Origin of the sequence: Massilia eurypsychrophila, assembly GCF_002760655.1 — a bacterium.
GTDB lineage: Bacteria > Pseudomonadota > Gammaproteobacteria > Burkholderiales > Burkholderiaceae_D > JAFCUW01.
In genome coordinates, this window is record NZ_PDOC01000011.1 from 1 (window position 1) to 113,193 (window position 113,193).

General features: G+C 64.8%; 105 protein-coding genes and 6 pseudogenes (1 of these 111 only partly in view). 63 read left to right on the forward strand and 48 right to left on the reverse strand.

What is annotated here, in order from left to right:
- From CR105_RS16905 to CR105_RS16925, 5 genes are all read left to right on the forward strand, one after another.
- A partial coding sequence (locus CR105_RS16905; protein WP_180288225.1) for a type 2 periplasmic-binding domain-containing protein occupies window positions 1-399 on the forward strand: 399 nt, incomplete at its 5' end.
- Between the two features lie 256 nt (window positions 400-655).
- Window positions 656-3,331 carry a bifunctional diguanylate cyclase/phosphodiesterase gene (locus CR105_RS16910; protein WP_099790291.1) on the forward strand — a complete coding sequence of 892 codons (2,676 nt, stop codon included), beginning with the start codon at window positions 656-658 and terminating at the stop codon, window positions 3,329-3,331.
- A 51-nt stretch (window positions 3,332-3,382) separates the two neighbouring features.
- A complete protein-coding gene (locus CR105_RS29250; RefSeq protein ID WP_131021697.1) occupies window positions 3,383-3,793 on the forward strand; it encodes a hypothetical protein in 411 nt (136 codons plus the stop codon).
- A 90-nt stretch (window positions 3,794-3,883) separates the two neighbouring features.
- On the forward strand, window positions 3,884-5,017 hold the full coding sequence (locus CR105_RS16920) for an MGDG synthase family glycosyltransferase (RefSeq protein ID WP_099790295.1): 1,134 nt from the start codon (window positions 3,884-3,886) through the stop codon (window positions 5,015-5,017).
- Window positions 5,014-5,472, forward strand: a complete 459-nt coding sequence (locus tag CR105_RS16925) for a hypothetical protein (protein ID WP_099790297.1) — start codon at window positions 5,014-5,016, stop codon at window positions 5,470-5,472. The genes CR105_RS16920 and CR105_RS16925 overlap by 4 nt, the downstream gene beginning before the upstream one ends.
- 15 nt (window positions 5,473-5,487) lie before the next feature.
- Here the strand turns inward: CR105_RS16925 and CR105_RS16930 are convergent, their stop codons facing one another.
- Window positions 5,488-6,252, reverse strand: a complete 765-nt coding sequence (locus CR105_RS16930; protein ID WP_229413981.1) for an HAD family hydrolase — start codon at window positions 6,250-6,252, stop codon at window positions 5,488-5,490.
- A gap of 62 nt (window positions 6,253-6,314) precedes the next feature.
- Between CR105_RS16930 and CR105_RS16935 the strand changes: the two genes are divergently transcribed.
- Complete coding sequence (locus CR105_RS16935; RefSeq protein ID WP_099790301.1) at window positions 6,315-6,656, forward strand: hypothetical protein; 342 nt, start codon at window positions 6,315-6,317, stop codon at window positions 6,654-6,656.
- A 102-nt stretch (window positions 6,657-6,758) separates the two neighbouring features.
- On the opposite strand, the gene CR105_RS16940 is transcribed toward CR105_RS16935, so the two are convergent.
- The gene (locus CR105_RS16940) at window positions 6,759-7,391 is read right to left on the reverse strand and encodes an alpha/beta fold hydrolase (RefSeq protein WP_131021696.1); all 633 of its coding nucleotides are present in this window, start codon (window positions 7,389-7,391) and stop codon (window positions 6,759-6,761) included.
- Between the two features lie 401 nt (window positions 7,392-7,792).
- Between CR105_RS16940 and CR105_RS16945 the strand changes: the two genes are divergently transcribed.
- Window positions 7,793-8,950, forward strand: a complete 1,158-nt coding sequence (locus CR105_RS16945) for a serine hydrolase domain-containing protein (RefSeq protein WP_099790305.1) — start codon at window positions 7,793-7,795, stop codon at window positions 8,948-8,950.
- A gap of 8 nt (window positions 8,951-8,958) precedes the next feature.
- On the forward strand, window positions 8,959-9,588 hold the full coding sequence (locus CR105_RS16950; protein ID WP_099790307.1) for a helix-turn-helix transcriptional regulator: 630 nt from the start codon (window positions 8,959-8,961) through the stop codon (window positions 9,586-9,588).
- A gap of 93 nt (window positions 9,589-9,681) precedes the next feature.
- Here the strand turns inward: CR105_RS16950 and CR105_RS16955 are convergent, their stop codons facing one another.
- A complete protein-coding gene (locus CR105_RS16955) occupies window positions 9,682-10,065 on the reverse strand; it encodes a SirB2 family protein (RefSeq protein ID WP_099790542.1) in 384 nt (127 codons plus the stop codon).
- A 147-nt stretch (window positions 10,066-10,212) separates the two neighbouring features.
- Between CR105_RS16955 and CR105_RS16960 the strand changes: the two genes are divergently transcribed.
- The 4 genes from CR105_RS16960 (at window position 10,213) to CR105_RS16975 (ending at window position 12,662) form a co-directional block, all read left to right on the forward strand.
- Complete coding sequence (locus CR105_RS16960; protein WP_099790309.1) at window positions 10,213-10,677, forward strand: RrF2 family transcriptional regulator; 465 nt, start codon at window positions 10,213-10,215, stop codon at window positions 10,675-10,677.
- A gap of 93 nt (window positions 10,678-10,770) precedes the next feature.
- Window positions 10,771-11,970, forward strand: a complete 1,200-nt coding sequence (locus tag CR105_RS16965) for an NnrS family protein (protein WP_099790311.1) — start codon at window positions 10,771-10,773, stop codon at window positions 11,968-11,970.
- A 129-nt stretch (window positions 11,971-12,099) separates the two neighbouring features.
- On the forward strand, window positions 12,100-12,465 hold the full coding sequence (locus tag CR105_RS16970) for a hypothetical protein (protein ID WP_099790312.1): 366 nt from the start codon (window positions 12,100-12,102) through the stop codon (window positions 12,463-12,465).
- On the forward strand, window positions 12,465-12,662 hold the full coding sequence (locus tag CR105_RS16975; protein WP_099790313.1) for a hypothetical protein: 198 nt from the start codon (window positions 12,465-12,467) through the stop codon (window positions 12,660-12,662). The genes CR105_RS16970 and CR105_RS16975 overlap by 1 nt, the downstream gene beginning before the upstream one ends.
- Before the next feature lie 2 nt (window positions 12,663-12,664).
- Here CR105_RS16975 and CR105_RS16980 read toward each other — a convergent pair whose 3' ends face one another.
- From CR105_RS16980 to CR105_RS16990, 3 genes are all read right to left on the reverse strand, one after another.
- Window positions 12,665-13,147: a universal stress protein gene (locus tag CR105_RS16980; RefSeq protein ID WP_099790314.1), complete on the reverse strand. Its 483-nt coding sequence runs from the start codon at window positions 13,145-13,147 to the stop codon at window positions 12,665-12,667.
- Between the two features lie 98 nt (window positions 13,148-13,245).
- Window positions 13,246-14,022, reverse strand: a complete 777-nt coding sequence (locus CR105_RS16985) for an ABC transporter ATP-binding protein (RefSeq protein ID WP_099790543.1) — start codon at window positions 14,020-14,022, stop codon at window positions 13,246-13,248.
- A gap of 136 nt (window positions 14,023-14,158) precedes the next feature.
- Window positions 14,159-16,702 carry a cation-translocating P-type ATPase gene (locus CR105_RS16990; RefSeq protein ID WP_099790545.1) on the reverse strand — a complete coding sequence of 848 codons (2,544 nt, stop codon included), beginning with the start codon at window positions 16,700-16,702 and terminating at the stop codon, window positions 14,159-14,161.
- Window positions 16,703-16,876: 174 nt separating this feature from the next.
- Here CR105_RS16990 and CR105_RS16995 point away from each other — a divergent pair, with 174 nt between their 5' ends.
- The 9 genes and pseudogenes from CR105_RS16995 (at window position 16,877) to CR105_RS27855 (ending at window position 24,438) form a co-directional block, all read left to right on the forward strand.
- The gene (locus CR105_RS16995) at window positions 16,877-17,863 is read left to right on the forward strand and encodes a zinc-dependent alcohol dehydrogenase family protein (protein ID WP_099790547.1); all 987 of its coding nucleotides are present in this window, start codon (window positions 16,877-16,879) and stop codon (window positions 17,861-17,863) included.
- A 130-nt stretch (window positions 17,864-17,993) separates the two neighbouring features.
- Window positions 17,994-18,527, forward strand: coding sequence for a GNAT family N-acetyltransferase (locus CR105_RS17000; RefSeq protein WP_099790315.1), 534 nt, complete (start codon window positions 17,994-17,996; stop codon window positions 18,525-18,527).
- A gap of 288 nt (window positions 18,528-18,815) precedes the next feature.
- On the forward strand, window positions 18,816-20,318 hold the full coding sequence (locus tag CR105_RS17005; protein ID WP_099790316.1) for a PhoX family protein: 1,503 nt from the start codon (window positions 18,816-18,818) through the stop codon (window positions 20,316-20,318).
- Window positions 20,319-20,352: 34 nt separating this feature from the next.
- Window positions 20,353-20,931 carry a PEP-CTERM sorting domain-containing protein gene (locus CR105_RS17010; RefSeq protein ID WP_099790317.1) on the forward strand — a complete coding sequence of 193 codons (579 nt, stop codon included), beginning with the start codon at window positions 20,353-20,355 and terminating at the stop codon, window positions 20,929-20,931.
- Between the two features lie 123 nt (window positions 20,932-21,054).
- A pseudogene (locus CR105_RS17015) lies at window positions 21,055-21,923 on the forward strand (helix-turn-helix transcriptional regulator).
- Between the two features lie 103 nt (window positions 21,924-22,026).
- Entirely contained in the window at window positions 22,027-22,497 is a 471-nt protein-coding gene (locus CR105_RS17020; RefSeq protein ID WP_099790318.1) for a hypothetical protein, read from the forward strand.
- Window positions 22,498-22,620: 123 nt separating this feature from the next.
- Complete coding sequence (locus CR105_RS27850) at window positions 22,621-23,085, forward strand: hypothetical protein (protein ID WP_131021694.1); 465 nt, start codon at window positions 22,621-22,623, stop codon at window positions 23,083-23,085.
- A 244-nt stretch (window positions 23,086-23,329) separates the two neighbouring features.
- Window positions 23,330-23,968 carry a DUF998 domain-containing protein gene (locus tag CR105_RS17030; RefSeq protein ID WP_180288226.1) on the forward strand — a complete coding sequence of 213 codons (639 nt, stop codon included), beginning with the start codon at window positions 23,330-23,332 and terminating at the stop codon, window positions 23,966-23,968.
- 71 nt (window positions 23,969-24,039) lie between these two features.
- Window positions 24,040-24,438, forward strand: coding sequence for a hypothetical protein (locus tag CR105_RS27855; RefSeq protein WP_131021693.1), 399 nt, complete (start codon window positions 24,040-24,042; stop codon window positions 24,436-24,438).
- Between the two features lie 130 nt (window positions 24,439-24,568).
- On the opposite strand, the gene CR105_RS17035 is transcribed toward CR105_RS27855, so the two are convergent.
- Entirely contained in the window at window positions 24,569-25,258 is a 690-nt protein-coding gene (locus tag CR105_RS17035; RefSeq protein ID WP_099790321.1) for a dihydrofolate reductase family protein, read from the reverse strand.
- A 226-nt stretch (window positions 25,259-25,484) separates the two neighbouring features.
- Here CR105_RS17035 and CR105_RS28945 point away from each other — a divergent pair.
- From CR105_RS28945 to fahA, 5 genes and pseudogenes are all read left to right on the forward strand, one after another.
- Window positions 25,485-25,844, forward strand: a pseudogene (locus tag CR105_RS28945) (MFS transporter); the annotation flags it as partial.
- Between the two features lie 42 nt (window positions 25,845-25,886).
- Window positions 25,887-27,388, forward strand: a pseudogene (locus tag CR105_RS28690) (FAD-dependent monooxygenase); the annotation flags it as partial.
- Window positions 27,389-27,405: 17 nt separating this feature from the next.
- Window positions 27,406-27,603, forward strand: a complete 198-nt coding sequence (locus CR105_RS17045; RefSeq protein WP_099790322.1) for a hypothetical protein — start codon at window positions 27,406-27,408, stop codon at window positions 27,601-27,603.
- Window positions 27,600-28,892, forward strand: coding sequence for a homogentisate 1,2-dioxygenase (gene hmgA, locus CR105_RS17050; protein ID WP_099790324.1), 1,293 nt, complete (start codon window positions 27,600-27,602; stop codon window positions 28,890-28,892). Before CR105_RS17045 ends, hmgA begins: the two co-directional genes overlap by 4 nt.
- Before the next feature lie 21 nt (window positions 28,893-28,913).
- A complete protein-coding gene (gene fahA, locus CR105_RS17055; protein ID WP_099790326.1) occupies window positions 28,914-30,233 on the forward strand; it encodes a fumarylacetoacetase in 1,320 nt (439 codons plus the stop codon).
- A gap of 20 nt (window positions 30,234-30,253) precedes the next feature.
- Here the strand turns inward: fahA and CR105_RS17060 are convergent, their stop codons facing one another.
- Window positions 30,254-30,505, reverse strand: a complete 252-nt coding sequence (locus tag CR105_RS17060; protein ID WP_099790328.1) for a heavy-metal-associated domain-containing protein — start codon at window positions 30,503-30,505, stop codon at window positions 30,254-30,256.
- A 421-nt stretch (window positions 30,506-30,926) separates the two neighbouring features.
- On the opposite strand from CR105_RS17060, the gene nirK reads away from it, so the two are divergent.
- Together nirK and CR105_RS17070 are read left to right on the forward strand one after the other, a co-directional pair.
- Entirely contained in the window at window positions 30,927-32,336 is a 1,410-nt protein-coding gene (gene nirK / locus CR105_RS17065; RefSeq protein WP_229413982.1) for a copper-containing nitrite reductase, read from the forward strand.
- A gap of 87 nt (window positions 32,337-32,423) precedes the next feature.
- Entirely contained in the window at window positions 32,424-33,104 is a 681-nt protein-coding gene (locus tag CR105_RS17070; RefSeq protein ID WP_099790332.1) for a Crp/Fnr family transcriptional regulator, read from the forward strand.
- Here CR105_RS17070 and CR105_RS17075 read toward each other — a convergent pair.
- From CR105_RS17075 to CR105_RS17090, 4 genes are read right to left on the reverse strand one after another with little or no spacing between them, the layout of a single operon-like run.
- The gene (locus CR105_RS17075; protein WP_099790334.1) at window positions 33,092-34,363 is read right to left on the reverse strand and encodes a hypothetical protein; all 1,272 of its coding nucleotides are present in this window, start codon (window positions 34,361-34,363) and stop codon (window positions 33,092-33,094) included. The genes CR105_RS17070 and CR105_RS17075 overlap by 13 nt on opposite strands.
- Window positions 34,363-34,599: a DUF2249 domain-containing protein gene (locus tag CR105_RS17080; RefSeq protein ID WP_099790549.1), complete on the reverse strand. Its 237-nt coding sequence runs from the start codon at window positions 34,597-34,599 to the stop codon at window positions 34,363-34,365. The genes CR105_RS17075 and CR105_RS17080 overlap by 1 nt, the downstream gene beginning before the upstream one ends.
- A gap of 31 nt (window positions 34,600-34,630) precedes the next feature.
- A complete protein-coding gene (locus tag CR105_RS17085; RefSeq protein WP_099790336.1) occupies window positions 34,631-35,056 on the reverse strand; it encodes an RrF2 family transcriptional regulator in 426 nt (141 codons plus the stop codon).
- A gap of 60 nt (window positions 35,057-35,116) precedes the next feature.
- Window positions 35,117-37,393, reverse strand: a complete 2,277-nt coding sequence (locus CR105_RS17090) for a nitric-oxide reductase large subunit (RefSeq protein ID WP_099790338.1) — start codon at window positions 37,391-37,393, stop codon at window positions 35,117-35,119.
- 365 nt (window positions 37,394-37,758) lie between these two features.
- Here CR105_RS17090 and hemN point away from each other — a divergent pair, with 365 nt between their 5' ends.
- Together hemN and CR105_RS17100 are read left to right on the forward strand one after the other, a co-directional pair.
- Window positions 37,759-39,198 (forward strand): oxygen-independent coproporphyrinogen III oxidase, encoded by a 1,440-nt coding sequence (gene hemN, locus CR105_RS17095; protein ID WP_099790340.1) that lies wholly within the window; start codon window positions 37,759-37,761, stop codon window positions 39,196-39,198.
- A gap of 118 nt (window positions 39,199-39,316) precedes the next feature.
- Entirely contained in the window at window positions 39,317-39,625 is a 309-nt protein-coding gene (locus CR105_RS17100) for a c-type cytochrome (RefSeq protein ID WP_099790342.1), read from the forward strand.
- Window positions 39,626-39,672: 47 nt separating this feature from the next.
- On the opposite strand, the gene CR105_RS17105 is transcribed toward CR105_RS17100, so the two are convergent.
- Window positions 39,673-42,141 (reverse strand): adenosylcobalamin-dependent ribonucleoside-diphosphate reductase, encoded by a 2,469-nt coding sequence (locus CR105_RS17105; RefSeq protein WP_099790344.1) that lies wholly within the window; start codon window positions 42,139-42,141, stop codon window positions 39,673-39,675.
- 293 nt (window positions 42,142-42,434) lie between these two features.
- Here CR105_RS17105 and CR105_RS17110 point away from each other — a divergent pair, with 293 nt between their 5' ends.
- Entirely contained in the window at window positions 42,435-43,169 is a 735-nt protein-coding gene (locus CR105_RS17110) for an EF-hand domain-containing protein (protein WP_131021690.1), read from the forward strand.
- Between the two features lie 628 nt (window positions 43,170-43,797).
- Here the strand turns inward: CR105_RS17110 and ubiT are convergent.
- Genes ubiT through ipdC form a run of 4 tightly spaced genes read right to left on the reverse strand, consistent with a single transcriptional unit; the run spans window position 43,798 to window position 47,898 of the window.
- On the reverse strand, window positions 43,798-44,271 hold the full coding sequence (gene ubiT / locus CR105_RS17115; protein WP_099790347.1) for a ubiquinone anaerobic biosynthesis accessory factor UbiT: 474 nt from the start codon (window positions 44,269-44,271) through the stop codon (window positions 43,798-43,800).
- Window positions 44,268-45,161, reverse strand: a complete 894-nt coding sequence (gene ubiV, locus CR105_RS17120) for a ubiquinone anaerobic biosynthesis protein UbiV (RefSeq protein ID WP_099790349.1) — start codon at window positions 45,159-45,161, stop codon at window positions 44,268-44,270. The genes ubiT and ubiV overlap by 4 nt, the downstream gene beginning before the upstream one ends.
- 20 nt (window positions 45,162-45,181) lie before the next feature.
- Complete coding sequence (ubiU, locus tag CR105_RS17125) at window positions 45,182-46,204, reverse strand: ubiquinone anaerobic biosynthesis protein UbiU (RefSeq protein ID WP_099790352.1); 1,023 nt, start codon at window positions 46,202-46,204, stop codon at window positions 45,182-45,184.
- Between the two features lie 20 nt (window positions 46,205-46,224).
- Entirely contained in the window at window positions 46,225-47,898 is a 1,674-nt protein-coding gene (gene ipdC, locus CR105_RS17130; RefSeq protein WP_099790354.1) for an indolepyruvate/phenylpyruvate decarboxylase, read from the reverse strand.
- A gap of 295 nt (window positions 47,899-48,193) precedes the next feature.
- On the opposite strand from ipdC, the gene CR105_RS17135 reads away from it, so the two are divergent.
- The 7 genes from CR105_RS17135 to CR105_RS17165 all read left to right on the forward strand — a co-directional run bounded on the left by CR105_RS17135 (window position 48,194) and on the right by CR105_RS17165 (window position 54,010).
- Window positions 48,194-48,619: a DoxX family protein gene (locus CR105_RS17135; protein ID WP_099790356.1), complete on the forward strand. Its 426-nt coding sequence runs from the start codon at window positions 48,194-48,196 to the stop codon at window positions 48,617-48,619.
- A gap of 157 nt (window positions 48,620-48,776) precedes the next feature.
- Window positions 48,777-49,538: a c-type cytochrome gene (locus CR105_RS17140; RefSeq protein ID WP_099790358.1), complete on the forward strand. Its 762-nt coding sequence runs from the start codon at window positions 48,777-48,779 to the stop codon at window positions 49,536-49,538.
- A gap of 4 nt (window positions 49,539-49,542) precedes the next feature.
- A complete protein-coding gene (locus CR105_RS17145) occupies window positions 49,543-50,829 on the forward strand; it encodes a c-type cytochrome (RefSeq protein ID WP_099790360.1) in 1,287 nt (428 codons plus the stop codon).
- Between the two features lie 8 nt (window positions 50,830-50,837).
- A complete protein-coding gene (locus CR105_RS28390; protein ID WP_099790362.1) occupies window positions 50,838-51,011 on the forward strand; it encodes a hypothetical protein in 174 nt (57 codons plus the stop codon).
- A complete protein-coding gene (locus CR105_RS17155) occupies window positions 51,008-51,595 on the forward strand; it encodes a cupredoxin domain-containing protein (RefSeq protein WP_099790364.1) in 588 nt (195 codons plus the stop codon). The genes CR105_RS28390 and CR105_RS17155 overlap by 4 nt, the downstream gene beginning before the upstream one ends.
- On the forward strand, window positions 51,582-53,201 hold the full coding sequence (locus tag CR105_RS17160; RefSeq protein WP_099790366.1) for a cbb3-type cytochrome c oxidase subunit I: 1,620 nt from the start codon (window positions 51,582-51,584) through the stop codon (window positions 53,199-53,201). The genes CR105_RS17155 and CR105_RS17160 overlap by 14 nt, the downstream gene beginning before the upstream one ends.
- On the forward strand, window positions 53,201-54,010 hold the full coding sequence (locus CR105_RS17165) for a c-type cytochrome (RefSeq protein WP_180288230.1): 810 nt from the start codon (window positions 53,201-53,203) through the stop codon (window positions 54,008-54,010). Before CR105_RS17160 ends, CR105_RS17165 begins: the two co-directional genes overlap by 1 nt.
- 6 nt (window positions 54,011-54,016) lie before the next feature.
- Here CR105_RS17165 and CR105_RS17170 read toward each other — a convergent pair whose 3' ends face one another.
- Entirely contained in the window at window positions 54,017-54,907 is an 891-nt protein-coding gene (locus CR105_RS17170; protein ID WP_229413983.1) for an MBL fold metallo-hydrolase, read from the reverse strand.
- 117 nt (window positions 54,908-55,024) lie between these two features.
- Here CR105_RS17170 and CR105_RS17175 point away from each other — a divergent pair, with 117 nt between their 5' ends.
- The 5 genes and pseudogenes from CR105_RS17175 (at window position 55,025) to CR105_RS17195 (ending at window position 59,007) form a co-directional block, all read left to right on the forward strand.
- Window positions 55,025-55,999, forward strand: a complete 975-nt coding sequence (locus CR105_RS17175; protein ID WP_099790372.1) for a GlxA family transcriptional regulator — start codon at window positions 55,025-55,027, stop codon at window positions 55,997-55,999.
- Between the two features lie 57 nt (window positions 56,000-56,056).
- Entirely contained in the window at window positions 56,057-57,007 is a 951-nt protein-coding gene (locus CR105_RS17180) for a cupin-like domain-containing protein (RefSeq protein ID WP_099790374.1), read from the forward strand.
- 136 nt (window positions 57,008-57,143) lie between these two features.
- A pseudogene (locus CR105_RS17185) lies at window positions 57,144-57,498 on the forward strand (methyl-accepting chemotaxis protein); the annotation flags it as partial.
- Window positions 57,499-57,890: 392 nt separating this feature from the next.
- Entirely contained in the window at window positions 57,891-58,508 is a 618-nt protein-coding gene (yfcF, locus tag CR105_RS17190) for a glutathione transferase (protein WP_099790376.1), read from the forward strand.
- A gap of 61 nt (window positions 58,509-58,569) precedes the next feature.
- On the forward strand, window positions 58,570-59,007 hold the full coding sequence (locus tag CR105_RS17195; RefSeq protein WP_099790378.1) for a hypothetical protein: 438 nt from the start codon (window positions 58,570-58,572) through the stop codon (window positions 59,005-59,007).
- Window positions 59,008-59,079: 72 nt separating this feature from the next.
- On the opposite strand, the gene CR105_RS17200 is transcribed toward CR105_RS17195, so the two are convergent.
- The 4 genes from CR105_RS17200 to CR105_RS17215 form a co-directional block, all read right to left on the reverse strand.
- Window positions 59,080-60,738 (reverse strand): MFS transporter, encoded by a 1,659-nt coding sequence (locus tag CR105_RS17200; RefSeq protein ID WP_370660690.1) that lies wholly within the window; start codon window positions 60,736-60,738, stop codon window positions 59,080-59,082.
- Complete coding sequence (locus CR105_RS17205) at window positions 60,689-61,396, reverse strand: fumarylacetoacetate hydrolase family protein (protein ID WP_099790380.1); 708 nt, start codon at window positions 61,394-61,396, stop codon at window positions 60,689-60,691. The genes CR105_RS17200 and CR105_RS17205 overlap by 50 nt, the downstream gene beginning before the upstream one ends.
- 134 nt (window positions 61,397-61,530) lie before the next feature.
- On the reverse strand, window positions 61,531-61,947 hold the full coding sequence (locus CR105_RS17210) for a secondary thiamine-phosphate synthase enzyme YjbQ (protein WP_099790381.1): 417 nt from the start codon (window positions 61,945-61,947) through the stop codon (window positions 61,531-61,533).
- Window positions 61,948-62,014: 67 nt separating this feature from the next.
- Window positions 62,015-62,506: a KGG domain-containing protein gene (locus tag CR105_RS17215; protein ID WP_099790383.1), complete on the reverse strand. Its 492-nt coding sequence runs from the start codon at window positions 62,504-62,506 to the stop codon at window positions 62,015-62,017.
- A 207-nt stretch (window positions 62,507-62,713) separates the two neighbouring features.
- On the opposite strand from CR105_RS17215, the gene CR105_RS17220 reads away from it, so the two are divergent.
- Complete coding sequence (locus CR105_RS17220; protein ID WP_099790384.1) at window positions 62,714-64,918, forward strand: hybrid sensor histidine kinase/response regulator; 2,205 nt, start codon at window positions 62,714-62,716, stop codon at window positions 64,916-64,918.
- On the opposite strand, the gene CR105_RS17225 is transcribed toward CR105_RS17220, so the two are convergent.
- Complete coding sequence (locus tag CR105_RS17225; protein ID WP_099790386.1) at window positions 64,907-66,043, reverse strand: sensor histidine kinase; 1,137 nt, start codon at window positions 66,041-66,043, stop codon at window positions 64,907-64,909. The two genes, CR105_RS17220 and CR105_RS17225, sit on opposite strands and share 12 nt — an antisense overlap.
- Window positions 66,044-66,240: 197 nt before the next feature.
- Between CR105_RS17225 and CR105_RS17230 the strand changes: the two genes are divergently transcribed.
- From CR105_RS17230 to CR105_RS17240, 3 genes are all read left to right on the forward strand, one after another.
- Window positions 66,241-67,242 carry an extracellular catalytic domain type 2 short-chain-length polyhydroxyalkanoate depolymerase gene (locus CR105_RS17230; protein WP_131021689.1) on the forward strand — a complete coding sequence of 334 codons (1,002 nt, stop codon included), beginning with the start codon at window positions 66,241-66,243 and terminating at the stop codon, window positions 67,240-67,242.
- A gap of 107 nt (window positions 67,243-67,349) precedes the next feature.
- The gene (locus tag CR105_RS17235) at window positions 67,350-69,563 is read left to right on the forward strand and encodes an ATP-binding protein (protein WP_099790390.1); all 2,214 of its coding nucleotides are present in this window, start codon (window positions 67,350-67,352) and stop codon (window positions 69,561-69,563) included.
- 94 nt (window positions 69,564-69,657) lie between these two features.
- The gene (locus CR105_RS17240) at window positions 69,658-70,236 is read left to right on the forward strand and encodes a hemerythrin domain-containing protein (protein ID WP_099790392.1); all 579 of its coding nucleotides are present in this window, start codon (window positions 69,658-69,660) and stop codon (window positions 70,234-70,236) included.
- Between the two features lie 114 nt (window positions 70,237-70,350).
- Here the strand turns inward: CR105_RS17240 and CR105_RS17245 are convergent, their stop codons facing one another.
- Window positions 70,351-71,727: an App1 family protein phosphatidate phosphatase gene (locus CR105_RS17245; protein WP_099790394.1), complete on the reverse strand. Its 1,377-nt coding sequence runs from the start codon at window positions 71,725-71,727 to the stop codon at window positions 70,351-70,353.
- Between the two features lie 22 nt (window positions 71,728-71,749).
- Window positions 71,750-72,280, reverse strand: a complete 531-nt coding sequence (locus CR105_RS17250) for an ankyrin repeat domain-containing protein (protein ID WP_099790396.1) — start codon at window positions 72,278-72,280, stop codon at window positions 71,750-71,752.
- Between the two features lie 576 nt (window positions 72,281-72,856).
- Between CR105_RS17250 and CR105_RS17255 the strand changes: the two genes are divergently transcribed.
- Window positions 72,857-73,564, forward strand: a complete 708-nt coding sequence (locus CR105_RS17255; protein WP_099790398.1) for a hypothetical protein — start codon at window positions 72,857-72,859, stop codon at window positions 73,562-73,564.
- 136 nt (window positions 73,565-73,700) lie between these two features.
- Window positions 73,701-74,123: a hypothetical protein gene (locus CR105_RS17260; protein ID WP_099790400.1), complete on the forward strand. Its 423-nt coding sequence runs from the start codon at window positions 73,701-73,703 to the stop codon at window positions 74,121-74,123.
- Window positions 74,124-74,159: 36 nt separating this feature from the next.
- Here CR105_RS17260 and CR105_RS17265 read toward each other — a convergent pair whose 3' ends face one another.
- The gene (locus CR105_RS17265) at window positions 74,160-76,382 is read right to left on the reverse strand and encodes a family 1 glycosylhydrolase (protein ID WP_099790402.1); all 2,223 of its coding nucleotides are present in this window, start codon (window positions 76,380-76,382) and stop codon (window positions 74,160-74,162) included.
- Between the two features lie 304 nt (window positions 76,383-76,686).
- Here CR105_RS17265 and CR105_RS28395 point away from each other — a divergent pair, with 304 nt between their 5' ends.
- The 5 genes from CR105_RS28395 to CR105_RS17285 all read left to right on the forward strand — a co-directional run bounded on the left by CR105_RS28395 (window position 76,687) and on the right by CR105_RS17285 (window position 84,456).
- Complete coding sequence (locus tag CR105_RS28395; RefSeq protein WP_180288227.1) at window positions 76,687-76,824, forward strand: hypothetical protein; 138 nt, start codon at window positions 76,687-76,689, stop codon at window positions 76,822-76,824.
- Window positions 76,821-77,903 carry a galactokinase gene (gene galK, locus CR105_RS17270; RefSeq protein WP_099790404.1) on the forward strand — a complete coding sequence of 361 codons (1,083 nt, stop codon included), beginning with the start codon at window positions 76,821-76,823 and terminating at the stop codon, window positions 77,901-77,903. The genes CR105_RS28395 and galK overlap by 4 nt, the downstream gene beginning before the upstream one ends.
- 11 nt (window positions 77,904-77,914) lie before the next feature.
- On the forward strand, window positions 77,915-79,681 hold the full coding sequence (locus CR105_RS17275; RefSeq protein WP_099790406.1) for a glycoside hydrolase family 2 protein: 1,767 nt from the start codon (window positions 77,915-77,917) through the stop codon (window positions 79,679-79,681).
- 45 nt (window positions 79,682-79,726) lie between these two features.
- Entirely contained in the window at window positions 79,727-82,342 is a 2,616-nt protein-coding gene (locus CR105_RS17280; RefSeq protein ID WP_099790408.1) for an NAD(P)-binding protein, read from the forward strand.
- 233 nt (window positions 82,343-82,575) lie between these two features.
- On the forward strand, window positions 82,576-84,456 hold the full coding sequence (locus CR105_RS17285) for a potassium transporter Kup (protein ID WP_099790410.1): 1,881 nt from the start codon (window positions 82,576-82,578) through the stop codon (window positions 84,454-84,456).
- Window positions 84,457-84,602: 146 nt separating this feature from the next.
- Here CR105_RS17285 and CR105_RS28400 read toward each other — a convergent pair whose 3' ends face one another.
- Window positions 84,603-84,749 (reverse strand): hypothetical protein, encoded by a 147-nt coding sequence (locus CR105_RS28400; RefSeq protein ID WP_180288228.1) that lies wholly within the window; start codon window positions 84,747-84,749, stop codon window positions 84,603-84,605.
- A 306-nt stretch (window positions 84,750-85,055) separates the two neighbouring features.
- On the opposite strand from CR105_RS28400, the gene CR105_RS17290 reads away from it, so the two are divergent.
- The 7 genes and pseudogenes from CR105_RS17290 (at window position 85,056) to CR105_RS17315 (ending at window position 93,569) form a co-directional block, all read left to right on the forward strand.
- Window positions 85,056-85,409 carry a hypothetical protein gene (locus tag CR105_RS17290; RefSeq protein ID WP_099790412.1) on the forward strand — a complete coding sequence of 118 codons (354 nt, stop codon included), beginning with the start codon at window positions 85,056-85,058 and terminating at the stop codon, window positions 85,407-85,409.
- A complete protein-coding gene (locus CR105_RS17295) occupies window positions 85,406-86,575 on the forward strand; it encodes a TolC family protein (protein WP_229413984.1) in 1,170 nt (389 codons plus the stop codon). Before CR105_RS17290 ends, CR105_RS17295 begins: the two co-directional genes overlap by 4 nt.
- A complete protein-coding gene (locus CR105_RS28950; RefSeq protein WP_229413985.1) occupies window positions 86,491-86,799 on the forward strand; it encodes a TolC family protein in 309 nt (102 codons plus the stop codon). Before CR105_RS17295 ends, CR105_RS28950 begins: the two co-directional genes overlap by 85 nt.
- Window positions 86,796-88,165: pseudogene (locus CR105_RS17300) on the forward strand (multicopper oxidase family protein). Before CR105_RS28950 ends, CR105_RS17300 begins: the two are co-directional and overlap by 4 nt.
- 276 nt (window positions 88,166-88,441) lie before the next feature.
- Window positions 88,442-88,786: a copper-binding protein gene (locus CR105_RS17305; RefSeq protein WP_307189638.1), complete on the forward strand. Its 345-nt coding sequence runs from the start codon at window positions 88,442-88,444 to the stop codon at window positions 88,784-88,786.
- Window positions 88,787-89,010: 224 nt separating this feature from the next.
- Window positions 89,011-90,042, forward strand: a complete 1,032-nt coding sequence (locus CR105_RS17310) for an aldose epimerase family protein (protein WP_099790416.1) — start codon at window positions 89,011-89,013, stop codon at window positions 90,040-90,042.
- A gap of 167 nt (window positions 90,043-90,209) precedes the next feature.
- On the forward strand, window positions 90,210-93,569 hold the full coding sequence (locus CR105_RS17315) for a PAS domain S-box protein (RefSeq protein ID WP_099790418.1): 3,360 nt from the start codon (window positions 90,210-90,212) through the stop codon (window positions 93,567-93,569).
- Window positions 93,570-93,590: 21 nt separating this feature from the next.
- On the opposite strand, the gene CR105_RS17320 is transcribed toward CR105_RS17315, so the two are convergent.
- The 14 genes and pseudogenes from CR105_RS17320 to paoA all read right to left on the reverse strand — a co-directional run bounded on the left by CR105_RS17320 (window position 93,591) and on the right by paoA (window position 106,552).
- Complete coding sequence (locus CR105_RS17320; protein WP_099790420.1) at window positions 93,591-94,850, reverse strand: ferritin-like domain-containing protein; 1,260 nt, start codon at window positions 94,848-94,850, stop codon at window positions 93,591-93,593.
- 89 nt (window positions 94,851-94,939) lie between these two features.
- Window positions 94,940-95,332 (reverse strand): response regulator transcription factor, encoded by a 393-nt coding sequence (locus tag CR105_RS17325; RefSeq protein ID WP_099790422.1) that lies wholly within the window; start codon window positions 95,330-95,332, stop codon window positions 94,940-94,942.
- Between the two features lie 134 nt (window positions 95,333-95,466).
- Window positions 95,467-96,732 carry a phosphatidylserine decarboxylase family protein gene (locus tag CR105_RS17330; protein ID WP_229413986.1) on the reverse strand — a complete coding sequence of 422 codons (1,266 nt, stop codon included), beginning with the start codon at window positions 96,730-96,732 and terminating at the stop codon, window positions 95,467-95,469.
- Window positions 96,733-96,849: 117 nt separating this feature from the next.
- Complete coding sequence (locus CR105_RS17335) at window positions 96,850-98,514, reverse strand: cation acetate symporter (RefSeq protein ID WP_099790424.1); 1,665 nt, start codon at window positions 98,512-98,514, stop codon at window positions 96,850-96,852.
- Window positions 98,511-98,816 carry a DUF485 domain-containing protein gene (locus CR105_RS17340; RefSeq protein WP_099790426.1) on the reverse strand — a complete coding sequence of 102 codons (306 nt, stop codon included), beginning with the start codon at window positions 98,814-98,816 and terminating at the stop codon, window positions 98,511-98,513. The genes CR105_RS17335 and CR105_RS17340 overlap by 4 nt, the downstream gene beginning before the upstream one ends.
- A 152-nt stretch (window positions 98,817-98,968) precedes the next feature.
- A complete protein-coding gene (gene arsH, locus CR105_RS17345; RefSeq protein ID WP_099790428.1) occupies window positions 98,969-99,685 on the reverse strand; it encodes an arsenical resistance protein ArsH in 717 nt (238 codons plus the stop codon).
- A 49-nt stretch (window positions 99,686-99,734) separates the two neighbouring features.
- Window positions 99,735-99,806, reverse strand: a pseudogene (locus tag CR105_RS17350) (arsenate reductase); the annotation flags it as partial.
- A 13-nt stretch (window positions 99,807-99,819) separates the two neighbouring features.
- Window positions 99,820-101,100 (reverse strand): arsenic transporter, encoded by a 1,281-nt coding sequence (locus CR105_RS17355; RefSeq protein WP_099790431.1) that lies wholly within the window; start codon window positions 101,098-101,100, stop codon window positions 99,820-99,822.
- A 72-nt stretch (window positions 101,101-101,172) separates the two neighbouring features.
- Window positions 101,173-101,652: an arsenate reductase ArsC gene (locus CR105_RS17360; RefSeq protein WP_099790433.1), complete on the reverse strand. Its 480-nt coding sequence runs from the start codon at window positions 101,650-101,652 to the stop codon at window positions 101,173-101,175.
- Between the two features lie 19 nt (window positions 101,653-101,671).
- Window positions 101,672-102,172: an arsenate reductase ArsC gene (locus tag CR105_RS17365; RefSeq protein ID WP_099790435.1), complete on the reverse strand. Its 501-nt coding sequence runs from the start codon at window positions 102,170-102,172 to the stop codon at window positions 101,672-101,674.
- Window positions 102,173-102,185: 13 nt separating this feature from the next.
- On the reverse strand, window positions 102,186-102,515 hold the full coding sequence (locus tag CR105_RS17370) for an ArsR/SmtB family transcription factor (protein ID WP_099790555.1): 330 nt from the start codon (window positions 102,513-102,515) through the stop codon (window positions 102,186-102,188).
- Between the two features lie 227 nt (window positions 102,516-102,742).
- Window positions 102,743-104,947 (reverse strand): aldehyde oxidoreductase molybdenum-binding subunit PaoC, encoded by a 2,205-nt coding sequence (gene paoC / locus CR105_RS17375; protein ID WP_099790437.1) that lies wholly within the window; start codon window positions 104,945-104,947, stop codon window positions 102,743-102,745.
- A gap of 4 nt (window positions 104,948-104,951) precedes the next feature.
- A complete protein-coding gene (locus tag CR105_RS17380; RefSeq protein ID WP_099790439.1) occupies window positions 104,952-105,905 on the reverse strand; it encodes an FAD binding domain-containing protein in 954 nt (317 codons plus the stop codon).
- Complete coding sequence (paoA, locus tag CR105_RS17385; protein ID WP_099790441.1) at window positions 105,902-106,552, reverse strand: aldehyde dehydrogenase iron-sulfur subunit PaoA; 651 nt, start codon at window positions 106,550-106,552, stop codon at window positions 105,902-105,904. The genes CR105_RS17380 and paoA overlap by 4 nt, the downstream gene beginning before the upstream one ends.
- A 295-nt stretch (window positions 106,553-106,847) precedes the next feature.
- Here paoA and CR105_RS17390 point away from each other — a divergent pair, with 295 nt between their 5' ends.
- Window positions 106,848-107,180 carry a PepSY domain-containing protein gene (locus CR105_RS17390; RefSeq protein ID WP_099790442.1) on the forward strand — a complete coding sequence of 111 codons (333 nt, stop codon included), beginning with the start codon at window positions 106,848-106,850 and terminating at the stop codon, window positions 107,178-107,180.
- Between the two features lie 15 nt (window positions 107,181-107,195).
- On the opposite strand, the gene CR105_RS17395 is transcribed toward CR105_RS17390, so the two are convergent.
- A complete protein-coding gene (locus CR105_RS17395; RefSeq protein ID WP_099790444.1) occupies window positions 107,196-107,684 on the reverse strand; it encodes a DUF6644 family protein in 489 nt (162 codons plus the stop codon).
- On the reverse strand, window positions 107,684-108,022 hold the full coding sequence (locus CR105_RS17400) for a DUF6152 family protein (protein WP_099790446.1): 339 nt from the start codon (window positions 108,020-108,022) through the stop codon (window positions 107,684-107,686). The genes CR105_RS17395 and CR105_RS17400 overlap by 1 nt, the downstream gene beginning before the upstream one ends.
- Before the next feature lie 166 nt (window positions 108,023-108,188).
- Here CR105_RS17400 and CR105_RS17405 point away from each other — a divergent pair, with 166 nt between their 5' ends.
- Window positions 108,189-109,316 (forward strand): aminotransferase class V-fold PLP-dependent enzyme, encoded by a 1,128-nt coding sequence (locus tag CR105_RS17405; protein ID WP_099790448.1) that lies wholly within the window; start codon window positions 108,189-108,191, stop codon window positions 109,314-109,316.
- Between the two features lie 15 nt (window positions 109,317-109,331).
- On the opposite strand, the gene kefC is transcribed toward CR105_RS17405, so the two are convergent.
- The 5 genes from kefC to CR105_RS17430 form a co-directional block, all read right to left on the reverse strand.
- A complete protein-coding gene (kefC, locus tag CR105_RS17410) occupies window positions 109,332-111,152 on the reverse strand; it encodes a glutathione-regulated potassium-efflux system protein KefC (protein WP_099790450.1) in 1,821 nt (606 codons plus the stop codon).
- Entirely contained in the window at window positions 111,142-111,729 is a 588-nt protein-coding gene (kefF, locus tag CR105_RS17415) for a glutathione-regulated potassium-efflux system oxidoreductase KefF (protein WP_099790452.1), read from the reverse strand. The genes kefC and kefF overlap by 11 nt, the downstream gene beginning before the upstream one ends.
- 109 nt (window positions 111,730-111,838) lie before the next feature.
- Window positions 111,839-112,816, reverse strand: coding sequence for an alpha/beta fold hydrolase (locus tag CR105_RS17420; protein ID WP_099790454.1), 978 nt, complete (start codon window positions 112,814-112,816; stop codon window positions 111,839-111,841).
- 95 nt (window positions 112,817-112,911) lie between these two features.
- Window positions 112,912-113,097: a hypothetical protein gene (locus CR105_RS17425; RefSeq protein ID WP_099790457.1), complete on the reverse strand. Its 186-nt coding sequence runs from the start codon at window positions 113,095-113,097 to the stop codon at window positions 112,912-112,914.
- 71 nt (window positions 113,098-113,168) lie between these two features.
- Window positions 113,169-113,193, reverse strand: the 3' portion of a protein-coding gene (locus CR105_RS17430; protein WP_099790460.1) for an aminotransferase-like domain-containing protein. The gene runs 1,403 nt beyond the window's last position; 25 of the gene's 1,428 nt are visible here — the last part of the coding sequence; its start codon lies off the right edge, out of view; the stop codon is at window positions 113,169-113,171.

Here is a 113,193-nt window from a genome sequence, read left to right on the forward strand (position 1 = left end):
GGCTACGTCGAGTGGGCGTTCGCCAAGCGCAACAAGATGTCGCACACCCAGCTGAAAAACAAGGACGGCGTGTTCCTGCAGCCGGACGACGAGAACTTCAAGGCCGCCGCCGCCAACGCCGAGTGGAGCAAGACGCCTGGCTTCGGCGTGGTCCTCACCGACATGTCCGGCAAGGCTGCCTGGCCGATCACCGGCGCGTCGTACATCCTGATGCACAAGACCCAGGCCGACGCCGTCAAGGGCAAGGAAGTGCTCAAGTTCTTCGACTGGGCCTACAAGAACGGCGGCGCTGCAGCCGCTGAACTGGACTACGTCCCGATGCCGCCGTCGGTCGTGACGCAGGTGCAAGGCGCCTGGAAAGCGCAACTGAAGGACACGTCGGGCAAAGCGGTGTATTAATCGAAGCGGCTGGCGCGCGGAGACTCCGCGCGCCATGGTTGCAAGCGGGGACCCATGCTGAGTCGGCACTGTGTGCATGCTCAGCAGGGTCCCCGCTTCGTCATATCACCATGTCATTATCCTGAAGCATTTGCCCTGCAAAATGCTAGTTGCGTACGGGAATCAACCGTGCGCTAACTGCAATCCTTGGGCCCACCATACCGTGAAAACCATCCTGTCCGCCGACGCACCGGCACCTCCCAGGATCTCCGTGTCGATGATGGCGAAGCGCACCGCGCGCCTGCTCGGCAGCCTGCTGTGGCCGCTGCTCGCGCTGCTCGCCTGCGCCACCATCTGGTCGCTTACCATCGCCCGCGCCAACGTCGAATGGGAACGCGCCAACGCCGCCGTCACCAAAGATGCGGGCGCCTATGCCAAGGCGTACGAACAATACGTCACCCGCTCGGTCGGCCAGATGGACCAGGTCACCATGCAGCTCAAGCACAGCTGGGAGCACTCGCGCAACCCGCGCCTGATCGAAGACCTCAAGCGCGACGGCATGTTTACCGACAGCGCCTACGTCGCTGTCAGCATCGTCGACCGCCAGGGCGTGGTGCGCTCCTCGACGCAGGCTGCCACCGGCGCGCCGAACCTGGCGCACACGCGCCTGTTCGCCCATCACCGCGACAACATTTCAAGCGCGCTCAGAGTCGGCGTGTTGCCGGGCGAACTGGCCTACAGCCAGGAAGTGGTGCTGTTTACGCGCCGTCTCGACACCGCCGACGACGGCTTCGACGGCGTCGTGGTGCTGGTTGTCGATGCGCGCTACTTCACGTCGTTTGTCGGCCCGGCCGCGCTGGGCGAGCACGGCATCGTCGCGCTGGTGGGCGCCGACACGCGGCTGCGCATCGAGCAGCGCGGCGACGGCACCATGGCCGACGGCGGCGCCGCCTCGATCCTGCCGCACAGCGCCGCCACCTGGCGCGGCGCCAGCGGCGTGCAGCTGGTGCAAGGCGACGCCGGCTTTGCCGACGGCATCGGGCGCGTGCTCGGCTGGCGCCAGTCGAGCGCCTATCCGCTGGTGGCGCTGGTCGGCCTGTCGCACCGCGACGCCGTCGCCGGCGCCCAGCTGTACTGGCAGGAGGGGCGCACCACGGCGATCCTGGCCAGCGTGTGCCTGCTGCTGGTCGGCTCCCTGGCCGCCGCGTTCTCGGCCCGCGCGGCCGCGCGCCTGCGCGAGCAGGACGAAGTGCGCAATGCCTACCGTACCGCGACCGAAAGCGCCAACGACGGCTTCTACATGGTCGCGGCGATGCGCGACCGCCAGGGCAGGATCGTCGACTTTCGCATCGTCGACTGCAACGAGCGCGGCGCGTTCTTCTATGGCATGCAGCGCGACGAACTGGTGGGCACGCGCCTGTCGCTGATCGACAGCGGCTTGTTCGGCGAGCAGCTGCTGTCGACCTACCGCAAGGCGATGGAGCACGGCTTCCATGAAGACGACCGCCGCATGCCGAGCGACAATCGGCTCAACATCCGCTGGGGCCACCGCCGCATCGTGCGGGTCGGCAACGGCCTGGCGGTGACCTTGCAGGACGTCAGCGAGCGCAAGGCGCACGAAGCGCAGCTCGAACGACTGGCCAATGAAGACAGCCTCACCGGCCTGCCGAACCGCCACTGGATGCTCGAATTCATGCCGCGCGCCATCGACAAGGCGCGCGCATCCGGCACCGGGTTCGCCATCCTGTTCATCGACCTCGATGAATTCAAGCAGGTCAACGATTCACAAGGCCACGCGGTCGGCGACCAGCTGCTGCAGGCAGCCGGGCGGCGCCTGTCGGCCTTGCTGCGCCCGACCGACCACGTAGTGCGCTTCGGCGGCGACGAATTCATCGTGTTGCTCGACCCGTACGATGGCGATCCGCAGGTGGCGGCGATTGCCGCGCGCATCGTCGCCGCGTTCAACGATCCGTTCGCCATTGCCGACGATGCGCAGGCGGTTGGCGCTTCGGTCGGCATCAGCGTCTTCCCACGCGACGGCGCCGATGCCGAGACGCTCATCAAACACAGCGACATAGCGATGTACGCCGGCAAGAGCGACGGCAAGGGGCAGTTCCGCTTTTTCGATCCGGCGCTGTCGGCCACGCTGAAAAGCAAGGCGCGCCTCAAGCACGGCCTGCTCGAAGCGATCGAGCGCGAGCAGTTCACCTTGTACTACCAGCCGCGCGTCGACACCCACACCGGCGAATTGCTCAGCATGGAAGCGCTGCTGCGCTGGCGCCATCCGGCGCTGGGCATGGTCTCGCCGGCCGAGTTCATTCCGCTGGCCGAAGCGAGCGGCCTGATCCTGCGCATCGGCGAAATGGTGATCGACATGGCGTGCGCCCAGCTCGCCGCGTGGCAGCGCGCCGGCGCGCGCGTCGTGCCGGTGTCGATCAACGTGTCGCCCAAGCAGTTCAAGCGCGGCGGCGTCAAGCATCAGCTGACGGCCGCGCTGCACCGCCATGGCGTCGCAGCCGCGCTGCTGGAGGTGGAAATTACCGAGTCGGCCATGATGGGCGACCAAGATGAAATCATCGCCGAACTGGCCGCCATCCGCTCGCTCGGCGTCAAGCTGCACGTCGACGATTTCGGTACCGGCTATTCGTCGCTGTCGCAGCTGCAGCGCCTGCGCATGGACGTGCTCAAGGTCGACCGCGCGTTCACCGCCGAACTGGGCACGTCGCGCGAAGGGCGGGTGTTCTTCCAGGCGATCGTGTCGATGGCGCATGCGCTGGAAATGTCGGTCGTGGCCGAAGGCGTCGAAACTGAACAGCAGCTCGATATTCTGCGTGCGCTCAAGTGCAACGAGGTGCAAGGCTACTTCATTGCGCGGCCAATGCCGGCCGACGACATGCAAGTGATGATGGAGCGGCGCTTCCTGCTGCAACCGGTCGAGACGATGGATGCCTGATGCTGCAACTCAGGAATAATTTTTAACGCAATGCCTTCAGGAGACGACAAGATGACAGCTTCAACACGCAAGCCGGCGGCGACGCCGGCAGCACCGACAGAGGCCGCCACACCTGCAGCACCGGCACGGCGCCGCGCCGCCGCTAAAACGGTGGTGAAGCTGGCCCCAAAGCCAGCGGCGACGCCAGCCGCAGCGCCGGCCGCCGTCGCGGCCGCCCCCAAACGCAAGCTCCACGAAAAGCGGATCCGGACCAGTTTTGCCCTGCCCGAAAGCCAGATCGTCCTGCTGGTCGAACTGAAGAAACGATGCCTTGAGTTCGGCATGAACGTCAAGAAGGGCGAGCTGTTGACGGCCGGCCTGCAGTTGCTGAAGTATCTGCCCGATACGGCGCTGGAAGCGGCGGTGCTGCCATCGATGCGAGCCGGGCGCAAGAACGCGCCGGTGAAGAAGCGCAAGAAGTAAGCCTGCATGGACGGAATGCGCGGTGGCGATGTCATCGGTCTGTCACCGCGGCCAGCTAGAATCGAGCGGCTTTCTCCTCACCAGGCAGACATGACCCCAACCACAATCTTGATGCTGAGCGCCTCGGCCGGCACTGGCCACACCCGCGCGGCCGAAGCGCTGCGCGTGCATGCGGCGATGGCCGGCGGCGAGCTGGAGGCGGTCCACCTCGACGTCCTGCAGTTTGTCACGCCGCTGCTGCGGGCGATCTATACCGATGTCTACAATCTGCTCGTCGGGCGGGCGCCGGGGCTGTGGAGCCGCCTGTACCGCGCCACCGATCGCGCCAGGCCGCGCGGCCGGGCGCACAAGATCCGGCGCTGGGCCGAGCGCATCAGCAGCCGGGCCTTGCTGCGCGAAGTGGCGCAGCGCCGGCCGGACCTGATCATCTGCACCCACTTCCTGCCAGCGGAGATGCTGTCGCCGCTGTGCGGCAGCGGCGCCCTCGCTTGTCCGGTCTGGGTGCAGGTGACGGACTTCGACCTGCACCAGATGTGGGTGCACGACCATATCGCCGGCTATTTCGCGCCAAACGATGAAGTCGCCTTCCGGCTGCGCGAACGCGGCATCGCCGCCGCGGCGATCCACGTCACCGGCATTCCCATCATGCCGGCGTTCTCGCACCAGTTCGACCGCCGCGGCTGCGCGCGCGCGCTGCAGATCCAGCCGCAGATGATGACGGTGCTGCTGATGGGGGGCGGGACAGGCTTGGGCAGCGTGATTCAGATCGCCGAACGCCTGCTGGCGCTGCACATCAATTTTCAGATCATTGCGCTGGCCGGAAAAAGCGCATCGACGCTGGCCGCGCTGCGCGAGCTGGCGGCGCGCCATCCGGGCAGGCTGACGCCGCATGGCTACACCGGCCATATCGAGCGGCTGATGGCCTGCTCCGACCTGGTCGTGACCAAACCGGGCGGACTGACGACGGCCGAGTCGCTGGCGATGGGCTTGCCGATGATCGTCATCGCACCGATTCCCGGCCAGGAAGAGCACAACGCCAATTACCTGCTCGAGCGCGGCGTGGCGCTGAAAGCCTTCGACATGGTGACCCTGGAATATCGGATCCGATATTTGATGGGGCATCCGGCCAAGCTCGAGGACATGCGCAGCAAGGCGAGGGCGCTGGGCCGTCCGGAAGCTGCGCGCGCGGTGCTCGACACGGTCATGGCGAAGTTGCACGCATGACGCCGCAAGGATTGCAGTTGGCGCTGACGGTGGGGTTTGTCGTGGTCCTCGCCTATTTTTTCGCCAAGGTGGAGATTCATATCGAAGGCGATGCGGGCTGGGCGGCGAATCTGCCGACATGGCGGATCGAATCGCACTGGCTGCTCGATATTTTGTGGGGCGGGCGCGCGATGACCGGCTACCATGCCTGGGTATTCCCGTTCATCGCGCTCAGCTTTCACGCCCCGATCTTCTTTACGGCGGCGTGGTCCTGGCAAATGGAAGCGCGCATTCTTGCGGCAATCATGCTGTTCTGGATTGCCGAGGACTTCCTCTGGTTCATCATCAATCCGGCGTTCGGATTGCGCCGCTTTCGCGCCCGGTTCGTGCCCTGGCATAAGCACTGGGTGTGCGGCGCGCCGGTCGACTACTGGATTTTTTCCAGCGCCAGCGCGGCGCTGTTCGCGTATTCGTAGTGAGCGGTGGGCGCTTCAGGCGAATGGCAGATCGAGCGCGTGGCTTACGCGCACGCACAGTTCCGTCGACGTGCGCGCAATAACTTCCCGCGGCACCGCGAATTTCTCGGTCAGCCGGTCGTGATCCTCGAAGCCGTATGACACCATGAACGGGTGCATGCCGGTGCTGATGGCCGCGTGATAATCCTTGAATTCGTCGCCGCACACGTAGGCGCGGGCGGGGTTGACGTCGAAGCGCTCGCGCGTGAGCCGGAATTGCGCCGTCTTGCCCTGGCTGAGCGGGACGTGGTCAAAGAAATCGAATTCGCCGACATCGATGTCGTGGCGCGCGAACAGCAGGCGCAGCGTTTCGAGCGGCTCGTTGGTGACGTTGCGGGTGACGAGGCCGACGACGACATCAGGCGCCGCGATCAGCGATTTGATCAGGTCGGCGATCCCCGGATAAAGGCTGGCCTCTGAGCGGTACACTTCGGTGAGCGACGCGACGATTTTCTTGCGGCCGCGCTGGCGCATGTTTTTCTTGATAATCGACGGGAATTCCTTCAGGCCGCCCAGGTACTTGAAGAGATGGTGGCGCTTTTGAAAGCTCTTTTCCGCGCCGAGCGTCATGCCGTTGAGCGCGAACGCCTGTTCGATCGCCGGGTAGGCATCGATGGTGGTTCCGTCCGCATCGAGGATGATGAGTCGCTTATTCTGGAACATGATTTCCTCAGGGCCGGCTGCGTGATCTGGCCATTCTGGAGACTGCGCATGACAGGTTGATGACATGGGGTCGGCCAAATAGTGCGCAGGTGTGGAGATGTGTGCATTTTCGCTGCTGAGTTCACTGTAGAATTTCCGTCATGACACTTCAGCGCAAACTTCGCATCGCAAACATCCTCATGCTGGTAGGGATATTACCGCTGGTTCTCGGCATCAGCTGGATAGTATCGGGAATCGTTTATGCTCAACAGCACAAAGGGCAAATGGGCGGATCCGATGCATTTCTGATGATCGGCGTGCTCATTGTCACTTATGCCTTCGCGTTGCTGCTAGGTGGTGGAAGTTTGATATGGTCGGCAGTGGTGGCCAGACGAAACGCTGGAATACGCGCGACCGCCTCAAAAATCATCAGGATAAGCGTCTGGTTTATGCTGGCGGCTCCGCTCGTATGGTATTTTGGATTGGCGCTGACACTACTTTAAAGCGCGCTGCAATCGTTTCGTCAAGAGGCGCGCTGCGCCCTCAGCCTGGTAATCATGGCGTCTCAAGTTGGGCTAACGCCGCTGGCGCTGTCCGCCTTCTGTTCAGCTGTCAGATGGCAGCGCGCCCAGTGTCTCGACAATCGCGTTCTGAAACCTCTCTGGCTCGTCTTGATGTATTTGATGTCCAGATTTTTCGAACAAAAACAGGGCTTTTCGCGGGGCCTTCAATTCCATGAAGTACGCCTGCGCGATGCCTGTGGACGTTTGAATATCATTTTTGCCGACCAAAAAAAATACCGGCACGGAAACCTTTTTCAATGTCTTGGGTAGGTCGATGCTCATGACTTCGTTCCACACGGGCGACCATGTTTTGGACCACGCGAGAAATCCGTTTTTGAAGTCGCTACTCAGGGCAAATTCTTTGCCATCTTTATGGAAACGCCACTTTCTCGGATAAAACATGTCTTCGTCGATCTTGAAGGGAATGCTGATCTTGGCAAGCTCGTCGCTTGCAACAGCATTGTCTTTAAAGTGAGCTTTCAACGCGCCTAGCAATTCCTTTTCGCTAGCCAACTGGCTGATGACGGGATTGGCAGCGAAGTACGCGTGCAGAAGTTCCGGATGAATTCTAACGATATGAAAACCAAGCACGTTGCCCCAGGAACTGCCGAGCAAATACACTTTATCGTGCTTCAACTGCTTCCTGAGGAACTGGATGACCTGAACAGTATCCATTTCCATTTGCTCAACTGAGGGTTGGGTAGGGGAATCATTCAGTTTCAACGTCAACCGGCACATTTCGTGACGTCGGACCGTCTGTACTCTGCGCTTGGCTAGTACCGAATGGGGCTAGCACTGCGAGCAAAACACCTAACTAATACGCATATTATTCTCATCAATTCTCGCTAGTCCAGGTCAATTTCCCAATTGTAAACGCGCCCGCTGTTTAGTGAGGCTGGAAATGATTGGCCATCAACTTTAGCGGCTCGTGTTTCGAACCGAATGGCTCGCAGTCTATGAATCTCGGCAAGGTGAGCAACGTCGATTTGACAAAATATCTATTTATAGATATTATGTCTCGCATAGTGCCATTGTGCTACTTGATTTATGTTTTTACTTGGCAAACTGGATGATCAATGACTAAGAAGCACATGCTTGAATTGTTGGTGTCAGCCGCTCTATTGTCATGCGCTGCATCACTGTCCACCGCAGGCACAACGGCGCCTTCGCTGCAGTTGCAGTCGATGGAACGCGTTGCGCACACTCTGCGCAGCACGACGGGCGCCGGCTCGGTCTCCATCGGCGTGGTGTTCGATGGCAAAACGTTCTCTGGCCATTACGCAAATCACGATGCGCGCAATGTGCAAGCAAACGACGCGACCTTGTTCGAAATCGGCTCAATCAGCAAAGTGTTCGCTGGCTCCCTGGTCGCCTTGGCGGTAGTGGATGGGAAGATTGCATTGGATGACGATATGCGCAAATATCTGGAAGGCGATTATCCTAATCTGCAGTTCAAGGGACAGCCGATCCGGATCAGGAACCTGCTGACGCACAAGACGGGTATTGATGTTCCGTTCCCCGATACGAGGGACATTCGCCTGAATTTTCCCCCGCACGACTTCATCGCGCAAAAGAATTTGCTTGACGGACGCTACACAAAGAATGACTTCTTCAAAGAACTTGCTGCGGCGAGCGTGACGGCCTTGCCGGGTACACGCTTCAAATATGGCGCGTTGGGACCGGAACTGTGCGCGGCGATATTGGAAAAGGTCTACGGCAAGAGTTACGACAGTCTGTTACAGGAATTCGTGCTTGGACCGGCCGGAATGACCGCAACGCGCCTGCGCCTCGCGCCGGGACAGCGGCTGGCGACCGGTTACAACGCCGATGGTCGCGGAATGGACCCGCTCTCCAGCAATCTGTGGGGCGCTTCGAAATTCCTGAAATCGACGATGGGGGATCTGATTTCCTTCGCCACGTTTGAACTGGCAAGCCGTCATCGGGCCGTGCTGGAATCGCAGCGCCTGATCGATCCTGACGGGCAGATGGCGTACTTTTGGGAGACTGAAAAGAACAGCGCCGGCTGGAATTATGTCAAGGATGGTGGCTCAAACGGGACGTCGAGTATCGTCAAAATCCTGCCGGCGCGGGGTATTGGCATTGTGATCGTCGTGAACCAAAGCGATGTGAACACCGGCACGCAGGTCGGGGTTGCCCTGGCTGCGCTGGAACGCGAATTGCTGGAGTTACCGATTGGAGACGTTGGAACAAAAATGACAACCTCGCTACCTTAGGTGCCCTCATGATCAAACGCACTCCCGAGCAGCGCGCACTATTGGAACAGATGGAACAGATCGCGATCGGACTTGGTAAAGCGTTTGCGCCGTTTTGCGAAGTGGTCGTGCACGACTTGCTCGACCCGTCGCACGCAATCGTCGCGATACAGAATAACTTGTCCGGTCGCGCGATTGGGCAGGAAGCCACTGAACTGGGGCTGGCGCGCATTGCCGACCCGAGCTTTCCACAGGTCCTGGCCAGCTACGCCAACCAGTTTGCAGACGGACGCCAGGTCAAGAGCACTTCCATCGGAATCAAGGATTCAGGGGGGAAGTACGTGGCCGCCTTATGCCTGAATATGGATTTGACCCCCTTTCGCAGCATGCAGCAGGTGATGCAGCAATTTGTACACATTCATGACCAGAGTGGGGTGGAGGAATCGCTGGCTCCTTCAGGAACGGAGGCGATTCGACAGCACATCGACCAATTCGCCGCCAGTTGCGCAACCACGCCGCGCGCGTTGAAGGCGGAGGAAAGGCGTTTGATGATGCGCGAGTTGAAGGGGCTCGGTTTGTTGGAGGTGAGGCGCAGCATGGAAACGGTGGCCCAGCATCTCGGGGTGTCGCGGGCCACTGTGTACAAGGATGCAGCGTGAGAGAACCTCAATCGTGGTCGCGGGGATCGGAACGAGCGGTTACGCTTGCCGAAATACGTACGAGTCCGATCATTGACGCTTCGCGAAGTGTCGTCAGGCGCCCAGCGGCATCGGTTGCCTGGTGACGGCAACCGCGACGATATAGCCGAACGTGGCGAGCGCGCCGACGAAGGCCGCCATGCGCACCGTCCTTGTGCGCCCGCGCTTAAGGGCGATGGTGCCGAGCACGATGTAGACGAGCAGGGCGATCACTTTCGCGCTCAGCCAGTTTTGCGCAAGCGGGTACTGGCTGCTCCACACGGCCAGCGTGATGGCGCTGGCCAGCAGCAACGTGTCGACCACATGCGGCGCGATCCGCACCCAGCGCTGTTGCAGCAGCGCCGGGTCGCGCAGCATCCACACGCCGCGCAGCAAAAACAGGCTGCCGCTAACGGCAGCGCAGCCCATGTGGAAATGCTTCAGGGTCAAATAGTCCAAAGGTGCCTTCTTGATCAAAACAGTCGCCGGGGGCTTAATATAGCCGAGTCCGGCCGTTTTTGGAGCGGCGCCGCATCGCCGCCGGATAAAAATGTATACTGTTTAACGATCCATCCGTATCGGTGCCACGCCTGCACGAGATTTGCCATGAGACTGACCTCCTATACTGATTACGCCTTGCGCACGCTGATTTTCCTCGGCGTGAACCGCGATCGCCTGGTGACCATCCAGGACATCGCCGACCTGCACGGCATTTCGAAGAATCACCTGATGAAGGTGGTGCACCAGCTGGGCGTCAACGGCATCGTCGACACGGTGCGCGGGCGCAATGGCGGCCTGCGCCTCAAGCGCGAGCCGGCCGACATCAACATCGGCGCAGTGGTGCGCAGTACCGAGACCGATTTCTACATGGCCGTCTGCTTCGACCCCAACCACGTCGGCTGCGCCTATTCGCCCGCGTGCTCGCTGAAGGGCGTGCTGGGCGCGGCCACCGCGGCCTACCTGAAAGTGCTCGACGGCGTGACCCTGGCCGACATGCTCGTCGGCCTGGCGCCGCCGAAGCCAAAAACCAGTCCGGTGCGCATGTATCCGCGCGCTCCGCTGCCGAACTAGGCAAACCCCGCCAAACGCATTGCCGCGCCGCCCTTGCGCAAAGCCGGCATTGAAAGTAGTATATGAAATACTTCTTATAAATGCGAGTGCGCCATGAGCCTGTCCACCATCGAAGAGCCCGTCCCGGCCGCCGGCAAGGTGGCGTCGCCGTTTGCCCATCCCTTCTGGGCGCTGGGCTTCCGGCCGTTTTACCTGCTCGCCGCCGTGTTTGCCGCCGTCGCGGTGCCGGTCTGGGTGGCGCAGTACTTTGGCTATATCGGCTGGCAGCGGGTGGGGCTGGCCTGGCACATGCACGAGATGGTGTTCGGCATGGCGGTGGCCGTCATCGCCGGCTTCCTGCTGACGGCGGTGCGGGCCTGGACGGGCCTGTGGACCGCGCGCGGCGGCCAGCTCGCCGCGCTTGCCGCGCTGTGGGTGGCCGGACGGGTGGGACTGCTGGCCGCTCCGCCGCTGCTCGGCGCGCTGATTGACATCGCCTTCCTGCCGCTGACCGCCTGGCTGCTGTTCCGGGTGCTGCGCCGCGCCGGCAACAAGCGCAACCAGTTCCTGCCGCTGCTGCTGGTGCTGCTGACAATTGCCAATGCGCTGTACCACGCCGCCATGCTGGGATGGATCGTGCTGTCGCCGGCCACACCGGTGCAGGCGGCGATCCTGATCGTCGTGCTGATCGAATCGGTGATCGGCGCGCGCGTGATCCCGATGTTTACCCGCAACGGCGTGCCGGGCAGCGCGCCGCTGGTCAACCCGAAACGCGACAAGATCGCGCTTGGCCTGACGCTGGCCGCCATCGTCGTCTGGCTGCTGCCGTTGCCGCCGGCCGCGTTTGCCGGCTTTGCGGTGGCCGCCGGCTGCGCGAGCTTGCTGCGGCTGGCAGGCTGGCACCCGCAGCGCACGCTGGCAGTGCCGCTGGTGTGGATCCTGCACCTGTCGTACGCGTGGATACCGGTCGGGTTTTTCCTGCTGGCGCTGGCCGAGCTGCACATGGTCACGCCGAGCGCGGCGTTCCACGCGCTGGCGGTCGGATCGATGGCCGGACTGATCATCGGCATGATGACGCGCACCACGCTTGGCCACACCGGGCGGCCGCTGCTGGCCGGCGCCGCCGAAACGTCGATGTTCTGGCTGATTCAACTGGGCGCCGTGGCGCGGCTGTTCGCCGCGCTGGGCCCGGCCGGGGCGCGCGAGATCAGTCTGGTTGGCGCGGCGCTGGCCTGGTCGCTGGCGTTTTCGCTGTTTGTGATGGTGTACGGCCGCTTCCTGTGGCAGGCCCGCATCGACGGCAAGGAAGGCTAGTCATTCGACGGATTGTCGCGCCGGTGATTCAAGGACAAGCCTCGCGGCGCTCCCCGGTGTATCATTCCTTGCAAATTTTGCGTGGGATCTGGGGGAATTATGGCAGTCGGCTGGGTAGGAATGTTAAGGATGGTCCCGTGGGGCGACGTCATCAAGGCCGCGCCGGAAGTGGCGAGCACCGCGCGCAGGCTGTGGGATTCGGTTGGGAAAAAGAGCCCCGGGCCCGATGTGGTAAACGACGTCGACGGCGCCGTGCACGCGCCCGACCCGATGGTTGCCCGGCTGGAACACGCCGAGACGGCGCTGGCCGACCTGCATGCGCAAATGCTGGCCGCTTCCGAAGTGATCACGACACTGGCACAGCAGAACGCGCAGCTCGTTGCCCGCATCGACATGCTGCGCAAGCGCGCGCTGTACCAGGCCATCGCCACTGGCGCCGTCAGCGTGATCGCCATCGTCATCGCCACCGCAGCCTGGCTGGCGCGCAGCAGCTGATGAAGTTCGTGCTCATGTTCGGCTTCGCCTTCATTGCGTACGCGCTGGTGGTGGGACGCGCGCGCCGCCGCGGCAACCCCAGCAAGGAGTCCGACCGCGCCTACATCCTGCTGGCCACCGCAGCGAGGTATATGTTGTACATCGCGGGCGCGATAGTGCTTGTGTTCGTTGTCGCAGTGCTATTCCACCAATGGTGAGCTCAGGGTGATGCCGGCGCCGGCGTCGCCGCACTGCGGTGCACCACTTGCGGGCGCAAGACCAATACCGGAATCGTCGAGTGCGCCAGCACGTTTTGCGTCACGCTGCCGGTGACCAGGCGCCCCATGCCGCGCTTGCCGTGCGATGCCATGAAGATAAGGTCGCACTGCTTTTGCTGTGCCACCTGAATGATTTCGTCATGCGGCATCGCCGAGTAGCTCGTCACGGTGTCGCAAGCAAGGCCGGCTGCCTGCGCTTGCTGCGCGACGCGGTCGACGTTCTGGCGCGCTGCCAGTTGCAGCTGGTTCAGCTCGGCGTTCAGGTCGAGCGTCATCGGGCCTTCGGTGCCCACCAGCGAATACGGCTCGACCACCGAAAGCGCGACAATACTGGCGCCGCACGCGCGCGCGAAAGCAATGGCGGCTGTCACGGCCTGGTCGGACATGCCGGATCCGTCCGTCGGCACCAAGATTTTCGTATACATGTCATGCTCCTCCTGTTGGTTCCATTCCGTGCGCCGGGCGTGCCCGCGCGCTTGACGCATGTCGTGTGGCGTCAGCCGGCGCCGCCGGTCGCCGGGCCCTAGCGGCTGCTCTCGACGCGCACGCCATCGCGCACCCGGTCATCCGGATGCATGATGACGCGCTCGCCGGCAGCCACGCCGGACAGCACCTGCGTGTGCAGGCCGTTGCCGGCACCCGGGCGCACTGCGCGCTTGCGTGCGCGCCCGGCATCGACGACATACGCTGCCCAGCCGGCGCCGTCGCGAAACAGCGCGCTGGCCGGCATCTGCAGCACGTCGCCGCTTTCCCAGACGATGTCGAGCGCGCCGGTCGGCTCGTCGCACAGCAGCACGCGCGGGCGCTTGGCGACGGCGCGCGCGATCGACACGCGCTGCTGTTCGCCGCCCGACATCTGCGCCGGGAAATGGTCCATGCGCCCGGCCAGGCCGACCAGGGCCAGCGCCGTCTCGGGCGCCAGCGGATCGTCGGCGATGTCGGTCACCAGGGCGACGTTTTCGCGCGCCGTCAGGCTCGGGATCAGATTGTAGAACTGGAACACGAAGCCGACCACCCGGCGCCGGTAGTGCGTCATGGCGGCATCGTCGTCGAGCTGCATGGCCTGGCCATCGAAGCGCAGCGTGCCGGCCGACGGCGCGTCGATCCCGCCGAGAATGTTGAGCAGCGTCGACTTGCCGCTGCCGGACGGGCCCAGCAGCACGACGAATTCGCCGTCGTACAGCACCAGGTCAACGCCGCGCAGCGCCTGCACCACGACCTCGCCCATCTGGTACGTCTTGGTCAGGCCGTGCGCCTCGAACACTACGTGGGCGGCGCTGTCGCTTGCCGGGATGGCCATGCCGGGTGCCTCGATCGATGACTGTGCGGCCGGCGCCGCCGGCATGATTGCCCTTATGGTTTGACCGCGGCGGCGCGCGATTGTTCAGTGCCGGCGCAGCGACAATCGCCCGCCACGTCGCGGCCCATTCGTTAGTTCAGCGCAGCTTGCCAGCGCCGGCGTGGCGCCACGGCAGCGCGCGGAACGCCGGTTTCAGCATCGACAGCGCGAACAACCCGACGGTGCTGACCCCGATCGCTGCTGCGAACTGGGCCAGCGTCAACGCCTGAAAGCGGAAGATCGCCGCCAGCCACGGCACGTAGAGCACCAGCAACAGCAGGCCGAGCGCGGCGCCGGCGACGATCCAGACGAGCCGGTTCGGCGTGCGCAGCGAAGCAATCACGCCAAGCGAACTGGAACGGTTGGCAAAAATGAGTGCCAGGTTCGACAGCACCAGGCTGGCAAAGCCGAACGCGCGCGCCTGCGCTTCCGGCAAGTTGGCCAGGCTCCAGGCATAAGCGGCGAGCACCAGCAGCAGCACCACCGATCCCTGCGCCATCGCCACTGCAATGCTGCGCCGGCCGAACAGCGCGGCATCCGGGCCGCGCGGCGGGCGGCGCATCTGGTCCGGTTCGGCCGCCTCGTTTTCGAATACCAGCGAGCAGGCCGGATCGATGATCAGTTCGAGGAAAACGATGTGCATCGGGTACAGCAGCGGTGGCCATCCCATCAGCACGGGCAGCAGCGCCATGCCGGCGATCGGCGCATGCATCGACACGATGTAGGTCATCGCCTTCTGCAGATTGCTGTAGATGCGCCGTCCCGCGGCGATGGCGTGGACGATCGACGTGAAGCGGTCGTCGAGCAGCACGATGGCGGCCGCTTCGCGCGCGACGTCGGTGCCGCGCTTGCCCATGGCGATGCCGACGTGGGCCGCCTTCAGCGCCGGCGCGTCGTTGACGCCGTCGCCGTTCATCGCCACCACCGCGCCGCCCTGTTTGAGCGCCTGCACGATGCGCAGTTTCTGCGCCGGCGAAATGCGCGCGCACACGCTGGTGCCGGGCAAGCGAGCCAGCAGGGCGGCGTCGTCCATCGCCGCCACCTCGTCGCCGGTGAGCGGCACGCCATCCGGCAGGCCGGCTTGCAGCGCGATGGAGCGCGCCGTGGCGGGATAGTCGCCGGTGATCATGACCACGCGGATGCCGGCGGCGCGGCACTCGGCCACCGCCGCCGGGATGTCCGCGCGCAACGGGTCGGCCAGTCCGGCCAGGCCGATCAGCTCCCATGCGAAGCCGTGCGGATCGTCCGGCAAGCTGTCCGCATCGATCTGCGCGCTTGCCACCGCCAGCACGCGCAGGCCGCGCTGCGCCATCGCGTCGGCCGCGGCCAGCACCTTGCTTCGCTGCGCTTCGTCGAGACGGCAAAAGGCGGCGATGCTTTCCGGCGCGCCCTTGGCGGCGACCACGCAGGCGCCGGCCTTGCCCGCCTGCCACACGTGGGTCAGGGCGCGTCGATCGGGGGTGATGCCGTACTCGCGCACCAGCGTCCAGTCCGGGTGCAACTGCGCTGTACCTTGCAGCGCGCTGTCGCCGAGGCGGTGAAATGCCAGTTCCATCGGATCGCTGGGACGCACCGCGCTGGCAAGGATCGAAAACTCGGCGAGGCGCCGAAACGGCGCGGGCAGTTCGGGTTGCCCGCTCGCCAGCTCCTGGTGTTGATCCTCGACATACAGGGCTGCGACGGTCATCTGGTTTTCAGTCAGCGTGCCGGTCTTGTCGACGCACAGCACCGAGACGGCGCCGAGCGTTTCGATCGCTGGCAGGCGACGCGTCAACACGTTCTGGCGCGCCAGGCGCCATGCGCCGAGCGCTGGAAACACGGTCAGCACCACGGGAAACTCTTCCGGCAACATCGACATCGCCAGCGCGATGCCGGCCAGCAGGGCCTGCAGCCAGTCGCCCCGGGTCAGGCCGTACACCAGGACCAGCGCCAGGCTCATGCCGATGCCGAGCATGGCAAACAGCGTCGCCAGCTTGGCCGTTTCGCGCGTCAGCGGCGAGCGTTCGCGCACGACGTCGCGCAGCGAGGCGCCGATGCGGCCGATCTGGCTGTTTGCCCCGGTCGCGTCGACCCTGGCGATGCCGTGGCCCTGTACCACCAGCGTGCCTGAGAACAGCCGTGCCGATTCGGTGGCGGCGCCGGCGCCGGCCAGCGCCGCTTTCATCACCGGCACCGATTCGCCGGTGAGCAGCGATTCGTCGGCCTGCAGGCCGTTGCCTTCGACCAGCACAGCGTCGGCCGGCACGCGGTCGCCCTCCGCCAGCACGACCAGGTCGCCGCGCACCAGCTCGCGGCTGTCGATGCCGGCCCGCTTGCCGTTGCGAATGACCGTCGCGCGCGGGCTGCTCAGGTCACGCAAGGCGTCGAGCGCGCGCTCGCTCTTGCCTTCCTGGTACAGCGTCAGCCCCAGCGTGACGCCGACCATCAGGCACAGGAACAGGCCTTCGCTCAGTTCGCCGAGCAGAAGGTACAGCGCCGCCGCGCCGATGATGAGCAGGAACATCGGTTCGCGGGCGGCGTCCAACAGGATGTGGCGCCAGGTGCGCTTGTCGCTCTCTGGCAGGCTGTTCGGACCCTCCGCCATCCTGATACGTTGTGCTTCATCGTCGGAGAGGCCGCCAAGCATGCCGGTTTCAACCATTGTGTACATCCTGAAAGTGATGGGCGGGCTTGCCCAGTTTCCGATGGTAGGTAGTTGCCGGTGCTCTTTCCTTGACGCACATCATGCACCGCGTTTTTGTTTGTGGTACGCGCTGAGATAGCTGCGCATTGACGGCGAAGGAGGCATCGGCAAGCGCAAGCGTTGCCCGGCAGCATGGCAGCGATGGTCTTCGATGGCCCTGGGCAAGCGCTGCGCGCGGCGCGCCTGCCGCTGCCGGTTGCCGGCGAGCGCGACGTGCTGATCCGCGTATCGGCCTGCGCGGTATGCCGCACCGACCTGCACATCGTCGACGGCGACCTGGCGCCGCATCGGCGCCCGCTGGTGCCGGGCCACGAAATCGTCGGCACCGTGGTTGACGCCGGACGGGCGGTGACGCGTTTCGCGCTGGGGCAGCGGGTCGGCGTGCCGTGGCTGGGCAGCACTTGCCGGCATTGCCGCTACTGCCTCAGCCATCGCGAAAACCTGTGCGACCAGCCGGTGTTTACCGGCTACGACCGCGACGGCGGTTACGCCGAGTACGCTGCCGCCGATGAGGACTTCTGCTTTGCGCTGCCGGCGCGCTACGACGACCTGCACGCGGCGCCCTTGCTGTGCGCCGGGTTGATCGGCTACCGCGCCTATGCGATGGCCGCGCCGGACGGCGCGCTGGGCATCTACGGCTTCGGCGCCGCGGCGCACCTGGTCACCCAGCTTGCCGTGCACGCGGGACGCACGGTGTATGCCTTTACGCGGCCGGGCGACCTGCGTTCGCAGCACTTCGCCCGTTCGCTGGGCGCCGCGTGGGCCGGCAACTCGCAGCAGGCGCCGCCGGCGCTGCTCGATGCGGCGATTATCTTCGCCGCGGACGGCGCCCTGGTGCGCCAGGCGCTGGCGGCCAGCGCCAAAGGCGCCAGCGTGGTCTGCGCCGGCATCCACATGAGCGACATCCCGCCGCTGCCGTATGCGTTGCTGTGGGGCGAGCGCTGCGTGCGCTCGGTGGCGAACCTGACGCGCGCCGACGGCGAGCGCTTCCTGGCGCTGGCCGCGCGACACCAGCTCGCGGCGCAGGTCACGCCGTTTCCGCTGCCGCAGGCGAACGACGCGCTCGCTGCGCTGCGCGCGGGCAGCTTTGATGGCGCTGCTGTGCTGGTGCCCGGGTGACCGCGGACAGGCCCGGCGCGCTGCAACGTATTCGGCCCGCATGGCGCCTGCAGCGTTAGCGGCCGTGCAGATCTGCTATTGTTGCGACAGCAATAGCATCCGGCAAACTTCATAGGGGGCCCTCCCAGCAATGAAAAACGAGATATCCATCCGGCGCGCGCGCGAAGGCGACGAAGAGGCGCTGGCGCTGGTGGGCCAGGCGACCTTTCTAGAGACATTCGCGGGCGTCCTCGACGGTGCCGCGATCGTCGGGCACTGCCAGAAGGCCCACTCGGCGTCGCAGTACTGCAATTGGCTGGCCGATTCCGAGGTCGCTATCTGGCTTGCCGAGATTGCGCCGGGTAATGCGCCGGTCGGCTATCTGGTCATTGCCCCTCCCGACCTGCCGATGGTGGACATCGGCCAGGATCTCGAGCTCAAACGGATTTACCTGCTCAGCCGCTATCACGGGGGCGGCACCGGCAAGCAATTGCTGGCGCAGGCCATCGACCATGCCCAATCCCAACGGGCAGCGCGCCTTGTGCTAGGGGTCTATTCCGGCAACACCGCTGCCATTGCTTTTTACCGGCGCCAGGGCTTTGCCAACCTTGCCGAGCGAAAGTTCAATGTGGGCGGCAAGGATTACGATGATCACGTCATGAGCCTCGCGCTCGCAACCGCCTGAAAAGCTGACCTCAACTGCCGACCGCGCGGCCTCGCGCCGGTCCACGCATCTCCACGCCCTTGTTGCCATTTTGATGTCATGAGCTTGTAGTTTTCGTTTGATTTAATGCATCGGTTCATGCAGCGGATGGCACGTATCAGGCACCACGCCTGTGCATGCCCGATCGGCATGCGCAACCGGCGGCACCACGATTCTCCGTCATCCGGCACGCACCGGTGCGGGACGAAATCCGCGACGATGCCGCCGCCAAACAACGGCGCGTTACCTCACTACGAATATGGGTTAGCAATGGATAACACAGCAATCTCGGCCACTCGTCGCAATCTCCTCAAGGGCATCGCCAGCGCTTCGGCACTGCCGTTCGTCGGTGCGTTTACTGCCATGCAGTCGCAGCAGGCGTTGGCCGCCAATGGCGCCACCACGCTCGTCACCAGTCCGTATGGCGCGATCGCGCCGGTCAACGACATGACCACCGGATTGCCGCTGCTGCAACTGCCGCTTGGCTTCAGCTACAAGAGCTTCGGCTGGCGCGGCGACCTGATGACCGACGGCAAAGCATGCCCTGGCGGTCACGACGGCATGGGCGTGATCGTCTCGCGCAAGGTCGGCCGCAGCACCGAGCTGGTTTTGGTGCGCAATCACGAGATCGGCTCCGCGTCGGCTGCCAATTTCCTCAATGCGCCGGGCGTCTACGACAGCGGCAATACCAGCGCGACCGCGACGACCAAATTTGGCGGCGGCAACACGAACCTGCTGTTCCGCGATGGTAATTTCGTCAGCATGACGCCTAGCTTGGGCGGCACTCAAACCAACTGCGCCGGCGGGGTCACGCCGTGGGGCACCTGGCTGTCGTGCGAAGAGGTCAGCTCGGACGCCGCCGGCACCAGCGGCAAGAAGCATGGCTACGTCTTCGAAGTGACGGCCGATCCGGCCCAGACCACCGGCCTGCCGATCGTCGGCATGGGACGCTTCGGCCACGAAGCTGCCGCCGTCGATCCGGCCACCGGCATCGTCTACGAGACCGAAGACAGCTCCGGCAAGTCCGGCTTTTACCGCTATATACCGGACATCGTGCCAGGCTATCCTGGTTCGCTGGCCATGGGCGGCGTGCTGCAGATGGCGCGCGTGAAGGGCATCGTCAACGCCAACCTCGGCACCGCGCCCGTCAACGCCACCTATGAGCTCGAGTGGGTCAATATCGCCAACCCTGATCAGAACCGCAGCAATGCGACCGGTCCGACCGGCATCACGATCAGTTCCGCAGCCGGTCCGTTCGTGCAGGGCTGGACCCAGGGCGCGCTGCGCATGAACCGCGGCGAAGGCATCTGGTACGCGCAGGGCAAGATGTTTGTGATGGATACGTCGGGCGGCTCGGTCGCGCGCGGCACGATCTGGGAGCTCGACCTGGCCAGCCAGGTGCTGACCTGCATCTACTCGAGCCCGAGCGCGCTGGTGGGCAACATGGGCGACAACCTCACCGTCAGCCCGCGCAACGCCATCCTGATCTGCGAAGACGCTTCCACCGCCGCGACCGACAGCTTCGGCTTCGGCCAGCGCCTGATGGGTCTGACCGGGGCGGGCGACGCGTACATCTTCGCCAAGAACAACGTCACGCTGACATCGACCCAGCTGAACACGGCCGGCAAGCTGGCCAGCCTGCAGGGCGACCACCGCTCCAATGAGTTTGCCGGCGCCTGCTTCGATCCGACCGGCCGCTACCTGTTCGTCAATATCCAGACGCCTGGCATCACGTTCGCCATCTCGGGTCCGTGGGCCAAGGGCCCGCTGTAACACACGCCATCCAATCACAACGAAAGCAACCGCCATGAATTTCCGCACACTGTTGATATCATTTTTGGGCGCGCTGGTAATTTCGGGTTCGGCCAGCGCCGCTGTGCTCGTCAGCTCCACCGGTTCGCCGGCGAACGTGGTTACCGACTACAGCACGCCATCGCTGGTGTCGTTCGACCTCGACCTGGAAAACTTTTCCAGCACCCGGCTCAATTTCGTCATCGAAGAGGGCGACCTGCTCGGTCCACTGAGTTTGAATGCGCTGGTTCGCAACCTCAGCGGCATGGGCATCGACCATTTCACGTTCGCGCTGCAGGGAGTCACCTTCGCCGCGGCAGGCAGCGTGACGCCGGCGTTCGGCACCGTCGCCGGTGTCGGCTTCACCAGCAACCTGGCGACGATCGACTTCCGTACGCCGGAATTTGCTGAATTCCAGTTCGGCAATCCGTTTGGCACGGTTGGCAAGAGTGACTGGGTGCTGAACACGGCCAATCTGCGCGCCGGCGACCAGTTCTCCATCACCGCATCGGTGCCGGAACCGTCGACGATTACCCTGATGCTGGCGATGCTGATCGCCGGTTCGCTCGCCCTCAAGCGCCGCGACGACCGCTGATACGATCGCGCCTGTGCCGGCGACGTCGCGCGGGCGCCGCCGATGCCTGCAACTGGCGCATTTGACACTGCCGGCATCGAATGCTAGCCTGAAAAACCATCTTCAACACCTCAGGCACCTGCCATGCGCTACTGGCACCTTGACCGCGCTGCCCCTTCCGGTCCAATCGACCTCTCGCAGGTCACCGGGCTGGTGGCGGCAATTGGCCAGGCCGACGCGTCCTCCTTCGCCACCGAAGTGCTCAATACATTGGGCGCGGCGGCGCGGATTTCGCAATGTACTATCTTCGCCTACGAGTTCGGCAACCGCCCGCGCACCGTGTCGGTGGCCGACCACCGGGGAGGGCGCTTCCTGCGCGACGTCGCCGACGTCTACTCCAAGCTGTACTACGTCCTCGACGGCAATCAGGGCATCGTAAGCTCGGCCCAGCCGGCGCGGTCGTCGGCGTCGATGGTGATCCACCAGCAGGGCAGCGACGAGATTGTCCACGAAGGCTAACGGGTGGCGTGCTACAGCGACCCGAACGTCTGCGACCGCCTGTCGCTGATGCTGCAGCCGGCCGAGCACATCTGGTTGTCGGTCAACCTGTACCGCGATCGCCAGCACGCCAACTTCCAGCCAAAGGAGATTGCGCTGGTCGAGACGCTGGCGCCGCTGCTCGGTCACGCGGCAAGGCATCACTACGCCTTGCACGGCCAGAGCCAGCAGGGCATTCCGCAATTGATGCTGGCGCGCCTGCGCAGCGTTTGCCCGACCCTGGCCAAGCGCGAACTGGACGTCGTGCGCGGCGTGCTGGAGGGTTATTCGGCTGCAGAAATCGGCGACATCCTCGGCATCAGACGGCCAGCGTGGTCACTTACCAGAAGCGCGCGTATCAGCGCCTTGGCATTTCCAGCCAGCGCCAGTTGTTCGCGCTGTGCCTGTCGGTTGACAAGCCTCAGACGCCGAACAAATCCCTGCGTTGCCATGAAGGCAACGCCGGCGTACACTGAGCCGTTCTGACTGTCTGCTATCGGCCAGTAGCAAACGTTCACCGTGTAGGCCAATGTAACGTAGAAACGCGCATTAAACTCAATCAGTACGCCATTGAACCTTATGCAAATTCAAATCGACTATCGTCTTACTGACATCGGGTGGGCTGAATGCACTGTATCGTCAGGTGAGCGGACGTGCCTAGTGACGGCGTCGTACGAGTCCGACGCGCTCAGGAACCTTGTCCTTGCCGCAAACGGCGTGTTGGCGGGATTTTCTGCTCTGACATTCAGGTTTGACGAAGAACCGGGCGAATTTCGATGGGTGATCACCGCCCCAAGGCACAACGAAGTGCAGATAGACATCTTACAGTTTCCGGAACTATGGGGCGCACGGCCCGACGCGGAGGGCATTTCGTTATACACATCACGTTGCCGCCCAATCGTTTTTGCCAAGGCTGTCGCAGATGCCGCGAGGCGGGTACTGGAGGCACACGGTGAAAGCGGCTATCTCGAAAAGTGGGATGCACATCCGTTCCCAGCGGCTCAATATGCTGATTTAGTAAAAGCAATCGAAAAGGATGGAGAAGACTAACCTGTCTTTCCCCCGCTGCATGGGTGTCCGCTTTGGGTCGATAGCGGACTGTCGGTGATAGACGACTTTCAGCCAGGCGCCGGACCATTAACACCCTTACTTACTAGCCGATCATTTACTTACATGAGACCAAACTTCCACGAGGTAGCAGGACTATGGGAACGTGATGGGTCGCTTCGGGACATCTACGTCCAGGACACCGAAGCTGTGCACTGGAATCGCTTCGACCAACTGCTTAGCCAATATACATGCTCGTACACTTTTGATGGTGTGGCGGCACCCTTCCCAGGAGCGCAAAGCGTTCTAAGAAATCGTGAAGGCTCGCATGTGTTGTCGATTTTGTTGAACGGCCCGGTTGAAGTTTGCTGTCACTTTTTCATTGCCGAGCAGTTAGAACTCGACATCTCTCCCAAGGAAATTACTGGCGCAATCGAGCATGACGAAGTGTTGTCATTTGTCGAGAACTTGGCGGAGGCTTTAGAGCTTTCTGCGGACATAACGCCCGAAAACTCGGAGCACACGCCCTTTCTGACTTACGTACCGCAGAGCAGAACATGGCGCATGCACGATGAGCCGGGTAGCTCTTAACGTCCGCAATGGGTCGAATGCGGCGGGTCAGCACAAACTGCAACAAGTTCAAATTGGCAACATGCTAGACTTGTTCGAACAGCCGGTTTCGGCCAAAAGCGGACCTTCGACCGAAGGAGCACAAGGAAGACATGACCAATTCAAATCGATTGAGACGGATAGCAGTTTGGGTACCGACTCATACCCCTCCTCATTTCTTTTTTTTCTCCGTGCCAGGAAGTGGCGATTTACCAGGGCTGACAGCATGACGTCGCAAACAGGCAGTTCAATACTGAATAAACTGGTCATGCTGGCAGCTTGCTTCGGCGCGCTTACCATCATCCTGCTTACGATAATCGGCGGGGCGATGTTTCCCGGGTATAGCCATGCATCACAATTCATCAGCGAATTGGGGGCTCGAGGTGCGCCGCATGCACAGCTCGTCAATTTCGGCGGTTTCCTTCCTGCGGGCGCTCTTGTGTGTGCGTTCGCCGTGCTGGCATGGAAAGCATTGCCGCGCTCGGCGGGCACTACCATCGGCATGGTCGGTATTGCGCTATTCGGTTTTGGTTACCTGGTCGCTGTGTTTTTTCCGTGCGATGCAGGCTGTAGGCCTGCCGCACCCAGCTATTCGCAGCTGATCCATAACTCTTTGGGACTGGTCGGCTATTTAACCGCGCCAGCGGCATTGGCTATCTTGGGATGGCAGGCCCGCTCCTGGCTTGGCGGCAGGTTGCTGTCGATGCTGGGCTTTCTAGGGGCGCTGACGGCGTTTACCGGGCTGTCGCTGTTGTCTCCCGAGTTCGCCTTCGTAGGTATCGCGCAGCGCTTGCTGGAACTAAGCGTCCTAACGTGGATCGTTGCCTGCGGAATATACGTCAACAAAAAGACGGCTACCAGCTAGATTGGCGTTGTATGCAATAGAAGCGGTCGGAGCCTCAAGGTCCGCCACCTGTTCCGCAAAACATAAAGCTGATGACCTTGCTGTCCAAACTAAACTCTGCCTTAGCTGCTGCTACGCTGACTTTCGCGGAAATAGCTGCTGCTCAACCATCCGCCCTGGTGGTTCGTATCCACTACGTGGTGAGCGAGAGGTCAGCTGACCGCGTGGAAAAAATACTGACAAGTCCGCTTGAGCGAGCTCTGCGCGCGCTTCCCCGAATAGTCAAAATGCGGTCAGCTACCGGTAATATGGCCAAAGGTGTAACTGTAGACCTTCAACTTCACTTCGAAGGAGGAGCGACTGCGCAAGATTTAGCAATGGTCTTGACGCAAGTCGCAAAGCAAGAGATTGAGAATATCGACACTTCTTCCGTCGCGGTACATCGAATGCCACCGAGTGTTGATAACGACGCCGATTTACTGTTGCGCTAGGTTTCATATACGTTGACAAACGGGTCGAGTCTGCTATGGGACGATAGCGGACATACACGGCCAGGCTCCGGACCAAGATGGCGGCCGTGTTAGTACACGGTTTGTGTTGGCGGTATATCGAACGGCTTTGTCAGGCGTACTTAGGCGCCGGCACTGGCAGCAGAACTGGTGCCCCCTTGCGCCGCAACACGATATGCGTCGCCTTCGCCGAGCCGACCGATTCCACGCATTCGTAGCCGAGCGCGCGCAGGTCGAGCCCTTCGAACAGCGGCTCGCCGCGCCCGAGCAGGACCGGCGCGATTGCAATGTGCAGTTCATCGACCACGCCTGCGCGCAGATATTGGCGGATGGTGCTTGCCCCGCCGCCGATCCGCACATCCTTGCCGGCGGCCGCTTCGCGCGCACGGTCGAGCGCCTCGCGAATGCCCCCGGTGATGAAGTGGAAGGTGGTGCCGCCTTCCATTTCGATGGACGGGCGAGGGTAGTGCGTCAGGATGAAAGCGGGAACGTGATACGGCGGGTTGTCGCCCCACCAGCCCTTCCAGTTCTTGTCCGGCCAGTCGCCGCGATCGGGTGAGAACATATTCCGGCCGAGAATCCAGGCGCCGACATTCTGGAAGCCGCGGGCGGCGAAATCATCGTCCACCCCGGTGGTGCCGTCGTCGTTGCCGAACAAAGCCCGCTGCACGGTGCGTGTCGGGAACAGCCACTGGTGCAGGTCGGTCCCGCCGGCGCCGAGCGGATGGTTGAGGTCCTGGTTGGGACCTGCGCCGTATCCGTCGAGCGAAATGGTGAAGCCTTCAACGCGAACTCGTGTCATCGTTTTCTCCGTCTGAACGCCTGACTTCGATCTGGCGGCAATCGCCGCGCTGGCTGACCAGTAGTATATCCGCCCCTGCCGCGCTGTACCCAAAATGGGGACAGGCGCCCCTTGACGCACTCCTATACTCATTCCAATCGCATGGCATCAATAACAACAAGGCGGCAATGACCGCCGGCCGGGATGCCCGCCCCGCAGTTCATTTGGAGTTGAGGAGACCGTCAACATGCAATCCGTCCCATCGTCAGTCCCCGCCGTCCCCGCGCCCGCCGCCGACGCCGACGCCGAGCGCGTCAACGCCAAGGTGTCGAAGCGCCTGCTGTGGTTCATCTTCCTGCTGTTCGTCTTTTCCTTCCTCGACCGCATCAACATCGGCTTCGCCGGCCTGACGATGATGAAGGACCTCGGCCTGACGTCGACCCAGTTCGGCCTGGCGACCACGCTGTTTTACATCGCCTGCGGCATTCCGAGCAACATCGTGCTGGCGCGGATCGGCGCGCGTCGCTGGATCGGCGCCATCATGATCGCCTGGGGCCTGGCATCGAGCGCGACCATGTTCGCCACCGACCACAACACGCTGTACCCGCTGCGCGTGTTGGTCGGCATCACCGAAGCGGGCTTCTTGCCAGGCATGCTGCTGTACCTGACGTTCTTGGACAGCTCGGTGTGCCATGGCAGCCGCGCCATCTGCATCTCGCGGCGCAGCCTTGAAATCGTCGAGCGGCTCGGCGCCGTCGAAGGCTTCCTCAAAATCGGCCTGCCGTGGACGGGCGGGCGCAGCTTCTACCGCGACACCGAAGTGCTGCACTTCACCATGCCGCAGGACGACAACCAGAAGCTGCCGCCGATGATCAACCTGGCCCAGTACCACATCGAACAGATCCTGCTCGACGCGGCCGAGCGCCACGCGGACCTGATCGACATCCGCTGGCAGACGCGCGTCACCGCGATGGCGCAGGATGGCGCCGGCGTCACCTTGCAGCTTGATACCGCCGACGGGAACTATGCGCTGCAGGCCGACTGGATGGTCGCCGCCGGCGGCGGGCGCAGCACCATCCGCGAGGCGATGGACCTGCAGCTGACGGGCGCCAGCTACGAAGGGCGCTACGTCATCGTCGACATTGCGCTTGAAAGCGCGCGGCCGACCGAACGGCTGGCGTATTTCGATCCGCCGTCAAATCCCGGATCGACCGTGCGGGTGCACAAGCAGCCCGACAACATCTGGCGCATCGACTACCAGGTCGGCGACGGCGAGAACGCCGAACAGGCGGTGCTGCCCGAGAACGTGCTGCCGCGCGTGCAAAGCCTGCTCGACATGATGGGCGAGCGCGGACCATGGTCGCCGATCTGGATCACGATGTACAAGGCGAACGCGCTGACACTGGAAAAGTACCGCCACGGTCGCGTGCTGTTCGCTGCGACGCCGCCCACCTGGTGCCGATCTTCGGCGTGCGCGGCGCTAATTCCGGCATCGACGACACCGACAACGCGGCGTGGAAGCTGGCCTACGTGATCAAGGGCCTGGCCGGCGAAGCGCTGCTCGACAGCTATTCGAGCGAACGGGTCGCCGCGGCGCACGAGAACCTCAGCTACGGCACCAAGAGCACCGAGTTCATGGCGCCGCCGTCGTTCGCGTTTGCGCTGATGCGCACCGCTGTACTGAGCCTGGCCGCACAACATCCGGCCGTGCGCTCGCTGATCAATCCGCGCCAGAGTTCGCCCATCGCCTACACCGCTTCGCCGTTGAATTCGCCGCAGGACGAGGCGTGGAGCGCCGGTCCGGCGCCCGGCGCGGTGCTGCCGGAGTGCCCGCTGGCCATGGTGCGCGACGGCGTCGAACAAGTGCTGCACATGCCCGACCTGCTGGGACCTGGCTTCACCGTCTTCCAGTTTGGTGGCGACCCCGCTCAGATTTTTGACGGCGTAACGATGGTGCAGCTGGCGCCGCGCCACACCTTGAACGCGCGCTATTTCGATCACAGCGGCCGGCTTTTTGCGATGTATGGCGCGCAGGAAGGCGCCGTCTACCTGGTGCGCCCCGATGGCCACTTGGCAGGGCGCTGGCACGCCCCATCGGCCGCCACCGTGCGCTCTGCCATCGACCGCGTGCTGCACCCGATGCCCGGCTAACCCGAAAGGAAGTTATCATGCAAGACAGTGAACTCGACGCCGTCTACACGCGGCTTTGCAAAACCATGACCGAGGTGGGGGCCGACCGTTCGCCGCTGTTCCTGGCGCGCTTTGCCATGCTGGCGATCATCGAACTGGGCGAACCGGCGCTGGCCATGCGCCTGATCGACGCGGCAGCTGACGGCAACACCGACCAAACAGGAGAACCATTATGACCCTGGACTACCAGACCGGATTCGGTAACGAATTCGCCACCGAAGCGCTGCCCGGCGCGCTGCCGGAAGGACGCAATTCGCCGCAGCGCGCGCCGTACGGCCTGTACGCCGAGCAGCTGTCGGGCACCGCATTCACCGCGCCGCGCCACAGCAATCGCCGCTCGTGGCTGTACCGCATCCGGCCGGCCGCCATGCACGGCCACTTCACGCCGATCGACAGCGCCCGCCTTGTCAGCCGCTTCGACGAGCCGGCGGCCTCGCCGAACCAGCTTCGCTGGGATCCGCTGCCGATGCCCACCGAGCCGACCGACTTCGTCGCCGGCCTGGTGACGATGGGCGGCAACGGCAGCCCGGAAGCGGGCAGCGGCTGCGGCATCCATGTGTACGCGGCCAACCGTTCGATGGAGCGCTACTTCTACAACGCCGACGGCGAACTGCTAATCGTGCCGCAGTCGGGCGCGCTGGTGCTGGCGACCGAGCTTGGCATTCTGCGCATCGAACCGCAGGAAATCGCCGTGATCCCGCGCGGGGTGCGCTTCCAGGTCCGGCTCGAAGGCGACAACGCGCGCGGCTACGTGTGCGAAAATTACGGTGCGCTTTTACGCCTGCCGGACCTCGGCGTGATCGGCTCGAACGGCCTGGCCAATCCGCGCGACTTCCAGACGCCGGTGGCCTGCTACGAAGACATCGAAGGCGACTTCGAACTGGTGGCCAAATTCCAGGGCGGGCTATGGCGCGCCGACATCGGTCATTCGCCGCTCGACGTCGTCGCCTGGCACGGCAACTTCGCGCCGTACAAGTACGACCTGCGCCGCTTCAACACGATCGGCTCGATCAGCTACGACCATCCCGATCCGTCGATCTTCCTGGTGCTGCAGGCGCCGAGCGACACGCCCGGCGTCGACACCATCGACTTCGTGATCTTCCCGCCGCGCTGGCTGGCCGCCGAGAACACCTTCCGGCCGCCCTGGTTCCACCGCAATTTCGCCAGCGAATTCATGGGCCTGATCCACGGCGCCTACGACGCCAAGGCGGAAGGCTTCGTGCCGGGCGGCGCCTCGCTGCACAACTGCATGAGCGGGCACGGGCCGGACGCCGCCACCTTCGACAAGGCCAGCGCGGCCGACACCAGCCGCCCGGACCGCGTCAGCGACACGATGGCCTTCATGTTCGAGACACCGACCGTGATCCGCCCGACCCGCCACGCGCTCGAATCGGCGCAGCTGCAAGAGAACTATGCCGAATGCTGGCGCGGGCTCGCCAAGAACTTCGACCCGTCGCGCCGCTGATACCCATTCAAGGAAAACCTGATGTCATTACTGAACGAGACGCACGCGCCCGAATTGACAAGCTGGATCGACTCGGCCAACCTGCCGGGCACCGACTTCCCGATCCAGAATTTGCCGTTCGCGGTATTTCGCCGCGCCGGCAGCGATGAAGCGTATCGCGGCGGCGTGGCCATCGGCGACCAGATCGTCGACCTTTCGCTGGCCGCGCAGTGCGGCGCTCTGGCGCCGGAATGCCGGCCGCTGGCCGCCGCCGCCGGCGAATCGAGCCTGAACCGCTTCATGGCGATGGGGCAGGGCGCCTGGTCGTCGCTGCGGCTGGCGCTGAGCCGCGCGCTGCGCGGCGGCGCCGCCGATGCCGACCGCCTGGCCGGCTGCCTGGTCGCCCAGGCCGACGCCGAATACGCCGTGCCGGCGCGGATCGGCGACTACACCGACTTCTACACATCGGTCTACCACGCGACCAACATCGGCAAGCTGTTCAGGCCCGACAATCCGCTGATGCCGAACTATAAATGGGTGCCGATCGGCTACCACGGCCGCTCGTCGTCGATCGCGGTGTCGGGCCAGGCGTTCGAGCGTCCGCGCGGCCAGACCTTGCCGGCCGGCGCAACCGAGCCGGTGTTTGGCCCGTGCAAGCGGCTCGACTACGAGCTCGAACTTGGCATTTTCGTCGGCGCCGGCAATCCGGGCGGGCGGCCGGTGTCGATCGACGACGCCGAGTCGCACGTATTCGGCATGTGCCTGCTCAACGACTGGTCGGCGCGCGACATCCAGGCGTGGGAATACCAGCCGCTCGGCCCCTTCCTGTCGAAAAATTTCGCCACCACGATTTCGCCCTGGATCGTCACGCTCGAAGCGCTGGCGCCGTACCGGCGGCCGTTCGAGCGGCCGGCGGGCGACCCGGCGCCGCTGCCGTACCTGGCCTCCGACGCCAACCGCGCGCACGGCGCCATCGACATCGAGCTTGAAGTGCTGCTCGAATCGGCGTCGATGCGGCGCGCCGGCGCCGGCGGCGCGCGCCTGAGCGCGACGAGCTATCGGCATGCTTACTGGACGGTGGCGCAGTTATTGGCGCATCACACGGTCAACGGCTGCAACCTGCAGCCGGGCGACCTGTTTGGCAGCGGCACCTTGTCGGGACCGACGCTCGACCAGGCCGGCGCGCTGATCGAATTGACGGCCGGCGGCAAGAACCCGGTCGGTCTGCCCGATGGCGAAAGCCGCGCATTCCTGGAAGATGGTGACGCCATCATCCTGCGCGGCTGGTGCGAGAAGCCAGGCAGCGCGCGCATCGGCTTTGGCGAATGCCGCGGCACGGTACTGCCGGCGCTGGCCGAGTGACTGGCGTGGCGGCGTAGTGCTTAGCCGCCGCAGCCGCCGCAGCACGATTTGCGCGCCGGTGCGTCGTCGGCGACGACAAAGCCGGCCGTCTCCACCGCCGCGCGCAGGTCGCGCGGCGCCGCCAGTGCTTCGTTGAAGGCGACGCGGGCGCGCGAATGCGCCAGCGTGATGTGGACGCTGTCGACGCCGTCCACCGATTCAAGCGCCTTCGCCACCGCGATGGCGATCGCTTCGTTCTGCATGGCCGGGATGGTCATTGTTGTCGTTTCCATGTGATTTTCTCCTGTGGTGATGTGTTCAGCTTAAAACTGGGTCTGACCCCGGTTCGCAAGTTCAGCATAGGCAGGAATGGCGATGCGGTCCATCACATCCGGCCATTCCTGCCGCCGCCTTTTCAAAAACGTAAACCAGGTCAATTCCGCGCGGCGGGCGCCGCCAACTGCGCTTCCAATTCGACGCGCAGGCTGGTGTCACTGATGATTTGTCGTGGCATCAAAAATCATACTTAGACGATGCATGTTTTCCACATGATCTACATCAAGATTTCCAGAACGAATCAAATAGTTCGGCCGCTTGCTAAATATTTGATGTGAATCAATTTTTTAAGATGCGTCCCAAATGTAAGATTTGTCCATGGTCAACGGATGCACGTCGCATCTGACATAACTAGGTGAGAAGAAAATGAAAAGAACAATGATTTCGCAAGCCCTGATGGCATTGGTCATGGGCACGGCCGCATTGGCGCCCGCGATGGCGCAGCATGGAACGGCGCATGGCGCCGCAGCCGCCCCGGCCGCGGGTTCGGCCGTGCAGTACCGCCCCGACGTCACCTTCACGCTGCGCACCGATATCGCCGACGGCAAGCTGGTGTTCATCAGCGAGAGCGGCGCCACCAAAGGCACCGCCAACCCGACGCTGAACGTGGCCGAAGGCGCCATCGTGCAGATCAACCTGGTCAACGGCGACGGCGCGACGCACGATGTCAGCGTGCCTGACTTTAACGCCAAGTCGAACCAGATCAACGCCAAGGGTTCGAGCACCTCGATCGTCTTCAAGGCCGACAAGAAGGGCGTGTTCACGTATATCTGCACCTTGCCCGGCCACGTCGCGGCCGGCATGATCGGCAAGATCATCGTCGGTGGCGCGGTCGCCGCGCCGGTCGCCAAGGGCGCGGACATTTCGCAAAGCCCGTATGCGGTCGGCACGCCGGTCGGCGCACGCGGCCCTAAGAAGCTGACCGTCAACCTCGAGACGACCGAAATCGCCGGCCAGCTCGCCGACGGCACCACCTACCGCTACTGGACCTTCAACAACAAGGTGCCCGGTCCCTTCCTGCGCGTGCGCGTCGGCGACACGGTCGAAGTGAACATGGCCAACGCCAAGGACAGCCACATGATCCACTCTGTCGACTTCCACGCGGTGACAGGTCCCGGCGGCGGCGCCGCCGTCACCCAGGCAGCGCCCGGCAGCACCAAGAGCTTCACCTTCAAGGCGCTCAACCCGGGCCTGTATGTGTATCACTGCGCCACGCCGATGGTGGCCCAGCACATCTCGAACGGCATGTACGGCATGATCCTGGTCGAGCCGGAAGGCGGCCTGGCCAAGGTGGACCGCGAGTTCTACGTGATGCAAGGCGAGATCTACACCGCGCAGCGCCACGGCACTCAAGGCGAAGCCGAGTTCTCGCTCGAAAAACTGCTCAACGAGCAGCCCGAGCACCTGATGTTCAACGGCAGCCACGACGCGTTGACCAAGACGCACCGGATGGAAGCGAAAGTGGGCGAAACCGTGCGCATCTTCTTCGGCGTCGGCGGACCGAACCTGACATCGAGCTTCCATGTCATCGGCGAAGTGTTCGACCGCGTCTATTCGCAGGCCGACCTGACCTCGCCGCCGGCGAAGAACGTGCAGACGACCCTGGTGCCGCCGGGCGGCGCGACGATGGTCGAGTTCAAGGTCGAGGTGCCGGGTCGCTACATCCTGGTCGACCATGCCCTGTCGCGGATGGAAAAAGGCCTGGCCGGTTTCCTCCACGTCGTCGGCAAGGAGAATCCTGACGTGTTCCGCACCGCCAGCAAGCCGGACGCCGACTCGGGTCATTGATCGGCAGGCTTGATGAAAAGACCCGCAGCTTGCGGGTCTTTTGTCGTTGTTGTTTGCGTTGTTATTCCGAATATTCAAAGGCCCCGCATGTTAACTACCAAGATCGACCGCCGTGAATTTCTCAAGCGCCTGCCGCTGTTTGCCGACTTCTCGGCGCAGGAGCTGACCACGCTGGCCGCTGCGACGCAGGAACAGTATCTGCCGCGCGGCACGCCGATTTTTCGGCGTGGCGATCCGTGCCGCGGTTTTCACGTCGTCATCTACGGCCAGGTCAAGCTCGGCTTCGTGTCGGTGCAGGGCGACGAGAAGATCGTCGAGATCATCGGCCCCGGCTTCAGCTTCGGCGAAGCGCTGATGTTCATGGAGAAGCCGTATATCGTCGGCGCCACCGCGCTGGCCGACACCATGCTGCTCCACATCGGCAAGGAAGCCGTGTTCGCCGAGCTGGAACACAACCCGGCGTTCGCCCGCCGTATGCTGGCCGGCATGAGCCGCCGCCTGCATGGCCTGATCAAGGACGTCGAATCGTATTCGCTGCGCTCGGGCAGCCAGCGCATTGTCGGCTACCTGCTCAAGGATGAACCGGAGGGCGACGGCTCGCAGGTCACGCTCACCGTCAGCAAGAAGCTGCTGGCCTCGCGCCTGAACCTGACGCCCGAGTATTTTTCGCGCGTGCTGCACGACCTGTCCGAGCACGGCATGATCGCCGTGAAAGGCCGGCAGATCACCATTCTCGATATCGAGCGGCTGCGCGGCTACGAAGGCTGAAACAACGCCTTGATCGCGCGGCAGCGCACGGCCGCGCGGCGCAGGTCGAGTGCCAGCAGCCCACTGGCTACCGCCAGCAGCGCGCTAGCGGGACGCCCCAGCCAGGCCGGCAGCAAGGACGCGCCCAGCAGCGCGGCCAGCGCCGCCGCATGCCACCAGAACTGGCGCCGCGCCAGCGCATCGGGCAGGATCAGGCGGATCGGCGGCACCTCGCCTTTTTTGGCGCGCGGGTCCTGCTGCAGGTGATACCACAGCAGGAACGGCACGATCTTGTACAGCATCCCGTTGACGGCGCCGATGGCGAAGCCGCCGATGAACAGGATGCCGGTGGCCAGCGCCGCTTGCGGCTGCGGCGCCAGCAGGTGCAGCAGCGTGCTGCCGGCCAGGCTGCCCAGCGCCAGGCGCCAGTACAGCGTGGTGGCGTCGGCCTGCTTGCGCTTGCGCGTGGCCAGCAGTTGCGCGCTGAGCGCGGCAAAAGCGAACAGCGCGGCGCACAGCAAGGCTGCGGCCAGGCTGGCGCCGACGCCGCCGGCGATCACCGCCGCGCTCCATGCCGCCAGCAGGGCGGCCAGCAGCCAGGGCGCCCAGCGCGTCACCGGCGCAGGATACATGCGCGATGACTGGAACATCGGAATGACCTGGAACGCCACGCCGACCACCAGCATGCCGACCCAGCCGAGCAGGCCCCAGGCGGCGTGCAGGTCGGCCAGCATCGGTACCGGCACGGCCAGCATGCCGCCGAATGCCAACGCCAGCGTCACTCCGAGCGCCAGCGTGACGACAAGGCCTGCCACAGCCAGGCGCATCCCGCGCACCATCGGCATGGCCGGCGGCGGCGCCCGGCGCGCCAGTGTTTTTGCAATGGCGGCGATCAGGATCGCAAAGGCGCCGGCGGCGCACAGCGCGGCCGGCAAAAAGAGGAACGCGAGGTTGGCTGCCAGCGCGGCGGCCAGCAGCAGGGCGCCGAGCGCCAGGCCGCACCAGGACAGCGTGGCGGCAGCGCGACTGAGCGTCAGCACGCTGCCGGTCACCACGGGAATGAGCTGCAGGATCGAGCCGGCCATCGCCATGCCCAGGTAGCCCACCGTCAGCAGGTGCGTGGCGCCCAGCGCGGGCGCCGACCAGCGCGAGACGAACGCGTGCTCGCCGGCGCCAAACAGCAGCAGCGCGGCGAGCACGCCGAACCACGGCGCCGCCAGCAGGAAGCGCAGCGGCAGGCCCGGCGCCGGCGACAGCGCGTAGGCGAGGGAGCGCTGCATCAGCGCTCCTGGATCACGATCTGGTAAAGGCCCGGTTCGGGCTCGGTGCTGCTGTAGCGGTAGTTGTTGGTCTCGAGGATGCGAAACAAAGGGTGCGGCTCGCGCTCGATCAGCATGCGGATCTGCTGGCCGGCCAGCAGGCCTGCCAGCGCATCGAGTACGCGCTCCATCGGCTCCGGCGGATACAGGCCGCGCAGGTCGAGGAACACTTCAGGTGGATTGATTGGCTGTGGCATGGCGGTCCGGGTCAAAGGAGGATAGGGGGTGTCACGTTGCCCGCAGCGACGGCGCCGCGGCAGGCAGCAGCGCCGACAGCGGCACCTGGTCGAGCCGTGCGAGGAAGGCGGCGGTCGCCTCGGCCAGCACGCCCTTGAGGCGGCAGCGGCCGGCCAGCACGCAGGAGCTGGGGGTTTCCGAAAAACAGTCGACCATTTGAAAATCTGGTTCGGTCAGGCGGATCACAGCGCCGAGCATGATCTGCTCCGGGGGGCGCGCCAGCTGGATGCCGCCGGCACGTCCGCGCAGCGTGGTGAGCACGCCATGGATGCCGAGTTGGTGAGCGATCTTGCAGAGGTGATTGTGGGAGATGCGGTGAATGTCGGCGATCTCGCGCACGGTGATGATCTTGCCGGGATTGACGCCCAGATGCATCAGCAGGCGCAAGGCATAGTCGGTGTAGTCGGTCAGGCGCATGGCGGTGTTTCCCGTTCCGGATAAAAAAAGCCGGCACCCGCAATGGGCGCCGGCCAGCTTTTACTTCGCCGCGGCCAGCGCGGCGGCGGCCAGCTTGCGCGCGGGGCGGTTCTGGAACACCAGGCGCCACATGAACACGATCAGGAACATGACGCCGACCGAGAACACGATGTCACCCGGTACGCGCAGCCACACCATCGTCTCCATGAAGGTCGAGTGGACCACTTCCGGCGAGCGGGCGAACCAGACGCCGCGGGTGATGCTGGCCCAGGCCTGGTAGATGCCGGCAGGGACCAGCGACATGAACACCATCATCGCCAAGCCCAGGTTCAGCAGCCAGAACATCGGGCGCAGTGCCTTGTCGGACCAGGCCAGGCGGTCGGACAGCCCGCGCAGGCAGAACAGCATCAGGCCGATGCCGAGCATGCCGTACACGCCGAACAGCGCTGCGTGGCCGTGCGCTGCCGTCATGTTCATGCCCTGCATGTAGTACAGCGCGATCGGTGTGTTGATCGTAAAGCCCAACAGGCCCGCACCGACGGTGTTCCAGAAGCCGACCGCGATGAAGCACAGGATCGGCCACTTGTAGGTTTGTACCCAGGGCGCGGCCTTCGAGCGCTGGTAGTTGCGGTAGGCTTCGATGCCGATGATCGACAGCGGCACCACTTCCAGCGCCGAGAACATCGAGCCGATCGCGATGACCGACGTCGGCGTGCCGGTGAAGTACAGGTGGTGCAGCGTGCCGAGGATGCCGCCGAACAGGAACACGATCGTCTCGAGCACGATGGCGCTGTTGGCCGAGGAAGCGCGGATCAGCCCGAGGCGCGTGAACAGCAGCGCGATGACGGCGGTGGCGAACACTTCGAAGAAGCCTTCGACCCACAGGTGCACCAGCCACCAGCGCCAGTACTCGACCATCGAATAGTGGGTGGTGCGGCCCCAGGCCAGCGAGGTGGCGTAGAAGCCGCCGATGCAGAGCGCGGCGAGGAACACCATGGCGATCAGGCCGCGGCTCTCCGACGGCTTTTTCAGCGCCGGCCACAGCCCGCGTCCGAGCAGCGTGACCCAGAACAGCAGGCCGACGAACAGCAGGATCTGCCAGACGCGGCCCATGCTGGTAAATTCGAGGCCCTGATTGCCGACCCAGAAGGCGAAGTCGACGCCCTGCTTTTGCAGGGTGCCGATCCAGCCGAAAGCGGTGGAGCCGACCACGATGAACAGCAGCGCGTAGAACAGCACGTTGACGCCAAGCGCCTGGTACTTCGGTTCATGGCCCGAGATGGCCGGCGCGATATACAGGCCGGTGGCCAGCCATGCGGTGGCGATCCACAGCACCGCGAACTGGGTGTGGATGGTGCGGCTGACGACAAACGGCAGGATATCGGCGAGCGGGAAGCCGAAGAAGCTGGTGCCTTCAACCGAATAGTGGGCGGTGATGATGCCCATGCCTACCTGGGCCAGGATCAGGCCGGCGACGACGAAGAAGTACTTGCGCGTCGCCTTCATCGACGCTGTTGGCTTGAGCTCGAACAGCGGATCGTTCTTCGGCGGCGTCGGGTCGCCTTCTTCCTTGTGAATCGAATGGAAGAAGATCATGCCGGCGATCGCGGCGATCATCAGGATGACGCTGGCGATCGACCACATGCCGGCGCCGGCGGTCGGCGTATTGCCAACCAGCGGCTCGTGTGGCCAGTTGCTGGTGTAGGACAGGTTGCTCTGGCCCGGACGGTCGGTCGACGCGGCCCATGAGGTCCAGAAGAAGAACGCGGTGAGCGACTTGCGGTCCGACGCTTTCGGCAGCGAGTTCGGCGTCATCGCGTACTGCTCGCGCAGCGCGTCGAGCGAGGCGGCGTCGCCGAACAGGTCGTTGAAGTGGGCAGCGGTGCGGCGCACGGCCTCGGCGCGGGTGGTCGACAGCGTCAAGGTGCCGGTGACGGCGTCGTAGGTATTGGCGCGCAGTTCGTTCTTGATGGTGACGTCGACGCGTGCCTTGTCGCCGATTTCAAGTTCGGCATACTTGCGGCCATGGTCGCGCAGCGAGACCAGCTCCTGCAGCGCCAGCGCCTCGCGGTGCAGCCAGTCGGCCGACCAGTCGGGCGCCAGGTAGCTGCCGTGGCCCCAGACGGTGCCGAGCTGCTGGCCGCCGGCGGCCAGCCAGGCCTGCTGGCCAAACTGGACATTGTCTTTCGTGAAAAGTACCGTGCCTTCGGTACTGCTGACCTGCAGCGGGATGGGCGGCGCTTCCAGGTAAATCTCGCGGCCGACCCAGAGCAGGGCGGCGAACGAAAATACGCAGATGACCGCTAGCCAGGTCCATAGTTTGCGCGTGGCGTGCATACGATTCCTTATTGATGTTGTAGGTGTAAAGGGATGAGAACTAAGATGCATTCTATTTGCATGTTTTGCGTGGTGCAAACCCGCTGTGTGGTCAGAATTAATCCAGATTAAGAATTTCCCAGGACGGCTGGGTGGCGGAACGGCGCACGTTAGTGACGCCAAGAAAAACCGATGGTAGTTGGAGCGAGGCGCCGCCGCCCATGATGTAGATCAAATTTGCGGAAGAAGAACTGTTGCGTGCAAATATAGTTCCCAAGCGCACATTTTGTCTTGTCGCCTCAGGTTGCCGTGACTACCATGGGTGCCGTTGCGGCTCGCCGTTGGCTTGCCATCGCGCCGCTGAAATGACACACGGGAGAATAACAATGAGCAACACCGACGCGCCGATCCAGGCGAATCCGGCATCGCCGGCGGTCCACTTTGACGCGGCCCTGATTGCCAAGATGAGCCAGCAGGGTCCGCGCTATACGTCGTACCCGACGGCCGACCGCTTTCGCGCCGGCTACGGCCACGCCGACTATGCCGCCGTCGTCGGCCAGCTCGGCGAAGCGGCGCCGCGCCTGCCGCTGTCGCTGTATCTGCACATTCCGTTTTGCGAGTCGCTGTGCTACTACTGCGCCTGCAACAAGATCATCACCAAGGAGCACGACAAGGCCGCCGTCTACCTCGAGTACCTCAAGCGCGAGATTAGCATGCAGGCCGCCTTGCTCGGGCGCGAGCAGCGCGTCGAGCAGCTGCACCTTGGCGGCGGCACGCCGACCTACCTGTCGGACCAGCAGATGGCGTCGCTGATGGCGCACCTGGCCAGCTGCTTCGAATTCGCCGATGGCGACAGCGGCGAATACTCGATCGAGATCGATCCGCGCACGGTCGACCGCGAGCGCATCTTCTCGCTGCGGCGCCAGGGCTTCAATCGCCTCAGTCTGGGCGTGCAGGACTTCGACCCCGAAGTGCAGAAGGCGGTCAACCGCATCCAGCCCGACGCGCTGACGCTCGACGCCATCGGCGCCGCGCGCGAAGCGGGCTTTCGCTCGATCAGCATCGACCTGATTTATGGCCTGCCCAAGCAGAGCCTGAAGACGATCGGCGAGACGCTCGCCAAGGTGGTGCTGGCCAGCCCGGACCGGATCTCGATCTACAACTACGCCCACATGCCGCAGCTGTTCAAGTCGCAGCGCCTGATCGTCGACGCCGACCTGCCGAGCGACTCCGACAAGCTGGCCATGCTTGGCCTGTGCATCGAGCGCCTGACCGCCGCCGGCTACGTCTACATCGGCATGGACCATTTCGCCAAGCCGGACGACGAGCTGGCGGTGGCGCAGCGCAGCGGCCAGCTGCATCGCAACTTCCAGGGCTATTCGACGCATGCCGACACCGACATGGTGTCGTGCGGCGTGTCGGCCATCAGCGCCGTCGGCGATTCGTACTGCCAGAACGAGAAGTCGCTCGAGCGCTATTACGCCGCGCTCGACGAAGGCCACCTGCCGGTGGCGCGCGGCATCGAGCTCACGCGCGACGACTTGATCCGGCGCGACGTCATCGGCCGCCTGATGTGCGATTTCGCGCTGAGCTTGCGGTCGGTCGAGCGCGCGCACGGCATCGAATTCGGCGTCTACTTCGCCGCCGAACTGGCGCGCCTGCGCGAATTCGAGGGCGACGGCCTGCTCGACATCAGCGATAGCGCGTTGACGGTGACGCCGGCCGGGCGGCTGCTGGTGCGCAACCTGTGCATGGTGTTCGACAAATACTTCGGCACGTCCAACGACATTCCGCTGCAGCGCATGCGCTACTCGAAAACCATCTGACTGCGCGATTCTTAAACCAGTTCAAGGTTTTGCGCGCCGCCTCTCGTACCCGCTGGCTGGGGCGTGCGGCGGCGCTCTACAATGGTTTGCCGCATTCGCGGCTTTTCTGGAGATGTACATGAAGACCTTGATGAACGTCGCGCTCGCATGCGCGGCCCTGGCCCTGGGCGCACCTGCGCAGGCAAACGCCGACCTGGCGAAAACCAAGAACTGCATGGGCTGCCATGCGATGGACACCAAGGTGCTCGGTCCCGCCTTCAAGGAAGTCGCGACCAAATACAAGGGTCAGAAGGACGCCGAGGCCAAGCTCGTTGCCAGCATCACCAAGGGTAGCAGCGGCGCGTGGGGCGCGATGGCGATGCCGCCGAACCCTGTGAGCCCGGCCGAAGCGCAGACGCTGGCCAAGTGGGTGCTGGCACAGAAGTAGCTACCACTTGGTGCCAGTGTTTCACAGATCTGAAGTGCTGCGGCCCGTTAGCCGCAGCTGCCGATGTAGTGGCACTCGCTGCAATGGCTGCAGCCGTCGACCTTGTGCAGCGCGTGCGCGCCGCAGTCCGGGCATTTGCGCCCCACGTAGGGCCGCTGCGCCGCCGGCGCCGGCGGTACCGCGCGGTGCGACATGTCGGCCGCGCCGCCGCCCAGCTGGCGCGCCAGCTCCACTGTCGGCACCTGGTCGCCGTTCTGGTCGAGGAACCCGCGCCGGATCAGCACCCGCTGCAGCATGAAGGCAATCGCCGCCACCTCCGAATCGTGATACATCGGCACCTCGGTGCCATCGGCGCGCGTGAAGCTGCCGCAGCGAACCGGCCCCTTTTCCCACACCACTTCGCGCATGTCGGCCAGCGCCCGCGCCACCGAACTGCCGGCGCGCGCCGCCAGCGACAGCAGGCGCATCGTCGAAGTGATCCACTGCTGGCCGTCGCTGCGCTGGTTGGCCGGCATGAAGAACTCGAACGGCCGTTCGATCACCACCGGCAGGCCGTCGAGCCGTCCTTCGGCGCGGATGAAGCTCACCGTCAGATACGCCGCCTTCGGCCCTTCCTGGGTTGTGTAGCGGACCTTGCAGGTGACCGATTCGAGTTCGCCCGATGGCCGGCTGTCGAAGCGCCGGCGCAGCGGATCCTCATCGGGCAGGGCGGGCGACGATGCCGCCGGCGCCACACTGAGCACGCTGGCCAGGCCCGCATTCGGCCGGTAGGTGGCCAGGCCCTTCAGGCCCGCGCGCCAGGCATCGCGGTACAGGTCCTTGAATTCGGCATACGGATAATCGGCCGGCACGTTGACGGTTTTCGAAATCGCCGTGTCGATGAACGGCTGCACCGCCTGCATCATGCCCAGGTGGTCGCGCGCCGCCATCTGCAAGGCCGTGACGAATTGCGCGGGCAGGGCGGCGTCGTCGCTGACGTCGTGGCCGAGGTGGCGGTATAGCCGCCACGCGTGGTCCGCCACCTCGTAGCTGCGGGTGCCGCCGTCGGCCATGCGCTTCTTGCGAAAGTAGACCCACGAGAAGGCCGGCTCGATGCCGTTCGACGCGTTGTCGGCGAACGCCAGCGTGATCGAGCCGGTCGGCGCGATCGACAGCAGGTGCGAATTGCGGATGCCATGTGCGGCGATCCGCGCCCGCAGCGTGGTCGGCAGGCGGCCGACGAACTGGCCGGCCAGGTAGGCGTCGGCATCGAAAAGCGGGAACGGACCTTTTTCAATCGCCAGGTCGATCGAGGCGCTATACGCGGCGTCGCGCAATTCTTCCGCGATGCGGGAAGCCACTGCGCGCCCTGCATCGCTGTCGTAGGCGACACCGAGCATCACCAGGGCGCTGCCGAGTCCGAGGAAGCCGAGGCCCACGCGCCGCTTGGTGCGGCCTTCTTCGGCCTGCTGCGGCAGCGGCCACTCGGTGGCGTCGAGCGCCAGGTCGAGCATGCGCACGCCGACCGCGGCCACCTCGCGCAGGCGCGCAAAATCGATCGCTGCCTCCGCGGTGAATGGCGCATCGACAAAGCGCGTCAGATTGATCGAGCCCAGGTCGCAGCAGCCGTACGGCGGCAACGGCTGCTCGCCGCAGGGATTGGTGGCGCACAGCTGCTCGGCGTAGTACAGGTTGTTTTCGGCGTTGATGCGGTCGATGAACAGCACACCCGGTTCGGCGTGGTCATAGGTCGACTGCATCACCGCCTGCCATAGCAAGGCTGCGTCGAGCGTGCGGTACACCCACTTGGCGTCGGCGCGCTGGCTGGCGCCGGCGGCGATCTGGTCGTCGGACGGCTCGGCCGCGTGCACCAGGTCGAACGGCTGCTGGTCTTCAAGCGCCTGCATGAAGGAGTCGGTCACCGCGATCGACAGGTTGAAGTTGGTGAAGGCACCGTCATGCTTGGCCGCGATGAAGCGTTCGATGTCCGGATGGTCGATGCGCAACACGCCCATCTGGGCGCCGCGGCGCGCGCCGGCCGATTCGACCGTCTTGCATGAAGCGTCGAACACTTCCATGTACGACACCGGCCCGGAGGCGCGCGAGTGGGTGCCCTTGACCTTGCTGCCGCACGGGCGGATGGCGCTGAAGTCGTAGCCGACGCCGCCGCCGCGTCGCATCGTCTCCGCCGCTTCGGCGACGGCGGTGTAGATGCCGGGCAGGCCGTCGTGCCAGCCGGTGACCGAGTCGCCCACCGGCTGCACGAAGCAGTTCATCAGCGTCGCCTTCATGCCCATGCCGGCCGCCGAATTGATGCGGCCGGCCGGAATGAAGCCTTGCTGCTGCGCCCACAGGAAGCGCGCGGCCATCGCTTCGCGCAGCTCCGCGCTTTCGTACTGCGCCAGCGCGTCGGCCACCCGGGCCTGCACCGCGGCGATGGTGTTCTCGCTGCCTTTGGCATACTTCTCGCACAACACGTCGATCGACACTTCCTGCGCCGGAAGGGTCCGGCCTAACATTTTTTCGCTCGCGTTCATTCTTGTCCTGATTCTGAGGGCCGGCCGCCACCACGGCGCCAGCCCTGCCCACTATCGGCGAAGCGCCAGTGGAACTCCTTAAAGCAGGCTAAGGTTTTGCGCATGAGAACCGACTTGCGAGGGCTCTTTACATGGCTTTACATGATCTGGCGGCAAGAATTTCGCCAAACTGCCGATAATAGAACCATTACCGACTTGAAGAGAGCGTTATCGTGAGTGCAATTAGCAGTGTGGGCGCGGGTGCCGCGGCGTGGCAACCAAAACGGCCCGACGTGGCCAGGATGAGTGAAGACTTGTTCGCCACACTGGACGCCGACGGCACGGGTTTGGTCGACGAGGCAGAATTTTCCTCTGCGCTGGGCAAAGTGGGCGTGGCCGAAAGTGATGCCGCGGCGCTGGTGACGCAGCTCGACGGCGACGGCAACGGCAACGGCAACAGCGACGGCAGTGTCAGCAAGGAAGAGTTAAGCGCTGGCATACAGAAGTTGGCCGATCAATTCGAAGCGCAGTTCAACGCATCGCGCACCACCCAGGCGCACGGCGGCCTGCCGCCACCAGCGTCGCCCGAGGATGCCTTCGCCGCGATTGACAGTGACGGCGGTGGCAGCATCGACAAGGCCGAGCTGCAGGCGGCGTACGGGCAGGGCGAGGACAGCGCGCTTGCCGACGAAGTGTTCGGCGCGCTCGATTCCGATGGCGACGACTTGATCAGCAAGGACGAACTGGCGCAGGGCATGCGCGCCGCTGGCGAAGGCGCCGCTGCGGATGCGCCGCCGCCTGCGCGCGGTGGCGGCATGCCGCCAGGCGGCGCCGGCGAGAAACAGTACGAGCCGGCCGACGCCAACGAAGACGGCACCGTGACGATCCAGGAGAGCATGGCCTACGAGGCGGAACAGGCCAGCAGGAAAGCGGAATCGACTTCGGACGGCCAGGACGCCGCGCTCGACAAGCTGCTGGCGCAACTGGCGAAAACCTATGCCGATGCCAGCGGCCCGGCGGCCGGTGGCGCCGTTGCGGTAACCGCCTAGCGAGCCGCCGAGCACCGCTCTGCGGCCCCGGTCTCTCCCCCCCGGGGTCAGTGCCGGCAACCAAACACAGGCCCATCCGTTGCCGCGGCTAGCGGCGCAGCGACGAGTCAGTGTACGAATGCCGTCAATCCGCCGGGGTCAGTGCCGGCAAACGTACACAGGCCCATCCGTTGCCGCAGCTAGAAATCCGCCGGGGTCGAAATCCGCCGGGGTCAGTGCCGGCAAACGTACACAGGCCCATCCGTTGCCGCGGCTAGCGGCGCAGCGACGAGTCCTTATGCGAATGCCCGAAATCCGCCGGGGTCAGTGCCGGCAAACGTACACAGGCCCATCCGTTGCCGCGGCTAGCGGCGCAGCGACGAGTCCGTGTACGAATGCCGGCACTGACCCCGCTGGAGAAGTTCCCCTGGGTCAGTGCCAGCAGGAAATCCGCCGGGGTCAGTATCGGCAAATGGACACAGGCCCAGCCGTTGCCGCGGCTAGCGGCGCAGCGACGAGGAAATCCGCCGGGGTCAGTGCCGGCAAACGAACACAGGCCCATCCGTTGCCGCGGCTAGCGGCGCAGCGACGAGTCCGTGTGCGAATGCCGGCACTGACCCCGCGGGAGACCAGCGCCGGGCGCCTCGGCCTATCCATCTCGCCCTGGCCCGGCTGGTCGCTGAAACGGCGTCAGGCGCTGCAGGAACAGGTCGAACGCGCCAAGGTCGAAGGCATCGATCGCGTTCTTGAAAAGCAAACCCAGTTCGGTGTCGCCTTCGAGCGTCAGGCGGCGCCGGAAGAACAGGCTGTCGGGGTCTTCCTCGCGGCGCGCCAGCAGCCACAGGTCGTGCAGCGAGGCCGCCACCGCCAGGTCCGGCGCGGCGACGGCGGCGTACGGCGCGAAGCCGCTCCCGCGCCAGCTGACGTTGAAGGCGACGCCCATATCGCTGACCCGCAGCTGCAGCAGTTTGCCTTCCAGGCCGGCGCGGGTATCGGGCGCCAGTTGCGGCGCCAGCGTCGCGTTGAGCAGGCGCGCGAACAGCCACGAGCCGGGATAGACTGGCAGGCGCGCGAGCACGCTGCCGATCGGCGGCGCGAGGGGCCGGCGCTGGCGCCAGTTCATGCCGCCACCTGCAGCATGCCGCTCTGGCCATACCAATAGCCGTTGCACGGCGGCCCGGGCAGCGTGGGCGCCAGCAGCGCGCGCGCCTCGTCCGGCGCCAGCGCGCCGCGCCGCGCCTGGTCGTAGATGTCGAGCACCTGCGCGGTGCCGCTGGCCTGCGGGCTGATGCGCAGCACGTCGACGCCGGCCGCGGCAAGCTGGTCCAGTTCTCCGACCAGGCACTGCACCGACGAGGATTGCGTCTGGGTGCCGTTCAGTACCAGGAACGGCGCCTGCTCGCGGGTGCGCAGCAGCAGGCCGTCGGGGTGATCGAGGCAGCTGAACTGGCAGTCGTCCTTCGGCAGGTTGCGGTTTCGGGCGGTAAAGCAGCGCGCCGAAAACGCCAGCGGCATGCGCCCGTGCGCGAAGATCTCGGTTTCCATCGCCGCCGGCCCGTCGCGCAGCACGTCGATCAACTGATCGCGCCCCATCTCCAGCGGCAGCACCCAGCGCGCCGCGCCCAGTTCGGCCAGCACCGCCAGCGCCGGCCCGTTGTACAGGTTCAGGTGCGGTCCGGCGACGAACGGCGCGCCCGGCGCCAGGCTATGAACGGCGCCGAAGTCGTTCGCCTCGACCCAGTAGCGGCCGTTGGTGGCGATCTTGCGCAGCGTTGCCACTTCGCTGGTCGACTCGATCAGCGCCTGGGTCGACAGCACCGCCTGCTTGCCGGCGGCGGCCAGCAGGTCGGCGACGTCGAACCAGTCGCTCAGCTTCATCTCGTGGCGGCGCGAACAGACCGTCTCGCCGAGGTAGACGATGTCGGCCGGTCCTTCGGCCACTTGCTGGTAAAAATCGAACAGGACGGCGCGCGGCCAATAGGTCAGCACGGGGCCAAGGGCCAGCTTTAACATGGGACAGACTCCGTCAGGGGTTATTTCCAGGCGCGGTGGTACGCGCCGAGGGTGTGCTGCTGGCCTTCGGCGACTTTGCCGAGGGCGGCCATCCAGGCCGGATGGACCGAGTAGCGCGCCAGGTTGTGGCGGCAGGCGTCGAGCGCTTCGCGCCACACCCGCGTCACCTGCGCGACGTAGGCAGGACTGCGCTGGCGGCCCTCGATCTTCACGGCGCGCACGCCGGCGGCGATCAGCTGCGGCAGCAGTTCGAGCGTATTCAGGCTGGCCGGTTCCTCGATCGCGTAATAACTCTCTCCCTCGACCTCGAAGCGGCCCTTGCACAGCGTCGGATAGCTGGCATTTTCGTCGTCGCCGTAGCGGTCGATCAGCACGCCGTTCAGGCGCGCCTCCAGCCCTTGCGGCGCGTTTTGCCAGCGCACCGCCTTGGCCGGCGAGCAGACGCCGGCGGTGTTGGGCGATTCGCCGGTGGCGTACGAGGACAGCGCGCAGCGCCCCTCGACCATCACGCACAGGCTGCCGAATCCGAACACTTCGATGTCGACCGGGGTGTTGGCGATCAGCTGGCGCACCTGCGCCATCGACAGCACCCGCGGCAGCACCGCGCGTGCAATGCCGAAATGCCGATGGTAGAAGTTGATCGCCTCGTAATTGGTCGCCGAGCCCTGCACCGACAGGTGCAGCGGCAGCGCCGGATGATGTTCGGCGACCCATGCCATCAGCGCCGGATCGGCGCAGATCAGGGCGTCGGCGCCGGCTTCGGCGGCGCGCGCGGCGGCGCTGCGCCAGGCGCGCCAGTTGCCGGCCTGCGGATAGGTATTGAGCGCGACGAGTACCTTGCGGCCACGCTGGTGGGCGTAGGCGATGCCCTGGGCGATGGCTTCGTCGTCGAAATTGAGGCCGGCAAAATTGCGCGCATTGGTGGCGTCGCGAAAGCCCAGGTAGACGCAGTCGGCGCCGTTATCGACGGCGGCCTTGAGCGCGGGCAGGCTGCCGGCCGGGCAGACCAGCTGCGGCACGGCGGCGTGAGGGTGTGGTGTCATTGGTCGATTCAGTTGCAAGGTTAAAGTACCGGTTCGAGCTCGCGCGAACGCGCCAGCGCGAGTGGGGCGGGAATGCTTTGCTGCAGGCGCCGCACGCCCTTGACGAAGCGCTCGAGCGTGTCGGAGACGACGCCGCGCGGGATCATCACTTCGATCAGCTCGAAGCGGCCGCGCCGCGCCAGCGCCGCATCGAGGGCGGCGCCCAACCCGGCGCGGGTGGTGACGCGGCAGCCGTTGCCGCCCAGCGCAGCGGCCATGTCGGCGAAGTGCCAGTCGCTCAGGTCGGTGAAGCCGGCGCCCGGCTCGAACGCGCGCAGCATCTCCCAGCTGCAGTTGTTAAAGACGATGACGATCGGGTCCCAGCCGTAGCGCTGGCAGTTGCCCAGCTCCCAGCCGGTCATCTGGAAAGCGCCGTCGCCGACCAGGATCACGGGACGGCCGGCGCCGCCGGCCTGCAGGCCAAGGCCGGCCGGCACGCCGTAGCCCATGGTGGCGTAGTAGCCCGGCGCCACCAGCGCCGTGTGCGCGATGTCGAGCGCGGTAAACAGGCAGTCGCCGATGTCGGCCGCCAGCGGCAGGCCGGGGTGCGCCGCCAGCACGTCGTTGACGGCGCGCGCGATGTCGCGCGGGGCGATCGGCGCGGCATCGCGCGGCAGGTCATGCGGGTAGGCCGGCGGCGCCAGCGCGCTCGCTTGCGTGCCGATCCGCTGCCCGTGTTCGAGCAGGGCGTCCACCAGCGCCTCGAGCGGTATCGCGGGGTACACCTGATAGCCCATGCTGACGGCGCCGTCGTGCGCATGGATGGAGGCGTGCAGATCGATCGTCTTGCCCGACGCGCCGAAGTTGGTGTCGGAGACAATCACGCCGAGCATGAACAGCGCGTCGGACTGCTCGACCGCGGCCGACAGCGCGGCCGGTCCGGCCACGCCGAGGTAGGTGCCGAGCAGCGCGACGTCGGTATCGGCCAGCAGGCCGCGACCCATGAACGTGGTCGCCACCGGGATGTTGAGCAGTTGCGCCAGGCGCGCGACCTTGTGCTCGATGCCGTAGCGGCGGATCTCGACGCCCACCAGCAGCAGCGGCGCGCGTGCCTGCGCCAGCCGCGCCAGGATCGCTTCGGTGCAGGCGGCCAGCGCGCGTGGCTGCGCGGCGGGCGGCGCCAGGTGCGGCACCGGCGCGCACGGCATCAGGACCATGTCGCGCGGCAGTTCGATATACACGGGGCGCGAATGGGCCAGGCAACTGGCCAGCACGCGCGCGATGTCCGCCGGCGCGCGCGCGGCGTCGTCCAGCACCACCTGGTCGCAGGTAATCTCGCGAAAGATGGCCAGCTGCGAGTCGAGCGTCTTGGCCTGGTGGTGCAGCAGGTAGCCGCTGCGGCGCTCGGCGGCGCCGGGCGCACCGGAAATGACCACCAGCGGCACCTTTTCGGCGTACGAGGAGGCCACCGCGTTGACCATGTTGAGCGCGCCGGCGCCGTAGGTCACCGCCGCCACGCCCAGCCGGGTGTGGTAGCGCGCCGCCGCGTCGGCGGCAAAGCCGACCCCTGGCTCGTGGCTGAGGGTGAACATGGGAAGGATGGCGGTGGTCTCGACCTGGCGAAAGAACGCCAGGATGAAGTCGCCCGGGATGCCGAATATTTCGCGCGCGCCGTGCTGGTGCAGTGCGTGCAGGAGTGCCTGTGACAGGTTCATGGGGGCTCGATGAAGGGTGGGCCAGCCCGTGCCGGCCCACACGCAATGTATCGCGGGCCGCCGCTGTGGCGCCTTAATCTGAGTTAAGCAATGGCGAGCCGGCGTCGAGTGCGGCCGGCAGGAAAAGCGACGAAGGCGCGCTCGCTGCCAGCCGGTACTGGCCGCGTGGGCAGAGCCATGCACACCGCGTTGCGTGCTTGCGCGTTCAAATACGATTACTATTTCAAGCAAATGGCTGGAACCGTAGCGCGATCGGCTCCAGCTCCGTTGTTACCTTTGACTGGGAAAATACATCATGCAAAACAATACGACAGTTCATACCAGCACCGATGACACCGGCAAGCTTGTCTTGCGCGCCGCACTGGCGATCATGTTGCTGTTCCACGGCTATGCCAAGGTCACCGGCGGCATCGGCTTCATTACCGGCATGCTGGCCAAAGCCGGCGCACCCGCTGCACTTGGCTACCTGGTCTACGTTGGCGAAGTCATCGCGCCGCTGATGATCCTGGTCGGCATCTTCACCCGTCCCGCCGCGCTGGTCGTGGCGATCAACATGATCGTCGCCGTCTTGCTGGTCCACACCAGCGAGTTCTTCACGATCGACAAGACCGGCGGCTGGGCGCTCGAGTTGCAGGGCATGTTCTTCTTCGCCGCGGTGGCCGTCGCGCTGCTCGGCGCCGGCCGTTACAGCCTTGGTGGCGCGACCGGCCGCTACAACTGACGAATCAAGTCGCCGCTGGGAAACCTTCGGCGGCGGCGCCCACACCCGCGCACGACACGCGAACGCACAGAAGCTCCAAAGGACAATCGTGCTAATGTAAAGACACGGCCGTAGACTCGCTTCGTGTCAGGCAAGCTCACGCGACAAGGTGTGTTTCATGATTCGGTTTCCAATCGACCATCATCTACACGGGCCTGGAGCCGGCATCTCCTTGCTGGCGTTGGCGTGCTTGCTGTTCCACGGCGCCTCTTGTGCGCAAACGCGCGCGGTTCCCGCCGACGCCATTCCTTCATTTGAAAAGCTCGATTCCATCGAAGCACGCGTGCAAGGCTGCGTCACTTGCCACGGGCAAAAGGGGCAGGGCACTGCCGACGGCTACTTTCCTCGCATCGCCGCCAAGCCGGCCGGCTACCTGTACAACCAGCTCACCGCCTTCCGCGACGGCACGCGCAGCTACCCGCCGATGAATTATCTGGTCGCTTATCTGCCCGACCCATACCTGAAGGAGATTGCCGAATACTTCGCGGCGCAGCGCCCGCCGTTTTCCGCCGTCGGCGGCCCGGCGCCCGACCCGGCGCTGACGCAGCGCGGCCAGGTGCTGGCCACGGTCGGCGACCCGGCAAAAGGCATCCCCGCCTGCATTGCCTGCCATGGCGCAAACCTCAGCGGCATGGAGCCCGGCATTCCCGGCCTGGCCGGCCTGCGCCCGGCCTACATCGTCGGGCAGCTGACGCGCTGGCGCGTGGGCGAACGCCGCGCCACCGAACCCGACTGCATGAAGCGCATCGCCACGCGCCTGACCGACGACGACATCTCATCGGTGGCGGCGTGGCTGTCGCAGCAGTCGCCGTCTTCCGGCGCCTCACCCGAGCCGTCCAACCTGGTGCGCATGCCGCTCGCCTGCGGCAGCCAGCGGTGACGCCATGCGTAAAAGCGTCCTGGCCGTGCTGGTCCTCGTCGCACTCGCCGTCATCGCGGCGCTGGCGCTGCATTTCATGCGCCCGGGCGTGCTGCCGGCCACGGCGCAGCAGCCGCAACTGACCGCGACGACGCAGATCATCAACCGCGGCGAATACTTGGCGCGCGCCGGCGACTGCGTTGCCTGCCACACGGTGCCGAACCGGCCGGTGTTTGCCGGCGGCAGGGCGATGGCCACGCCGTTCGGCAACCTGTACGTGCCCAACATCACGCCCGACGACGACACCGGCATCGGCCTGTGGACGGCCGACGATTTCTACCGCACCATGCACCTCGGCGTGTCGAAGGACGGCAAGCTGCTGTATCTCGCGATGCCGTTCGCGTCCTACACCCAGGTCACGCGGGCCGACTCCGACGCCATCTACGCCTACCTGATGTCGCTCACGCCGGTCAGGCTGAAAAACCGCGAGCACGAGCTGCGCTTCCCCTTCAACAACCGCGATCTGCTGATCAGCTGGCGCACGCTGTACTTTCGCGAAGGCGAGTTCACGCCAACGCCTGGCCAGAGCGCCGAGTGGAACCGCGGCGCCTACCTCGTCAAGGGGCTCGGCCACTGCGCCATGTGCCACACGGCGGTCAACATGCTGGGTGGATCGAGCGAATCGAAGGCCTTCGAGGGCGGCATGATACCGAACCAGAACTGGTACGCGCCGTCGCTGACCTCCAACCGCGAGGCGGGCCTGGGCGACTGGAAAATCGCAGACATCGCCGACCTGCTGCAGGTGGGCGTGTCGCACCGCGGCACGGTGTACGGCCCGATGGCCGAAGTGGTCTACAACAGCCTGCAGTACCTGACCGACGACGACGTGCGGGCGATGGCGGTGTACCTGAAGGCCTTTCCGCAAATGGACACGGCGCCGCCGCCGACCAGCCAGGCGCGCCTGGTCGGGCCGGAAGTGATGGAAACCGGGCGCAAGATCTATGTCGCCCAGTGCGCGATCTGCCATGGCACTGAAGGGCGCGGGCAGACCCCGTCGTACCCGCCGCTGGCCGGCAACCAGTCGATCACGATGGCCACGCCGGTCAACCCGATCCGCATGGTCCTCAACGGCGGCTATCCGCCTGGCACCAAAAAGAACCCGCGGCCGCACGGCATGCCGCCGTACTCGCACATGCTCAACGATGACGAGGTTGCCGCAGTGGTGACCTACATACGGGTAGCCTGGGGCAACAGCGGCACACCGGTAACGCCGGCCCAGGCCAATGAACTTCGCAAGCTGCTTCCCGAATAGGCGCCAACATGCACACACCCGACGACGACGACCCAGCTGAGCTTGACCGGAAGATCGAGGAAATCGTCGGCCGCGGGCCGTCCGGCGCCTTTGCGGTGGCCGGCGTGGCCACCGCCATCGTGGTCGGGCTGTTCTACCTGTTCTACCTGGTCGTGTATCTGCCGCGCGGTGCCGTGCAATGACGGCGCCCACCGTACCGGGCCAGGGTCCCGGCCACGATCACGCCTCGGCCGCGGTCGCCATCGCCGCCGAGCGGCGCTGGGCCATTTTGGTTGGGCTGATCATCGCGTCCTTGCTGGCGATGATGATTTTCACCGGCCTGCACTGGGCCGCGATGCCGCCGTCGCGCGTCGAGACGGTCGACGTCACCACTTTGCACATCAAGGGCGAGTTCGTCGAGAACAACCTTGGCACCGTGATCGAGCCCGACGGCCGCGTGATCGTGCGCCTGATTGCGCAGCAGTATTCGTTCACGCCGCAGTGCCTGGTGGTGCCGGCGGCCACGCCCGTGACGTTTCGCGGCACCGCCACCGACGCCATCCATGGCTTCATCGTCGGACGCACCAACGCCAACACGATGCTCATTCCCGGCTTCGTGTCGACGTTTACCACCACGTTCCCGAAGGTTGGCGAGCAACTGATGCCATGCCACGAATATTGCGGCACGGGCCACGAAGCGATGTGGGCCCGCGTCCAGGTCATTTCACCGGAAGAATTCCTGATGCGGGCGCGCGCGTCGGAAAGGGTCAGCTGTGTTCCTCGTTAGAAAACTCGTGCTGGCCCACTTCTGGGTCGCCTTCGTCGCCTTCTTCGCCGCCATTGTGCTCGGCGCATGGCAGATGTACGTGCGCAGTCCGCTCAGTGCCTGGATCAACAACCCGGAGCATTACTACCGCTCGGTCACGGGGCACGGCACCGTGATGGCGTACGTGCTGCCGACGCTGGTGGCGATGGGCTTTGGCTACGCCATCGCCGAACTGGCGCTCAAGCGCCCGCTGATCGGCATCCGCTGGGCCTGGGCCGGCTTCTGGCTGGTCATCGCCGGCACCGTCATCGCCGCGCTGACCATGGCGGCCGGCAAGGCATCGGTGCTGTACACCTTCTATCCGCCGATGCTGGCCAGTCCGCTGTACTACATCGGCATCGTGCTGGTCGTGGTCGGCTCCTGGATCTGGGTGGCGCTGATGTCGATCAACCTGCACGCGTGGCGCAAAGCCAACCCCGGCGCTACGGTGCCGCTGGCAATGTACGGCAACGTCGCCGGCGCCTACCTGTGGGCCTGGACCTCGGTCGGCGCGGCGGTGGAAATCCTCGTGCTGATTTTGCCGGCCTCGCTGGGCCTGACCGACACCATCAACGCCGGCCTGGCGCGCGTGCTGTTCTCGTGGACGCTGCACGCCATCGTGTACTTCTGGCTGATGCCGGCCTACATCGCCTTCTACAGCTTGTTCCCGGGCGCCATCGGCGGCAGGCTCTACAGCGATACCATGGGCCGCGTAGCCTTTGCGCTGTTCCTCGTGTTCTCCATGCCGATCGGCATCCACCACCTGTTCGCCGACCCGCAGGTTGGCGCCGGCTTCAAGTTCGTCCACGCGGCGATGACGGCGATGGTGTCGATTCCGACCTTGCTGACCGTGTTTACCATTGTCGCCACGGCAGAAATCGTCGGCCGGCTGCGCGGCGGCACCGGGCCGTTCGGCTGGGTCAAGGCGCTGCCGTGGTCCAATCCCATGATGCTGGCGGTAGCGTACGCCTTCATCATGCTCGGCTTCGGCGGCGCGGGCGGGCTGATCAACATGAGTTACCAGCTCAACGAGTCGGTCCACAACACCCAGTGGGTCACCGGCCACTTCCACCTGATCTTCGGCGGCACCATTGTCATCATGTATTTCATGGTCGCCTACGCGCTGTGGCCGCAGCTGCGCAATTCGCCGCCGCTGCCCTCTGGCCTGATGCGCATCCAGCTGACGCTGTGGTTCGTCGGCATGATGGTGCTGACAATGCCCTGGCACCTGGTCGGCCTGTACGGCGCGCCGCGCCGCATGGCCTACTACGACTACACCCACCCGGCGCTCGAGCCGCAGGCGATCACGGTCACGATATCGGCCATCGGCGGCTTTGTCCTGCTCGCTTCGGCGGCGCTGTTCTTGTATATCCTCGCCAGCGCCAGGCGGCAGGCGGATTCTGTGCCGGCCGTCGCCTTCAGCGTGGCGGTGCATCCGAACAGCAAGCCGCCGGCCGTGCTGAACGGCTTTGCGCTGTGGGTGGCGATGATGGTCGCGCTCACCCTTGTCAACTATGGCTACCCGATCGCCCAGCTGGCGATGACGCCCCAGGCCAACGTGCCTGTCATTCCTATCGGAGCGCGATGATGCGGCAACGCGAAGGCGGCGGCCGAACGCGATCACTGGCCTGGCTGTCGATTGCCAGCCTGGTGGCGTTGACGATCGCGTCGGTCGTCGTTGGATTTGGCTGGCTTCCTTCCGCGCAGGCCGACTTCAGCGCCGTCTCGCTGTGGGACAGCATCTGCCGCGCCGCCGGCGTGCCGAGCGCATGGGTCAGGCAGGGCAGCCGGCAAGATACGCCCGCTGTTGCCAGTAACGTCATCCTGCTGCCGGAAATGGCGCGCACGGCGGCGCCCGCCGCGGTCGGCCGTGGCGCCACGCTGGCGCTGAACTGCACCATGTGCCACGGCGCCCTGGGCATGAGCCGCTCGGACGCGCCCAACCTTGCCGGCCAGTATCCCGAAGTCATCATCAAGCAAATGGAGGACTACAAGAGCGGCAAGCGCGGCAGCCCGATCATGGCGGCGCTGTCGAAGAACCTGTCGGCCGACGACATCAAGGACCTGGCCGCCTACTACGCCAGCTTGCCAAAGGCGCGCACCGCGCCCACCACCTACGACGAAACGCTGCCGGCGCTGGTGCGCGTGGGCGACCCGATGCGCAATATCGCGCCGTGCATCTCGTGCCACGGTGGCGTCGACCAGAAGCTCGGAGCGCCCTGGCTGGAAGGCATGCCCAAAAACTACCTGGTGCAGCAGATGCAGTTATTCAAAACAGGCGAGCGGCGCAACGACGCCCAGCTACAGATGCGCAATGTGGTGCGCGCCATGACGGCCGACGAAATCGACGCGGTCGCCACGTTCTATGCGCGCAAAGGAGAGCCGGCGGGCGAGTGAGCCGCGTCAGAACTTGAGGATCTCGCCATCTGCGGGAATGCGCACGCGGTCCTGGATGCCATGCTGCTTGACATGCTCCTTCAGGTCCTTGCGGCTGAGGGTCATATGGTTAATCGCATCCATATGCGTCGCAATGATGGTCGCGTTCGGCATGGCCTGATACGCGTGAAGCACGTCGTCCTTGCCCATGATGATGGAACCGACGACGCCGGCCATGCGAGCGTCGCCGGCGTTCAGCACGATGACGTCAGGTTTGAACTTTGCCAAGGCCTGATCGACGTCGCTGCGCCATACGGTGTCTCCCGCAACGTAGACGGTTTTCGTACCGGGCGCCTGGAACATAATGCCCATCGCCTTGCCCAGCATGTCAGCCAACGGCTTCTTCGAGTACATCTCATCCGTACCATGCTGCCCGCCAATTCTGGTCAGCTGAACGCCTTCAAACACGCTGTTCTCCCCAAGGATGCGCACATTGGTAAATCCCTGTCCGCGGATCAGTTTTGCATCGGTTTCATCCTGCACGAACAGCGGAATCGCTTTCGGAATGGACTGGTGATCGCCGCCGTCCCAATGGTCGAGATGGGTATGGCTGACGATCACCGCGTCAACGCCTTTCAAGACATCCTTCACCGACATTGGCAATTCGATGAGTGGGTTGCGCAGTTGGCTGTTGAACGTGCCCGGGAAACCTGGATGCGCGCCTTTTTTCGCCAGGAATGGGTCAAGCAGAAAGGTCTTGCCCGCATAGTTGATCTTTGCAGTGGCGTTGCGGATCTGTTGAATCTGCACCAGCTGCGTGGTTGCCGTTGGCGCCGTGTTGTCCGCCGCGCGGGCCGGGACGCTGGCGGCGCCGATGGCCAAAGACAGGAAGAGGGTCAAACCTTTTGATTGCTTCATTTGCTGCTCCATGGAGGTGTTAGTTGGTAGCAGCATTGTGGACGCAGGGCGCTCACTGTAATATTGACCCGTATGCCAATTAACGATGCTTTCGGGCCAGTGCTGAGTTTTTCATCCATGACCACAAAAATCCCAGTTGTCGCGTTGATCGCGTACCCCAAAATCAGTCCCTTCCACTTTGCTGTACCGCACCTGGTGTTTGGCGCAGCGTTGCCCGAAGGGCATTTGTTCGACCTGAAGATCGTTTCGCCAGATGGTCAGCCGTTGGCTGCCGAGCGTGGAATGACGATTCAGCCGGACGGCGGGCTGGAGCTGACAGATATGGCGGACATTCTGGTGGTGCCGGGCTGGGACGATCTGAACACGCGTCCGGACGAAGCGTTGGTAGCGGCGCTCACGCGCGCGCACAAAAGGGGCGCCCATGTCGTTGGCCTTTGCTACGGCGCGTATGTGCTCGCGTATGCGGGGCTGCTCGACGGCAAGCGGGCATCGACCCACTGGATGGCCGAGAAGGATTTCTGCGCCCGTTTTCCGCGGGTAAAGCTCGACATGAACGCGCTGTATGTGGACGAGGGGCGGTTGATTACCTCGGCCGGTACTGGTGCTGGGCTCGACTGTTGCTTGTACATTGTGCGTGCATTTTACGGGCCGAAGATGGCCAATAAAGTCGCGCGAACAATGGTCATCCCGCCGCATCGGGAAGGCGGCCAGGCGCAGTTCATTGAACAGCCCATGGCGGTATCGACGCAGAATTCGCAGGTCAACCAATTGCTCGACTACCTGCGGGAAAACATCGGCAAGCAGCACAGCATCGATGACCTGGCGGAGAGGGCAGCGATGAGCCGGCGGACATTTACCCGTCATTTTTTCAAGGCGACGGGCACGACGCTGGTCGATTGGCTGGTCAACGAGCGCTTGCAGCAAACGCGGGAGCTGCTTGAAACGACGTCGATGCCGGTGGAACGAGTTTCCGAACTGGTTGGTTTCCAGACACCGCTGGCGTTTCGACAGCACTTTAAAAAGCGTTTCCAGGTGAGCCCGAGAGACTGGCGCAAAACCTTCGGAATGAATGCCGCCGCTGAGCCGGACTAACGCGGCCTGAAAAGTTTCCGTATACTTCGGTACGTCACGATGAGATGGTAGAGATTAATGTCAGCAGATAAAAACCTGGAGCGCGGCGATCAAGCGCCGCAGCCGCGAGTCGGGACGCGGTCGCCGCCGCCCCTGGCAGCATCGCGGTCGACCTCGCCAGTAGACGCCATTGCGCGCAAGCAGGCACGCGAACAGCGTGATGCGCAGGTGCGCGGCGTCACGTCGATCGACGCCATGCGCAACGCCATCAAGCGTGTCGCGCGCGATTTGCCGGCCATTACCGCGGTGCCGCGGCTGGGCATGCTCGACGCCAAGGCATTCCGCGCGCAGGCTGCGAAAGGCCTGCCTTTCCTGATCACCGGCATGGTCGAGCGCTGGCCGCTGTCGGCGCTGACGCCTCAAACCTTGCGCGAGCGCTTCAGCCACCTGCAGGTGCGCGCTCGGGTGGGCGACTACATCAACACCGCGTTCGCGGCCGACCGCGCCATGCAGGACATGACGATGCTCGAATACCTCGACCTCGTCGCCGCCGGCGCCGGCGACCTGCCGCCTTATTTGGGCAACCTGGAGCTGCGCGAACTCAATTCGCTGTGCTACTGGCCGGCGTACTTCAGCAAGATGGGGCCACCGCGCTTCTGGCTTGGGCCGGCAGGAACGGTGACGCCGCTCCATTGCGACTACGACGATAATATCTTTGCGCAGATCTGGGGCACCAAGCGCATCTTCCTGGCGCCGCCGCACCACGACGAGTTCCTCTATCCGAACGAGGCGAACGCGATCCTGTTCGGCTCACCGTTCGATCCCGAGGCGCCGGACTTCGACAAATTCCCAATGGCACGCCAGGCCACAACGATCGAATGCATCGTCGGCCCCGGCGACATGCTGTATGTGCCGGCCGGCTGGTACCACCAGGTGCGCGCGTTGACGTTTTCGCTGTCCGCGAACCGGTGGGCGAGGGCAGTGCCATATTCGCTTGGCGGCGAGCCGTCCCTCGTGCAGCGGCGATAGGAATTTCGAAAGGCACAAGTCGCTACCTGTCGCTGTTGATGCACCGCGCGTTCGTTCACGAGCGAACGTTCTGGTGGCGACAGGCGTAGTCAATCGAGGTCAAGACAAAAGCACACGATACACCAGCTTGCTGTTTGCGATCCGCACGATGCGCGAGAACCTCGCTTCGATCGTCGGCAAAGTACGTACCGGTACCGACTCGATCGCGTCGGCGTCAAGCCAGATCGCGATGGGCAACCGCGATCTGTCCCAGCGCACCGAGCAGCAGGCCAGCTCGCTCGAGCAGGTGGCGTCGACGAGGGAAGAGCTGACCTCAACGGTCAAGCAAAACACCGACAACGCTCGTCAAGCCAACACGCTGGCCATGTCGGCCTCGGAGGTGTCCGTCGATGGCGGCCGCGCGGTTGATCAGGTAGTGGCCACGATGGGCTCGATCCAGGCTTCCTCGAAGAGGATCGTCGACATCATCAGCGTGATCGATGGCATGACCCAGCAGAACACCGCGCTGGTGGAGGGGGCCACAGCTGCGGCTCACGAGATGCAGGATCAGGCTGCGAACCTGGCTGGCACAGTCGGCATCTTCAAGCTCGGCAAGGAGCAGCTTGCGCATGCTTCGATATCGACCATCGGCGCCGGACGTTTTCGTGTCCGAAAACCGGTGGGCGAGGGCGGTGCCGTATTCATTGGTCGGCGAAGCGTCGCGCTGAGCCGAGTCTATTCTTACGACAGCAATAGGCCAAGACCGGACGGTCGAAGACTGCGTGATATAGGACGTACTTTCAAACGTATTTCTCTGGTAACATGGCAAATACATAACCCGACCATTGCCGGCGCAGGCGCCGACATTTTACCGCCCCCCCCCCCCTAAAAATTCGATAACCCAATGCTACTTTACGTCGACGCCCAGTACACAAGCCCCTATGCAATGTCGGTATTCGTGGGGCTCAAAGAGAAAAATATTCCCTTCGAACTGCGGACCGTCGACTTGGAGAATGGTGCAAATCACGTTGCTGAATATGCATCAGAGTCATTGACCGAACGAGTGCCAACTTTAGTGGACGGCGATTTCTCACTGTCCGAGTCTTCAGCCATAACCGAGTATCTGGATGAAGTCTATCCGGGTGTCGCCCTTTACCCGTCCAATCCAAAAACGAAAGCTCGCGCACGCCAAGTTCAAGCGTGGCTCAGAAGTGATCTTATGCCGATCCGTCAAGAGCGCTCAACCATCGTCGTGTTCTACCAGCCAAGTCAGGTGCCCCTATCACCAGCTGCGGAAATCGCGATGTGCAAACTGTTCCGAGCAGCGGAGAGCCTGCTGGATCACAACGGCGAACATTTGTTCGGCAACTGGAGTGTTGCCGATGTCGATCTCACACTCATGTTGAATCGACTCGTCCTGAACGGCGATGCGATACCTGCGAAACTCGCAGACTATGCTCGCAGGCAGTGGCAGCGGCCATCAGTGCAGGAATGGGTGAATCTGAGACGTCCAGAACTCTGAAGAATCGGGTATGGCTATGTGTTGATCATCCCCCTGTGTCAGGATAGATGTCGCGCCACGAATGTCCCGTCATGCCTACGTCGAGAAAGGCAATCGCGGACAGGTGCTTGCCGTGATGGAAATGGTTGTCAGCCCGCTCGTCATGCCGACGCTGTGGGCAGACCCCGACCTGGCGCGCCGGCTCGTCCAGCGCGTAATCGAGTGGGACCTCTTCACGCCGGATTTAATCCTAAGCTCCGACACCGCGAAAACCCCCGAAAACAAGAAAAAGCTGGCCGAAATCGACGCCACGCTCGCCCGTTTTCCCGATCAGATCCGCGACGACCCGAACCGCGAAGTCAAATTGCGGGCAATGGTGAGTGAAGCGACGCACCAAATCAATTTATCGTGCCGACGCGCTGCGCGGCAGAAAAACGCGCCGGTGCTAAGTGACGTCTCATGCGCTCAGCAGATCGGAGATTCCTCGGATTTGCCGGCGCTGCCAACTTCGGCAATCTGACCCAAAGAAAATCGGGTCAGACCCCTGCGGTGGATCTGTCGTGCGCTATGCATTTGAAAGCCGGCCGTTAGATCAACTTTCTGGGGGCAAGGTGCGCGCCGTCGAAGCCGACACATTCACCCGCCGCCTCACTTGCGGCGCTTCCTCCCCCAGATGAAACGCCAGCTTGCGTTCGCGCAGCGACACATCCCCCGCGGTCACCCTGTCGAAACGGCGCAGGTGCTCAGTCCACGAGTCGTCGATCACCACTTCGGTGTAGCGGCCCGGCTCGGTAATGTCACGCAGCAACTGCCAGCCAAGCGCGCCCTGGCGCAGGCGGCTGCGCCGGCTCTCCTGCATCAGCGCGACAAACGCGTCGGCGCGCGCCGGGTCGATGATGTACTCGATGCTCAGCACGATGCGGCCGCGCTCGGGCGGCGCGTCGGCCACCGGCGCCTTGAACAATTGCGATGGCGTCAGGTCGTCGACCAAGCCGCGATCCTGCACCAGGCGCAGCACGAGCAGCATCACCGCGATGCCGCTGATGGCGGCATAAATCAGGCTGTGCTGCACGCTGTCGACGGTCGCCACCTGGCCCCAGACGGCGGCGCCGGCCGCGCTCGAACCCATCAGCGCCATCTGGTAGATCGACATTCCGCGCGCGCGCACCCAGTCCGGCAACGCCAGCTGCATCGACACGCTCAGCGAATTGGCCGTCGTGATCCACGCCATGCCGGTCAGCACCATTGCGACCATTGTCGCCGTCATGTCGCCGCTGACCGCAATCACCAAGCTCATCGCCGCCTGCAAGATCGCGCCGTACAGCACCAGCAGGTCCCGCGTCAGCGCCTGGCGCAAGCGCGGCAAAAACAGCACGGCAAAGATCGCGCCGCCGCCCATGCAGGCCAGCAGCGCCGTGTACGTGGCGGCGCCGCCGTCCAGATTGCGCGCCACCAGCGGCAGCAGCGCCATCAGGCCGGCCGAATGAAAGAAGAACACCGCGATGCGCGCCAGCACGGCCTTGACCCGCGCCGACTGGCTGACGAACTGGATGCCGACCCGCATCGCGCGGCCGAAGCGCTCGCGCCCCAGCGGGCTTGGCACATGCTCGCGCCGCCAGCGCATGATGACGAAGCCGGCGGCGACCGACAGCACGGCGTTGAGCACGAACACGTATGCGGTGCCGACGCTGGCGATCAGCGCGCCGGCAATCAGCGGGCCGGCGATGCGCGAGGCATTCATGGCCACGCCATTGAGCGCCAGCGCGGCAGGCAGTTGCGGGCGCGGCACCAGTTCCGGAACAATGGCGGCAAACACCGGCCAGCGCATCGCCAGGCCGATGCCGTTGGCGAAGGTGAGCGCCAGCAGCAGTGGCGGATTCATTACGTCCGACAGCACCACCACGCACAGCAGCAGCGCCACCGCGGCGACCCAGAACTGGGTGATGATGAAGTAGCGGCGCCGGTCGAGGATGTCGGCCAGCGCGCCGCTTGGCACGCCGAGCAGGAACACCGGCAGCGTGGCGGCGGTCTGCACCAGCGCCACCCAGATCGGCGCGGTCGTCAGCGACGTCATCAGCCAGGCCGCCGCCACGTCGTTCATCCACATGCACAGGTTGGCAACTAGCCAGGTGCTCCACAGCATGCGGAACACCGGATGGACCAGCGGCGCCAGCGCCTCGGGATGGTTAGCAGCGGTCAAATTATTCCGGGCGAGGGGCCTGGCCGATGGCGCATTCGAAGGTGGCGACACCGTCGACGCCGCCGCGCACGCGGTCGCCCGGCTGCAAGGCGCCGACGCCGGCCGGCGTGCCGGAGAAAATCAGGTCGCCCGGCGCCAGCGTGACGAAGCGCGAGATATGGCTGATGATGTCGGCCACTGGCCAGATCATTTCGTCGAGCGTGCCTTGCTGGACCACGGCGCCATTGACCTGCAGCCAGATGCGGGCGCCGGCCGGATGGCCGACTTCGCCAACCGGATGCAGCGCGCTGCACGGCGCCGACGCGTCGAAGCCCTTGGACAGGTCCCACGGGCGGCGCAGGTCCTTGGCCACCGCCTGTATGTCGCGCAAGGTCAGGTCGAGCCCGACGCCGTAGCCCCACACCGTCGCCAGCGCATCGGCCGGCGCAATGTTCGCGCCGCCGGCGCCGAGGGCGACCACCATTTCCACTTCATGATGCAGGTCGCTCGTTGCGGGCGGGTAGGGCAGCGTGCCCTGGGCGTCGACCACGGCGTCGGCCGGCTTCATGAAGAAGAACGGCGGTTCGCGGTCCGGATCGTTGCCCATCTCGCGGGCGTGGGCGGCGTAATTACGGCCGACACAAAACACGCGGCGGATCGGGAACCTGGCGCTGCTGCCGGCGACGGCGATGGACGGCGTAGCCGGTGCTGGAATTACGAATTCGGTCATGGGTTCCTCATCAAGACGGCTGGGGCGATCAGTGCTCGCTTGACGATTTTACTACGCGGGGCTTAAGCGTACTTCCCTCTACGTCGAACCGGACGACGTGCCAGTTTTATTGGTGTTCGGTGGCGCCGGAGCAATCAGGTGCCGAGGAGGGTGACGACGACGCGGCGCCGTTGCGGCGTTGTGCGGTGTTCCCACAGGAAGATGCCCTGCCAGGTGCCGAGCAGCAGCCGGCCGGCGCCCACCGGGACCGTCAACGCGGTATCGGTCAGCACGCTGCGCACGTGCGCGGCCATGTCGTCCGGGCCTTCGGCGTCGTGGCGGTAGGCGGGGTCGCCGTCGGGGGCGAGGCGGCCCATGACCATGTCGAGGTCGCGCCGCACGTCGGGGTCGGCGTTTTCGGTGATGGTGAGAGAACAGCTGGTGTGTTGCACGAAGACGTGCGCCAGGCCGCACTTTACGCCAGACTGCGCGACGACCCGCGCGACGTCGGCGGTGATGTCGCGGGTGCCGCTGCCGGCATTGGAAAACTCGAGGATCGATTGAAGCGTCATGGGTAGATACTACAACGGCCAGCCTGTGGATGACACGCCGGCTGGCCGTTTGCGCTACAAGGTCACGTTACTTCGAACGTCCGCCCGAGCCGCCCGAGCTGCCCGAGCCTGAGCCCGAACCGCCGCCCGACGAGCCGCGCGCGCCGCTCGATTTGCTGTCGGCCGAGTCGCTGCCTTTGCCGCCCTGGTTGCCCGACGAGCCGCTGCGTCCACCGCTACCGGATTCGGAATCGCTCTGCTTGTTGCCGCCCTGGCCGCCGGACGAGCTGCGCGAGCCGCCGGAGTTCGAATCGCTCTGCTGGTTGGCGTCGTTCTTGTGGCTCATGGCGCCAGCCTTGCGCGCTTCTTCGGACGTGAACTCGTGCGCGTTGCCGGAAGCGTGCGCGGCGCGGCCGCCTTCAGCGGCAATTTCGCGTTGCTGCTGCGGATCCATCGACGCGAAGCCGCGGTTGCTCGAATCGCTCTGCTTGGAGCCGCCGTTGCCGCCGCCTTTGTTGCCGCTGCCCGAATCGGATTGGTTGTTGCCTTTGCTGTTTCCACCTTGGTTCGATGATGCCATGATGATCTCCTAATCCAGTTTGAAGAAAATTCCCTGTCGAGCTCCTGATTACGCTTGAGTCGGGAAGGAGTAGGAATAGTAAGCAAGCAGCTGGCTCATCTGGATCGGTGTACTACTCAGCTCGCTGTAGGACAGCTCTGATCGTTGCGGTATCGAAATTTACCCTTGGAAAGGGTATAGTGAGGGGTCGCCTTCAGGACCACGCTCATGGCTCGCAACTTCTCATTGCCACTTCGGCATTTCCTCGTCTTGCTGGTCTGCCTTGGGCTGTTGCCGGTGGCGTTGATCGGCGGCTGGGTCATCAATGCGTCGGTCAACGAGCGGCGCTATGAACTGGAACAGTCGATGCTGGCGCTGTCGCGCGCGCTGGCCAGCGCGATCGACTCCGAACTCGAGACCACGGTCGACAATGTCAGGATGCTGTCGACCGACCCGGCACTGAGCGGCGGCGAGATGGAAAAATTCTATGAAGTCGCCCGCAGCACCGTCGCCCGGCAGGCCGACTGGCGCAGCGTGATCGTCTCCGACCCCGCAGGACGCGTCATCTTCCGCACCTCGGCGCCGTTTGGAACGGCGAGCAGGGTGATCGATCCGGACAGCCTCGCGCAGGTCATCCGCACGCAACGACCGGCGATCGGCAAGGTGTCCAAAGGAGTGATGAACCAGCCCGCGGTGCCGGTGCGGGTGCCGGTGTCGATCGACGGCCAACTGCGCTACGTCGTCACCGCCGCGCTGGCGCCAGACCGCGTGCTGCGGGTGCTGAACAACCAGCAGCTGGCGGCCGGCTGGGTGGTGTCGGTGCACGATTCGTTCGGCTTGCGGGTGGCGCGCTCGCTCGACCACGAGCGCACCGTCGGCACCGGCATGTCGGCGTCGCTGGCGAAGCTGGTCAAACCGGACCTGCGCGAAGGCGCCGGCGTCACCACCACGCTCGAAGGCAAAGAGGTGCTGACCAGCTTCACGCGCCTGCCGCGCCATGGCTGGACGGTGGCGGTCGGCGCACCGACCGCGCACTTTGCCGAGGTGCTGCGCCGCACGCTGGCCACGTACGCGATGGCGATCATCGTGTCGCTGGCGCTGTACGGAGCGCTGGCGGTGCTGGTCGCCCAGCGCATCGTCATGTCGTTCTCGCACCTGAAGCGGCAGACCGCGCGGCTCGGCCAGCGCCGCACGGTGCGCCGCGCCCACAGCCGCATTGCCGAAGTCAACGAGATGGGCGAAGAGCTGGTGCGCGCGTCCGGCGCGCTGCTGCAGGGCGAGCTGGCGCGCGAAAAGCTGGTCGGCTCGCTGCAGGATGCGCTGCTGCGCGCCGAGCAGGCGTCGGCCACCAAGGATAATTTCCTCGCCGTGCTGGGGCACGAACTGCGCAACCCGCTGTCGCCGATCCTGATGGCGCTCGACCTGATGGACCTGCGCGCCAATCCCGATTCGCTGCGCGAGCGCCAAACCATGCGGCGCCAGGTCGACCACATGAAGCGGCTGGTCGACGACCTGCTCGACGTGTCGCGCATCGCCGAAGGCAAGCTGGTGATGAACAACGAGCCGGTGTGCCTGTCGGCCGTCGTTACGCAGGCGGCCGAGGCGATCCGGCCGGCGATGGCCGCGCAGGGCCGCTGCTTCGTCGAGTCGCTGGGCGAAGTGTGGGTGATGGGCGACGAGACGCGCCTGGTGCAGGTGGCGTCGAACCTGCTGGCCAACGCGGTGCGCTACGGTGGCGCCGGCGACGTCGGCATTAGCGTCGCGCGCGTGGACGGCGTGGCGCTGTTACGCGTCGCCGACAACGGCATCGGCATGGATTCGGCCACCGCGGCGCTGGTGTTCGAACCGTTCTACCAGGCGCCGCAACCGCTGGCGCGCTCAGCCGGCGGCCTGGGCCTGGGACTGACGATCATCTACAACATCGTCCAGCTGCATGGCGGCACTGTGCATGCATCGAGCCGCGGACCGGGCCTGGGCAGCGTGTTCGAGGTCGCGTTGGCGGCGATCGAATCGCCGCTGGCCGGCGCGGTGACCGAGCAGCGCCCAGCGCGCGCACAGGCGCCGCGCAAGGTCGTCATCGTCGACGACAACCACGACGCGGCCACCACGACGGCCGAACTGCTGTCGCTGCTGGGGCACGAGGTCGAGGTCGCGCACGACGGCAAGGCGGGACTTCGGTTGATCGCGGCGATGCAGCCCGACGTCGCGTTCCTCGACATCGGCCTGCCGGACATGGATGGATTTGAATTGGCGAAGGCGGCGCGCGCAATCGGCTTTGCCGGCCAGCTGGTGGCGCTGACCGGTTACGGCGAAGAGCGCGACCGCATGCGCGCGACCAACGCCGGCTTCAACGCGCACCTGACCAAGCCGGCCAGCCTCGAGGAGCTCGACGCGGCGATCGCCGGCGGCCTGGCACCAGCGTCAGCCGGCTGAAGCCACGCGCGGCAGCGTCACCGTAAACGACGTGCCGGACGATTCGGCCGACGTCACGCTGATGGCGCCGCCGTGGGCGGTGACGATTTCGCGCGCAATGTACAGGCCGAGGCCAAGGTTGTCGGCGGCGCTGCCGCTGCGCTCGCTCGCCGAGCGGATCGCGAAGTGCTTGGCCGGATCGAACATCGCGCGCAGCCGGCTCGGCTCGATGGCGCTGCCCATGTTCTGGACCGAAAACTCGACCTCTTCGCCACCCTTGATGGTCACCCACACCGGCTGGTTAGCGACGCCATGCTGGACCGCGTTGGCGACCAGGTTCGACAGCGCCTGGTTCATGCGCGCGGCATCCCACACAACCTGCAAGTTGCCCGACAAATCCAGCTCGATGGCCCGGTCCGGGTGCATCGCGCGGATTTCGTCGACCACCTGGCGGCATTCGGGCCCGAAGTCCATCGGCGCCGGCTTGATCGGCATGCCGCTGCCGAGGTTGCCCGTGGAGTAGTCGATCAAGTCGCTGACGATCTCGGTGACGCGTTTGGTGCTGCCGACGATGCGCGTGGCCACCGTGTGGTACTGCGCCGGCAGCGATTCGTCGTGCAGCAAAAATTGCGCGCCCATGCGGATCGCGCCGAGCGGATTGCGCACGTCGTGGCCGAGGATGGCGAGGAACACGTTTTGCGAGTCGCGCATCGTCGACGAGTAGCGCGCCACCGATTCGGTCAGCGCCTGGTCGATCGCCTCGTTAAAGCGCACCATGTCCTGCGTGACCAGTTCGTCAGCCGTCTTGCAGCGCCGCTGCCACAACCGCAGCACGCTCGAGCGCAAGGCGCGGTACTCGGCCGTCAGTTCCTCGATCGTGAGACCGGAATTGAGGCGGTCCTCGGCGTGCGTTTCGGCGGCGGTGTCGGCCGCCACGACCGGCGCGTTGCCTTTCGACTTGGCCACGCTGGCCGCTTCGTTCTGGTAGCTGTCGAGATCGGCGCAGATCACCGTCAGCATCTGCGCGGCGTGATCGCGCAGCTTCGCCTTGTTCGCTTCCGCCAGCACTTGCAGGCTTTCCGCGAAGTCTTCCCATTCCTGCAGGATGACTTCGATGTTCTCACGGATGAAGGTGGATAGACGCACTGGACTGCCTTTCGATGTTGGGGAGCTCCCCGTACAGCTTCATAACGGGCAGCACGATGCATCATAGCCCGAAAACGCCCCTAACCGGCGGGCGCGAGCGCACGGCGTGCACTTCCGCCGCCTTGCACGGTCAAACATCAGTGACCGTTCAGGGAGGTCGTATGCGTTGTCCTCGAAGGATGTGCTGGGTCGCCGCCGTGACATTGTGCGCTGCCGGCGTGCTCGCCGAGCCGCTGCCGGCGCTGCGCGCCGACGCCAGGCAGGTGTCGGTATCGGGCCTGTCGTCGGGCGGTTTCATGGCGGTCCAGTTCCACGTTGCCTATTCGGCAAGCGTGATGGGCGCCGGGGTCGTCGCCGGCGGTCCTTTCTATTGTGCGCAAAACAGCGTGGACATCGCCCTCAACAACTGCATGCTGCCCGACCCGGTCCGCCCGCTGCCGCGGGTCGAAGCCCTGGTCGCCTTCACCGAGGCGTCGGCGCGTGCCGGCGCGGTCGACGCCACCGCTCACCTGCAGCGCTCGCGCGTGTGGCTGTTCTCCGGTCGAAAGGATCCGACCGTGCTGCAGCCGGTGGTCAGCGCGCTGCAGCGCTATTACCTGAACTTCATTCCGCCTTCGCAGGTGATGTACGTAAATACCGTCGACGCCGGCCACGCTTTCCCCACCGTAAACTTCGGGTCCGAATGCGCGTTCACCGGCACGCCGTTCATCGACCGCTGCGGCATTGACGGCGCCGGCATGCTGCTCGAACAAATCCATGGGCGCCTGGAAGCGGCGGGCGCGCCCGTCGACGCCCACCTGCACGAATTCGATCAGCGCGAATTTTTCGACCACGCCGATGCCTACTCGCACAGCATGCACCATACCGGGGTTGTGTATATCCCGGCCAGTTGCCGCGCCGGCGGCTGCCGCGTGCACGTCGCCTTTCACGGCTGCCTGCAGAACGTCGACGCCGTCGGCGACGGCTTCGTGCGTCACGCCGGCTATAACAAGTGGGCCGAAACGAATCGGCTCATCGTCCTGTATCCGCAAGCCATCGCCCGCTACGGCCCGGGCTTTCGGTTCTGGCGCGTCAGTTATGTCGTCAATCCGAAGGGCTGCTGGGACTGGTGGGGCTACGACAGTCCAAACTACTACCGCAAAGACGGCCCCCAGATGCAGGCCGTAATGAAAATGGTCGAGCGTCTTACGACTAGGTAAGCGGCGACTGCCTTGTCGCCGGTGGTGCACGATTCTAGTGCGTAAGATTTCCGGAAGGGCCAGTGGCAGCGCTATAATTGTTTCCCTAGGAAATTTTTTGCGCGCCGATGTATTTTCGTAACCGACTTCTGGTACTGGTGCTGTCGATCTTGCTGCCAGCCTTCGCCTCGTCGATGCTGGCGGTCTGGTATGTCTACGACCAGGAACACGACAGCCAGGAGCGCAGCGTCGGCGAAGCGGCGCGCGCGCTGGCGCTGCTGGTCAACAAGGAACTGCAGGCGCGCGAAGGCGTGCTGCTGGCGCTGGCCAGTTCACCGGCGCTGGCGCGCGGCGACCTGGCCGAATTCCATGCCCACGCCAAGCTGCTGGCGCCGACACCGGGTACCGCCATCATCCTGCAGGAGCCGTCCGGCATACAGCTGATGAATACCCGCGTGCCGGCAGGCGAGCCGCTGCCGCTGCAGAGCGCGTCGAACATGGGCAAGCTGATCGACCAGTACGGCGGCAACCGCACGCTGGTGTCCGACGTGTTTCTGGCGTCGGTCGCCAAGCGCTACGATTTCGCGATCCAGGTGCCGGTGCTGCGCGAAGGCGAGATCAAATATTATCTGGCCATGGGCATCCAGGCGGCGTCTCTGCAAAGCCTGTTCCAGAACCAGCGCTTCCCGCAATCGTGGATCATCACCGTCATTGACCGCACCGGCAAAGTGGTGGCGCGCACGCGCGACGACGACAAGTTCATCGGCACCACGGTGCGCACGGTGACCCAGCGCGTCATCGGCGCCTCGGCGGAAGGCTCGTTCGCCAGCATTACGCTAGACGGCATCGCCGTCAAGGCCTTCTTCAGCACCATCGAGCGCGCCGACTGGAAGATGTTGATCAGCATTCCAGAGGCGGAAATTCGCCAGATTCCGGTGCGCGCCGCCGCCTTGCTCGGCGCCATGCTGGTGCTGGTGCTGCTGCTCGCGTTGGCCGCGGCGCGGCGCACCTCGCGCAGTACCATATTGCCGATCGAGCACCTGGGCACCGTGGCCGACCGGCTCGGCCGCGGCGAACCGGTGCGCTATCAGTCGCAGGGCCTGCTCGAGATCGACCGCGTCGGCTTGCGGCTGGCCGACGCGGCCGACCAGATCACGACCGCACAAAGCGAACTGGAGCGGCGCATCGCGGTCGCTGTCGCCAACAACGAACGCGCCCAGGTCGCGTTGATCAAGGGCCAGAAGCTCGAAGCGCTGAGCCGGCTGACGGGCGGCATCGCGCACGACTTCAACAATCTGCTGCAGACCCTGACCAGCGCGCTGCAGCTGGCGGCGATGACGGCCGATCCGGACCGCGTGCAGTCGCTGCTGGCAACCTGCCAGGCGGCGGTGCGCAAGGCAACCGACCTGACGGCGCAGCTCGGCTCGTTCGGCAAGGTGCAGGACGCCCGGCTCGAAGTGGTCGAGCTTGGCCCGACGATCCGCAAGAAGATGCAACTGCTGGCCAGCGCCGTGGGCAGCAGCGTCAGCGTGCGGCTCGACCTGGCCGATCGCCTGTGGCCGGTGCGGATCGATCCGGTGCAACTGGACCTGGCGCTGGTCAACATTGCCCTGAATGCCTGCGACGCCATGCCGCAGGGCGGCGCGCTGCGCATCGGCGCCGAAAACGTTCCCGCCGAACGGGCGCCGCGCGAGCTGCCCGGCGAATACGTGCTGCTGCGCGTCACCGATACCGGCATCGGCATGAGTCCGGAGGTGCTGGCCAACGCCCTCGATCCGTTCTTCACCACCAAGCCGATGGGGCAGGCGAACGGCCTGGGCCTGGCGCAAGTGTATGGCTTTGCGACCAACTCGGGCGGCCTGCTGCGCCTCGACAGCGTCGAAGGCGAGGGCACCACCGTCGAGCTGTACCTGCCGCGCGCCGCGGTCTCGAGCGGTGTCGAGCCGTCGGCCGGTGCGCCGCTGCCGGCGCCGGTGCCGGCAGCGCGCCACGTGCTGTTCGTCGACGACGACAGCCTGCTGCGCGAGACGGTCGCGCCGGCGCTGGAACACGCCGGGTTCACGGTGACGGTGGCGGCCAGCGGCGACGAAGCGTTAGCGTTCCTGCAAGACGGCTTGCGTCCGGACATCGTGTTCTCCGACATCGTCATGCCCGGCCGCACCAACGGCATCGACCTGGCCAAGATTGTCCGCGAGCGCTACGCCGGCACCGGCATCGTGCTGGCAACTGGTTACTCACTCAAGCGCACCGGCCTGCCCGACGTGCAGGTCTTGTCCAAGCCGTACGAGCTGCGCGCCGTCATCGACGCGTTGACGGCGTCGTTCCCCAAGGAAAGTGTTTGATAGTCGTGCTGGACTGACAACGTGACGGGCGGTAGTCCTACGGCGCCGGCCAGCGCACCGGCCTAGCATGATGGTTTCAGCCCAGGAGCCCATCATGTACTCAATGAAAGATCTCAGCCCGTCCATTACCGACATGATCCGTTTCGATCATTCCCACGTGATGCTGACGTCGCATCAATACGTCGTCACCAAGAAGCCGGCGGTCAAGAAGGCGCTGGCGGAAACTGTCTGCGATGCCCTCGAGATCCACGCCACGCTGGAAGAAGAGATCTTCTATCCGGCGATGCGGGCGCTGGGACTGGGCGGCGCGGCGCTGGCGAAAAGTGTGCCCGAGCACAAAGAGATGCGCGCGCTGATCGCCAGCATCCGGCGCGGCGACGCCAGCAGCGCGCGCTACGACGAACTGTTCTGCGAGCTGATGCGCGACGTCATCCACCATGTGGCCGACGAAGAGACCGTGCTGCTGCCCGACGCGGAGCGCTCGATGACGAAGCGCCGCCTGAACGAACTTGGCGTGCAGATGACCAGCCGGCGCATGCAACTGCTGGCGCCAAAGGCAGGCAAGGCGGCGGTCAACACGGCGATCGGATTCTCGTCGAGCACCACCGCTGTTGTGCTGAGCGCGGTCAGCGCCTTGCTCGTCGGCCGGTTCCTCACGAAAAAGCTGGCGTAACAATATTGCGCACGGGTCATGGGTCGTCGCGACGGGGACCCATGCTGAGCTCGCTTCAGCCGAGCGCGCCGCGAAACCGACCAATCGGCGCCGTGGCTGCCATTTCGTCGGCAATCACCGCACGCCATCATCTTCTTTTTTGTCCTGCCGCACCGACGCCAGGCGATCAACGTGGATCAACCCTTCCGCCGCCGCGTGCGATGCGGCAAACACGCTGTCGGGCGCCAGGATCAACTGGGTGCCGGTGGCGCTCACTTCATCGGTCAGACGGTCCAGCGCTTCGATCCGCGACGGGTCGGGATTGACGTTGCGGATGTAAATCACGCGCACCGATTTGGGATGGCGCCGCACGATCTCGGTATAAATCTCCGGATCGCGCTCGCCACTGTCGCCGATCAGCACAAACTGCATCTGCGGATAGAAGCTGAGGATCAGTTCGATCTTGTCGAGCTTGCTGTTGCCGTGTTCGGTCAGGTTGAACAACTCGCGCACGCCCAGCTCGCGCAGCAGCAAAGGCCCGAGCGGAATGGCCTGAACGCGCAAAAATTCCACCAGCGGCCCGAACAAATGCCACGGACTGCTCGACACATAGAACACCGGATTGCCTTCATTGCCGCCGGCGCCTTCGTGCAATGCGCGGTACAAGGCGGCGACACCCTTGAAGGGCTTGCGCGTATGCGCGTTCGAACGCGCCAGCATCATCGCCATGTTCAGCTTGTTGGTGACATTGGTCCACAGCACGGTGTCGTCGATATCGCTGATGATGCCGAAGCGCGCGGTGGCGGCCGGCACGGCCACTTCGGCGTCAGCCCGCACCGGCAGGCCGTCTTCGCCCACGTTGTCGGGCAATTCGAGTTGCACCGTATGCCAGCCGCCGGCCAGCGGCGCCGCCGGCACGATCTCGAACGTGAAATAGCCGCCGCGGTCGGTCAGCGTTTCGATGCGCTGCCCGTCGAAGTGCGCCAGCACGCGGGCGCCGGCCACCTCGTCGGACTCGAGGCGACGGTATAGCTGCAGCAGGTTGCTCCAGCCGCTGTCGTCGCCGGTCTGTTCGCGAAAGCTGCGCTCGTCGAGCACCCGGCCCTTTACCCACAGCTTCTCGGCGTTGCCGAAGCCGAAGTAGGGCACCACCATCATTTGCCGCCCCACTCCGGGCGAACGCAGCCGCTGCAGCGCGCCGCTGGCGAACTGGCCGGCGGTTTTCGCCAGCCGCCGGCGCAGCGCGGCGCCCGCACGCTCCGCCTCGGGCGCACGTTCGACCCACACGGTGGCCCCTTGCAGCGGGGCCGAGCGCAGCGCCAGTTCGACCTCGCCCGCAGCGCGCGGATCGACCGTAGACGCCAGTACATTGACGTCGGCGCCGGCATCGCGCAGCCGCGCAATTTCAGCGGCAGGCACCAGCCCCGGGTTGACATGGAATACGGCGCCGGCCGGGGCGATGCGCGCCACGATGTCGTCGAACCCGGCGCGCGTCAGTATCAAAAACGGCATCGTGCTTGCCTTTGGTGCGCGCTCAGGAGGCGGTCGGGCTGGCCTGCAAGTGCGGCAGCACGTCGTTGGCGCCCATCTTCTCGGCCAGCGAAACGGCCGTCATGCCGCGGCTGTCGACTGCGTCGACGCGCGCGCCGTGCGAACGGAGCAGGTCGATGATGGCAGGACGGTTGAACATGGCCGCCATCATCAGCGGCGTCTTGCCGTCCGGGCTGGCGCCCTCGACGTTGGCGCCATGGCGCAGCAGCAATTCGGCGATTTCGACGTAGCCCTTGTAGGCGACGCCGGCCAGCGGCGTCTGGCCCTGGTCGTTCGGCACGTCCGGGTCGGCGCCGGCGTCGAGCAGGATGCGCGCGGTTTCCTGGTGGCCATGGTAGCAGGCCAGCATGATCAGGCTGTCGCCCTTTTCGTTGCGGAAGTTGACCGGCAGCCCTTTCGCCACCATCGCGCCGAGCGTGGCGTCGTCGCCGCTGCGCACGATGCCAAACACGCTCCGGATGAATTCGATGGCTTCCTGGTCGCCCATGCCGCTTGCTGCGTTAGTTACTTGCATATGTCCTCATCATCTATCTTGCCAAGCTCGCACTATAACGTGCGGATGCGCTCGTCCTCCGTGCGCGTGCGCACGCTCGCGCGCCGCTGCAATCCGGCGGCGCGTTTTTCCGGTTCGGGGTATTGTCCGTTGTCAGCACCATAATGTTGTGATGCACGACTTTGCAGGTTTCCCCATAAAACGGAGGTGTACGATGCGTAAAATTATCATGATGGCGATCGCCGGCTTCATCTGGAAAAAATTCCAGGGCCGCATCTTGAAGCAACCAACGCGCGGCCGGACCATGCGCCGGAGGTAATGCGTTACCGCCACGGCCTCGACCAGGTCGAGGCCGTGGCATCGGTCGCCGGTGCCTGCCACCGGCTGTTTCTGTAATGACGGACGGAAAGTTTTAGCAGCCTCCACACTTGATCTGCGTTAAACAGATCGCGCTACCTCCCCACGTAGAATCGATGTAACTCATCTGCCCAGCGCGGCGCATATTTCTCTCGAAAGCTCAATTTTCCCGATGCCGGGAAGGGGGATTGTTTGCGCGCCGCGACCGGAAAATTCGATTCGACAAGACAGGAGCGCAAAATGTTTTCCAAAAAATACCGTGTGGGCTTAGGTGGGTTTGCGGCCGTGACCAGCCTGTTGCTGCTGTCGGCCTGCGGTGGCGGCGGCGGCGACTCGCCGCCGGTGGTGTCGGTGCCCCAGCCGGAACCTCAGCCTACCCCGGCGCCTGCACCGACGCCGGCGCCAACGCCAACGCCAACGCCAGGACCGGCGCCCTCGCCACAGCCGGCGGAGCCGACCCTGGCCGCGGCCTACACCGACCTCGTTTCCGGCGCACAAAACGGCGCCACCCGATGGACCGACGGCAGCGGTACCGGCGCGCCGATCGGCGGCGTCGAGTGCATGGGCAGCATCGTGTCGCACACGCACGCGCTGATCTCGATCTACCAGGATGGCGTCAGGCTGGCGGTACCCGAATCGGTCGGGCTGCGCGGCTGCACCTATGAACTGCACACGCACGACCGCTCCGGTGTCGTCCACGTCGAGCCGAACGTGGCGCGCAACCTGACGCTCGGCCAGTTCTTCGGCGTGTGGAACCAGCCGCTGTCGCGCACCGCGGTCGCCGGCGTGGCCGGCCCCGTGCGCTTTTACGTCGTCAGCGGCGAAGTGCTGACGCGCTACGAAGGCAATCCGGCCGATATACCTTTCGCCGCCCGCAAGGAAATCGTTATCGTTGCCGGCAGCGCGCCGGCGGTGTTGCCAAAGTACCGCTGGCCCGCCAGTTTGTAGGGTAATGATCGGTTCTGAGCGCGAACTAACAGACGGCGCACTCACTGCTAATGAAAATGCAAGCAGGCCGTAGAGAGTGTCCCTCTCGCGGTTTATTTGCACGAGGAATCCAATCCCACTACCAAGGAGAACACCCATGAACAAAGCAATGTCAGCGGCACGCACACTTATCCTGATCGCCGCTATCGGCGCGGCAGCGGTCGGCTGCAAGAAGGCCGACGTGGTCACCCCGGCCGACACCACCGCAACGCCGGCGACGACCGTCCCATCGACGTCGGGCACCAGCGCAACGGCCGGCACTTCCGACGCCGGGATGGCTGGTACGGCGAACAATTCGGCCAACGGCACGACCGGTACCACGGGCACCAGCGGCACCGCCGGCACCAGCGGCATGACCGGCACCGGTTCGACCGACGCCACCACGAGCTCGGGCGCGGCTGGCACGACGACCGGCACAACGGCCAACGACGCGGCCAAGCCGCCGGTGCAGAACAACAGCGGCCAGACGCAAGGCACCACGCCGAATTCGTCGATACCGGTATCGGACGGCAGCCGCTAAATGCGGCAACGTTGCGGCGCAATCAGCGCGCCGCAATCAGTGCGGCGCGTGGTCGGTGCCGCGCCCGCGTGACGCCATGAAACGCCGCAAGGCGCTGTCGAGCGTTGGCAGCAGGATGCCGCGCTTGCTGTCGAGGGCGCTGTACTGCGGCCGCACCGCGATGAAGTTGCAGGCCGCCGCTGCCTGCGGCTCCAACCGGCTGCAGTCGATGCCCGCATGCCGGGCCGCCTGGCCGGCCAGCTCGACCCACGTCAGCGGCTGGCCGTTGGTCAAGTGCCACACGCCGCATTCACCGTCGATGATCAGGTCGAGGCAGGTGTTAACCAGGTCCGGCACGTAGGTGGGCGACACGGTGATGTCGTCGGCGGCATGGAAGGGTCGTCCTGCCTCCAGCGTAGCGAGGGCCTGCGCCACGAAGTTGTAGCCATCCCACGGTCCGAAGAACGAGCTGGTGCGCACCACCAATGCGGCCGGATTGCATTCCAATACGGTCGATTCTCCTTCCGCCTTGCTGCGGCCATAAATGTTTAGCGGTGCAATCGTATCGGTCTCCACATACGGCGCGCGCTGCTGGCCGTCAAACACCAGGTCGCTGGAAAAGGTCGTCAGGTGTACGCCGGCGCGCGCACAGGCGGCCGCCAGCACCGCCGGGCCGTGCGCATTCTCGCGAAAGCACCGGTCGACATCGCTTTCCGCTTGGTCGACACGCACGTAGCCGCTGGCGTTGACGATCGCCCACGGCCGCAGCCGCGTGATCGCGCGCTCCACCGACGACGGCTCGGCAATATCCATGTCGGCGCGGCTCAGCACGCGGTAGGCCAGGTGCCGCTCCGCGCAGATGCGCGCGAATGCCCGCCCGAGCGTGCCGCTGGCCCCGGAAATGAGGATCGGCGCGCCCTCGGCCGCACCGTCTTCTTGCGCCGGCATGCCGGCAGCCGTCGCCGCTAGCAGGCGCGACGAGCGCCGCCACCAGCCCTGGCCCTGCAGCGCCGGGTGCGACGGCGTGCGGCCGTCGGCCAGTTCGCGCAGCATCCCGGCCACCGCGGTTGGCCGCGGCAGTGGCGCGCGGATGTCGAACGCGCCGGACTCGTAATAGCCTTCGTCGCGCGTGACGAGGCTGTTCCAGTCGAACGAGCCGAGCAGTGCCCACGCGGTGATCGCCCGCAGGTCCACGCCCTTGTCGCGCGCCTGCAGGCCGGCCTGCCAGATTTCCGCCAGCCAGCGCAGCTGGTCTTCGCGGCTGGCGGCAAGGTGCGCCTCGGTCACCGCCAGCGGCAGGCGATAGCGTTGCCAGATTTCATCGAGCAGCGGGCCGATGCCGGGCGTTGGCGTGGCCAGCGCGCGCGCCGTTTCGATGTCGACGCACGGCTTGCCGTCGACCACGCCGGCCAGGTGCAGCGCATAGCGCTCGGTGCGATGGTCGAGCCAGCGTTCGCTGGTGACGTAGTAATTGACGCCGATGATGTCCGGCGGGCAGGGATTGTCGCGGAACCACAAAATGGCGGCCGGCTCGACGCCGCTGGCGGTGAGATAAGTCCACAGCGCATGGTTCTGGTCGACCATGCCGCACAGCAAATCCCAGCTCAGCCAGCGCCGCTCGTTGTAAAAGCCGGCCAGCGCGGCCAGCGCGTCGGTGCTGTAATTCTTGCCGAGGTCGTCCGGCTGCACCAGCTTGGCGCCGGGATTGACGGCGCGGATGGCCCGCATCGCCAGCACGGTGGCGCGGCACTGGTTCAGCAGCGCCTCGATAAAGGCGCGGTCGTCGCTGCGGTGCGGATACCACAAGCCGTACAGACCGCTAAAGCGGGCCGTCGTCAGCGGTTCGTTGACCGGCGTGTAGTGATCGATCCACGGGTAGCGTGCCGCCACGGCGCCGGCGTACTCGGCGAGCTGGCCGGCAAATGCCGGGTCGAGCAGGCTGGTGTGCCGCGGACCGCTGCCATGGTGCACCAGCCCGGCGATGACGCTGATGCCTGCCGCGCGCAGGGCGGGCAACTGGCGGTCGGCCCAGGCCCAGTGTGCCGCGGCCAGGCCGTCGGGCGCGATGCGCTCCCACAGCAGCGGATAGCGGATGGCGCTGATGCCGAGCGCGGCGAAACGGGCGACATCGTCTGGCCGGCGCTCATGGCCGTTGCGGTCGAGCTGGTTGAAGTAGCGCTCGCCGACGCGGTTGATGGTGCATTCAATGCCGCCCCACAAGGCCAGGGTGCCGGCAGCCGGCGTGGTTTTGTCAGATTGCTTGGAGTCAGGAGTTGTCATTGTCGGCGGTCCGCGCTTCAGAGGTATCTTTTATACATTGCCTCGGCCGCGGCACGATTATCGCGAATGCCTATCCGGGTCAGTTTTTGCCGCTAATTTTTGTCAGCCTCGTACTACAAAACGTTACGCAGAGCTTCGCGGGGGGACACGGGCTCTGCAAAATCCCCTCACTGCCGGGTACGGCGTCCGAAAGCACATTTAACAAAAATTCCAAGGCGAAAACTTGTCGAGCATAAATCGAAACCTTGGGAAATTGGCATGTTACGCTTGTTACATCTTGTTGCTGACCTTGGTGATTTGACTCATGTACCTCATTGACGACCTGAAGCCGGACGGCCGCGCGCTCACCTGGTGCAGCCGCGCGCCGATCACGTCGGCCGGCGCGGCGCCCAGTCCCGGCGTGTTGCAGGCGGTGACGATTCCGGCGGAGTGGACGGCATGAGCGAGCGCGCCATTACCGCGGCCGAGTATTTCGCCGACGACTACGCGCAGGCCAGCGCGCCGGGCCGGGTCAACCTGCTGGGCGAACACACCGACTACAACGACGGCTTCATGCTGCCGATTGCCACGCCGCAGCGCACCACCGTCACGGTCGGCGTGCTGCGCGAGCCGAAGTTCGTGTTCTATTCAGCCACCTTGCGCAGCGAAGTGTCGTTTGGCATCAACGACGAGGCGCCGCCCGGCTTTGCCCGCTACGTGTTTGGCTGCATCCGCATGCTGCAACACAGCGGTATTTCCGTGCCGCCGCTGCGCCTGCACGTCGACTCGAACGTGCCACTTGGGACGGGGCTGTCGAGCAGCGCCGCGCTCGAAGTGGCGACCCTGCGCGCCTTGCGCTGCCTGCTCAAGTTCGAGCTCGACGACACGGCGCTGGCGCTATTGGCCCAGCAGGCCGAAATTCGCTACGCGGGCGTCCATTGCGGCGTGATGGACCAGATGGCGTCCAGCCTGGCCGATGAGGAACACATGCTGTTTCTGGACGCCCGCACGCTGGCGACGCGCATCTTGCCGCTGCCGGCCGGCGCCGAGATCGTCGTCATCGACTCCGGCGTGCCGCGCACCTTGGCCGGCAGCAAATACAACGAACGGCGCGCCGAATGCGAGGCGGCCGCCCTCGCGCTGGGTGTGCGCGCGCTGCGCGACGTCGCCAGTGTCGCTGCCGCCGAGCAATTGCCTTCTCCTCTGCGCCAGCGCGCGCGCCATGTAATTAGCGAAAACTTGCGCGTGCTCGAAGCCAGCAGTGGAGTGAGCGCCGTCCGTTTCGGTCAAATGATGAGGGCGTCGCACAACAGCCTGCGCGACGACTATGAAGTATCGATCGCCGCGCTCGACGAGCTCGTGGCGATGCTCGACGCCAGCGACGGTGTCTTTGGTGCGCGCCTGACCGGCGCCGGCTTCGGCGGCGCCTGTGTGGCGCTGTGCCGCAAGGGGGAGGCAGCGGCGATCGGCAGCGCCGTTGTGAAACGCTATAACGGCAGCGGCGGCAACGCCACCTTGCTGCTGCCGGTTACAACAAATTAACGAAGGAAACAATGAGCGAATTCATGTATCCCCGCCCGCAACTGGTGCGCGACAGCTGGCAATCGCTAAACGGCAGCTGGGACTTCGCCTTCGACGACGAGCGCCGCTTTTCCAGCCCGGCCGACCCGATCGACTGGAGCCGGCGCATCGTGGTGCCGTTCGCGCCGGAGGCGTCGGCCAGCGGCATCGGCGACACCGGCTACCATCAGAGCTGCTGGTACCGCCGCGAATTCGACATCGAGCGCGGCGACGACCGCGTGATCCTGCATTTCGGCGCGGTCGACTACTCCGCCCGCGTGTGGGTCAACGGCATCTTTGTCGTCGAGCACACGGGCGGGCACACGCCGTTTTCGGCCGACATCAGCGAGGCACTGACCGTCGACGGCCCGCAGGTGGTGACCTTGCAGGCAATCGACGATCCGCACGACCTGGCCAAGCCGCGCGGCAAGCAGGACTGGCTGCGCGACCCGCATTCGATCTGGTATCCGCGCACCACCGGCATCTGGCAGACGGTGTGGCTCGAACGCGTCGCCAGCACCTTCATCTCGGTGCTGCGCTGGACGCCGTCGTTCGAAGGCTTCGAGATTGGCTGCGAGGTGCGACTTGACGGCATGCTGCACGACGACCTGATGGTCGGCGTAAAAATATTACATGGCAACACCGTGATGGCCGACGACATGTACAAGATTGTCGGCCAGGAAGCGATCCGCAAGATCGCCTTGTCCGACCCCGGCATCGACGACTCGCGCAACGAGCTGCTGTGGAGCCCGGAGCGACCGACCCTGCTCGATGCCGTGCTGACCTTGTTTCACAACGGCCGCGCGATCGACCGGGTCACTTCTTACACGGCCTTGCGCGAGTTCACCATCAACCGCGACCGCCTGATGCTCAACGGCCGCCCGTATCCCTTGCGCCTGGTGCTCGACCAGGGCTACTGGCCCGACACGCTGATGACGGCGCCGTCCGACGACGCGCTGCGCCGCGACGTCGAACTGGCCAGGGCGATGGGTTTCAACGGCGTGCGCAAGCATCAGAAAATCGAGGATCCGCGCTACCTGTACTGGGCCGACAAGCTCGGCCTGCTGGTATGGGAAGAGATGCCGTCGGCCTACCGCTTCAGCCCGAAAGCGATCACCCAGCTGGTGCGCGAGTGGACCGAGGCGATCGAGCGCGACTACAGCCACCCGTGCGTCATCGTCTGGGTGCCGTTCAACGAATCGTGGGGCGTGCCGAACCTGACCGCGATCCAGTCGCACCGCAACGCCGTCGAGGCGCTGTACCACCTGACCAAGACGCTCGACTCGACGCGGCCGGTGATCGGCAACGATGGCTGGGAAGCGTCGGCCACCGACATCCTCGGCATCCACGATTACGACTGCGACCCGGCCAAGCTGCGTGCCCGCTACGAGGTAACCGACCCGGTGCGCACCCTGTTCGACCAGCGCCGCCCGGGCGGGCGGATCCTGACGCTGGACGGCTTTCCGCACCGCGGCCAGCCGATCGTGCTGACCGAATTCGGCGGCATCGCGTTCGACAAGCACGCCGCCGGCGGCCACACCTGGGGCTATTCGCGCGCGAACTCCGAAGAAAGTTTTTACAACCTGTACCGCAGCCTTCTCGAAGTCGTCAATACGACCTTCATGTTCAGCGGTTTTTGCTACACCCAGTTCGCCGACACGTTCCAGGAGGCCAATGGCCTGCTGTGTGCCGACCGGACTCCCAAGATCCCACTCGAGCAGATCAGCGCGGCCACGCGCAACGTCCGGCTCGAGGAGTGATGTTTGTTTAACCATCGCCCCGCCAGGGCCCGAAAGGAAAAATGTATGACTAAGATTATTGTGTTTTGCCACCTGCGCTGGGATTTCGTGTTTCAACGTCCGCAGCAACTGTTGACGCGCCTTGCCGAGTACTACCAGATCATCATGGTCGAAGAGCCGATCTTTCACGAGGGCGAGAACGTCCTGCGCAAGACGGTCGTCGCGCCGAACGTGACGGTGTGCCAGCCATTCACGTCGTCGCATTCGCCCGGCTTTCACGACGACCAGATTCCGCTGCTCAAGCCTTTGCTCGCCGAACTGGCCAGCGACGGTGAAGATCCGGTCGTGTGGCTGTACACGCCGATGGCGCTGCCGCTGGTGCAGGGCCTGCACCCTTCGCTGGTGGTCTACGACTGCATGGACGAACTGGCCGCCTTCAAGAATTCGCCGAAGCAGCTGCTGCAGCGCGAAACGGCCTTGCTCGGCATTGCCGACCTGGTCTTCACGGGCGGACCCAGCCTGTACGAGGCCAAGCGCGAACGCCACGCCAACGCCCATTGCTTCCCCAGCAGCGTCGACGCCGCCCACTTCGGCAAGGCGCTCGAGCGCAGCATCAGCCATCCGGCGCAAGCACACACCAGCGGGCCGCGGCTGGGCTTTTTCGGCGTCATCGACGAGCGCTTCGACATCGACCTGCTGGCAGCAACGGCCGACGCCCGGCGGCACTGGCAACTGGTGATGGTCGGCCCGGTCGTCAAGATCGACCCGGCGCAGCTGCCGCAGCGCGCCAACATCCACTACCTGGGCCAGCGTTCCTACGACGACTTGCCGCAGTTCCTGGCCGGCTGGGATGTCTGCCTGCTGCCATTCGCGTTGAACGAATCGACCAAATTCATCAGCCCGACCAAGGTGCTCGAATACATGGCCGCCGAACTGCCGATCGTCAGCACGCCGATCACCGATGTCGTGGTGCCTTACGGCCACGTGGTCGCCATCGCCGACACGGCGGAAAAATTCATTGCCGCCTGCGACGCCGCGCTGGCGATGACGCCGCAGCAAAATGCCACCATGATCACCGAGATGCGCGCCATCGTCGCCAACACGTCGTGGCAGAACACCGCCGGGCGCATGCGCGCGCTGATCGACGCCACGCCGCGCTCGACGTCGGCGACCCGCACTCCGGCGGCCGTGTCGCCGGACCCCGCGACAGCCGGCGGCGCCGTCGTCAATCCGCTGCGCTCGCAGGCGGCGCTGCAAACGGCGTCGTGCGTCATCGTCGGCGCCGGCCCGACCGGGCTGTCGGCTGCGTACCACCTCGGTGCCGACGCGCTGCTGCTCGAACGCAACCCGACGGTGGGCGGCTGGTGCCGCTCGGTCGAAGACAACGGCTTTACCTTCGACTGCGCCGGCCACATCATGTTCTCCAACGACCCGTACGTGCTCAAGCTGTACGACAAGCTGCTCGGCGCCAACATGCACTGGCAAAACCGAGAAGCCTGGGTCTACAGCAAGAACGTGTTCACCCGCTATCCGTTCCAGGGCGCGCTGTACGGCCTGCCGCCGGCGGTGATCAAGGAATGCATCGTCGGCGCGATGGAAGCGCGCTTTGGCACGCTCGGCCAGGAGAAGGGCGCGGCCAAGTGCGCGCCGAGCGCGGTGGAAGACTGCTGCGCCGACGGCACCGTCGAGATTGCCAACGGCGCCGACTCGCAGCCGGGCGAAGTGAAGAACTTCGAACAGTTTATCTACAAGGTGTGGGGCGCCGGCATCGCCAAGCACTTCGCCATTCCATACAACAAGAAACTGTGGACGGTGCCGCTGACGGAGATGGAGACATCGTGGCTGGGCGGGCGGGTGCCGCTGCCTGACCTGGAAGAAATCATCGAAGGGGCACTCGAGCCGGTCGGCAAGCCGATGGGTCCGAACGCGCGCTTCGGCTATCCGATCAAGGGCGGTTTTCAGGCGCTGATGAACGGCTTCCTGCCGCACATCCGAGGCAAGCTAGAGCTCAACGCCGACGTGGTCCGGCTGCTGCCGCAGGAACACGTGATCGCGCTGGCCGACGGCCGCCGCTTCCGCTACGACGACCTGATCAGCACGATGCCGCTGCCGGAACTGATCAGGCTGATCGGCGACGCCGCGCCCGACTATGTGCAGGAAGCGGCGCGCGGCCTGAAACATATCTCGATTCGCAACGTCAACATCGGCATCGACCGCGAGAACATCACCGACAAGCACTGGATCTATTACCCGGAGGATTCCATCTTCCACCGCATTTTCGTCCAGGGTAACGCCAGCAAGGCGTGCAACGCGCCCGGCGGCTTCGGCTTTACCTGCGAAATCTCGTATTCGCCGTGGAAGCCGCTGCCGTGCGACCATGACGAGCTGATCCGCCGCGTCATCGCCGATTGCATCAAGGTCGGCATGATCCGGCCGGACGACAAGATCCTCGCCGCCAACGAGATCGACATGCCGTACGCCTACGTCGTGTACGACCACGCGCGCGCGCGCAACGTCGAGACGTGCAAGGCCTGGCTGGCGCAGCATGACATCATGTTGTCGGGCCGCTACAGCGAGTGGGAGTATTACAACTCGGACCACGCTTTCCTGGCGGGCAAGAAAGCCGCCGAGAAGATTCTGGAAGCGAACGCTGCGCGGGCGCCGGCAAAAGCCGAATCCTGACGCCACGCAGTGAGCAGGCAAGCCACCGCCGGCGCCAGCCGGCGGTGGATCTCCCCCAATTGTTCAGGCCGTGGCTGCCCCGGGTCGCCCGGCTTTGTCCCGCCTGCGGCGCAATTGTTTACACACCGTTTACTAATGACCGGATAATGTTCCAGTTTGACGGTGCGCGGGTATTCACTTCCGGTGATGGACGGCGCCAGACGATCTATCCATCCATGGGCGCTAAAAGAAAAATGACCAACGAAACAACAAACAGGAGTGGTGTAGCGGCGCTGACGCTGGGGGCGATCGGCGTGGTGTATGGCGACATCGGCACCAGCCCGCTTTACACGATGAAGGAGGTGTTCGCTCCGTCGCACGGAATCGCCGTTTCACCGGCCAATGTGACAGGGGTCGTATCGTTGATCCTGTGGTGCCTCATCGTCGTCATCTCGCTCAAGTACGTGACGCTGGTCCTGAAAGCGGACAACGGCGGGGAAGGCGGCATCATGGCGCTCACCGCCCTGGCGCTCAAATCCGTGACCCAACACTCGCGTTTTTATTACCCGGTCATGTTGATGGGGATGATAGGCGCGGGATTATTCTTTGGCGACGGCGTCATTACACCGGCCATTACGGTGCTGTCGTCGATCGAAGGCATCGAAGTGGCAACGCCGGCATTCAAACCGTATGTCATACCCGTGACGCTGCTGGTGCTGACCGCCTTGTATTGGGTGCAGCACCGCGGCACCGGCGGCATCGGCAGGTGGTTCGGCCCGATCGTGCTGGTCTGGTTTGCGACGCTGGCAGCGATGGGCATTGTCAATATCGCCGCCAACACCGAGATTCTGGCAGCGCTGAACCCTGTCTACGCATTCGAATTTCTTCGTTCAAACGGATGGTTTGCCTTCGTTGCCTTGGGCGCGGTCGTCCTTGCGCTTACCGGCGCCGAAGCGTTGTACGCCGACATGGGCCATTTCGGGCGCAAGCCGGTGCGCCTTGCATGGTTCTCGGTGGTGTTTCCCGCGCTGGCGCTGAATTACCTCGGGCAGGGCGCGATGCTGTTATCGAACCCGGCGGCGGCGTCGAACCCCTTCTTCAATCAGCTCGGCGCCTGGAGCATCTACCCGCTCGTAGTCCTGTCGACGATCGCCGCGGTCGTCGCCTCCCAAGCGACCATCTCAGGCGCTTTTTCGGTGGCGCAGCAAGCGATCTCGCTGGGCTTCTTGCCGCGCATGCAGATCTTGCATACGTCGAACCAGGAAAAAGGGCAAATCTATATTCCACTGGTGAACTGGCTCCAGTTCGCCGCCGTCGTCTTCGCCGTCGTCGTCTTCGGCTCCTCGACCAACCTGGCGTCCGCCTACGGTATTGCTGCCACGGCGACGATGCTGACGACCACGCTGCTGACCTTTTTTGTGGTGCGCTACGGTTGGCGCTACTCGCGCTTCATTGCGATCGGCGCGACGTGTTTTTTCCTGATATTCGACATCACGCTGTTCGCGTCGACCAGCCTCAAGATCGTCAGCGGTGGCTGGTTCACCTTGCTGATCAGCTTCGTCATGGTGATGATCATGCTGACGTGGCGCAGCGGCCGTGAACTCGTCTACAAGAACTTGAAAGCCCACATGATCCCGCTGTCCGATTTCCTCGGCGGGCTATTCGCGGCGCCGCCGCACAGGGTTCCCGGCACGGCGGTATTTTTCCGCTCCGAAGGCGATGGCGTGCCGCACGCAATGCTGCACAACCTTCTGCATAACAAGGTGCTGCATGAACGGGTTATTTTCTTGACGGTGCTGTCGACGGATAGTGCGAAGGTTGCCTCGTCCGAAAGAGTGAAGATCACCGAGCTTGGTCACGACTGCTTCCAGGTCGACGTCGCCTACGGTTTCACCGACAGCCGGGATATTCCGGCCGCCCTGGCGTTATGCGCGCGCCACGGCCTGGTGTTCGAGCCGATGGAAACGTCGTACTTCATTGCGCGCCAAACGGTGATCGCCACCCCCGGCGCCGGAATGGCATTGTGGCGCGAACGCCTGTATGCCTCGATGGCAAAGAATGCGCGCGATGCCGCCGACTATTTCAAACTGCCGACGAACCGGGTGATCGAACTCGGTACGCAGGTGGAGATCTAGTTGCAGCCAACGCCCAGGCGGCGGCCGGTTTGTGCGCGCCGGGGTCGCTGCATGCTGGCCTGTGCTAAAATTATTTTGTGAAGATCGTGGTCAAAATGCTCGCCGTGTGGTTCTAGTTGCTGGCAGTCCCTTTTCAGGGCTTTGCGTCAGCGACAATGTTTTTCTGTGCGCCGATCGACTTGCCCGCCGCGCAAATGGCTGTCGCCGCCACTGCACACGATCACGCTGCAACGATGGCCGCTGAGCATCACGGCCAGGCGCATGTGGCGCCCGCCACGCATGGCGGCGATCATGCCGACGTGTCGGTACAGCACGACGGTGGCAAGTGCACCTCCTGCGCTGCCTGCTGCGTTGGCGCGTCAATCGGCCCGTCCGATCCCCTCCGGCTCGCTGCCGAAGCACCACATGGCGTCTCGGCGCCGTTTGTGCTCGCTTCATTCCCTCTGTCGAGCGCGCCTTGCTCGAACGCCCCCCGCAAGCCTGACTGACCTGACCATCGCAGTGCGCGCCGGCTTGTTTGGGCCGCCCGCGCACGCCGATCAATATCTTTGTCCGGGTCCCGCATCCGGTCCGTCGTCCTGTCTATCCGCGAGGACATCATGAACTATGTATACCGCCGCCGTGCCTGTGCCTTCATTGCGCTCGTCGCACTTGCTGCGCCGCCCCAGGCGCAAACTCGACCCGGCGATCCGGCCGACGCTGCGGCGCCGGTGCCGCCGACCCGCTACGCGCCATATATCGCGGCCACGCCGGCCGCACCCGCCGTGCAGTCGCCGCCGCAAGCGTGGAAGGCGCTCAATGCCCTTGTCGGCACGTACGATTCGATGAGCTCGACCATCGATGGCGCTGCCGCCGCGCCGGCGCCGCCCGCGCCGGCTGCGAATGGACCGGCGCCGGCGACGCAGCCAGCGCCCGACCCGCACGCCCACCATCGCCCGAAGGCGGCCAAATGAGCCGGCGCCACAGCCGCCCGGGCAGCGTCATCGCCGTTGCGGCGGCGGCACTGCTGGTCAGCGCGTGCGGATCGATCTCGCCGGACCGCGGCTTTGCGTCCGTCTCTGCGCTGGCAACAGAGCGGCTCGGCTTTGATGCGCGCATGGTGCGCACCGACGCCGACGCCGAGGCGCTGGCGAAAATGATCGACGACAAGTTGCGCCAGCCCTTGCAGGTTGGTGACGCGGTCCAGATCGCGCTGCTGAACAACCGCGCGCTGCAATCGACCTACTGGAGCGCGGGCATTGCCGAAGCCGACCTGGTGCAGGCTGGCCGGCTGCAAAATCCATCGTTTTCGTTCGAACGGACCCGTCAGGGCAGCGATATCGACATCGAGCGCTCGCTGACCATGAGCCTGGTTGGCGCGCTGACGGCGCCGCTGGCCCGGCGCATCGAGGAGCGCGGCTTGCAGCAGACCAGGCTGATGGTGGCCAACGACATGCTGGCGCACGCGGCGGAAACGCAGCGGGCCTATCTCGAGGCCGTCACGGCGCAGCAGGCGATGACGTATGCGCGCCGGGTCAGCGACGCGGCCGACGCCAGCGCCGAATTGAGCGGTCGGATGGCGCGCGCCGGCAACGCCAGCCAACTCGACCTGGCGCGCGAACGCGCGTTCCGCGCCGAGGCGACCGCTGGCGTCGGCCGCGCGCACAAGCGGGTGATTGCCGCGCGCGAAAAACTGAGCCGGCTGATGGGCCTGTGGGGCGGCGCCGCCGCCTACCAGTTGCCCGAGCGCTTGCCCGACCTGCCGGCCGAGCCGGCCGAACTGGAAGACATCGAGCGCGTCGCCTTGCGCGACCGGCTCGATATCCAGGCGGCGCGCATCGAAGCGGCGCAGACGGCGGCCTCGCTCGGGCTGACCAAGACCACCCGCTTCATCAACGTGCTCGACCTCGGCTACGTGCGCAATACCAGCGGCGGCGTCAGTGCGCCAGGCTACGCCATCACGCTCGAGCTGCCGCTGTTCGACTGGGGAAGCGCGCGCGCGGCGAAATCCGAAGCGATCTACGTGCAGGGGGTCAACAAGGTGGCGCACGCGCGGTGGAAGCGCGCAGCCAGGCGCGCGAAACCTACCTCGACTACCGCACCTCGTACGACCTGGCAAAACATTACCGCGACGAAGTGATCCCGCTGCGCAAGAAGATCGCCGACGAAACGCTGCTGCGCTACAACGGCATGTTGCTCAGCGTATTTGAGCTGCTGGCCGACTCGCGCGAGCAGTCGATTGCGGTCAACAGCAGCATCGAAGCGCTGAAAGACTTCTGGATCGCGCAGGTCAACCTGGAGGCGGCGCTTGGCGGACGCCTGCAAGTCAAGCCGCAAGCGGCAAGCAAAGGAAACACACCATGACTTCACGCAGAACATTTTTGGGCGGCGCGCTGGTCGGCGCGGCTGCCGTCACCCGCGGCGGCGCGGCAACGCTGCCGGAGGCGCCGACCCATTCGTCGGCCGCTACCATGGCGCCACTGGCGCCGCCAAACGGGCGGCCCTACAACCCGGTCGTCACGCTGAACGGCTGGACCTTGCCCTGGCGCATGAAGGACGGCGTCAAGGAATTTCAACTGGTGGCCGAACCGGTGGTGCGCGAAATTGCGCCCGGCATGAAGGCGAACCTGTGGGGCTACAACGGCCAGAGCCAGGTCCGACGATCGAAGTGGTGGAGGGCGACCGCGTGCGCATTTTTGTCACCAACAAGCTGCCCGAACACACCAGCGTCCACTGGCATGGCCAGATCCTGCCCAACGGCATGGACGGCGTCACCGGCCTGAACCAGCCGGGCATCGAGCCCGGCAAGACGTTCATGTACGAATTCGTCGCGCGCCATGCCGGCACCTTCATGTACCACCCGCATGCCGACGAGATGACGCAGATGGCGATGGGAATGATGGGATTCTGGATCACTCATCCAAAAAATGCTGCCCACCACGCGGTCGACCGCGACTTCGCCTTCCTGCTCAATTCCTACGACATCGAGCCGGGCGCCTACACGCCGAAGGTGAATACCATGCTCGACTTCAATTTGTGGACTTTCAACAGCCGCGCCTTTCCCGGCATCGACCCGATGGTGGTGCGGCTCGGCGACAAGGTGCGCATTCGTGCCGGCAACCTGACGATGACGAATCATCCGATCCACCTGCACGGCCATCGCTTCGAAGTGAGCTGCACCGACGGCGGCTGGGTGCGGCCGTCGGCGCGCTGGCCGGAAGTGACCACCGACATCGCGGTCGGCCAGATGCGCGCGATCGAGTTCGTTGCCGACAACCCCGGCGACTGGGCCTTCCACTGCCACAAGTCGCACCACACGATGAATGCGATGGGCCATTCGGTACCGACGCTGATTGGCGTCGACCACCGCGACGTGGCAAAAAAAATCAACGCGCTGGTGCCGGACTACATGGTGATGGGCGACAAAGGCGGCTCGATGGGCGGCATGGAAATGTCGCTGCCCGAAAACACCTTACCGATGATGACGGGCGACGGCCCGTTCGGCGGCATCGAGATGGGCGGCATGTTTACTGTCCTCAAGGTGCGCGAAGGGCAGGCGCGCAACGACTACAAGGATCCTGGCTGGTACAAGCATCCGGCAGGCACGGTTGCGCGCGAGTGGACGGGCGACGCTCCCGTTGCGGCGCGTTCGCCCCAGCGCGCGGCGCCGCCGGTCCCCGGCGAAACGACCGTCACGGTGCGCAAACCCGGCGCCCACAGGGGCCACTAAACGTTGCTTCCCCAGCGGGGTCAGTGCCGGCAATCGCACACGGACTCGTCACTGACATTCTTCCCCAGCGGGGTCAGTGCCGGCAATCGCACACGGACTCGTCACTGACGGACGCTTGCGGATGGGGCCGTGTCCATTTGCCGGCACTGACCCCGCCTGTGGATGCCATGCGTCTCTGGCGAAACACCGTCGCGGTACGCAAGGACGTTTTGCGCCCACAAGGGCCAATAAAGATCGTCATTCTTCTTCAACAATTGAGAGCACAACATGAAACGCATGAGCATCCTTTTTGCGGCGATGACACTGGGAATCGCCTCCGCCTCAGCCCAGACGGGTGACCATTCCCAGCACCCAACGGCTGCCGCATCACCGCCGGCCAACGCGGCGAGCCAGCTGGCCAGCGGCGATATCGTCAAGGTCGACAAGGACGCCGCCAGGCTGACGATCAGGCACGGCGCACTGGCGCACTTGAACATGCCTGCAATGACGATGGCGTTCAGGGTCCGCAGCCCGGCTATGCTCGACCAGGTCAAACCGGGCGACAAAGTCGGCTTCGTTGCTGAAAAGGTCAACGGCGCGCTGACCGTGACGCTGCTCGAAGCGGCCCCGGCGCAGCGGTAAGCACAGCCGCTCGGCAGGCGCAGCGGGACAAGCCCGTTGCCGCGCGAGTGCTCGCACGACTAACAGAAAGACGCCGTTCCGCCTGCTTCCCCAAACGGGGTCTGGACGGTCTTTGCGGATGGGCCCGTGTGCGTTTGCCGGCACTGACCCCGCTGGGGGATGGGCACTGTGCGGCAGGCGCAGCAAGACAGGCCGGTCGCCGCGCGATGGCATAGAATGCTCGCATGACTCTCCCTTTCAGGCAGACACCGTTCGGCCGGCTGGCCGACGGATCCCCGGTTTCGCTGTTTACGCTGACTAATGCGGACGGCATGGTGGCCAGGGTGACCGATTTCGGCGGCATCATCACCGAACTGCACGCGCGCGACCGCAACGGCATGCTCGCCGACGTCGTGCTCGGCTTCGATCACCTGGCGCCTTACCAGCGCAAGCATCCGTATTTCGGCGCGCTGATCGGCCGCTACGCCAACCGCATCGCGGACGGGCGTTTTTCGCTCGATGGCGTCGGCTATCAGCTCGAGGTCAACAACGGGCCGAACCATCTGCATGGCGGCCGCGCGGGCCTGCACAACGTCAAGTGGAACGCCGATATCGACGGCGCCGTGCTCACGCTGCGCCGCCGTTGCGCCGCCGGCGAACAGGGCTACCCCGGCACCTTGGACGTGACGGCCAGCTACCAGCTCACCAACGACAACGAGTTGATCATGCGGCTGAACGCGACGACCGACCAGGCCACGCCCATCAACCTGACCCAGCACAGCTACTTCAACCTGGCCGGCACGGGAGACATCCTGGGCCACGAACTGACGCTCAACGCCGATGCATTCACCCCGGTCAACGAAGTGCTCATTCCCACCGGGCAGGTGCGCCCGGTGACCGGCACAGCCTTCGATTTCCGCACGCCGCGCACCGTTGGCGAGCGCATCGGCGACGCCGACCCGCAACTGCGCTACGCCGGCGGCTACGACCACAATTTCGTCCTGAACGGATCAGGCCCGGCGGCGCGGCTGCACGATCGCGCATCGGGACGGGTGCTGGAGCTGTGGACCGCCGAGCCGGGCGTGCAGTTCTATAGCGGCAATTTCCTCGACGGTTCGCTCAGCGGCAAAGGGCGCCAGTACACGATCCACAGCGGCTTGTGCCTGGAGCCACAGCATTTCCCCGACTCGCCGAACCAGCCGGCGTTTCCAAATACTATCTTGCGCCCCGGCGAGCAGTACGCCACCGAGTCGCGCTACCGCTTTTTTACCGACTAGCCTCAGCCTGCGGCGCCGCGTGGCGTCGTTCGCTACCATTCAGTGCGCGAACACTTGCCCGCTGAGCAGGCCGAACAGTTCCTGCGCCGGTGGCACACTGAGCGCCACCAAACGACGTCCACACGTACAATGCAGAAACTTTTTTTGCGCCGTATGAGGGAGTGCCGATGCTGGGAGAAAATTCATCGTTGATCGCCGACGCCGTCCAGGACGGCACCATGGCCCGCCTGATCCGCGAGCACGACTGGGCGGCGACGCCGCTCGGCCCGCAGGCAAGCTGGCCGCCGCCGCTGCAGACAACGGTCGACCTGATGCTGTCGTCGCAGTTTCCGATGTTCGTTGCCTGGGGCGCCGAACGCTGCTTCATTTACAACGACGCCTACAGCCAAATTCTTGGCAACAAGCATCCACACGCCCTTGGCGCACCGTTTCGCGTGGTATGGAACGACATCTGGGAGGCGGTCGGGCCGATTGCCGACCGCGCGTTCGCCAACCAGCCGTCCTACTTTGAGGATTTGCCGATCCGGATGGAACGCAACGGCTACGCCGAACTGACGTACTTTACGTTTTCGTACTCCGGGGTGCGCGGCGAGGGCGGCGGCATCGACGGCATGTTCTGCGTGTGCCAGGAAACCACCGCGTCGGTCGTTGCAGCCCAGCGCCATGTCGACGAAATGGACCGTTTGCGCCAGTTGTTCCAGCAAGCGCCGGGTTTCATGGCATTGTTGCGCGGGCCGCAGCACGTCTTCGAGATGACGAATGCGGCCTACCAGCAGCTCACCGGCGGGCGCGACCTGCTCGGCAGGACGGTCCGCGAGGCTTTGCCGGAACTGGCCGGCCAGGGATTCTACGAGTTGCTCGACAATGTGTACCGGGATGGCATGCCGTACGTCGCCCGCGGCACTTCGGTCAGACTGCAGCGCCAGCCCGGCGCCGCGCTCGAGGACGTGGTGGTCAGCTTCGTGTTCCAGCCGTTCACCGGTGCAGACGGCGCCATTACCGGCGTGTTCATCGAAGGCAGCGACGTCACCGAACAACACCTTGCCCAACAGGAACTGGCACGCAACATCGCCCGCCTCGAACAGGTCGAGCGGCGCCAGGCGTTCCAGCTGGAACTGGCCGACCGCATCCGCGATCTCGATGACCCGGAACAGATCACCGAAGCTGCCAGCGAAATTCTTGGCAAGCGGCTGCGGATCGATCGCGTCATCTACGCCGAGGTCGACGACACGGCACAGACGTTCGTCGTCTCGCGCCAGTGGTGCGGCGACGGCGTGGCCGAGGTCGATGGCAATGTGCGGTCGCTGAACGATTTCGGCCCGCGGGTGATCGAACAGTTGCGCGCCGGCGAAATTGTGGTCATCGACGATGTCCGTTCCGATCCCCGCACAGCGCGCTACAGCGATGAATACGCCCGGCTCGGTGTCGGTGCCGACCTCGGTGTGCCGCTGGTCAAGGCAGGGCAGCTCGTCGCCGTTCTCAATCTGCATCGCAAGTCCGCTTTTGCATGGACCGAAAACTGCATCGAACACGCGCGCGAGACGGCCGAGCGCACCTGGGCGGCGCTGCAAAGCGCACGCGCGCACGTGGCCCTCAAGACCGAGCGCGACCAAGCCGAAAACGAGCGGCGCCTGCTCGACGCATTGCTCGACGCGGTGCCGGTTGGCATCGGCATGGCCGACACCGACGGCAAGCTGGTGCGGGTCAACCGCGCCAACCGCCAGCTGTGGGGCGATTCGTTGCCGCTGTCGGGCAGCATTGCCGGCTATGCCGAATGGACAGGATGGTGGGCCGACGGCTCGTCCCGGCACGGCCAGCCGTTGGCGGCGCACGAGTGGGCGCTGGCGCGCGTGCTGCGCGGTGAAGACGCGCCCAACGACATGGTCGAGATCGAGCCGTTCGATGCGCCCGGCCAGCGCCGCACGATCGTGCTGTCGGCCGCCGCCGTGCGCGACGCCGACGGTCGCATCACCGGCGGCGTGGTGGCGCACATGGACGTGTCGGCGCGCCAGGAAGCCGAGCGGGCCTTGCGCGCGAGCGAAGCGAAGTTTCGCACCATCACCAACGCGATGCCGCACATGGTGTTTTCGGCGCTGCCCGACGGCAATCACGATTACTTCAACCAGCAGTGGTACGGTTTTACCGGCGTGGCCGAGGGGGCGACCTTCGGCGAACGCTGGCTGCAGGTGTTCCACCCGGACGACCAGCCGCGGGCGATGGCGCAATGGCAAGTCAGCCTGGCCAGCGGCGAGCCGTACGAGATTGAATTTCGCCTGCGCCATCGCTCCGGCCAGTACCGCTGGGTGCTGGCGCGCGCGCTGCCGATCCGTGATGAAGGCGGCGCGATCGTGCGCTGGATGGGATCGGCCACCGACATCCACGATCAGAAGCAGACCCAGGAAGCGCTGCGGCTGGCCGACCGCCGCAAGGACGAGTTCCTGGCGATGCTGGCCCACGAGCTGCGCAACCCGCTGGCGCCGATCAGCGCCGGCGCCGACCTGCTGCGCCTGACGCGGGTCGACGAGGCGCGCGTGCGCCAGATCAGCGAACTCATTTCGCGCCAGGTCAAGCACATGACCAGCCTGGTCGACGACCTGATGGACGTGTCGCGCGTGACGCGTGGCCTGATTACGCTCGACAATGCGATGCTCGACGCGCGCCACATCGTCACCGACGCGGTCGAGCAGGTGCGCCCGCTGATCGACACGCGCGGCCACCAGCTGGTGGTGCATACGCCGCCGGAATCGGCGTTCGTCATGGGCGACCAGAAGCGGCTGATCCAGGTGATCACCAACGTGCTCAACAACGCTGCCAAGTACACGCCGCAGGGCGGCTGCATCGTGCTCAAGATGGAAGCGGGTGCCGAAGAAGTAGTGATCGGCGTGGCCGACAACGGCATCGGCATGGGGCCCGACATGGTGGGCAGGGTGTTCGAACTGTTCACCCAGGCCGAGCGCACGTCGGACCGTTCGCAGGGCGGTCTGGGCATCGGCCTGGCGCTGGTCAACAGCCTGGTCGAGCTGCACCACGGCTCGGTGACCGCGGCCAGCGCCGGCCCCGAGCAGGGCAGCGAATTCACGATCCGGCTGCCGCGCGTGGTGCTGCCGGGCGCCAGCGCCGAGAAGGCGGGCGAAGGGCCGCTGGCGCCGGCGGCCGCCGCGCTGCGCGTGATGGTCGTCGACGACAATACCGACGCGGCCATGATGCTCGCCATGTTTCTCGAGTCGGCGGGACATCAGGTCTCGATCGAGCACAACGCCCGGCGTGCGCTGCAAAGCGCGCAGTGCGAGCAGCCCGATGTCTTCATGCTCGACATCGGCTTGCCTGACATGGACGGCAACGAGCTGGCGCGCCTGTTGCGCGCCCAACCCGGCGGCGAGCGCGCGGTGCTGATCGCCATCACCGGCTACGGCCAGGAGCAAGACCGCCAGGAGACGGCGGCGGCCGGATTCGACTTTCACTACGTCAAGCCGGTCGATGCCGAGCAGCTGCTGACGTTGCTGGCGGAGGTGAAGCGGCCGCGCTAGCGGCCACGGCTGCGCGGGGGCCTACACCGGCTGCTCGAGTTGCATGCCGACGGCGGCGATGCGCTCGCCCAGCGCGGCGCCATTGTCGCCTTGCAGGCCAAGCTGGCCGGCGGCGCCGGCAAGTTCGTGCGCGCGCTCGGCCATCAGCGCCATGCCGGCGTCGCGCTGCGGCAACGCCAGCGTCGCGCGGGCCAGGTGGAAATTCATTGACGCGTTCTGCGCCGCGCCGGCGGCTGCTGGCATGGTGGTCAGCCGGATCGCCAGCGCCTTGACGATCGACATCATCTCGATGGCGCAACCGAGCTGCACGGCCCGAAACGGTTTCTCGTACATGCCGCCGGTCGCGCTGGCCAGCAGCCGCAGCATCAACGCATAGCAGGCATTCGCCAGGTCGAGCATGACGGCCGACTCCGGCGCCGATACCTGCGTGGCGCCATCGTCGGCGATCGGACGGAACATCACCGGCGTCGGCGCCACCGGCCGGTAGGGCGTAAAGCCGCTGTCGGCGGCGAGCATCGCATCGTACTGCTTGCCGATCGTGACGAACTGGGCGTAGTGCGACTTCTCGTGATCGCGCCGGCCGCCTTCGCCCTGCTCGACGATGGTGGCGATCGCCGCCACAGCACTGTTGAGGTCGGTGACGGCGCGCATCGATTCAAATGACAGCAAGTCGGTGTCGATCTGCGCCTCGGGCGCGCCGATGAAAAGGGCGCTCTCGCCAAGCTCGGCCGACAGTTGCTCGAACCCGTGCTCGATGCCGGCGTACAGGTGGCCGACCGTATCGTAATCTTCGGCGTTCGGCGTCAGCCTGGTGGCGACGCCGGCGCCGCGGCGATAGCCCAGTTCGGTCTCGAAACCTTTCGCCTGCGGCAACCGCATCCCTTCCGGCCGCTCCAGGTAGACGAAATGGGACACCGTGTCGCGCGTGCAAGGCGCCAGCCGCACGACGAGGCTGGCGGGGTGGTAGCCTGGCGCGACGGGAAAATTCTGGCGTGCGAAGTGGGGCGGCGAACCAATGCTCATCAACAGGTTGTTGACCAGCGCCAGGTGCAGCATTTCTTCCATCGCCACGCCGTGAATCTGATGGCGCCAGCGATCGACCTTGGCCAGCTGCTCGGCGCTGAGCCCTTCATCGGTCGACTGCTTCAGGCTCCACGCCGCGTACAGGTAGCAGCACATCAGGCCATGTTCGATTTCGGCAGCTTCGGTGAGCAGGTAGATCAGCTGCTCGCGGTCATTGACGCGGATGACGCTCGCGTCCAGCGATGGGGGAGTGTTCACGGAGGCCTTTCACTGCAATTGATGGCTGGATTGCTTGCCAGAATAGCAGCGTTTTGCCGACAGGCGCGTACGGGTGCGGCGCGCCGCTTTCAGTACGCCGAGTGCGCCGGCGCCAGCAGGCCGCGCACGATGGCGATCAGGTCGTCAGGGGTGAAGGGCGCCGCCAGGTAGCCGTCGGCGCCGCTGTCGAGCGCCGTCAGCCTGTCTTCGTCGCGGATGTACGTAGCCGATGTGTGGATGATCAGGATGTCGGCCGTCACCGGATCGGCCTTCAGCCTTCGGCACACGTCGGTGCCCTTGATATCGGGGAGTTTTACGTCGAGCAGCACGAGCGCCGGAAGCTCGCGCGCCGCCATCGACAGCGCGCTCTCGCCATCGGCCGCTTCGCTGACGCGAAAGCCGGCGTTCATCAACAGGCGGGTCTTGGCGTGGCGCGCGCCGTCGTTGTCGTCAACATTCAGGATGACGCTGCTTTGATGCATGTGAACAGTTTCGTCGTCTCTAACCGGTGGGAAATATTTCCCAAATTATAGTTAATGGCAGACAAGTCGGCGCGCTCTGCGCCTGTGCCGGTGGAATGTTGCACGCAGAACGCGGTTGGAACGATGACGCGCCGCTAATCCTGCCGCACCGTGGCGATGCGCGCGTTGATGGCGATGTTGCCTGCATCGAGCCCTGGCGTCTCGCCGTGCAGGTCGAAATCGAGCTTCGTTTGCGGGCGGAAGACCAGGCAGTGCGTCGATCCGCCGAAGTGGAACATGCCGAGCTGTTCGCCCTTGCCGACACGCTGGCCCACGCTGACGGTGATGTCGCAGGTCGACACCTCGGCCATGCCGACCGCCATGAAGCACATCAGGCCGATTGCCGGGTGATCGGCTTCGATGAAGATAAGCGCACGCGTGGCAACTTGCGTGATGTAGCCCTGCGACTGGCGCGGACCGCACGGATCGAACCCCGCGTGCTCCGACTCGGCGAAGTAGGTGCCGTCGATCACGTAGGCCTTGACGATGGTGCCGGCGACCGGGCTGTGCCAGCGGTGATAGCTGAACGAACTGAGAAAGGCCTGGTACACCGTGCCGTGCGCAAACTGGGCGGCGAGGGCGTCGTTGGCCAGCATGTGCATCAGCGAGTATGGCTGCGCCTTGATCCAGAAGCGCTCGCGCAACTCGACGTCGCCGCTGAGCCGGTACGGCGCCGACTCACAGGCGTTGACGATTACCGCGTCGTCCTGCGGCGCTGCAACGGGGCGCCGGCCCGCGCGGAAGCGGCGGGTAAAAAAGTCATCCCACGACGTGAAGCCGCGGTAGGGCAGCGACGGCGCGCAGTCGAACTCTTCATCGAAGTTGGGCATCTCGGCCATCGCGTCGGCGCCGAACCAGCCGCTGCGCGGGTCCTCGCCCAGCGCCGGCAACGACGCTGCCGATGTGAGAAATTCGCCCCAGCGGTTCAGGATGCGTTTCAGATGGTGGTTGACCGTTGGATTGAGGAAAAATGCGCGGCCGCTCGGCGTTGCCATCGACCAATCGACCATCGCGTTGATCGGCAGCCCAGTCAGCCCGGTCTTGTTAAATTGCGGCGGCGTGCGCAGCACCACATTGATCATCTGCAGCAGGTGGCCGAAGTGCCTGATCTGCGGATGCCCGGTCGGCGAGCAATCATGGGGCGGCGTGCGCGGCACCTGCTCGAACATCTGGTGAACCAGCGCAAACAGCGCCGCATCGCGGTCGACGGCGTCGCTGAAGTAATGCAGCACCGGGTCGAGCGGCAAGTCCGGGCGCGCGGCGGCGCCCAGCGCGGCCATCCAGCCGGCAAACGCTTGCTCGTCACTGTCGAGCCATTCGCCGACGCAAAAAGGCGGCGGATTGTTCGCTTGGTCACGCACCGGCTTGCCTCTACTGGTAGTTGCTGCCGAACACAATCGCTCGACCGTAAGCGAACTCTACCAGTAGTTGACTCGCGCACGATACGGCCTGCGCATTTCTGCGGCAGCCGGTCCGCCTCAGTGGCCCGCTGTGGTCACCGCGCCGATGCCGGTTTCCGAACGCACTTCCTGCGCCTCGTAGCCGAGCCGGTCAATGCGCGCCCGCTCGCTGCGATCGAGCACCGAGAACAGCCAGATGCCGACAAACCCGGCGGTCATCGAAAACAGCGCCGGCGACTGGTACGGAAAGATCGCCGTCTTGTAATGGAGCACATCGACCCACACCGATTTCGACAAGACCGTCAGGCCCACCGCGGTAAACAGGCCGAGGAAGCCGCCGATGGTGGCGCCGCGCGTCGTGCAGTCTTTCCACAGCACCGACATGAACAGCACCGGAAAGTTGGCCGATGCGGCGATGGCGAACGCCAGCGACACCATGTAGGCGATGTTCTGCTTCTCGAACACGATGCCCAGCACCACTGCGACGACGCCCAGCGCCACCGTCGTCAGGCGCGACACGCGCAGTTCGTTGGTGCTGGTGGCCCGGCCTTTCATGAAAACGGTCGCGTACAGGTCGTGCGAAACGGCCGACGCCCCCGACAAGGTCAGGCCGGCGACCACCGCCAGGATGGTGGCGAAGGCCACCGCCGACATGAAGCCGAGGAAGACGTTGCCGCCGACGGCGTTGGCCAGGTGGATTGCCGCCATGTTGTTGCCGCCCAGGAGCTTGCCGGTGGCGTCCATAAAGCCTGGATTGGTGCTCACCAGGACGATGGCGCCGAAGCCGATAATGAACGTCAGCACGTAGAAATACGCGATCCAGGTAGTGGCCCAGAACACCGATTTACGCGCTTCCTTGGCGCTCGGCACCGTGAAGAAGCGCATCAGGATGTGCGGCAGGCCGGCGGTGCCGAACATCAGCGCCATGCCGAACGAGATGGCGGAGATGGGATCGGTGATGAAGGTGCCGGGGCCCATGATGGCCTGGGCCTTCGGGTGCACCTCGACCGCCTTGGCGAACAGCGCCTCAGGGCTGAAGTTGAACTGCGCCAATACCGCCAGCGCCATGAAGGTGGCGCCCGACAGCAGCATGCCGGCCTTGATGATTTGCACCCAGGTGGTAGCCGTCATGCCGCCGAACAGCACGTACACCATCATCAAGGTGCCGACGATGACGACGGCGATCCAGTACTCGAGGCCGAACAGCAGCTTGATCAGCTGGCCGGCGCCGACCATCTGGGCGATCAGGTAGAACGCGACGACGACGAGGGTGCCGGAAGCGGCGAAGGCGCGGATGGGTGTTTGGGCAAAGCGGTAGGCGGCGACGTCGGCAAACGTGAAGCGGCCCAGGTTGCGCAGCCGTTCGGCCATCAGGAAGGTGATGACCGGCCAGCCGACCAGAAAGCCGATCGAGTAGATCAGGCCGTCGTAGCCGTTGAGGAACACGGCCGAAGAAATGCCGAGGAAGGACGCGGCCGACATGTAGTCGCCGGCAATGGCCAGGCCGTTCTGGAAGCCGGTGATGCCGCCGCCGGCGGTGTAGAAGTCGGCCGCCGACTTGGTTTTGGCCGCCGCCCACTTGGTGATGAACAGCGTCAGCACGACGAACGCGCCGAACATCGCGATGGCGGTCCAGTTGCGCGGCTGCTGTTCGGTGGCGCCGATGACGTCGGCGGCGCCGGCCAGGCCGGCAGCGGTGAGCAGAAGGAGGGCGGCGCCGCCTTGCGCGATGTGCGGCTTCACAGCACCTCCCTGCGGATAGCGTCGGTCAATTCGTCGAACTGCTGGTTGGCGCGCCAGACGTAAATGCCGGTGACGAGCACGGTGAATACGATGACAAACAGGCCGACCGGGATGCCCCACGTCAGCACGCCGGCGCCGACGCGGGCGGCCAGCAGCTCCTTGTTGAAGGCGATCAGCAGGATGAAGCCGTAGTAGACGACCATCATCATCGCCGTCAGTGTCCAGCCGAACACCGTGCGGATGTGCACCAGCTTCTGGTAGTTCGGGTTCGCTACGATCTTCTGTACAAGGTCTTCTTCCATGGCAGCCCCCGATATTGCGCGCCGCTTCTGCGACAGTACAGACGCGCGTTCAATATCGTATTGACCCTGCCGGCAGCCTCACAGTTCCCGCTTGCCGGCGCCGATGCCACAATTTTTGCGCGCGGCGGGACGGAGCCGTGTTTTGGCCCAGCTTAAATCTTCCGCACCTGCGCCGAAATTGCCTTCATGTTGCGCTCGTTGCGCTCGCTGTAGCGGTCGGTCAGATAGTCGGTGCGGCCGCGCGTCAGCAAGGTGAACTTGTACAGTTCTTCCATCACGTCGACCACCCGATCGTAGTAGCCTGACGGCTTCATGCGTCCGGCCTCGTCGAACTCCTCGTACGCCTTCGGCACCGACGACTGGTTGGGGATGGTAAACATGCGCATCCAGCGCCCCAGCAGCCGCAGCGTATTGACGACGTTGAACGACTGCGAGCCGCCGCACACCTGCATCACGGCCAGCGTGCGTCCCTGGCTCGGACGCAGCGCGCCTTGTTCCAGCGGGATCCAGTCGATCTGGTTCTTCATCACCGCAGTAATGGCGCCGTGCCGTTCCGGGCTGCACCACACCTGGCCTTCCGACCACAACGACAATGCGCGCAGCTCAACAACTTTCGGGTGTGTCTCCGGTACGCTGCCGGCCATCGGCAATTCGCTCGGATCGAAGATACGCACTTCGGCGCCGAAATACTCGAGAATGCGCGCCGCCTCAAACGTCAGCAAGCGGCTGAACGAACGTTCGCGCAGCGACCCGTACAGCATCAGGATGCGCGGCGGGTGGTCAAGACAGCCAGTCGGCGCGAGCTTGTCAATATCCGGGATATCGAACTGCTCGGGGCGAATGTTGGGCAGATCCGCGATCTTATCCATGCTGAACTCGCTTTCCCAGCTCATCGATCACGCGTTCGGCGTCTTCTTTGGCGTTACGAATAAGGGCCAGGGTATTACGCGAGGCGCCGCAATCCGGGTTGTGGTAAATCGTCACGGTCATGCAGATTTCTCCATCAGGAAAGGCGCAAAGCGAGTGCCGCCAGAGTAAGTACGAGCACCGGCAGCGTCAAAACGATGCCAACGCGGAAGTAATAGCCCCATGAGATCTTGATGTCCTTGCTCTCCAGGACATGCAGCCATAGCAGCGTCGCCAGGCTGCCGATGGGTGTGATCTTCGGCCCAAGATCGCTGCCAATGACATTCGCGTAGACCATGGCTTCACGCACCACGCCTTGCGATGTCGTGGCATCGATCGATAGAGCGCCGATCAAGACGGTCGGCATGTTGTTCATGATCGACGAGAGAATTGCCGTGATCAGCCCCGTGCCCAGGGCAGCGCCCCATACGCCGTACCTGGCGCATTCGTTGAGTACGGTTGCGAGATAGTCGGTCATGCCAGCATTGCGCAGGCCGTACACGACCAGATACATACCCAGTGAGAAAATAACGACTTGCCAGGGTGCGTTGCTCAGTACTTCGCGTGTCGCAATCTTGTGTCCGCGCGCGGCCACCGCGAGGAGCAGGGCGGCGCCCGCTGCCGCCACAGCACTGATGGGCACGCCAAGACGCTCCAGCCAGAAAAACCCGACCAGCAGCAGGCCGAGTACCCACCATCCGGTGACGAAGGTGGCACGGTCATGGATTGCTTCATCCGGCGTGCGCAGTTGGGCCACATCGTAATTGGCCGGTATATCCTTGCGAAAGAACCACATCAGCATTCCCAGCGTCGCCGCAACCGAGACCAGGTTCACCGGCACCATCACCGCGGCGTAGCGTCCAAAACTGATGTTGAAATAGTCGGCCGACACGATATTTACCAGGTTCGACACCACCAGCGGCAAGCTTGCCGTGTCGGCGATGAAGCCGGCCGCCATTACATAGGCCAGCGTTGCTTTGGCCGAGAAGCGCAGTGCACGCAGCATGGCGATCACGATGGGAGTGAGGATCAGGGCGGCGCCGTCGTTGGCAAATAGCGCAGCGACCGAGGCGCCCAGCAACACGAGCAGCACGAACAGGCGCTTGCCGCTGCCCCGTCCCCAACGTGCGACGTGCAGCGCTGCCCACTCGAAAAAACCCGCCTTGTCGAGCAGGAGGCTGATGATGATCACGGCGACGAACGTTCCGGTAGCGTTCCATACGATGTGCCAGACCACCGGGATATCGGCGACGTGGATCACCCCGGCCAGCAGGGCGACGAGGGCGCCGGCGCTTGCGCTCCATCCGATACCAAGGCCGCGCGGCTGCCAGATTACGAGGATCAAGGTGACGAGGAAAATGAGGAACGCAAGAAGCACGGCTGGCCTTGAAAGTAATGTCGATGAGAATGTGGAACCGGCCCACGGGCCAGGCGAAAACCAGTGGCCCGATCAGGCCAGGATGGTGCCGATCCGGTCGAGTTCAGTCTTCAGTGCGGCCTTGTCGTTGGCCAGGTCGGCCAGGGGCAGCGCAAGAAATGCTTCGATGCGCGCGCGGATGATGCGATAGGTCTGCTCGAAAGCGCTGTTGATTTCCTCCTCCGTGCCGACGATGTGGCCGGGATCGTCGACGCCCCAGTGCGTACGCAGCACCGGGCCCAGATAGGCCGGGCAGGTTTCGCCAGCGGCGCTTCCGCACACTGTGACGACAATATCGGGTGTCACCGGCAGCTCGTCCCACGACTTGCTGTAGTAGCCCTGCGTCGACATGCCTTTGCTGTGCAAAAGCGCCACGGCGCGTGGGTGGAGCTTGCCGGCCGGCTGGCTGCCGGCGCTGATCGCCTTCAGCCCGGACGGCGCCAGGTGGTTGAAGATTGCTTCAGAGAGGATGGAGCGGCAAGAGTTGCCGGTGCAAAGAAAGAGAATGTTCATAGGGGCTTTGGGGTGACAATTAAACAGGGGTAGTGCCGATGGTCTGGATTTCACGCTGGATCGCGTTTTTTTCCAGCATGTGCAGAGGCAGGCTCAGAAAAATGTTCACGCGTGTCATGATCTGGCGGAAGATGCGATGGAAAGCGGCGCGCTTTTCCTCATCGGTTCCGACTACTGCCGCAGGGTCTTCGAAACCCCAGTGCGCCGACATGGGATGGCCGGGCCAGTAAGGACATACCTCGCCGGCGGCGTTGTCGCAAACGGTGAAAATGAAATCCATGTGCGGCGCGGCCGGCGTCGCAAATTCATCCCAGCTTTTGCTGCGCAGCTGCTCGATTGGATACCCCGTTTCCGTCACCAGCTCAAGGGCAAATGGGTTGACCGCGCCGCCAGGGGAACTGCCGGCTGAAAAGCCGCGGAAGCGGCCCTTGGCCATCGTCGTCAACAACGCTTCGGCCATGATGCTGCGGGCCGAGTTGCCGGTGCAGAGGAATAGTACGTTGTAAATTTTCTCTTGCATGGGAAACTCCGGATCAGGTGGGCGATTTCGAGGTGTCGCGAGCTATGGGGCCGCAAGGGACGCCGCCGCAGCAATTTTCGGTCAGGTAGCCGATCAGACTATTCATGACAACGACATCGGTCGAGTAAATGATGAAGCGGCCTTCGCTGCGCGAAGTGATAAGCCTGGCGTGCGAGAGCTCCTTCAAGTGAAACGACAGCGAAGAAGGCGCGATGTCGAGTTGCTCGGCGATCCTGGTCGCAGCCATTCCTTCGGGACCCACTTGTACCATCAGCCGAAAAATGGCGAGCCGGCTCTCTTGGGCGATGGCGGACAAGGCCGTCAACACTTCCTTGGTATCCATATGATTCACTTCCATTATTCAGTAATTATCGAAGTATTTTAGCTTAGAAGCTTCAACGATTCAAATATTATCGAATCATTGTGACAGTGTCGTGACGTCTTTCAGGCACGCTGGCTTAGCACGACGGTCTTAGTGCCAACTAAAAAAAAAAGCGTCGCGCCCGCCATTGGCGGACCCGACTTCCTGCAGAGGCTCGCATCCCTGCCGAGCCTCAAGCTGCGCGGCGCTTAGATGATCGCCGGCAGTTTCGGCAGCAGCTTGTCGAGCGTGATCGGATACTCGCGCACCCGCACCCCCGTCGCGTTGTAGATTGCATTTGCAATCGCCGCGCCCACGCCGCAGATGCCGAGCTCGCCTACGCCCTTCGCCTTCATCGGCGACGACATCGGGTCGGTCTCGTCCAGGAAAATGACTTCCTGGTGCGGGATGTCCGAATGCACCGGCACCTCGTAGCTGGCCAGGTCATGGTTGACGAAGAAACCGAAGTCCTGCCGCTTGTCGACATACAGCTCCTCCATCAGCGCCGCGCCGACGCCCATCGTCATCGCGCCGATCACCTGGCTGCGCGCCGACTTCGGATTGAGGATGCGCCCGGCCGCGCAGACGGCCAGCATGCGCCGCACCCGCGTCTCGCCCGTGAAGGCATCGACTGCCACTTCGACGAAGTGGGCACCAAACGTCGACTGCTGGAACTTTTTGTCGAGGTCGCCGTATTCCATGAAGTCCTCGGCCACCAACGGGCCGCTGGCGGCCGCCTGGCGCAAGGGCAGGGAGCGGCCGCCCGATTTCACCATGCCATCGGCAAACTCCACATCGGCAGCAGGCAGCCCCAGCTTTTCGGCCACCGCGGTGCGCATCTTGACGCAGGCGGCGTACACGCCGGCGGTCGAACTGTTGGCGCCCCACTGGCCGCCGGAGCCGGCCGAGACGGGAAAGTCCGAGTCGCCCAGCTTGACGGCCACCATGTTCAGCGGCACACCCATCATTTCGGCGGCCGTCTGGGCAATGATGGTGTAACTGCCGGTGCCGATGTCGGTCATGTCGGTTTCGACCGTCACCAGGCCGTTCGCGTCGAGGCGGATGCGCGCGGCCGACTTCATCACCAGGTTGTTGCGGAGAGCGGAGGCCACGCCCATGCCGATCAGCCATTGGCCTTCGCGCACCGTGCCCGGCACCGGGTCGCGCTTGTTCCAGCCGAAGCGCTCGGCGCCGCTGCGCATGCAGTCGATCAGGCGGCGCTGCGAGAAGCGGCGGTCCGGCTTTTCAGGATCGACCTTGGTGTCGTTGAGGATGCGAAACGTCACCGGATCGATCTTCAGCTTTTCTGCCATCTCGTCCATGGCGATTTCGAGCGCCATCATGCCCGGCGCCTCGCCCGGTGCGCGCATCGCATTGCCTTCTGGCAGGTCGAGCACGGCCAGGCGCATCGACGTCATGCGGTTCGGGCCGGCATAGAGCAGGCGAGTCTGCAGCACGGCGACTTCGAGGTTGCCGCCGGGCAGGTCGCCGGACCACGATTCATGGCCTATCGACGTGATCTTGCCGTCGCGGCTGGCGCCAATGCGGATGCGCTGGATCGTCGCCGGCCGGTGCGTCGTGTTATTGATCATCATCGGCCGCGGCAGCGCCACCTTGACCGGCCGCTTGACCGCGCGCGCGCCGAGCGCGGCCAGCACCGCCTCGGCGCGCAAGAACAGCTTGCCGCCGAAGCCGCCGCCGATGAACGGCGATATCAGGCGCACGTTTTCCTTCGGCACGCCGAGCGTCTTGGCCAGGTCGCCGCGCGTCCAGTTGATCATCTGGTTCGACGTCCACACGGTCAGCTTGTCGCCTTCCCACGCGGCGATCGACGCGTGCGGCTCCATCATCGCGTGCGACTGGTCGGGCGTGGTGTAGGTGGCATCGAGCTTGACCGGCGCCGCGGCGAATGCGCCGGCGAAGTTGCCGAACTTCGAATCGGGCTGGTCTTTCTTGGGCTTCTTGGCGGTATCTTTTGCCTTGGCCAGGTCGTAGGCGCCGCTGGCCTTGATGTACTTCACGCGCACCAGGCTGGCGGCGGCGCGCGCCTGTTCGAACGTTTCGGCCACCACCAGCGCGACCGCCTGGTGATAGTGATCGACTTCGGGACCGGCCAGCAGCCTGGCGGTATTGAAGTCGCCCTTGCCGAGCTTGCCGGCGCTGTCGGCGGTGACGATGGTGAGCACGCCCGGCGCGCGGCGCGCCTCGGCCAGGTCGATCGAACCGATGCGGCCCTTCGATATGGCGGCGGCGACGACGTAGCCAACCGCCGCATTCGGCGCGGCGGCGTGCTGTTCATGCGCATACAGGGCGGTGCCGGTGGTCTTCATCGGACCGTCGATGCGGTCGACCGGCTTGCCGACAATCTTCAGCTGGTCGATCGGATTGGTGGTGGCGGGAGTGGAAAATTTCATGCGGTCAGCCTTTCTTCGCGTCCGCCAGCACGGCGGCGAGGGTCCGCTGGACCAGGATAGTTTTGAAGGCGTTGTGCGCCGTGGTCTTGCCGCCGGCCAGCATCTGGTCGGCAACGACTTTGGCGCCGCGCGGCAAGCTCGCTTCGGCCACCTCGACGCGCCACGGCTTGTGCGCCACGCCGCCGAGGGCGACACGGCCGCCGCCGTCGGGCTGGATGATGGCCGCCACCGAGACCAGCGCAAACGCGTACGACGAACGGTCGCGCACCTTGCGGTAGACCTGCCGCCCGCCCACCGGTTTTGGCAGCTTGACGCTGGTGATCAGTTCGCCTGGCATCAGCGCGTTTTCGATATGAGGCGTGTTGCCCGGCAGCTTATGGAAGTCGGCGATCGGAATCGTGCGCACCGAGCCGTCCGGGCGGATCGTTTCGATCTCGGCGTCGAGCACGCGCATCGCGATCGCCATGTCGCTCGGGTGGGTGGCGATGCACGATTTGCTCGAACCGACGATGGCGTGGGTGCGGCTGATGCCGCCGATGGCGGAGCAGCCGCTGCCCGGCACGCGCTTGTTGCACGGCTGGTTGGTGTCGTAGAAATAGGCGCAGCGGGTGCGCTGCAGCAGGTTGCCCGACGTCGTGGCCTTGTTGCGCAGCTGCCCGGAAGCGCCCGACAGCAAGGCGCGCGACAGCACCGCGTAGTCGCGCCGCACGCGCAGGTCGGACGCCAGGTCGGTGTTGCGCACCAGGGCGCCGATGCGCAGCGAGCCGTCGGCAAGCGCTTCGATCTTGTTCAGTGCCAGGCCGTTGACGTCGATCAGGTGGGTCGGCGTCTCGATTTCGAGCTTCATCAGGTCGAGCAGGTTGGTGCCGCCGGCGATGAACCTGGAGTTCGGGGTGCGCAGCGCGGCGGCGGCCGCTTCAGCCGGCGTGCTCGCGCGCTGATAGGTAAACGCCTTCATGTCGTGCTCCCGGCCACCTCGGTAATTGCATCGAGGATATTCGAATAGGCGCCGCAGCGGCAGATGTTGCCGCTCATGCGCTCGCGGATTTCTTCGGCGTTCATTGGCGGCGGCGCGCCCAGGTCGGCGGTGACGTGGCTCGGAATGCCTTGCTTGATTTCACCGATGACCGCAACGGCCGAGCAGATCTGCCCCGGAGTGCAGTAACCGCACTGGTAACCGTCGTGCTTGACGAAGGCGGTCTGCATCGCGTGCATCTTGCCCGGGTTGCCCAGGCCTTCGATCGTCGTGACGCTGGCGCCTTCATGCATCACGGCGAGCGTGAGGCAGGAATTGATGCGCCGGCCGTCGACGATGACGGTGCAGGCGCCGCACTGGCCGTGGTCGCAGCCTTTCTTGGTGCCGGTCAGGTGCAGGTTCTCGCGCAGCGCGTCGAGCAGCGACGTGCGCGTGTCGACGTCGAGCTGGCGGATAGTGCCGTTGACGTTGATCGATACTTTGTTGATGACCGGAGGGATGCCGGGCGCGGCCGGAGTGGATGCTTCCTGGGCGCCGGCCATCGAGGGCACCGCGGCGGCGGAGGCCGATATCGCACTCATGATCAGCAGGTCGCGCCTGGTAATTTTTACGTCGCTGAAGTCGTCCATCGTGGTTGTACCTGTACGTGATGTGGTGACGTCCTTCGCGAACAAATGACGCGCATCTTTGCGAAGGGCAATAAAAGGGCGGCATATGCCACCTGGCTCCGTTCTATTCTATGCCAGTTGCGAAGAATGCTACGTACGGTAGAGCGCTAGGCCCCATGAATGAAATTCATGAATGAAGTTCAGCCGCGCCGAGGGTTGATCGACCAAGCATGAGCAGCGTCAGAGGAAGCCACGGCGCCACCGTGCGCCGGCCCGGGACTGTGGGATGCTGTGCCGTGGCCAAAGAGGGCGGAGCATGAATCGTACGTTGATCTATTTGCTGACGTTCGCCGGCTTGACCGCTGCCGCCGCGCTGGCCACCGTGTACGTGCAGCGCGTGGCCGAAGACGAAGCGGTCGCGATCGCCAAGGCCAACGTGAGCCTTGCGCAGGCGGTCGGCATCGCCGAGCGCCACGTCGGCGGCAGGGCCGTGAGCGCCGAGTACGAGGATCAGCAAGGGCAGTGGGTATTCGCCGTCGAGGTCGTCAAGGGCAGAGGCACGATGGACGTCACCGTCGAGGCGGCGACCGGCAAGGTGCTGGCCGCGGTCGGCACCATCGACCCCGGCGGCGAGGCGGACAAGGACTAGCGCACCGGTTGCCGGTCAGGTATACGCAAGCAGGCGCCCGCAGCAAATCACCGCAATCCAGATCGCCAGCGACGCCAGCGCCTGCACCCGCGCCAGCGCCGGCGCCGGCTTCGTCGTGTTCCACCCCGCCACCGTGCGATAAACCCCAACATGGAACATCAGCGCATTCAATCCCGCCAGCACGATCAGCAGCAGCTTCAGCTGGAACACCCGGTTGCTGACGAAATCGTGCGGGTGCGCCGAGAACATCATCACGCCGGCCGGCACGATCAGCGCCAGGCTCGCAACCGACCACGGCAGCAGATGGCGGCCTAGCTGCTGCACCGGCAACGCACGGGCGAAGCCGAGCACGCGCAGGTCGAACATCGCGATCGAGCCGACCAGCATCACAAAGCCGACGATGTGGACAATTTCGACGATCGGATACATCCAGATGCTGCCGCGCATCGCCTGCGCCAGGGCGCTCGCGTCAAGCCACGTCAGCAGGCCGGATGCGCCTTGCATCAGCGCAGCTCCGTCGTCTTGTTCTCGATGGTGATGCGTTCGGCGCGCAGCTCTTCCGGTTTGCCGCGGTTCGGATAACCGTGGACGGTGGCACGGGCGCCTTTGACCAGCATCGTCGGCGCCAGCCCGCGGTTTTCCATGCGGCTAGGCGGCGCCAGCACCACCAGCCAGGTCTTGCCCTCAGTCTTGAGGCGCACGAAGCCGTGCGGGTGGACGTAGCCGGACTCCTCGATGGTGCCCGACAGGTTCAACGGCTGCTGCGCGTCGTATTCGCTCCAGCCGTGGTGGGCGCTCGCCTGCGCAGCGAGCAACAACGTCAACATGGCAATCCATTTCATCGTGCGCTCCTCGTGATTGTTAGTCAGAATTTCATTCTACGGCAGTCCTGATTATCGGGCGTGAAGAAACGGGTCAGACCCCTGCTGTGCGGCCGGCATGGCATTTCTGCTATTCTTCAGACAGTCAGTACTCCTGCAACCCGATCCATTCTTGTCAGAGGAAAACATGCCAGGCCTGCTCCCCAACGTCGATCCCGACGGTCTTCTTGAATACTCCGTGGTCTATTCCGATCGCGCAATCAACCACATGTCGCAATCGTTCCAGGGCGTCATGCGCGAAATTTCCGCCACGCTGAAGGACGTCTACAAGGCGCAGTCAGCCATCGTGGTGCCCGGCAGCGGCACGTTCGGCATGGAAGCGGTCGCGCGGCAATTTGCCACCGGCAAGCACTGCCTGGTGATCCGCAACGGCTGGTTCAGTTTCCGCTGGACCCAGATCTTCGACATGGGCAGCATTCCGTCCGGCTCCACCGTGCTGAAGGCGCGCCGCGTCGACGATGGCCGCCAGGCGGCATTCGCGCCGGCGCCGATCGCCGACGTGGTGGCCGCCATCGCGGCGGAAAAGCCGGCGGTCGTGTTCGCGCCGCATGTGGAGACAGCCTCCGGCATCATCCTGCCTGACGACTACCTGCGCCAGGTTGCCGACGCGGTGCATGCGGTGGGCGGACTGTTCGTGCTCGACTGCATCGCCTCGGGCACCGTGTGGGTCGACATGCAGGCGACCGGCGTCGATGTGCTGATCAGTGCGCCGCAGAAAGGCTGGAGTGGTTCGCCGTGCTGCGCTCTGGTAATGCTCAGCGCGCTGGCGCGCGACAAGATCGAGTCCACCACCAGCACCAGTTTCGCCTGCGACCTGCGCAAGTGGCTGCAGATCATGGAAGCGTACGAGCAGGGCGGCTTTGCCTACCACGCGACGATGCCGACCGATGCGCTGGCCGTGCTGCGCGACGTGATGAAGGAAACGGCTGCCTATGGCGTCGACAAGGTGTGCGCCGAGCAGCAGGAGCTGGGCAGGCGCGTGCGCGCGCTGCTGGCCGAAAAGGGTTTCAGGAGCGTGGCCGCGCCGGGATTCGAGGCGCCGGGCGTGATCGTCAGCTATACCGACGACGACGCCATGCAGTCGGCCAGGAAGTTTGTCGAGGCCGGCGTGCAGATCGGCGCCGGCGTGCCGCTGCAGTGCGACGAGCCGGCCGACTTCAAGACCTTCCGCATCGGCTTGTTCGGGCTCGACAAGCTGCACAATATCGAGCGCACCGTGAGCACGTTTGCGGCGGTGCTCGACAAGATGGGGTAGTGTTCCGTGCGGCCGTCAGGGATGGCCGTCGGCGTCGTGCCAGGCGACGTTCTTTTCGTCCTTTAGCGCGGCCAGGTCGCGGGCGAACATTTCGTTGAGCTCGTCGCGCGACTGCCGCGCCATCGAGATGTAGCGCTCCTGGTCCTTGTAGTACGGGTAGACCGCGTGCAGGCTCTTGATGTTGTGCAGCTTGAACTTGTTTGCCGCCGACCGCGCCCGGTACGCGCCGAAGCCAAGATGGCGCAGCACCTGCTGCCCAAGGGCGAGCGCGGCCTCGAACGTCTCGCGCTCGACAATCTCGACGCCGCGGTCCATCAGATCGTACAAATGCGTCACGTTGCGCGCCCGCGCCATGATCTTCAGGTCGGGGAACTCGCGCCGCACCGCGTCCACCAGCGCCAGGCTGTCTTCGATGCTGTCGATGGCGACGACCAGCGCGCGCGCCTTGCCGGCGCCGGCCGCATGCAGCAGGTCGACCCGCGTGACGTCGCCATAAAACACCTTGATGCCGAAGCGGCGCAGCAGCTCGACCTGTTCGGGATCGTGGTCCAGCACCGTCATCGTGATCTGGTTGGCGCGCAACAGGCGCCCGATGATCTGCCCGAACCGCCCGAAGCCGGCGATGATGACGTGGTCTTCCTGCGTCTCGATGATGTCGGCCGGGCGCCGGTTCTGGTCGCGATAGCGCGGCGCAATGACCCGGTCGTGCAGCAGCAACAGCAGCGGCGTGGCCACCATCGACAGCGCCACCACCACCACCAGGATCGACGCGGTCGCCGGCGTGAATACGCGCGCCGTCTCGGCGGCGGCAAACACGACAAAGGCGAACTCGCCGCCTTGCGACAATAAAAACGTGAACAGCGCGCGCTGGCTCGGCGGCACGTCGAACAGGCGCGACAGCGCATACAGCACCGCCAGCTTGATCGCCATGAAGCCGGCCACCAGCATCAGCACCAGCCCAGGCTGCGAAAAGAACACGCCGAAGTCGACCGACATGCCGACGGCGATGAAAAACAGGCCCAGCAGCAGTCCCTTGAACGGCTCCAGGTCGACCTGCAGCGCGTGTCGGTATTCTGAGTCGGCCAGCATCACGCCGGCCATGAAGGCGCCCAGCGCCATCGACATGCCGACCCACTGCATCAACAGCGCCACCGAGATGACCAGCAGCAGCGAGAACGACGTGAAAATCTCACGCATGCCGGTCTTGGCGATGAAGCGCAGGATCGGGCGCAGCAGGTAGCGCCCGCCGACGACCAGGCCGACCAGCACCGCGGCCACGCGCAGCGCGCCGAGCCAGCCCTCGCCGCTGCCGTGCACGGCGGCCACGCCCAGCACCGGCACCAGCGCAATCATCGGGATCGCGGCCATGTCCTGGAACAGCAGGATCGAGAATGCCGCCGAACCGGTCGGCGTCGTCTTCAAGTTGCGCTCCTCCAGCGTGGCGAGGGCGATCGCGGTCGACGACAGCGACAAGCCAAGCGCGGCGATGAGCGCCACTTTCCAGTCGACGCCGAACAGCATGGCCGCGCCGGCCAGCGCCGCCGCCACGCCGACGACCTGGGCGCCGCCCCAGCCGAAGATCGGCCGGCGCATCGACCACAGGCGGTCGGGTTCGAGCTCGAGTCCGATGATAAACAGCAGCAGCACGACGCCGAATTCGGAAAAATGCAGGATGTCCTCGACCTCGGTGATCAGGCGCAATCCCCACGGCCCGATGATGACGCCGGCCAGCAGGTAGCCGAGCACGGCGCCCATGCCGAAGCGCCTGGCGAGCGGCACCGCCACCACGGCCGCAGCCAGATACACCACGGCATTTGTCAGCAGGCTATGTTCCATGGGGTTGCGCGGCGTACTCGAGGTTGATGGGAGCCGGCAGCGCGCCGGCCAGTTGCTGCAGGCGGGCGACGAACTGGCCGACATGCGCGTCGACCGTGCCCGCCTCGACCTCGTGCGCGCCGTGCAGGATGTGCGGGGCGATCCAGCGCATGCCGCACAGCGCCGCGGTCTGCTCGGCCGGCGCGAGGAAGTCGCTGAACGGGCGGCCGTGCAGCTTGCCCGGCGCGTACTCGTCGGCGTGGCCGCCGGTGGTGGCCACCAGCCAGTTGGTCTTGCCGTTGCAGGCGCTGCCGCCGGGGCCGTACGCCCAGCCGTCTTCGAGCACGACGTCGATCCATTCCTTCATCAGCGACGGCATGCTGTACCACTGCATCGGGTACATGAAGATGATCGCCTCGGCCTGCGCCACCAGCGCCTGTTCGCGCGTGACGTCGATGTAGAAGTCGGGATAGTTTTCGTAGAGGTCGCTGACGAAGACGCCGTCGACCATCCGCGCGGCGTCGGCCAGCCGCCGGTTGACGCGCGACAGGTGCGGCGCCGGATGGGCGTACTGGACCACGATGCGGTTCGGATTCATGGAGGGCGCTTTCGAGGCGTAGCAATACGATATCGAATTATCGCTGAAAACCGGATCCTCGGCGCGGCTGTCGGCCGATGGTAACGGCGGCCGTGGCCGCCATGTTCATTTACGCCGCCTGCGTAGCCAGTTTCTCCACCGCCGCCATGATGCGCTCAGGCGCGGCATAGTGCGCCATGTGGCCGACGCCTTCCTCCATCGTCAGTTCGCTGTGCGAGATCTCCTGGTGCAGCCGCCCCGAGTTGCTTTTCGCGTCCGCCACCAGGTCGCCGCTGCCGGCGATCAGCGCCACCGGCATCGTGATCTCCGCATAGCGTTTCGACAGCCGCTCGGCAGTCGGCACCATCATGCTGCTGTCGGACGCGGCCGCTTTGAGCTGGCCGGGCCGCAACGTCATCCACACCGGCAGGCGATCGAAACGCTCTGGTGTCTTTTCGGGCAAGAACATCTGCTTGACCAGCGCCGGCCACAGCATGCGGCCGACCAAAGGCGCCAGCGTGTAGCGATAGGCGTGGCCCAGCACTGGCAGCGCCGGCATCGACGCGAGCGCCGCATCGATCCGGGTGCTCGGATAGAAATAGCCGCCCACCAGCGCGATGGCGCGCACGTAGCGCGGGTAGTCGAGCGCCATCGCCAGCGCCACCTGGGTGCCAAGCGAATGGCCGACGACGATCGGCCGCTCCACCCGCAGTTCGTGCAGTGCGTTGTACAGCAGTTTCGCCTGCGCTTCCGGCGTCCAGCTGGTGTGCGACGGCCGCTCGCTGTAACCGAAACCGGGACGGTCGAAGGCGATCACGCGGTGCGTCCTGGCCGCCTGTTCCATCAGGCCGCTGAGGGCGAAATCGTCGGCAAACAGGCCATTGCCATGCAACAGCACCAGCGCCGGGCCTTCGCCGCGCTCGATGTAGTGCAGCCGTACGCCATCGACGTCGATGAACTTGCCGGCGGGTGGATATTTTTCTTCGACAGATTTTTTCTTGGCCTGCACGACGACAAAGGCGGCGGCGAGTCCGGCGGCCGCGGCGAACAGGGCAGGCGTGCGCCACTGTTTCGCGCGGCGGGTCGGCAACAGCATGGTCGGATACATAGTTTCTCCTTGAACAGAATATCGGGGGAAATGCCAAACGGAGCCAGGCTGCGATTGCGGCGTGGCTCCGTGTGGATGAAACGAGTCAGGTGGTATTAGTGCTTTTGCTCTTGCTTGGCGCCACCGCCGGCGCCTTCATGGCTGCCGGCTTTTTCGCGGCTCATGTGGTCATGGCTGCTTTTGTCGTTCTGTTTGACCGTCGACTTGGCATCGGCTTCTGTTTCCGATTGCGGCTTGCCCGATTGTTCGTTCTGGTTGCCGCTCGATTTCGATTGGGTCATGGTAAATCTCCTTGGGTCGTGTGGATGAACTGGTATCCATTGTCAGGCTTGCACCAAGGACCGTCTGTGCGTTATTCAACCATGGCGCCATTCGCG

What these genes read in the sequence shown, in the direction of transcription:
- CR105_RS16910 (WP_099790291.1), top strand. Translation starts at nt 656, where the DNA reads ATGATGGCGAAGCGCACCGCGCGCCTGCTCGGCAGCCTGCTGTGGCCG.
- CR105_RS29250 (WP_131021697.1), top strand. Translation starts at nt 3,383, where the DNA reads ATGACAGCTTCAACACGCAAGCCGGCGGCGACGCCGGCAGCACCGACA.
- CR105_RS16920 (WP_099790295.1), top strand. Translation starts at nt 3,884, where the DNA reads ATGACCCCAACCACAATCTTGATGCTGAGCGCCTCGGCCGGCACTGGC.
- CR105_RS16925 (WP_099790297.1), top strand. Translation starts at nt 5,014, where the DNA reads ATGACGCCGCAAGGATTGCAGTTGGCGCTGACGGTGGGGTTTGTCGTG.
- CR105_RS16935 (WP_099790301.1), top strand. Translation starts at nt 6,315, where the DNA reads ATGACACTTCAGCGCAAACTTCGCATCGCAAACATCCTCATGCTGGTA.
- CR105_RS16940 (WP_131021696.1), bottom strand. Translation starts at nt 7,391, where the DNA reads ATGGATACTGTTCAGGTCATCCAGTTCCTCAGGAAGCAGTTGAAGCAC.
- CR105_RS16945 (WP_099790305.1), top strand. Translation starts at nt 7,793, where the DNA reads ATGACTAAGAAGCACATGCTTGAATTGTTGGTGTCAGCCGCTCTATTG.
- CR105_RS16950 (WP_099790307.1), top strand. Translation starts at nt 8,959, where the DNA reads ATGATCAAACGCACTCCCGAGCAGCGCGCACTATTGGAACAGATGGAA.
- CR105_RS16960 (WP_099790309.1), top strand. Translation starts at nt 10,213, where the DNA reads ATGAGACTGACCTCCTATACTGATTACGCCTTGCGCACGCTGATTTTC.
- CR105_RS16965 (WP_099790311.1), top strand. Translation starts at nt 10,771, where the DNA reads ATGAGCCTGTCCACCATCGAAGAGCCCGTCCCGGCCGCCGGCAAGGTG.
- CR105_RS16970 (WP_099790312.1), top strand. Translation starts at nt 12,100, where the DNA reads ATGGTCCCGTGGGGCGACGTCATCAAGGCCGCGCCGGAAGTGGCGAGC.
- CR105_RS16975 (WP_099790313.1), top strand. Translation starts at nt 12,465, where the DNA reads ATGAAGTTCGTGCTCATGTTCGGCTTCGCCTTCATTGCGTACGCGCTG.
- CR105_RS16980 (WP_099790314.1), bottom strand. Translation starts at nt 13,147, where the DNA reads ATGTATACGAAAATCTTGGTGCCGACGGACGGATCCGGCATGTCCGAC.
- CR105_RS16985 (WP_099790543.1), bottom strand. Translation starts at nt 14,022, where the DNA reads ATGGCCATCCCGGCAAGCGACAGCGCCGCCCACGTAGTGTTCGAGGCG.
- CR105_RS16990 (WP_099790545.1), bottom strand. Translation starts at nt 16,702, where the DNA reads ATGGTTGAAACCGGCATGCTTGGCGGCCTCTCCGACGATGAAGCACAA.
- CR105_RS16995 (WP_099790547.1), top strand. Translation starts at nt 16,877, where the DNA reads ATGGCAGCGATGGTCTTCGATGGCCCTGGGCAAGCGCTGCGCGCGGCG.
- CR105_RS17000 (WP_099790315.1), top strand. Translation starts at nt 17,994, where the DNA reads ATGAAAAACGAGATATCCATCCGGCGCGCGCGCGAAGGCGACGAAGAG.
- CR105_RS17005 (WP_099790316.1), top strand. Translation starts at nt 18,816, where the DNA reads ATGGATAACACAGCAATCTCGGCCACTCGTCGCAATCTCCTCAAGGGC.
- CR105_RS17010 (WP_099790317.1), top strand. Translation starts at nt 20,353, where the DNA reads ATGAATTTCCGCACACTGTTGATATCATTTTTGGGCGCGCTGGTAATT.
- CR105_RS17020 (WP_099790318.1), top strand. Translation starts at nt 22,027, where the DNA reads ATGCAAATTCAAATCGACTATCGTCTTACTGACATCGGGTGGGCTGAA.
- CR105_RS27850 (WP_131021694.1), top strand. Translation starts at nt 22,621, where the DNA reads ATGAGACCAAACTTCCACGAGGTAGCAGGACTATGGGAACGTGATGGG.
- CR105_RS17030 (WP_180288226.1), top strand. Translation starts at nt 23,330, where the DNA reads ATGACGTCGCAAACAGGCAGTTCAATACTGAATAAACTGGTCATGCTG.
- CR105_RS27855 (WP_131021693.1), top strand. Translation starts at nt 24,040, where the DNA reads ATGACCTTGCTGTCCAAACTAAACTCTGCCTTAGCTGCTGCTACGCTG.
- CR105_RS17035 (WP_099790321.1), bottom strand. Translation starts at nt 25,258, where the DNA reads ATGACACGAGTTCGCGTTGAAGGCTTCACCATTTCGCTCGACGGATAC.
- CR105_RS17045 (WP_099790322.1), top strand. Translation starts at nt 27,406, where the DNA reads ATGCAAGACAGTGAACTCGACGCCGTCTACACGCGGCTTTGCAAAACC.
- hmgA (WP_099790324.1), top strand. Translation starts at nt 27,600, where the DNA reads ATGACCCTGGACTACCAGACCGGATTCGGTAACGAATTCGCCACCGAA.
- fahA (WP_099790326.1), top strand. Translation starts at nt 28,914, where the DNA reads ATGTCATTACTGAACGAGACGCACGCGCCCGAATTGACAAGCTGGATC.
- CR105_RS17060 (WP_099790328.1), bottom strand. Translation starts at nt 30,505, where the DNA reads ATGGAAACGACAACAATGACCATCCCGGCCATGCAGAACGAAGCGATC.
- nirK (WP_229413982.1), top strand. Translation starts at nt 30,927, where the DNA reads ATGATTTCGCAAGCCCTGATGGCATTGGTCATGGGCACGGCCGCATTG.
- CR105_RS17070 (WP_099790332.1), top strand. Translation starts at nt 32,424, where the DNA reads ATGTTAACTACCAAGATCGACCGCCGTGAATTTCTCAAGCGCCTGCCG.
- CR105_RS17075 (WP_099790334.1), bottom strand. Translation starts at nt 34,363, where the DNA reads ATGCAGCGCTCCCTCGCCTACGCGCTGTCGCCGGCGCCGGGCCTGCCG.
- CR105_RS17080 (WP_099790549.1), bottom strand. Translation starts at nt 34,599, where the DNA reads ATGCCACAGCCAATCAATCCACCTGAAGTGTTCCTCGACCTGCGCGGC.
- CR105_RS17085 (WP_099790336.1), bottom strand. Translation starts at nt 35,056, where the DNA reads ATGCGCCTGACCGACTACACCGACTATGCCTTGCGCCTGCTGATGCAT.
- CR105_RS17090 (WP_099790338.1), bottom strand. Translation starts at nt 37,393, where the DNA reads ATGCACGCCACGCGCAAACTATGGACCTGGCTAGCGGTCATCTGCGTA.
- hemN (WP_099790340.1), top strand. Translation starts at nt 37,759, where the DNA reads ATGAGCAACACCGACGCGCCGATCCAGGCGAATCCGGCATCGCCGGCG.
- CR105_RS17100 (WP_099790342.1), top strand. Translation starts at nt 39,317, where the DNA reads ATGAAGACCTTGATGAACGTCGCGCTCGCATGCGCGGCCCTGGCCCTG.
- CR105_RS17105 (WP_099790344.1), bottom strand. Translation starts at nt 42,141, where the DNA reads ATGAACGCGAGCGAAAAAATGTTAGGCCGGACCCTTCCGGCGCAGGAA.
- ubiT (WP_099790347.1), bottom strand. Translation starts at nt 44,271, where the DNA reads ATGAACTGGCGCCAGCGCCGGCCCCTCGCGCCGCCGATCGGCAGCGTG.
- ubiV (WP_099790349.1), bottom strand. Translation starts at nt 45,161, where the DNA reads ATGTTAAAGCTGGCCCTTGGCCCCGTGCTGACCTATTGGCCGCGCGCC.
- ubiU (WP_099790352.1), bottom strand. Translation starts at nt 46,204, where the DNA reads ATGACACCACACCCTCACGCCGCCGTGCCGCAGCTGGTCTGCCCGGCC.
- ipdC (WP_099790354.1), bottom strand. Translation starts at nt 47,898, where the DNA reads ATGAACCTGTCACAGGCACTCCTGCACGCACTGCACCAGCACGGCGCG.
- CR105_RS17135 (WP_099790356.1), top strand. Translation starts at nt 48,194, where the DNA reads ATGCAAAACAATACGACAGTTCATACCAGCACCGATGACACCGGCAAG.
- CR105_RS17140 (WP_099790358.1), top strand. Translation starts at nt 48,777, where the DNA reads ATGATTCGGTTTCCAATCGACCATCATCTACACGGGCCTGGAGCCGGC.
- CR105_RS17145 (WP_099790360.1), top strand. Translation starts at nt 49,543, where the DNA reads ATGCGTAAAAGCGTCCTGGCCGTGCTGGTCCTCGTCGCACTCGCCGTC.
- CR105_RS28390 (WP_099790362.1), top strand. Translation starts at nt 50,838, where the DNA reads ATGCACACACCCGACGACGACGACCCAGCTGAGCTTGACCGGAAGATC.
- CR105_RS17155 (WP_099790364.1), top strand. Translation starts at nt 51,008, where the DNA reads ATGACGGCGCCCACCGTACCGGGCCAGGGTCCCGGCCACGATCACGCC.
- CR105_RS17165 (WP_180288230.1), top strand. Translation starts at nt 53,201, where the DNA reads ATGCGGCAACGCGAAGGCGGCGGCCGAACGCGATCACTGGCCTGGCTG.
- CR105_RS17170 (WP_229413983.1), bottom strand. Translation starts at nt 54,907, where the DNA reads ATGAAGCAATCAAAAGGTTTGACCCTCTTCCTGTCTTTGGCCATCGGC.
- CR105_RS17175 (WP_099790372.1), top strand. Translation starts at nt 55,025, where the DNA reads ATGACCACAAAAATCCCAGTTGTCGCGTTGATCGCGTACCCCAAAATC.
- CR105_RS17180 (WP_099790374.1), top strand. Translation starts at nt 56,057, where the DNA reads ATGTCAGCAGATAAAAACCTGGAGCGCGGCGATCAAGCGCCGCAGCCG.
- yfcF (WP_099790376.1), top strand. Translation starts at nt 57,891, where the DNA reads ATGCTACTTTACGTCGACGCCCAGTACACAAGCCCCTATGCAATGTCG.
- CR105_RS17195 (WP_099790378.1), top strand. Translation starts at nt 58,570, where the DNA reads ATGTCCCGTCATGCCTACGTCGAGAAAGGCAATCGCGGACAGGTGCTT.
- CR105_RS17205 (WP_099790380.1), bottom strand. Translation starts at nt 61,396, where the DNA reads ATGACCGAATTCGTAATTCCAGCACCGGCTACGCCGTCCATCGCCGTC.
- CR105_RS17210 (WP_099790381.1), bottom strand. Translation starts at nt 61,947, where the DNA reads ATGACGCTTCAATCGATCCTCGAGTTTTCCAATGCCGGCAGCGGCACC.
- CR105_RS17215 (WP_099790383.1), bottom strand. Translation starts at nt 62,506, where the DNA reads ATGGCATCATCGAACCAAGGTGGAAACAGCAAAGGCAACAACCAATCC.
- CR105_RS17220 (WP_099790384.1), top strand. Translation starts at nt 62,714, where the DNA reads ATGGCTCGCAACTTCTCATTGCCACTTCGGCATTTCCTCGTCTTGCTG.
- CR105_RS17235 (WP_099790390.1), top strand. Translation starts at nt 67,350, where the DNA reads ATGTATTTTCGTAACCGACTTCTGGTACTGGTGCTGTCGATCTTGCTG.
- CR105_RS17240 (WP_099790392.1), top strand. Translation starts at nt 69,658, where the DNA reads ATGTACTCAATGAAAGATCTCAGCCCGTCCATTACCGACATGATCCGT.
- CR105_RS17245 (WP_099790394.1), bottom strand. Translation starts at nt 71,727, where the DNA reads ATGCCGTTTTTGATACTGACGCGCGCCGGGTTCGACGACATCGTGGCG.
- CR105_RS17250 (WP_099790396.1), bottom strand. Translation starts at nt 72,280, where the DNA reads ATGCAAGTAACTAACGCAGCAAGCGGCATGGGCGACCAGGAAGCCATC.
- CR105_RS17255 (WP_099790398.1), top strand. Translation starts at nt 72,857, where the DNA reads ATGTTTTCCAAAAAATACCGTGTGGGCTTAGGTGGGTTTGCGGCCGTG.
- CR105_RS17260 (WP_099790400.1), top strand. Translation starts at nt 73,701, where the DNA reads ATGAACAAAGCAATGTCAGCGGCACGCACACTTATCCTGATCGCCGCT.
- CR105_RS17265 (WP_099790402.1), bottom strand. Translation starts at nt 76,382, where the DNA reads ATGACAACTCCTGACTCCAAGCAATCTGACAAAACCACGCCGGCTGCC.
- CR105_RS28395 (WP_180288227.1), top strand. Translation starts at nt 76,687, where the DNA reads ATGTACCTCATTGACGACCTGAAGCCGGACGGCCGCGCGCTCACCTGG.
- galK (WP_099790404.1), top strand. Translation starts at nt 76,821, where the DNA reads ATGAGCGAGCGCGCCATTACCGCGGCCGAGTATTTCGCCGACGACTAC.
- CR105_RS17275 (WP_099790406.1), top strand. Translation starts at nt 77,915, where the DNA reads ATGAGCGAATTCATGTATCCCCGCCCGCAACTGGTGCGCGACAGCTGG.
- CR105_RS17280 (WP_099790408.1), top strand. Translation starts at nt 79,727, where the DNA reads ATGACTAAGATTATTGTGTTTTGCCACCTGCGCTGGGATTTCGTGTTT.
- CR105_RS17285 (WP_099790410.1), top strand. Translation starts at nt 82,576, where the DNA reads ATGACCAACGAAACAACAAACAGGAGTGGTGTAGCGGCGCTGACGCTG.
- CR105_RS28400 (WP_180288228.1), bottom strand. Translation starts at nt 84,749, where the DNA reads ATGATCGCCGCCATGCGTGGCGGGCGCCACATGCGCCTGGCCGTGATG.
- CR105_RS17290 (WP_099790412.1), top strand. Translation starts at nt 85,056, where the DNA reads ATGAACTATGTATACCGCCGCCGTGCCTGTGCCTTCATTGCGCTCGTC.
- CR105_RS17295 (WP_229413984.1), top strand. Translation starts at nt 85,406, where the DNA reads ATGAGCCGGCGCCACAGCCGCCCGGGCAGCGTCATCGCCGTTGCGGCG.
- CR105_RS17305 (WP_307189638.1), top strand. Translation starts at nt 88,442, where the DNA reads ATGAGCATCCTTTTTGCGGCGATGACACTGGGAATCGCCTCCGCCTCA.
- CR105_RS17310 (WP_099790416.1), top strand. Translation starts at nt 89,011, where the DNA reads ATGACTCTCCCTTTCAGGCAGACACCGTTCGGCCGGCTGGCCGACGGA.
- CR105_RS17315 (WP_099790418.1), top strand. Translation starts at nt 90,210, where the DNA reads ATGCTGGGAGAAAATTCATCGTTGATCGCCGACGCCGTCCAGGACGGC.
- CR105_RS17325 (WP_099790422.1), bottom strand. Translation starts at nt 95,332, where the DNA reads ATGCATCAAAGCAGCGTCATCCTGAATGTTGACGACAACGACGGCGCG.
- CR105_RS17340 (WP_099790426.1), bottom strand. Translation starts at nt 98,816, where the DNA reads ATGGAAGAAGACCTTGTACAGAAGATCGTAGCGAACCCGAACTACCAG.
- arsH (WP_099790428.1), bottom strand. Translation starts at nt 99,685, where the DNA reads ATGGATAAGATCGCGGATCTGCCCAACATTCGCCCCGAGCAGTTCGAT.
- CR105_RS17360 (WP_099790433.1), bottom strand. Translation starts at nt 101,652, where the DNA reads ATGAACATTCTCTTTCTTTGCACCGGCAACTCTTGCCGCTCCATCCTC.
- CR105_RS17365 (WP_099790435.1), bottom strand. Translation starts at nt 102,172, where the DNA reads ATGCAAGAGAAAATTTACAACGTACTATTCCTCTGCACCGGCAACTCG.
- CR105_RS17370 (WP_099790555.1), bottom strand. Translation starts at nt 102,515, where the DNA reads ATGGATACCAAGGAAGTGTTGACGGCCTTGTCCGCCATCGCCCAAGAG.
- paoC (WP_099790437.1), bottom strand. Translation starts at nt 104,947, where the DNA reads ATGAAATTTTCCACTCCCGCCACCACCAATCCGATCGACCAGCTGAAG.
- CR105_RS17380 (WP_099790439.1), bottom strand. Translation starts at nt 105,905, where the DNA reads ATGAAGGCGTTTACCTATCAGCGCGCGAGCACGCCGGCTGAAGCGGCC.
- paoA (WP_099790441.1), bottom strand. Translation starts at nt 106,552, where the DNA reads ATGGACGACTTCAGCGACGTAAAAATTACCAGGCGCGACCTGCTGATC.
- CR105_RS17390 (WP_099790442.1), top strand. Translation starts at nt 106,848, where the DNA reads ATGAATCGTACGTTGATCTATTTGCTGACGTTCGCCGGCTTGACCGCT.
- CR105_RS17395 (WP_099790444.1), bottom strand. Translation starts at nt 107,684, where the DNA reads ATGCAAGGCGCATCCGGCCTGCTGACGTGGCTTGACGCGAGCGCCCTG.
- CR105_RS17400 (WP_099790446.1), bottom strand. Translation starts at nt 108,022, where the DNA reads ATGAAATGGATTGCCATGTTGACGTTGTTGCTCGCTGCGCAGGCGAGC.
- CR105_RS17405 (WP_099790448.1), top strand. Translation starts at nt 108,189, where the DNA reads ATGCCAGGCCTGCTCCCCAACGTCGATCCCGACGGTCTTCTTGAATAC.
- kefC (WP_099790450.1), bottom strand. Translation starts at nt 111,152, where the DNA reads ATGGAACATAGCCTGCTGACAAATGCCGTGGTGTATCTGGCTGCGGCC.
- kefF (WP_099790452.1), bottom strand. Translation starts at nt 111,729, where the DNA reads ATGAATCCGAACCGCATCGTGGTCCAGTACGCCCATCCGGCGCCGCAC.
- CR105_RS17420 (WP_099790454.1), bottom strand. Translation starts at nt 112,816, where the DNA reads ATGTATCCGACCATGCTGTTGCCGACCCGCCGCGCGAAACAGTGGCGC.
- CR105_RS17425 (WP_099790457.1), bottom strand. Translation starts at nt 113,097, where the DNA reads ATGACCCAATCGAAATCGAGCGGCAACCAGAACGAACAATCGGGCAAG.